The organism is Pseudomonas sp. RIT-PI-a (genome assembly GCF_001187875.1).
Classification (GTDB): domain Bacteria; phylum Pseudomonadota; class Gammaproteobacteria; order Pseudomonadales; family Pseudomonadaceae; genus Aquipseudomonas; species Aquipseudomonas coleopterorum.
In genome coordinates this window covers 1-115343 of the sequence record NZ_LGIR01000031.1, presented here as the reverse complement: position 1 = coordinate 115343, position 115343 = coordinate 1, and the positions used below count along the sequence as shown (strand labels likewise).

Below are 115343 nucleotides of genomic sequence, written 5' to 3'. Positions count from 1 at the left end.
GAAAGTCTTTATAAAACGGTCAGTCCAAGGGCGGCACAGGCAGCCCGCGCTTGGCATAGAAGGCATCGACAAAGGCGGCCAATGTACCCTGTTGAATAGCCTCGCGCAAACCAGCCATCAGCCGCTGGTAATGACGCAAATTGTGGATGGTATTCAACATGCTACCCAGCATTTCCCCGCACTTGTCCAGGTGGTGCAGATAAGCGCGCGAGAAGTTGCGGCAGGTGTAGCAATCACAGGTAGGGTCCAGCGGCGAATCATCGTGGCGATGGAACGCATTGCGGATCTTCAGCACGCCGGTATCGATGAACAGATGCCCGTTGCGCGCGTTGCGCGTCGGCATCACGCAGTCGAACATGTCGACGCCGCGGCGCACACCCTCGACCAAGTCCTCGGGTTTGCCTACCCCCATAAGGTAACGAGGTTTGTCAGCGGGCATCTGGCCCGGCAGGTAGTCGAGCACCTTGATCATTTCGTGCTTGGGCTCGCCCACCGACAGGCCGCCGATGGCCAGGCCATCGAAGCCGATCTTGTCCAGGCCTTCGAGCGAACGCATGCGCAGGTTCTCGTGCATGCCGCCCTGAACGATGCCGAACAGCGCCGCCGTACTGTCAGCGTGGGCATCCTTGGAACGTTGCGCCCAGCGCAGCGACAGCTCCATGGACGTGCGCGCGGTCTGCTCGTCGGCGGGATAAGGCGTGCATTCGTCGAAAATCATCACGACGTCCGAGCCCAGGTCACGCTGCACCTGCATCGATTCCTCGGGGCCCATGAAGACCTTGGAGCCGTCCACCGGGGAGGCGAAGTACACGCCCTCCTCCTTGATCTTGCGCATGGCGCCGAGGCTGAATACCTGGAAGCCACCGGAGTCGGTCAGAATCGGCCCTTTCCACTGCATGAAATCGTGCAGGTCGCCGTGCGCCTTGATCACCTCGGTGCCCGGACGCAGCCACAGGTGAAAGGTGTTGCCCAGGATCATCTGTGCGCCGATCGCCTCGATGTCGCGCGGCAACATGCCCTTGACCGTGCCATAGGTGCCCACCGGCATGAACGCCGGGGTTTCCACCACGCCACGGGGAAAGGTCAGGCGACCACGACGGGCCTTGCCATCGGTGGCCAGCAACTCGAACGACATACGACAGGTGCGACTCATGCTTGATCCCCTGGCGCGGCTTCGCTGGGACCGCGAGGCGCCGGATTGCGGGTGATGAACATGGCATCACCGTAACTGAAGAAGCGGTACTCGTTGGCCACCGCCGCCGCATAGGCCGCCATGGCTTCGGGATAACCCGCGAACGCCGAGACCAGCATCAACAGCGTGGACTCGGGCAAATGAAAGTTGGTCACCAGGGCATCGACCACATGAAACGGCCGCCCTGGAAAGATGAAGATGTCGGTGTCGCCGCTGAACGGTTTCAATACGCCATCGCGGGCAGCGCTTTCCAGCGAACGCACGCTGGTGGTACCTACCGCTACCACGCGGCCACCGCGGGCCTTGCACGCCTGCACCGCATCGACCACGTCCTGGCTGACCTCCAGCCACTCTTTATGCATGTGGTGATCTTCGAGCTTCTCGACCCGCACCGGCTGGAAGGTACCTGCGCCCACATGCAACGTCACGAAGGCAGTTTCAACGCCCATCGCTTCGATCTGCGCCAGCAGCGCCTTGTCGAAGTGCAGACCCGCCGTCGGCGCCGCCACCGCACCGGCCTTCTCGGCGTACACGGTCTGGTAGCGCTCGCGGTCGGCGGTGTCGTCGGGCCGGTCGATGTAGGGCGGCAACGGCATGTGGCCAACCTTGTCGAGCAGCGGCAGCACCTCTTCGTTGAAGCGCAACTCGAACAGCGCATCGTGCCGCGCGACCATCTCGGCCTCGCCGCCGCCGTCGATCAGGATCATCGAACCTGGCTTGGGCGACTTGCTGGAACGCACATGGGCCAGCACGCGATGGCTGTCCAGCACGCGTTCCACCAGAATTTCCAGCTTGCCCCCCGACGCCTTCTGGCCAAACACCCGCGCCGGAATCACCCGGGTGTTGTTGAACACCATCAGGTCACCCGGCCGCAGAAAGCCCGGCAGATCGGTGAATTGACGATGATCCAGCGCACCGGACGGCCCATCGAGGACCAACAGGCGGCTGCCATGGCGCTCGGCCAGCGGGTGGCGAGCGATCAGGGAATCAGGAAGCTCGAAAGAGAAATCGGCGACGCGCATGATAGGGTTCGGCTGTATAGGGCTGAAAATTCTAGCAAAAATCTTCAAAATTGACCATGAAAGCTGATTGACCAGTGGTCGAGTCGTCTCTATACTTCGCCGCCTGTAAGCCCTGATGGCGGAATTGGTAGACGCGGCGGATTCAAAATCCGTTTTCGAAAGGAGTGGGAGTTCGAGTCTCCCTCGGGGCACCAAATCAGAAAAAAGACCTTCGCGAAGGTCTTTTTTTTCGCCTGCGATTCGGCATCCTTCCTGTTCAGGAGCGGCCGCTGGCCGCGAACAAGCCAGCGCTGCCGACGCCGTATCCGTTCACGGCTACCTATTCAGTGGTACCCAGGCATTCGATACATGGCTCAAAGGGCACCGTGTCTTTCGCAGCCTTGGCGACCTCTGCAGCAAAATCGACTGTTGCCCCCACCTTCTCATGAACTGTACCTCCCGCCGCTGACCTGATGCGCCTACCCTTGGAATCAACTCAAAGGAGCCCTCGTCATGCCGGATGCAGCCAACCTCTACCTGTTCGTCATTGCGGCGGCATTGCTGCTGATCGTCCCCGGACCGAACATGGCGTTCGTCACCAGCCACGCCCTTGCCCATGGCTGGCGGGCCGGGGTGGCGGCCGCGTTGGGCATTTCGCTGGCGGACTTGATCATGACGCTGCTGGTCAGCGCAGGTATGGGTGCCGTCGTCATGAGTTGGGCTCCTGCTTTCGACTTGTTGCGGTTGGCAGGTGCGTGCTATCTGTTGTGGATGGCTTGGCAAGCGTTGACGGCGCCAACGGCTCAAAGCGCTGCCCCACGTCCGCTGGGCTCGACCCGCAAGGTATTCATTCGCGCCACGCTCAATAGCTTGTTGAACCCCAAGGCCCTGCTGTTCTTCATGGTGTTCCTGCCGCAATTCGTCACGGTCGGCAACGCAAGCGTAGTCGTCCAGCTCTCGGTGCTGGGTATGCTGCTCGCCTTGATTGCCCTGGTTTTTCACTGCGTGCTCGCCCTTTGTGCCGCAACGCTGCGCAAACGGTTGAATGGCGGTCCGGTGTTGAGAAGGTGGGGCAGCTATGGCTTCGCGGGCATGATGACGGCACTGGCCGCACGACTTTTATTTCTTGAGCGCCCTCTATGATCTTCCTTCAACACCCCGGCAAAACAGGTATCAGCTTCAACCTACTGGCACTATAAAAGCCCCTGCCTGATCCACCCCCGCGAACACGGAGTTCCGCCCTTCACATGAGCAATGCCTACCGTACATTCTTCGCAACCCCAGGCGTCGTGGCGCTGATCGTGGCCGGCTCGATGGCCAGGCTTCCGCAAGCCATGGTCGGGCTGGGCCTGATTGCCATGCTTGCACAGGAAACGGGCCGCTACTGGGTGGCGGGTGCGGTAGCGGGCACTTATACCCTCACCAGCGCCATACTCGGGCCGATGATCTCGAAGCTGGTGGATCAGCGCGGCCAGCGCAAGGTGCTGGCGCCTATCGCGGCGTTCAGCATTGGCATGCTGCTGGCCCTGATCGGTGCCGTGTACTGGCATGCGCCGCTGCCGGTGCTGTTCGTGCTGGCAGCCATGGCAGGTGTGCTTCCCAGTTTCGGGGCGATGATCCGCGCGCGCTGGGCCTATCTGTTTCGCGGACAGCCGCAGCTGCACGCCGCGTATTCCCTGGATACGGTGCTGGTGGAATCCACCTTCATCGTCGGCCCGCCGCTGTCCATCGCCTTGAGCAGCGGTCTGCTTCCTCAAGCCGGACCTTTGGTGGCCGCCGTGCTGCTGGCCGTCGGCGTGGTCGCCTTCCCGCGCCCGCACGAACCCGACCCACCGCCGATACCGGCCGTCAAAGGCCACTCCAGCTCTCCCCTGCGCATTCCTGCCTTGCGGATCATCGTCGTGGCGATGCTGGCGCTGGGCGTGCTCGGCGGGTCGGGCGACGTCGCGGTGGGCGCTTTTGCCAAGGGGGCCGGCTGGGCGGCTGCTGCCAGCTTTGTCCTGGCAGGCTTCGCGGCGGGGTCGATGGTCGCCGGGATCACCTTCGGAGCGGTCAGGAGTGGGCTACCGTTCGAAACCCAATTGCTGATCGGCGCGGTATTTACCGCCGTGGCGACGACACTGCCGATCTTTGCGCCCAATGTGTACTGGCTCACCGGATTGCTGTTCATCACCGGCATGTCGTTCGCGCCGACGCTGATCGTGGTGATGAACATCGGCACGAAAATCCTGCCGCCCGGAAAGATCACCGAAGGGCTGACTTGGTTGAGTACAGGCGTCAGTGTCGGCATTGCAATGGGCGGCGCGACTGCCGGCCTGGTCATCGACCACTTCGGCACCCGTGCCGGATTCGGCGTCGCCATCGGCGCCGGTTTACTGATGCTCACCGCCGTGCTGACAGGCCTGCGCACGCTCCAGGCAAGTTCGGCGAGCGAGGTGATCGTGCCAGGCTGATGGGTACGTCAGAGAATGCAACGGGCTCGAAATAAATCGGAAATATGGCCACGATATTTATCTGCTTATTCTTTTGAGAACCGCGTACCATCGAGCTTTCGGGATACCCCGAAATCGGAAAAAAAATCGGAAAAAGAGAGCTGCAAATGAGTTCGCCATTCGTTTCCGGAAATCACTGGCTTGAGCCCATCATGCCTTCACCGGATTTCCCGCCGTCGCTGATGCACATGGCCGAACAACTACCCTTTCAGGCGGGCAAGCTTTGCGGTGTGCTGCCTACTGAAAGTGCAAGGCGAATCGGTGGACTCATGCGCATCACCAGCAGCTACTACAGCAACCTCATCGAAGGGCAATACACAGAGCCTGCTTCATTATCCGCGAATGCCCCGCGGCGCAATCCAAAGGTGCTGACCAAGCTCGCTGTCAGCCATATCGGTGCGCAGGAGGCTCTTGAGCGACTGCTTCGAACGCCTCGTGGGTCCACAATGGAGTGGGCTGGAATGTTTGCCCCCTCATTGGTCGCACGGGTGCATCGGCGCCTGTTCGCCGGTGCCGGTCAGGCAGAGCTGGCCTTGACCGACGGTCGTGAACTTGTGCCTGGGCAACTACGAAATGTAAGCGAAAAAAACGTTATGGTAGGTGATCACTTCGCGCCAGCCTGGCAATCCATTTTACCGATGATGAGCCGCCTGCAAGCCGTATATGGGCGCATAGGTGATCAGCGTACACGCTTGCTCGGGGCGTTGGCTTATCATCACCGCTTGGCGTTTGTTCATCCATTCGAAGACGGCAATGGTCGCGTCGTGCGGATGCTCACGCACCTTCAACTGGCAAAACTTGGCCTGGTTTCGCCATTGTGGTCGTTGTCTCGCGGTCTGGCGCGCCAGCAAGATGAATACTATCGTCGACTCCGCTCAGCCGATCAGCCGCGCAGGGGTGATCTGGACGGTCGAGGACAACTCACACAGTCGGGGTTACTGGAGTTCGTCGAATTCATGTTGCAGGTCTGTCTCGATCAAATGAAGTACATCGAGCACGCCATGGGGATGGCGACATTGCGCCAGCGACTTGAGCGCGCCATCGCTTTCGAGCCTCGTTTCGAACAGGCTGGAATAAAGCAGGAGGTGGCGCGCGCGCTACACATCTTGCTGACCCACGGCGAGGTGTCGCGGTCTGACTTCAAGATTTACACAGGTCTTCATGATCGAGTCGCCAGTGGCCAATTGAACAAACTGGTGACGCTGGGACTTGTAGATGCACCTTCAGTCAAATCGCGACAGCTATACCCAGGCCTTCCCGTTTGGTTTGCGCAATTGTTGTTCCCTGATCTGCATCGACGGTTCGACCAATAACGCATCGTTGTATCCAGCACCTATCTGCAGACCGTACAAGCCATCAACGAACAGAACGTCGCAGACCTTCACGCCCCTGTCACATCCCCACGCTTACATAGCCCTTTCTCTTTCACAGGGCTATGTCATGAGCATGTTCGACCTCAAGCGCCGTCGTCTTGTCCAGGCCGTGGGTGCGGGTTTTCTGCTGCCGGGGCTGGCGCCGGCGGTGATCGCCTCGGTCAAGGACCGGCCCCAACTCACCGACGGCGTACAGTCCGGGGACCTGTTGGGCGACAAGGCGATGGTCTGGAGCCGGTGCGACCGCCCGGCGCGGATGGTGGTGGAATGGGATACACGCAGCATGTTCACCAACCCGCGCCGGCTGGTCTCGCCATTGGCCGACGCCGGCACCGACTTTACCGCGCGGGTCGAGCTCAATGGCTTGCCGGTGGATCAGGCGATCTTCTATCGGGTGCAGTTCGAGGACGCGCAGACCGGCGTCAGCAGCGAGCCGTGGTTTGGTCATCTGCGCAGCGAGCCTTCGCAGCGTCGTGACATCCGTTTCGTGTGGAGCGGCGACACCGTGGGCCAGGGCTTTGGCATCAATCCGGACATTGGCGGCATGCGTATCTACGAAGCCATGCGCCTGCGCTTGCCGGATTTCTTCATCCACAGCGGCGACACCATTTACGCCGACGGGCCGGTGCCGGCCACGGTGACCACGGAAAATGGCCGCGTGTGGCGCAACATCACCACCGAAGCCAAGAGCAAGGTGGCCGAGACTCTGGATGAGTACCGCGGCAACTACCGCTACAACCTGATGGATGAAAACGTGCGCCGGTTCAACGCCGAGGTGCCGCAGATCTGGCAATGGGACGACCACGAGGTGACCAACAACTGGTCGCCCAGCAAGCAGCTCGACGAGCGTTACCAGAACCGCGACATTCGCCATCTGGTGGGCAACGCCAGTCAGGCGTGGCTCGAGTACGCTCCCATGCGCCTGCAACGGGCCGACAACGGGGGGCGTATTTACCGCAAGCTCAGCTACGGGCCGATGCTGGACATTTTCGTGTTGGACATGCGCAGCTACCGCAGCGGCAATGACGACAACCTGGCGCCCACGCCCGAAGCCCGCACGGCGTTCCTCGGGCAGGCGCAACTGGACTGGCTCAAGTCCGGGCTCAAGGGATCGCAGGCGCAGTGGAAAGTCATCGCCGCCGACATGCCCATCGGTCTGGGTGTTCCAGATGGAGAAGTCAGCCCCGGCGTTGGCCGCTGGGAGGCGATCGCCAACGGCGATGATGGCGCTGCCAAGGGTCGCGAGCTGGAAATCGCCGAGCTGCTGGGTTTTCTGCGCCAGCAAAAAATTGCCAACACCGTCTGGCTCACGGCCGATGTGCACTATTGCGCAGCCCATCACTACCACCCCGACCGCGCTGCGTTTCAGGACTTCGAACCGTTCTGGGAATTCGTCGCCGGACCGTTGAATGCCGGCAGTTTCGGGCCCAATCCGCTCGATGCCACGTTCGGTCCGCAAGTGGTTTTCCAGAAGGCGCCGCCTGCGCAGAACACTTCGCCGTTCGCGGGCTTCCAGTTTTTCGGCGAAGTGCAGATCGAGGGCTTGAGCGGGGAAATGACCGTGCAACTGCGCGACCTGGACGGCGTGGTGGTGTTCGAAAAGAAACTGCAGCCGGCCTGATCGGTTGCACCGCTAGCGCCATGGCAGACGATGCGGTGCGACGGCTCAGCCAACAAGGCCCGGCAGCACCAGGCTCGCGCCCAACCCGATGAGCGCGGTGCCGATCACGCGATCGACGAGGCGTTGCTTCTCCAGCATCCGGCGCCGTAATGGCCCGGACGAAAAGAACAGCGCCACGATGCTGAACCAGACCCAGTGCGAGAACGACATGAACAGGCCGTAGGCAAAGTTCGTCGTCATCGAACTGCCCGCTTGCACGACCTGGCTGTAGGTCGCCACCACGAACAGCATCGTCTTGGGATTGAGTGCATTGGTGAAGAAGCCTGTTCGAAAAGCGCTCCACAAGGACGGCGTCTCGCCTCCAACGTTGGCCAGGGCCAACTTGGAGGTGTTGAGCAACGAGCGCACCCCCAGGTAAATGAGATAAGCGGCGCCCAGCCATTTCATGGCCATGAACAACAGGGGCGATTGGGTGATGATCACGGCGATGCCGAACACGGTATAGAAAACATGCACCTGTACACCGCAGGCAATGCCCAATGCCGCGATCAGTCCACTGCGCCGCCCATAGGCATAACTGTTGCGCGTGACCATGGCGAAGTCGGGGCCTGGGCTGATGACAGCCAATACGGTAATCAGGGCTACTGCCAGTAATTCGTTCATGACCACATTCCGTCAGCGTTTCTTGAAAGTAACGACCAGTACATCGCGGTGGGCAGGTCGATCGGGGTGTATCGGGATGATGGCGCTGACACCGTGCCGGACCTGTGCGTCATTGAGCAGGGCAGCTTCCAGCTCATGGATCATCGAATGCCTGGCCAGCAGCCGCTGGTCGTTATCGTAGATGGACGTTTCCCCCTCCACGACATTGACCCTGTTGACCATCAGCATGAATACAAAGTCGACGCCGTCCCGGTGCACACCTTCGGGCGTGGGAAAGGCGGCACCCGCGGACGCATCGATGCGGAACTGATGGACTTCGATATGCCATGCGCAGTGTGGCGCCAGCACGTTGAAGCAGGCGCAACACAGATCCATCACCGCTGAAAAAACCAGGCCTTCGCAGAGCTCGGTCGGGATCGGGGCAAAGTGCCGGACAATGCCGCCATTGAGTGGGTTGTGCACAGAGGTCTGGTAATGCGGTTGGTGAGGACTGGGTTGCCAGTGGCGACTGCCCTGTTCGGTGAAGAAGGTGGCGTAACGCCGGAAGCGATAGGTACCACCGTCGCCCATGAACGCGTCCTGGTCCAGATGACCCCATGAGAGTCGGAAGTCTTCCCAGCCCTGGACGAAGCCGGGTACGGCACTGTTCAGCAAGGCTGCCACCATGGGCGGTTGCAGAAAAACAAACCCATTGCGGTTTACGGTATCGCAGACTTCGGCGATCAGTGGCGTATAAAGCTGGGGAGCAAGATTGCCAATGGGCACTGCACGCTTATGAATATTGTCCATGGATTTTCTCCATTTCATTGGTCAGGTCGCCAGAATCCTCGGCAACGAGCGCCATCATGGAGTTTTGCCTGGGCTGGAAAAAACGATTTATAGTCATCGAAACCTGTGAGATTTCGTTGCCTGTATGAGCCTCCCGCCCCTCGCCTCCTTCCGTTTTTTCAACGCTGCCGCACAGACGCAGAGCTTCATCAAGGCCGCCGAGCAACTGCACGTCACGCATGGCGCCGTGAGCCGCCAGATACGCTCGTTGGAAGAAGCATTGGGCGTGGAGCTGTTCGATCGACGCAACCGTGCGGTGTTTCTCAACCATGCCGGACGTCTGCTCCATGAGGTGACCCAACCGATGTTCGAGCAGCTGGAACAGGCGGTGCGTCAGGTACAGCAGAAAGCCGGCGAAGACATTCTGGTGTTGTCCTGCGAGCCGACCATCGCAATGAAATGGCTGATTCCACGCCTGCCCGCCTTCAACAAGGCGCATCCGGACATCCAGATTCAATTGCTGGCAGCGGGCGGGCCGATCGATTTCTCTCGGTGTAGCGCTGACCTGGCCATCCGACGCGATGATTTCCACTGGGATGACTCAGTGCACAGCAGCGCACTGTGTCCGGAATGGGTAGGCCCGGTGTGCGCGCCCAGCCTGGCCGGGCCGGCCAGTCGATTGTGCGGCGTGCACCTGCTTCGCAGCCGGACACGACCGGCGGCCTGGGAGCAGTGGTTGCGTCTGGTGCACAAAGCGGCCTGCGACGTCACGACGGTCGATTACGAACACTTCTACTTGTGCGTTCAGGCGGCTACCGCAGGGCTGGGCGTGAGCATGGCGTCGATGATGATGGTCGAAGAAGAACTGGCATCGGGCCAACTGGTCGCACCGTTCGGCTTCGTACGCGATGGGTCCGGGTATTTCCTGCTGTCGGCGCGGTCGAGCGAAGAAAGCCGGAAATGCAGGGTGTTTCGTCAATGGCTGGAGACCCAGGCGCAGGCATCGGTGGCCCAAGGGCTGCACGGCACGCCGGCCGAGACCCTCTGATCGGCTTCGTCTGGTCCTGCACGAATTAACTGCCGCCTCACCCACCTTGCGCTACGCTTTGTCTTATAACGCCCATCGAGGCTGGTTGGGCGTTCCGCTGTTCCATCAGCCTGGCGAATACAGCAGCGCTGGCATGCGTGCGAGGGGCGAACATGAAAAACCTTGGCGACATTCTGCAAATCAAGAACCTGACCGAAAGACTCCAGACCATCCTTCCATCGACGGCTGCAAAGGGCTACCTGCAAGGGGCCGGCTCCTTCGACAAGGGGCGGCCAGACTACCCCAAAGAGCTCGACAACTGGCTGCGCGAGACCATTCAGATCAAGCCGCACAGCAAATGGGACCCACCCCACACGACAGTACTCGACCTGGGTTCAGGCACCGGCAAATTCATTCCACGGCTGATCGAGGCCGGGGCCGAGGTCTTCGCCGTGGAGCCGGTTGCGGCCATGCGCGAACAGCTGGAACACAACTGGGGCGACAAGCCCTATGTGAAGATCCTGGAGGGCGCCGCCGAAGAGATTCCGCTCAAGAGCGGATCCGTGGATGCCGTGGTCTGTGCACACTCCTTCCATTGGTTCGCCAACGCTGCCAGCATGGCGGAAATCTACCGCGTACTGAAACCCAGAGGACGTCTGGGCATGATCTGGAACCTGCGCGATACCAGCCACGACTGGGTGCGCCAGATCGCGGACATCGTGAGCGAAGTGGCTGGAGACAGCCCACGGTTCTATACCCAGAAATGGCGGGAAGTGTTCCCTCACAATGGGTTCACACCCCTGGTGGAGAAGCAGTTCACCCACACCTACAGAGGTACGCCGGAGGACGTCATTCTCAATCGCGTGCGCTCCATCAGCTTCATCTCTGCTCTTCCCCCCGAGCAGCAGGAACCTATCTATCGGAAAGTTCGCGAGATCATCGCTACCCATCCCGATCTCAAGGACAAGCAAGAGATCACCGTGCCCTACAACACGGTGGCCTTTCACACGGTCAGGTTTCTCTAGCGCCTGTAGCGAGCGGGCGGGGCCGGTCAGTGCACCGGCGTCAGCCCGCTTTCCTCGATAGCCAGCCGGGCCGCCGGCGTGCTCAGGTACTGCAGCAACGCTGCGGCCTCTTCGGGGTGTGCGCTGGTACGTGTGACACCACCTGAATACAGGGTCATTTTCTGCACCGCATCGGGAATCAGACCGACGATGTCTATCCCCGGTACCGCCTTGAGTTCGCTGAGCTGCTGAAACCCCAACTGTACATCGCCCCGAGCGACAGCCGCGCCCACTGGTTCGTTGTCGACCAGGCTGCTTTTGTCGCGAAGCTGCTCGGTGAGCTTCATGCGTGGAAACAACAGGTGTGACAGGTACAGGCCGCTGGTGCTGTTGGAGTAGGCCAGCGAACGAGCGTCGAGCAGCGTCTTGCGGAAGGCGTCGACGCTGCCGATGTCCGGCTTGGCCTCGCCCTGGCGGACGGCCATGGCGATGAACGACTTGCCGACATCCACCCGCGGCTCGCGCTGCACTTCACCCAATTGAATGAGTTTGTTCAAGGCCGCGTCTTCGGTGAGCACCAGGTCGGCACGCTCGCCGCGCTCCAGTCGGCTGGAGATCGCCATGGGGTTGTCGCCGATGGCGGGTGAAGGCAACACGGTGACTTTGACCCCAGTGGCCTTTTCATATTCGACGACGATGGTCTGCATGGCGCTGACCACACCACCGGAGCCGAGCAACGACAGCTGAACCGGTGGGGGCGCTTTCTGCGCATGGGCGGCGCTGGAGCCGAGTAATACACAAGCCAGCAGAGCGCTGGTGAGCCGTTTGGTCATGACAATATGATCCTGAAACTGAAGATGAAGCCTGGCCGATGACTGGCCAGAGGCGAAGCGAACGAGTGCAGTGAAGGTCAACCGCCTCGCGAGGAATGATCAGTTTACGCGTAATCGGCCAAAAGCCAGGATCAGGTTGCCATTTAAAAAGGTGTTCTCGGGCAATTGCAACTTGGCGAAACAATTTCTCCGGACAGTCGAGCGCTCATCACGACAATGCGTCGCACGATGCATTGGCAGGATCTGTGGGGTAACTGTCATTTACCCCCAGACAATCCAGACCGATCATGCCTGCTCCAGACTGGAGTGAACCTATGCCCAACGCCCTGCCTCCCGAGTTGCAGATTTTCGACCGTCCTCTGCACGTGGTCATCCTGCTGTATCCCGGTATCGAGATCCTTGACTTCGCCGGACCTTATGAGGTGTTCAGTGTCGCCACTCGCATAGCCTTGCGCGACGGCCTGAGCGCGCATTCACCGTTCCTGGTCAGCACCGTCGCCGCCAATCGCGGATTGCTTGCTGCGCGCTACGATCTGCGGGTGCAACCCGACGCACAGTTCGATGACGAACTGCCCTGCGACGTTCTGATTGTGCCAGGAGGTGTGATCGACCAGCCTGTGAACGACCCGGACACTCTGGACTGGATACGCCGAATGGCGTCGAGGACCGGCTTGCTGACGTCGGTGTGCAGCGGGGCGTTGATTCTGGCGAAGGCGGGCCTGCTCCAGGGACACAGCGTGACCACCCATTGGGCCGACATCCAGGAACTCCGTGAAGGCTACCCGGACCTGGACGTGCAGGAAAATGTGCCCTATGTCGATGCCGGCAGCCTGGTCACCAGTGCCGGGATTTCCGCCGGTATCGACATGAGCCTGCATCTGGTGGCGCGGCTGCTGGGCGATGATGCAGCGCGGATCACCGCCCGCCAGATGCAGTACGACTGGCGCGACCTGCCAGGCTAGGAACGATCCGCCTTGTCGGCCCGGAACATCTGGCGGATGCCACGTACGGCCTGGCGTATGCGATCCTGGTTTTCGATCAGGGCAAAGCGCACGTGATCATCGCCATAGTCACCGAACCCGATGCCAGGCGAGACGCAGACCTTGGCTTCGGCCAACAGCTTCTTGGCGAATTCGAGCGAACCAAGATGGGCGTAGTCCTCGGGAATCTTCGCCCAGACGTACATCGAAGCCTTGGGGGTTTCCACCATCCAACCCAGCTCGTGAAGACCTTTGACCAGCACGTTGCGACGCTGGCGGTACTGTTCGGCGATGTCTTTCACACACTGCTGATCGCCTTCGAGTGCGGCGATGGCCGCCACCTGCAGGGGTGTGAACGTGCCGTAGTCGTGATAGCTCTTGATCCGGGCCAGAGCGTTGACCAGCTCAGGATTGCCGACCATGAAGCCGATTCGCCATCCTGCCATGTTGTAACTTTTGGACAGCGTGAAGAACTCGACGGCGATGTCCTTGGCGCCCGGTACCTGCATGATCGAAGGCGCCTTCCAGCCGTCGTAGACGATGTCGGCGTAGGCCAGGTCGTGCACCACCAAAACGTCGTAGCGCTTGGCGAGTGCTACCACCCGCTCGAAGAAATCCAGTTCCACGCATTGCGCGGTCGGGTTGGAAGGAAAGCCCAGGATCATCATCTTCGGCTTGGGAATGGACTCGCGGATCGCCCGTTCCAGCTCGTTGAAGAAATCCACACCGGGCACCAGCGGCACCGAGCGTACCTGGGCACCGGCGATCACTGCACCGTAGATGTGAATAGGGTAGCTGGGGTTGGGCACCAGAACGGTATCGCCCTGGTCGAGGGTCGCCAGCATCAGGTGGGCCAGGCCCTCCTTCGAACCAATGGTGACGATGGCTTCGTCTTCAGGGTCGATATCGACCTGATAGCGGTCTTTGTACCAGCGCGAGATCGCCCGACGCAGCCGTGGAATGCCGCGGGAAGTGGAGTAGCCGTGGGTGTCTTCGCGCTGGGCAACGGTCACCAGTTTGTCGACGATGTGGGGCGGCGTGGCGCCGTCGGGATTACCCATGCTCAGGTCGATGATGTCTTCGCCGCGCCGGCGCGCAGCCATCTTCAATTCGGCAGTGATGTTGAACACATAAGGGGGGAGACGATCGATGCGCGCAAAGCGGCGCGGGCGAACAGGTTCGGCCATGATTTCCTCGGAGACGTAAGCGCCCGGAACCGTCCGAGCGACGTTGGCCACTGCGGTGGCCAGGTCGAACGATAATCGGGCCGATGCGGGGCTGTAAAGCGGAATATGAGGTGCGCCCTTCGCGGGCAGAGGGCTCGCCGCCCGCCCCGCTCCCACAGATGAGGGCCGGGTCTGGGGTACGGCCCTTGCGGGCAGAGCCCGGTTCCACGAAAGTCCCTGTGGGAGCGGGCTCTGCCCGCGAAGGCCGCACCACGGACCCAACCTCTGCCCAAAAAAAAGCCCCGGATCTATTCGATCCCGGGGCTTTTTTATCGCTGCAGCAAAATCAGTGCGCGTAAGTCAGCAGCAACTCACTGGGCACCTTGAAATCCAGCGACATCATCACGCTCAAGGCAGTGATGGTGAAGATCGAGAACACGAACAGCTTGCGCGCCCAGACTCGATCATCAACCGCCTTGTAGCCCGTCCAAGCCATATACAACCAGTACATGCCCATGGCCGCCGCCACCGCCAGATAGCTCATCCCGGCATAGCCACCCAGAGTCAGCATCAGCGTCGCCAGCAGGAAAGCCAAGATGTAGAGCAGGATGTGCTTCTTGGCCACCACGATTCCGCGCTTCACCGGCAACACTGGAATCGAAGCTGCCAGATAATCATTGAAGCGGAAGATCGCGATGGCATACGAATGAGGCATCTGCCACAGGCTGAACATCACCAGCAACGTCAACGCCGCCAGATCGAAGCTGTTGCTGACTGCCACGTAACCGATCACCGGAGGCATGGCACCGGACAGACTGCCGACCAACGTACCATGCACCGACTTGCGCTTCAGGTAGAGGCTATAGAACCCTACATAGATCACGAAGCCGATCAGACCGCACAACGCCGCCAGAGGGTTGGCCAATGCGTACAGCATGACCATCCCGGCGACCCCGAGCAGTGTGGCGAAGATCAATGCGACCTTCACCGAAATCTGCCCCTGGACCAATGCGCGGTTCTTGGTGCGTTCCATCTTCACGTCGATGTCGCGGTCGATGCAGTTGTTGAATGCACAGCCCGATGCCACCACCAGCGATGTACCGATCACTGTGGCCAGGAACAGCCCAATGTCGACATGCCCTTGAGAGGCCAGGAAGAACCCACCTGCCACGGAAAGCACGTTACCGAAAATGATCCCCGGTTTGGTGATTTGGATAAAGTGCTTAACGGACATGCCGGGTTCCTTACTTCGCCATCATGAAGTGATGGATGCTGAACATGATCCACAGCGACAGACCGACCAGGAACGCGATGATCAACGCCGAGAAGACGAAGGCGATCACGTTCCAGCGCTGTTCGGACGTGCGGTCCAGGTGCAGGAAGTAAACTAGGTGAACCAGCACCTGGACCACCGCGAAGATCAGCACGATCCACAGCGTGGCTTCCTTGGACAGCGTCGGGAACATCACCAGACCGAACGGAATCGCGGTCAGGATGACCGACAGCACGAAACCGATCATGTACGACTTGTAGCTACCGTGGCTGCTACCGGCCGAAGTGGTATGAGGGTTTGCCATTTACAGAGCTCCCATCAGATAGACGACGGTGAACACGCAGATCCAGACCACGTCCAGGAAGTGCCAGAACAGGCTCAGGCAGCTCATGCGCGTGTTGTTGGTTGCGGTCAGGCCTTTGGATTTGATCTGGGCGATCAGCACCGCCATCCAGATCAAGCCGCTGGTCACGTGCAGGCCGTGGGTTCCGACCAGGGTGAAGAACCCGGTCAGGAAGCCGCTGCGCTGCGGGCCGAAGCCCTCTTCGATCAGCTTGTGGAACTCGTAGATCTCCATCGCGATGAAGCCTGCACCCAGCAGGAACGTGACGAACAACCACTTCATCACGCCGCTTTTGTCGTTGCTGTGCAGCGCCAGCATGGCGAAGCCATACGTGATGGAGCTGAACAGCAGCAGTGCAGTCTCGGCTGCCACGAAGGGCAGCTCGAAGATGTCGTGGCCCGACGGGCCACCGGCGACGTTGTTAACCAGTACTGCGTAGGCGGCGAAGATCGACGCGAACAGGATGCAGTCGGTCATCAGGTAGATCCAGAAACCAAAGACAGTCATGCCCCCGGAATCGTGATGATCGTGATCGTCGTGACCGTGCTCGTGTTGGTGAGCCACTTCCGCGTTTAAGGTTGCGTTAGACATTGTTTAAGCCTTCTCCACCGTGGAGTTCAGACGAGAATCAACTCGTGCAGCGTTTGCCAGGCGAGCCATGCGTTCACCTTCGATACGAGCGACTTCTTCAGCCGGTACGTAGTAGTCGATGTCGTCGTCATAGCTGCGCACGATCAGGGTGATGACCATGCCGGCCAGGCCGATCGCAGCCGCCCACCAGATGTGCCAGATGGCGGCGAAGCCCAGGATCAGACCGAAGAACGACATCAGCACACCCATACCAGTGTTGCGCGGCATGTGAATCTGCTTGTAGTCCGCGGCGTTGGCAGTGGCTTCACCACGCTCTTTCATGCCCCAGTAAGCGTCCAGGTCGGAAACCACTGGCTGCTCGGCGAAGTTGTAGAACGGTGGTGGCGACGAAGTCGACCACTCCAGGGTACGGCCATCCCATGGGTCGCCCGAAACGTCCTGATTCTTGTGACGATCGCGGATCGATACATAGAGTTGCAGCAGCTGGAAGAAGATACCGGCGGCGACGAACAGTGCACCGACGAAAGCCACGTACAGCCAAGGCGTCCACTCTGGGTTGTCGGTGTGGTTCAGGCGACGGGTCATGCCCATGAAGCCCAGCACGTACAACGGCATGAACGCCAGGTAGAAACCGACCAGCCAGCACCAGAACGAGTACTTGCCCAGACGCTCGTTGAGCTTGAAGCCAAACGCTTTCGGGAACCAGAAGGCGAAGCCGGCCAGGTAACCGAATACCGCACCACCGATGATCACGTTGTGGAAGTGAGCGATCAGGAACAGGCTGTTGTGCAGCACGAAGTCAGCACCCGGTACCGCCAGCAGTACGCCGGTCATGCCGCCGATGCTGAAGGTCACGATGAAACCGATGGTCCACAACATCGGAGAGGTGAACTCGATGCGGCCACGGTACATGGTGAACAGCCAGGTAAAGATCTTCACACCGGTCGGAATCGCGATGACCATTGTCATGATGCCGAAGAAGGCGTTGACGTTGGCCCCCGAACCCATGGTGAAAAAGTGGTGCAGCCAGACCACGAACGACAGCACGGTAATGGCGATCGTTGCCCATACCAAGGAGACGTAGCCGAACAGACGCTTTTTACAGAACGTCGAGGTTACTTCCGAGAACACACCGAAGGCCGGCAGGATCAGGATGTAAACCTCAGGGTGACCCCAGGCCCAGAACAGGTTGACGTACATCATCGGGTTCCCACCAAGCTCGTTGGTGAAGAAGTGGAAGCCCAAGTAGCGGTCAAGGGTCAGCATGAACAGAACAGCGGTGAGGATCGGGAACGAAGCTGCGATCAGGACCGCGGTGCACAGGCAGTTCCAGGTAAACACCGGCATTTTCATCAGCGTCATGCCAGGCGCGCGCATCTTCAGGATGGTGACGATGAAGTTGACGCCTGTGAGCAAGGTACCCAAGCCGGATATCTGCAGTGCCCAGATGTAGTAGTCGACACCTACCCCCGGACTGTATTGCAGCCCCGCCAACGGTGGATACGCCACCCAGCCGGTCTTGGCGAACTCGCCGACACCCAGAGAGATGTTGACCAACAGCACGCCGACCACGAACAGCCAGAAGCTGACCGAGTTCAGGAACGGGAAAGCCACGTCGCGAGCGCCGATCTGCAGCGGCACGACAATGTTCATCAGGCCGATCATGAATGGCATGGCCATGAAGATGATCATGATCACACCGTGAGCGGTGAAGATCTGGTCATAGTGTTCCGGTGGCAGGAAGCCGGTGGAACCGCCCGTGGCGACCGCAAGCTGCGAGCGCATCATGATGGCGTCGGCAAAGCCGCGCAGCAGCATGACCATGGCAACGGCGATGTACATCACGCCGATTTTCTTGTGGTCGACCGACGTGAACCACTCGGTCCACAGGTACGTCCACTTCTTGTAGTAGGTGATCAGACCGAACACTACCGCCCCGAGCAGCGCAACGACGGCGAGTGTCACCATCACTATCGGCTCGTGGAAGGGCACCGCTTCCAGACTAAGTTTACCGAACATCTTTTACTCCTCTGCCCCAGCAGCTGAATTCTTGCCCATGTCCATCCCTTCGTTCGAGGCTTGCTTCCCCTCGTGGCTGACGCCTTTACCTGGGTTCATGCCTTCATACTTGTCGATGATGGTCTGGAACAGGTTCGGGACGTACGAGGAATACAGCTCGACCGGATTTTTCTCGCTAGGTTTGGCCAGCGCTTCGTAGGTAGCTGCATCGAGCTGCTTAGGCGCGCTCTTCACTTCACTGACCCATGCATCGAAATCAGCCTGGGTCGTAGCGACTGCTTTGAATTTCATGCCGGTGAAGCCTGCACCGCTGTAGTTCGCGGAGATGCCGTCGAACTCGCCGTTTTCATTGGCGATCAGGTGCAACTGCGTCTGCATGCCGGCCATTGCGTAGATCTGGCCGCCCAGCTGCGGAATGAAGAACGAGTTCATGACCGAGTCGGAGGTGATGCGGAAGTTGACCGGTACGTTGGCCGGGAAGACGATCTTGTTGACCGTGGCAATGCCTTGTTCCGGATAGATGAACAACCATTTCCAGTCCATCGCAACGACCTGGATGGTGACCGGCTTGTGCTCGGAATCCAGCGGACGGTACGGATCCAGGTGATGAGTCGACACGTAGGTCACGTAGCCCAGCGCGATGATGATCAGCAGCGGGATGCCCCACACCACCAGTTCGATCTTGGTGGAGTGCGCCCATTCAGGCGTGTAGGTGGCTTCCTTGTTGGAGGCACGGTACTTCCAGGCGAACGCGAGCGCCATGACGATGACCGGGATCACCACCAGCAACATCAGCCCGGTGGCGATGTAGATCAGGTTGCGTTCGTCGATGCCCACCTGCCCTTTCGAGTCGATCAGGGTCCACTTGCACCCGCCGAGAAAAAGCATGCCTAAAAAGGGCAGTATGCCAAACAGTCTGGGGTAACGCTTTTTACTCATCTCACGACCTCTAGAGCAGCTTGCTTCAATGCAATTGTGTTTTGGTAGCCAACACTTCAACCTGCCAAGCGCCAGCATTTATATCGGGATTGAATACGGACATGCCAGGCTCGCAGTTGCTGCGGGGTGACAAGACCGGTCTGGAACGGTGCAGCTGTCATGACTTGTGCAACCCAGAGGATTGCAGACTCTTTCCCTTGAGTGCACGGACCACTCAAGGGTTCAGCCAAGCCGTACCAACGGTATGAAAAGTGCCTGCCAATGGTGCAAAAGCGCCACCGACCTGCCCTTTTTGAGGCACTGACCTGCTGAAATTTCCGCGATTGTAGTGAGCCCTTTACCCATTGACTACGACTAATCCAGCAACAGGTATTTCCAAATTATGCAACAATCCGACGCACTTTCAAAGCCTTGCGACACGATGTCGCACCCCTGAAAACCCTTGCGAAGGCCCGTATTTTAGGGGCTTTCGCGAAATCGCCGACGACAGGTTGTCGCATCTTCGCCGTTACACGCCGAAGGCGGAATCGACTTCCGGCACGAATAATGACGAGGCCTATACCCTTGGCGCCATCAGGCGCGTGTTCGATTGCGATAGATGCCTACGGGTACAAGAATAGCCGTCATCACAAAAGCCACCAGCGCCCACTGCGCCAGCGACAGGCCGAGCACCGGCGGATAAGGTGTGGAGCAGAAACCCTGAACCTGAAATACGCTGGGCATCAGATCGGCCAGGGGCAACCCGTCGACGATCGGTTGCAGCGTGTCGAGGCCGCAACTGACCGAGGGATTGGCCAATACCCATGCATGACGCCCGGCCGCCGCAATGCCGCCCACGGCGCTAAGCACCACCAACCCTTCGCATACCGTCACACCGGTACGGCCGCGCATCGCCGCGCCGATGAAGGCGAACAGGGCAATGAAAAGCAAGGCATAGCGTTGCAGGATGCACAATGGGCAAGGTGCCTCGCCCAACACGATCTGCATGTACAGCGCCCCACCGATCAAGGCCAGGCAGATCACGCCCAGCAATACCAGGAAACGTCGCTCGCGGTTCAGGCGCAGGTTGACTTCATTCATTGCAGCTTTCCCTTTACAGGTCAGAACGGGCAGGTTTTTAGATGGGCGCCAGTCTACACGCTGGGTTGCCAAGAGGACTGTAGGAAAACTCTGGAAATACGGTGTAACCAGAAATTTCTTCCAACCCGCACACAGTATGGCGCGCGTGATTAAACCGACGTTAAGCCAGGCGTGGCAGCCAGCACGACGATCTCGTTAAAGCCTGTGCGTGTCGAGTCGATACATAGGCAACGCACTCCTTGGGCGGGTCGTTCGCCGCCCCGCATCGGCTCCATCAAGAAGGTTCACATGGCAACCCAGAACGCCCGCGCAGACTCCCTTTCCTTGCTGTTGTTCACGTTGCGCAGCGGCAAGTTGATGGCCATCAACCTGCTCAAGGTCAGCGAGATCATCCCCTGCCCTGCCCTGACCCGACTCCCCGAAGCACATCCCCACGTCAAAGGGGTGGCAACCCTGCGGGGCCAGGCGTTGTCCGTCATCGACCTGAGCCGAGCGATCGGTGAGCAACCCTTGCTCGATCCGTCCGGCGGGTGCCTGATCGTCACGGACGTCAGTCGCTCCAAGCAGGGCCTGCACGTTCAGGCCGTCAGTCGCATAGTGCATTGCCTGAGCACCGATATCCGTCCGCCACCCTACGGTTCTGGCACCAAGTCGTTCATTACCGGGGTGACCCAGGTGGACGGTGCGCTGGTGCAGGTACTGGACATCGAGAAAGTCATCCACGGCATTGCCCCGGCGCGCCTGCAGGGCGAACCCCAGCGCTTGAGCGACGCCGATGCCCGCTGCCTGGCCAACGCCAACATCCTGGTCGTGGACGACAGCCACGTGGCGTTGCAGCAGTCGCTCATCACCTTGCGCACCCTGGGCATCGAATGTCGGACGGCGCGCAGCGCCCGCGAGGCGATCGACTGCCTGCTGGAACTGCAGGGCACCGAGGCGCAGATCAATGTGCTGGTATCGGATATCGAGATGTCGGAAATGGACGGCTACGCGCTGACCCGCACTTTGCGAGAAACACCGGACTTCAAGGATCTGTACGTTCTGCTGCACACCTCGCTGGACAGTACGATGAACAGCGAGAAGGCTCGGCTGGCCGGCGCCAATGCCGTGCTGACGAAATTCTCCTCCCCCGAACTGACTGGTTGCCTGATCACCGCAGCGCGTTTCGTCGCCGAACAGGCGCGCTGAGCCCGCTGCGGCACAAAGGTACCTGAGCATCAACGCCGTGAGGTCAGCGGTACCTGGATGAACGGGACATGGATGGAAGGTACCCAGGCATAATGGGTGCCCGTTTACACCGCTGAGGCTCCCTGACCATGAAAACCCACCTGATCCTTTTGCTCGCGCTCGGCGGCGCCACCACTCAAGCGATGGCGTCGACCGACCAAGCCTGGGCGGAACACGACAAACGCGTCGCGAGCAGCTGCTTGAAAGCCACCACATTGAAACAGGCCCGGGTGGCCAGCGCGCCTGCCGAATTCGAAGACCGCGTGGGTTACACCGCAGTGCTCATCCAAGGCCGTTATCCACAGGCGCACATGAAGAATCAGCCTGGCGCCGAGCTGTGTCTGTATCACAAGCAAAGCCGCAAGGCATTCGTCACTCAGTGGGATTCGGTACAGGGCAAATAACGTCAAAGCAGAATGAATGCATAGAGGATGCTGACAAACGGCATGCTGCCGGCTTTCTCGTCGAGTGCTTCCAGCGCTGCGAACTTGAGCATGAACGAAACAACCACCAGCACCCTTATCCATTGCTGGCGTGTCGATAACACCAGCAGCATGCCCACCGCGAGGGCCAGTTGAAAGGCGCAGCACTTGATCGCCGCCGGCAGCGTGCTGACGTACAGCAAGGCCAGCATCACGGGGATCAGACTCGCCAGCAGCAATCCTTTGCCATACTTCACACAGTCCATAACGATCACTGGCCTTCCTTCATTTATCGACTTGTTGTAAGGAAAGAAGTCTCTGGTGATCAACTGGGCAGTTCCATAGGTCTATTCAGCACACCTTGTAGGAAAAACCCGACGGGTCTAACGGTTAAACGCCTCTGGATCTGAGCGATTTTTTCCTAGGCGAACCGCAATAGCTCCATGGGCGTCGGCTGCCTAGGGCCGACCACCCACAGGCCTGGGCTTGGCAAGGCAGCGCGACTAAGGTCAAACTGCCCTATCTTCCCCCCTGCCGGTGTCCGATCCGCATGCGCATAGCCATCCGCCCCCTGCTCGTGGCAGGTCTGCTGCTCGTCGTCGTGGTCGTCGCGGCATGGCTGTTCAAGCGCACCTCACCCACCCAACCGTCATCGGCCCAGGCCGTTCCGGTGCGCGTGGTCAGCGTGGTGCAGGCCGATGTTCCGCGTTACCTCACCGGCATCGGTTCGGTGCTTTCATTGCACAGCGTGACCGTGCGCGCGCAGGTCGACGGTATTCTTGACCAGGTCGCGGTGAAAGAAGGCCAATGGGTGAACAAAGGGGATGCGCTCGCCAGCATCGACGATCGCGCCATTCGCGCCAGCCTGGCTCAAGCTCAAGCGCAAGCCAGTCAGAGCCAGGCGCAGTTGCAAGTGGCAGGCATCAACCTGCGCCGCTACAAGGACCTGAGCCGTGACAACGGTATTTCCCGACAGGTGCTCGACGAACAGCAAGCCCTGTTCGACCAGCTCACCGCAACCCTGCAAGGCAACAAGGCCGCCATCGCTGCGGCGCAAGTGCAGTTGTCCTATACCCAGATTCGTTCGCCGGTGACTGGTCGGGTCGGGATTCGACGCGTGGATCCCGGCAATTTCCTGCGCGTCAGTGATGCCGAAGGCTTGTTCACGGTGACTCAGATCGACCCCATCGCTGTCGAGTTCTCGCTGCCGCAGCAGGAACTGGCCACCCTGCAGTCGCTGCTGGACAAGCCGCAGCCAGCAGTGGTGCGCGCGTACATAAATGGCGACACCGAGACGGGCACGCAGGTCGGTGAAGGCCACCTCACCCTGCTCGACAACCAGATTGCGGCAAACACCGGTACCATTCGCGCCAAGGCTGAATTTCATAACGGCAAACACACTTTGTGGCCAGGTCAGCTGGTGAGTGTCGGATTGCAGGTCGGGGTCGAGCGCAATGCCTTGGTAGTGCCATTGGCAGTGGTCCAGCGCGGGATCGACGGCCATTACGTCTACCGTGTGACTGACGCCAAGGTCGAGCAGGTTCCGGTGCAGGTGCTTTACCAGAACTCCACGCAGAGCCTGATAGAAGGCGTGGCGGCTGGTGACGTGCTGGTCAGTGACGGGCAGTCAAGATTGAGGCCAGGCGCTCCAGTACAGCTTGTCGAGCCGGCGACGGGCAACGCAGCGACCGCGCCATGAGCACCGGGCGCTCGGTCAGCGCCTGGTGCATCGACCACCCGGTGGCCACCGTTCTGCTGACCTTTGCCCTGGTGTTGCTCGGTGGCCTGGCCTTTACCCGGCTGGCAATCGCGCCGCTGCCCGAAGCGGATTTCCCGACCATTCAGGTGAACGCCCAGTTGCCCGGCGCCAGTCCGCAGACCATGGCGTCTTCGGTCGCTACACCTTTGGAAGTGCAATTCAGCGCCATCCCCGGCATGACCCAGATGACCTCCAGCAGCGCACTGGGATCGACCAATCTGATCCTGCAATTCAGCCTGAGCAAAAGCATCGACACCGCCGCGCAAGAGGTCCAGGCGGCAATCAATACTGCAGCTGGACGTCTGCCGCAGGACATGCCCAACCTGCCAACCTGGCGCAAGGTCAACCCGGGTGACAGCCCGGTGCTGATCCTCAGCGTGAGCTCGGCGCAGATGCCCACCCACGTGTTGAGTGACTACACCGAAACGCTGTTGGCCCGGCAACTGAGCCAGATCGAGGGCGTCGGCCAGATCTACATCACCGGCCAGCAACGCCCGGCGATTCGTGTGCAGGCGGCTCCCGAGCGCCTGGCTGCGTTGGAGCTGACCTTGGCCGACCTGCGCGGCGCCATCCAGCAGACCAGCTTGAACCTGGCCAAGGGCGCTCTGTACGGCGACAGCAGCGTGTCGACACTGGCCACCAACGATCAACTGTTCGAGGCCGACGAATACGCGGAACTGGTGGTGGCCTACCGTGACGGTGCGCCGGTGCGGCTCAAGGATGTCGCCACGGTGATCCAGGGCGCGGAGAATGCCTACGTGCAATCCTGGTCCGGTGATCAACCGGGGTTGAACCTAACGATTTTCCGTCAGCCGGGCGCCAATATCGTCGACACCGTCGACCGCATCCTCACCGCCATGCCACGCTTGCAGGAGATGCTGCCGGCGACCGTGGACGTCACCGTGCTCAACGACCGCACCCAGACCATCCGGGCTTCCCTGCACGAAGTCGAGCTGACGCTGCTGATCGCCGTATTGCTGGTCGTGGCGGTCATGGCCCTGTTCCTGCGCCAGCTGTCAGCCACGCTGATCGTGTCGAGCGTGCTGGGTGTGTCTCTGGTCGCGACATTCGCCGCCATGTACCTGATGGGTTTCAGCCTGAACAATCTGACGCTGGTGGCGATCGTGATCAGCGTCGGCTTCGTGGTCGACGACGCGATCGTCGTGGTGGAGAACATCCATCGCCATCTGGAAGCCGGCGATGGCATGCGCGAAGCGGCGATAAAGGGTGCCAGCGAAATCAGCTTCACGGTGGTGTCGATCAGTTTTTCGCTGATCGCCGCGTTCATTCCGCTGCTGTTCATGGGGGGCGTGGTCGGGCGGCTGTTCAAGGAGTTTGCGTTGACGGCGACCTCGACCATTCTGATTTCGGTCGTGGTTTCCCTGACCCTGGCACCGACCTTGTGCGCGCTGTTCATGCGCCGACCCGCGCACGCCACGCGCGCCGATTTCGGTGCGCGTCTGCTGGACTGGTATGACAAGGGGCTGATACGCGCGCTGGCGCACCAGCGCGTCACCCTGGCCGTGTTCGCCGTGACCGTGGGCCTTTCAGTCGCAGGCTACGTGCTCATCCCGAAAGGGTTCTTCCCGGTGCAGGACACCGGTTTCGTGCTGGGCACAACCGAGGCGGCGGCGGACATTTCCTATAAGGACATGCAGGAAAAACACCTCGCTCTGGCCCGCATCGTCGGCGCAGATCCGGCGGTCCGGGCTTATTCCCACGCTGTTGGCGTGACAGGCAGCAACCAGACCATTGCCACCGGACGGTTCTGGATCGGCTTGAAGAACCAGGGCGAGCGAGACGTGTCGGCCAGCGAGTTCATCGACCGCCTGCGGCCGCAACTGGCGCAGGTCCCGGGCGTGGTGCTGTACCTGCGCGCCGGGCAGGACATCAACCTCAGCGCCGGGCCCAGCCGTAGTCAGTACCAATACGTACTCAAGAGTAATGACGGGCCCACCCTGAACCTGTGGACCCAGCGTCTGACCGAGCGGCTGCGGGCCAATCCGGCATTCCGCGACCTGTCCAACGACTTGCAGCTGGGCGGCAGCGTGACGCAGATCAGCATCGATCGCGTGGCCGCAGCGCGTTTCGGCCTGACCGCCAGCGACATCGATCAGGCGCTGTACGATGCGTTCGGTCAGCGCCAGATCAACGAATTCCAGACCGAGACCAATCAGTACAAGGTCATTCTGGAGCTCAAGGCGGATCAGCGCGGCAAGGCCCAGAGCCTGCAGTACTTTTATCTGCGCTCAGCGCTGAGTGGTGAAATGGTACCGCTCTCGGCCGTCGCCCGAGTGGAGCCGCCCACTCAGGGCCCCTTGTCGATCAGTCACGACGGTCTGTTTCCCGCTGCCAACCTGTCTTTCAATCTGGCGCCAGGCGTTGCGTTGGGCGAAGCCGTGGCGTTGCTCGAACGCACAGAGGCGGAACTGGGCATGCCCGCTGCCATCTCCGGCAGTTTCCAGGGTGCAGCCCAGGCCTTTCAAAGCTCGCTGGCCAGCCAACCCTGGCTGATTCTGGCCGCGCTGGTGGCGGTGTATATCATCCTGGGCGTGCTGTACGAAAGCTTCGTCCACCCCCTGACGATCATCTCGACCCTGCCTTCGGCCGGGCTCGGTGCCTTGTTGCTGCTATGGCTGTGGGGACAAGATTTCTCGATCATGGGTTTGATCGGCCTGGTCTTGCTGATCGGCATCGTCAAGAAGAACGGCATTCTGATGATCGACTTCGCCCTGCAGGCGCAACGTATCCAAGGACTGCCCCCGCGTGAAGCGATACACAAAGCCTGCCTGACGCGATTTCGCCCGATCATCATGACCACCCTGGCTGCACTGCTGGGTGCGTTGCCGTTGATGTTCGGCTACGGCGCCGGTGCGGAGTTGCGCCAGCCGCTGGGTATTGCGGTGGTGGGCGGCCTGCTCATCAGCCAGGTGCTGACGCTGTTCACCACGCCGGTGATCTATCTGCAACTGGAGCGGCTGTTTCACCGCACCGACGGTTCGCGGACACCCGCACTGCCTGCCAGCCACTGAACACCACCCATAAAAAAACGCCCGATACGCGGGCGTTCTTCTATTGCTCAAACCTACTCAGCTATGGGCGCGAGCGATATTGCGCAGCGCCTTGATCTCGTCGTGATTGCGTTGCACGCCCTGCTGCTGACGCTCGATGATGGAATGAACGTGGGCAGGCAGTGGCTGGGCCAAGGCGTCCTTATAGGCCGCGAGTGCCACATCTTCGCCACGCTCGGCTTCGTTCAAGACCGCTTCTTCATCCTTGCCGGTAAAAATCGATTTGACGTCGACCCAACGGCGGTGCAGGTCGCCGCTCAGGCTGGTCGAGTCTTCAGGGGTACCGCCCAGAGCGATCACTTCGGCTTGCAACTCGCCAGCCGCCTCAGCGCATTCGTGCGCGTGCTTGGTGAACAGCGCCTTGAGCTCGGGATTCTTGATGTCTTCGGCGCACGTCTTGAAGCCTTCCTGACCGTCTTTGCAGGTTTCGATCAGATTGTTGAGAATCGAAATCACGCTTTTGGTGGGACCATTCATCTTTGTTCAATTCCTGAGAAAAATCGGAAACCGGGTTGGGGATGAATGAGCAAGAGCAGGCTTCGTGCCAAATCGATGTTATTGGTTATTGTCTTATAGATCAGTGGCTTGCGATTAATCAGCCGCCGACCCTACCCTCTTTATGCATGATCGCGAATTATGCGCTCGTGCAGAATGCATGTAACCTTTGTCAGCTTGTCCATGAAATGAAACTCGTTGCGAAGACCTGCCCATGAACCCCGAAAAACTCGAGTCCCTGGTGACATTTGCAATGCCCTTCGGCAAGTACAAGGGCCGGGTGATTGCCGATCTGCCAGGGCATTATCTGAACTGGTTCGCACGCGAGGGTTTTCCCAAGGGAGAGCTGGGTGGCCTGCTGGCCCTCATGCAGGAAATCGATCACAACGGTTTGTCCGACCTGCTCGATCCGCTGCGTGCCAAACATGGCAAGCCGCGCATTGCCGATGGCCGCTAGACACCTTGAGAGCTTTGTTCCAGGCAAAAAAAAGTGCGCCGACCAAGCGCACTGAAGACAGCCATGAAGCGCCTAACGAAGTCTGATCAATCGAGCAGAGCCAGTGCTTGCGCGCTGCACTCCTGAATGCGTGCCCAATCGCGGTTTTCAATCCATTTGCTGTCGAGCATCCACGAGCCACCCACGCACATCACGTTGGACTGCGCCATGTAGCTGTTGATGTTGCCTGGACCCACGCCGCCGGTTGGGCAGAAGCGTACCTCCGGGAAAGGTCCGCCCAGCGCCTTGATGGCAGCAACACCACCGCTCACCTCGGCCGGGAACAGCTTGAAGCGGCGATACCCCAGCGCGTAACCCATCATCAATTCGGACGGGCTGCTGATACCCGGCAGCAAGGGCAGCGAGCTTTCCACACCGGCCTCGAGCATGTCCTGGGTCACGCCGGGGGTGACGGTGAACTGAGAGCCGGCCTGCTCGGTTGCGGCCAGCATTTCCCGAGTCAGTACGGTGCCTGCGCCCACCAGCAGTTCGGGGCGTTGCTCGCGCAGCACCTGAATGGCCTTCAGGCCGAGCGCCGAACGCAGGGTCACTTCCAGCACGGTCAGACCGCCGGCCGCCAGCGCATCGGCGAGCGGCAGAATGTCCTCTTCACGCGCGATAGTGATGACGGGCAGGATTCGCGCACGCGCCGCCAGGGCGTCGATCTGGGCAACCTTGTCGACCATGCGTTGCTGTTGTTCGGTGGTGATCATTGCGGCGGTTCCTTGATTCATTGACACCAGTAGATATCCAACGCGGAGTGCAGGAAGGCGCGGATCGGCATCTGCGCGACATCGTCGCCAGCCAGTGCGGTGCGCAATGTGCTCAACTTGCTTTCGCCCTGTACCGACAACACCTTGAAGCGGGCCGAGGCCAGCAGCGCGCGGCTCATGCTCAGGCGTTGATGGGGTACGCTGGGCGCCAGCATCGGCCAGCAGCGACGCTCGCTGTCCAGTGCCAGAGCCTGTTCGAGGTTGGGGCTGTCGGGAAACAGCGACGCGGTGTGCCCGTCATCGCCCATGCCCAGTACCAGCACATCGATCGGCGGCAATTGGCCAAGCAGATCATCGGCCACTGCAGCGGCCTCCTCCTGGCTGGAAGTGGTCTGGTACAGGCTGACGAAACGAGCCTGCTCCACCGCGCCGACCAACAGGTGGCGCTTGAGCAGACCGGCGTTGCTGTCGGCATGCTCGATGGGCACCCAGCGCTCGTCGGCCAGGGAAATCACCACGCGCGACCAGTCCAGGCTCTGACGCGCCAGGCATTCGAAGAACGCCACCGGACTGCGTCCGCCGGAAACCACCAGGGTCGCCACGTTCTGACGCTCGATGGCCTCGCGCAATTGTTCGGCCACCTTGCCGGCCAAGGCTTCAGCCAACAAGGGAGCGCTCACGCAGTCGTGAACCTTCACCCCTTCGGGGAACTGTAAATCAGATATCGCCATACCAGGATCTCCCATCGCGTGTGATCAGGGCAATCGAGCTCATCGGCCCCCAGGAACCTGCCGCGTACGGCTTGGGGGCATCGCCGGACTTCTTCCAGCCGGCGATCAGCTGATCGCACCATGTCCACGCATATTCGATTTCATCTTTGCGGACAAACAGGTTCTGATTGCCCTGCATGACCTCCAGCAGCAACCGCTCGTACGCATCTGGAATACGCGCACTGCGATAGGTGTCGGAGAAATTCAGTTGCAACGGCCCGCTGCGCAGTTGCATGCCCTTGTCCAAGCCTTGTTCCTTGGTCATCACCCGTAGCGATATGCCTTCGTCCGGTTGCAGGCGGATGATCAGCTTGTTGCTGATCTGCAGGCGCTGCTCGGGAGCGAAGATGTAATGCGGCGGCTCTTTGAAGTGGATGACGATCTGCGACAGTTTCTGCGGCATGCGCTTGCCGGTGCGCAGGTAGAACGGCACGCCGGCCCAGCGCCAGTTGCGAATATCGGCGCGCAGCGCGACGAACGTTTCGGTGTCGCTCTGGGTGTTGGAGTTTTCCTCTTCCAGATACCCCGGCACGGGCCGGCCTTCGCTATAGCCCGCGATGTACTGACCCCGGACCACTTGCTGGGTCAGCCCATCGGCAGTGAACGGCGCGAGCGCCTTGAGAACCTTCACTTTCTCGTCGCGGATACTGTCGGCGGACAGATCGGCCGGTGGATCCATGGCGATCAGGCAGAGCAGCTGCAACAGGTGGTTCTGGATCATGTCGCGCAGCTGACCGGCCTGGTCGAAATACCCCCAACGGCCTTCGATACCGACCTTTTCCGCCACGGTGATTTCCACATGGGAAATATAGTTCTGGTTCCACTGGGTTTCGAACAGGCTGTTGGCGAAGCGCAGGGCAATGAGGTTCTGCACCGTCTCCTTGCCCAGGTAGTGGTCGATTCGGTAGACCCGGTTTTCGGGGAAGTACTGCGCCACGGCGTCGTTGACCCGGCGCGAGGATTCCAGGTCGTGGCCAATCGGTTTTTCCAGCACGGCGCGGGTGCGCTCGGTCAGGCCGACCTTGTGCAGGTTTTCGCAGATGGCGCCGTACACGGCAGCCGGCGTGGCGAAGTAGGCGATCAATTGCTCGGCATCGTCGACTTTCTCGGCCAGCGCGACGTAGGTGTCGGCGTCCAGAAAGTCCACGTGCACGTAGCTCAGACGGGCCAGAAAACGTTGCAGCGGTTCAGGCTCCAGCTGCGCCTCGGAAACGAATTTGCGCAGTCCGGCCTCGATGACACCCAGGTGGTGGGCCTCGTCACCGGGTTCGCGGGCCAACGCGAGAATGCGGGTATCGGCGTGCAGCAACTGCGCGCGATCGAGTTGATACAGCGCTGGAAACAGCTTGCGCAATGCCAGGTCGCCCAGGGCGCCAAAGAGGGCAAAGGTGCATGATCCTGCGGTCATTGAGGGCATGATGTTTGTTCTTCTATCAAGTTGACGTAGAAATACCCTTTTTCAGGGCGCGATTCAAGGCAGAATGTAGTAATAACCACAACATTTGCCCCTCCAAACAGATACGGGTGGTGGCGCACTGCGCCCACCAGTAGGATAAGCCACCCGTGAAGACAGCCTAGCCAGACATGCTCGCTGGCTGCAGTAGACCCAAGGACATACCATGGACCGTGTGCGAAATCTTCTGGAACAGATCCAGAGCCGCCTCGATGAGCTGAACAAGGCCGAACGCAAGGTGGCCGAGATCATTCTGCTCAATCCGCAGCAGGCAACCCGCTTCAGTATTGCCGCCCTGGCGCAAGCCGCCAAGGTCAGCGAGCCGACGGTGAACCGCTTCTGTCGCTCCTTCGGCGTCAGTGGCTACCCCGAGCTCAAGCTGCAACTGGCGCAGAGCCTGGCCAGCGGCGCGGCTTATGTCAGTCGCGCGGTGGAAGCCGACGACGATCCTGCAGCCTACACCCAGAAGATTTTCGGCAGCGCCATTGCCTCGTTGGACAGCGCCTGCCAGCAACTCGATCCGGCCTTGGTCAGCCGCGCCGTGGACATGCTGATCCAGGCGCGGCAGATCCATTTCTTCGGCCTCGGCGCATCGGCGCCGGTGGCGCTCGATGCGCAGCACAAGTTCTTCCGCTTCAACTTGGCGGTGTCGGCACATGCCGATGTCCTCATGCAGCGAATGCTGGCCTCGGTGGCCCACACCGGTGAGCTGTTCGTGATCATTTCCTACACTGGGCGCACCCGCGAACTGGTGGAAGTGGCTCGCCTGGCGCGGGAAAACGGCGCCTCGGTGCTGGGCCTGACCGCCGCGGGCTCGCCCCTGGCCAAGGCCAGCAGTGTCAGTCTGAACATACCCCTGCCAGAAGACACGGATATTTACATGCCGATGACCTCGCGCATCGTGCAACTGACCGTGCTCGATGTGCTGGCCACGGGCATGACGCTACGACGCGGCGTGGATTTCCAACCGCACCTGAGGAAGATCAAGGAAAGCCTGAATGTCAGCCGCTATCCGGCAGGAGATGGGCTGGACTGAATACGGATATGCAGGAGCGGCCAGTGGCCGCGAAAAGTGCGCTGCGGTGAAGCAGATGGACTGTGCCCTGGCTTTCGCGGCCGATGACCGCTCCTACGGTGAGCCCGTCACCGGGTAAAAAAACGGGCGACCGAAGTCACCCGTAAAGAGCACACCACAAATCAGAACTTGGACTGAATCTTCAGGCCGGCCACCAGTGCATCGTCCACCTGATTCACGCCGCCCGGGTGCTTGATGTACTGCACGTTGGGCCGCACGGTCAGCCAGTTGGTGACGTGGAACCCGTAGTAGATCTCGGCGTTGTATTCGGTGTCTTGGATCGGCAGGTAGGTGGGGTTGTCGTAGTCGTCGACATTGTTCAGATCGTTGACCAGGCGACGATTCTTGCGCACGTCGTCGTTGACGTGGATACGGGCGATGCCCACGCCGATGTCGTCCTTGGGCCGCGCGTCGAAGGGCCCCATGTAGGTCAGGCCGATCTGCTGGTAGTTGTCGACGAAGTTGGTGTCCTTGTCGTGCACGGTGGCGTTGGCGAAGATGCTCAGACCACGGGCAGCGCTGCCGTTATGGCTGGTCAACTGCTGCTGTGCCACGATCCAGGCGCCATGCTTGCTGCTGTGGGACTTGTAACTGGCGCCGGACACGGCGGCTGCCTGGCCATTGCCGTCCTCATAGACGTCGTCGGCCTTGGCCGTGCTGTAGTAATAGCCCAGACGGTACTCGCCTGGCAGATCGTTGAGCTTGGGCGTCCACACCAGTTCGACCGGCAGGATCATGCCTTTGGTGCCGCTACCGCTGAGCTTGAAGCCGTTGCCGGTTTCCAGGTACGAAGGGTTCTGCTCGAACACACCCACCTGCGCGTACACTTCCGGCGTGATGTTGTACTTGATGCGCAAGGCCCACTGGCTGACCGGCCAGTTGTACCAGATGTTGCCCACCCAGTTGCCGACCTGCGAACCGCAGAAGGCCAGGTTCTGGAAGTCGCACGGGAAGCTGTTGAATTCCTCGCCCGGACCAAATCGACCGATCTTGACGTTGAGCTTGTTGTCGAAATAGCCCTGCTTGTACCACATCTGCGTCAGCCGCCAGGTCTGCCCCCTGCCCCAGACTTCCTGGGAGGAACTCAAGGTCCCGGCACGCGGATCGCCGATCCGGTCGTTGGAAATGTTGCGACCGCTACGTTCGGTAATGGCCAGCTTGAACTCGGCGTCGTTCCAGCCCAGGATCTTTTCCAGGTCCATCTTCACGCCCAGGGCGAACTGGTCGCTGTAGCGTGCGGTGGTGTCGTCGTTGTAGCCACCGTTCAGGTTGCTACCAACCTCCCCCACATACTCCAGCGAAAAATCGTACCCCTTTTCCAGTAACTCGGTACGCGCTCCACCCCAATCGCCGGTCATCCACGGCGACTCTTCGGTGAAGGCGCCGGCGGCGTGTACGCTACCGGCCAGACTCAAGGCGCCAAGCATCGACAATTGGCCGATCAGTCTGGGTTTGTTGATAAGTCTGCTGTTCATCCCTCTTCCTCTTTTATTGTTATTGACGTGTTGTACAGTCTTGCCAATGACAGGCGACAGGCCGCCTGCCGGTGTCGCTATTCAGCGTCCTTTGAACTGGGTCACGTTGCCCAAGGGTGCAGCATCTTCCACGGAGCGCATTGTGCCGAGACGCTCGCCACTGGCCGCGTCGAAAAGCAGGACCTTGCTCGGGTCCAGCAACAGGTTCAGCGTCGCACCTGGCATCGGTGCATCATCCGGCGCCAGTCGGCAGCAGACCTTGGTCTGGTTCACCGTGACGAAGACCAGGGTGTCCGGCCCGGTCGGCTCGGTGATCTGTACTTCGGCGCGCAACACCGGCAACCCCGTGGTCTGTTCGCTCGCCAGGGCGATCTGCTCGGGACGAATACCGAGGATGATCTCGCGATCTTCCAGCCCTGCGTCGGTGATACCCAGCGGTAGCTCGCAGCGCGCCTGGCCGCTGTCGAGCAACGCCACCAGACGGCCGTCCTGACGCGTCAGGCGCAGAGGGATGAAGTTCATCGGCGGCGAGCCAATGAAGCTGGCCACGAACAGGTTGGCCGGATCGTTGTAGATCTGTTGTGGCGTGCCGAACTGCTGGATGATCCCATCCTTCATGACTGCCACCTTATCGCCCAGGGTCATGGCCTCGATCTGGTCGTGGGTCACGTAGACCGTGGTGGTTTTCAGGCGCTGGTGCATCAGTTTCATTTCAGTGCGCATCTCGACGCGCAGTTTGGCGTCGAGGTTGGACAGCGGTTCGTCGAACAGATAAATCTTCGGCCGACGCGCCAGGGCACGGCCCATCGCCACACGCTGTTGCTGACCACCGGAGAGCTGACCCGGTTTGCGGTTGAGCAGGTGTTCGATCTGCAGCAGCTTGGCCACGCGCGCGACTTCTTCATCGATCGCCGACTGCGGCATCTTGCGGATTTTCAAGCCAAATTCGATGTTCTCGCGCACGCTCATGGTCGGGTACAGCGCGTAGGACTGGAACACCATGGCGATGTCACGATCCTTCGGGCTCATGCCACTGACGTCCTGATCACCAATCATGATCGCGCCGCCGGTGATGCTTTCCAGACCGGCGATGCAGTTCATCAGGGTCGACTTGCCGCACCCCGACGGGCCGACGAGGATCAGGAACTCCCCGTCCTTGATCGACAGTTCGATGTTCTTCAGCGTGTCCGGCAGGCCGGGACCGTAGGTCTTGTTGACGTTGCGAAGTTCGAGCGTAGCCATGATTACCCCTTGACTGCGCCGGCTGTCAGCCCGCGCACGAAATACTTGCCTGCGACCACATAGACCAGCAGGGTCGGCAAACCGGCGATCATCGCCGCCGCCATGTCCACGTTGTATTCCTTGGCGCCGGTGCTGGTGTTGACCAGGTTGTTCAGCGCCACCGTGATCGGTTGCGAATCACCGCTGGAGAACACCACACCGAACAGGAAGTCGTTCCAGATCTGGGTGAATTGCCAGATCAGGCACACCATGATGATCGGCGTCGACATCGGTAGAATGATGCGGCGGAAAATCGTGAAGAAACCCGCGCCGTCCAGACGTGCGGCTTTAACCAGCGCGTCGGGAATGCTCACGTAGTAGTTACGGAAAAACAGCGTGGTGAACGCCAGACCGTAAACCACGTGGATAAGCACCAGGCCGGTGGTAGTGCTCGCCAGCCCGATCTTGCCGAGCGTGAACGAGGCCGGCAGCAGCACCGTCTGGAACGGCAGGAAGCAGCCGAACAACAGCAGACCGAAGAACAACTGCGAACCGCGGAAGCGCCACATCGACAGCACGTAGCCGTTCAGTGCCCCGATGGCGGTAGAGATGATCACGGCCGGTACGGTGATCTTGATCGAGTTCCAGAAGTAACCGTCAACCGTGGCCCAGGCCTTGACCCAGCCGATGCCGCTGACCACGGTCGGCCAGCTCAGCAGGTTGCCGGTGCTGATGTCTTCCGGAGTCTTGAAGCTGGTCAGCAACATGACCACCAGCGGCACCAGATAAAGCAATACGGCGAGGATCAGCACTGCATAGATCGCGATGCGACTCAGGCTGATGGCGGGTTTGGCTGCGAGATCAGTCATTGCGCTTGGTCCTCAGCTCGGAATACAGGTAAGGCACGATGATCGCGAGGATCGCACCGAGCATCAGAATCGCACTGGCCGAGCCCATGCCCATCTGGCCGCGACTGAAGGTGAAGGAATACATGAACATCGCCGGCAGGTCGGAGGAATAACCCGGACCACCAGCGGTCATCGCCGCGACCAGGTCGAAACTCTTGATCGCGATGTGCGCCAGAATCATCACCGCACTGAAGAACACCGGACGCAGACTGGGCAGCACCACTTTCCAGTAGATCGTCGGCATGCTCGCGCCATCGATCTGCGCGGCACGAATGATCGATTGATCGACACCACGCAGGCCAGCGAGGAACATCGCCATGATAAAGCCCGAGGCTTGCCAAACCGCCGCGATCACAAGGCAGTAGACCACGCGATCGGGGTCGATCAGCCAGTCGAGACGGAAGCCTTCCCAACCCCAGTCACGCAGCAATTTGTCCAGGCCCATGCCTGGGTTGAGCAGCCATTTCCACGCGGTACCGGTGACGATCATCGACAGTGCCATCGGGTACAGGTAAATGGTGCGGATAAAGCCTTCGCGACGGATACGCTGGTCAAGGAACACCGCCAGCAACACACCGATCACCAGCGTGATGCCGATGAACATGCCACCGAACACGGCGAGGTTCTTGCTCGCGACCCACCAGCGGTCGTTGTCGAACAAGCGCGCATACTGCGCAAGGCCCGCCCACTTGTAGGTCGGCAGGAACGTCGACGTGGTGAACGACAGCACGAACGTCCACAGGATGTAGCCATAGAAGCCCACCAGTACGATGAACATGCTCGGCGCCAGCACCAGTTTTGGCAGCCAGCGTTGCAATGCATCGAACGGCGAGGCTTTGCTGAACGCAGCAACAGAGCTCATGGGGAAATCCATCGAGAAAGAAAAGGGCAGCTACGAGCTACAAGTTTCAAGCTGCAAGATAAGCAGGGCAGTGCTCTGACTTGCAGCTTGAAACTTGCCGCTACGGCTTATTTGGAAGACTTGACCGCTGCGCCAAGTTTCTTGGCAGTGTCGGCCGGGTCGGCTTTTGGGTCGTTGATGTAGTTGGTCACGACATCGAAGAACGCGCCTTGCACGGCCAGCGTGGTCGCCATGTTGTGCGCCATGCTCGGTTGCAGGCCGCCGGACTTGGCGTCCGCCAGGAAGTCCTTGGCAGCGGTCTGTGCGCAGGAATCGAAACCCAGTTGCTCCATGTTGTTCAACATGTCGTTGCGAACCGGGATCGAGCCTTTGTTGATGCTGAAGACTTTCTGGAAGTTCTCACCCAGCACGACTTTGGCGATGTCCTGCTGACCGGCCGCAGTGCCTGCGTCCTTCTGCTTGAACACGGCCAGCGAGTCGATGTTGTAGGTGAACGCTTTGTCGGTGCCCGGGAAGGCCACGCACTCGTAGTCCTTGCCAGCGACTTTCTTGGCGGCGGTCCATTCGGACTTGGCCCAGTCACCCATGATCTGCATGCCGGCCTTGCCGTTGATGACTTTGGCCGCTTCCAGGTTCCAGTCCTGACCTTTGCCGTCGGCGTCCATGTAGGTCGCGACTTTCTTCAGCTCGGTCAGCGCCTTGACCATTTCCGGGCCAGTCAGCGCGGCGTTGTCCAGGTCGACCATGGCCTTTTTGTAACCATCGACACCCATGACCGAAAGCACTACCGCTTCGAACACGGTGCTGTCCTGCCAAGGCTGACCACCATGGGCCAGAGGGATGAAACCCGCAGCCTTGAGCTTGTCGCCCGCGGCGTAGAATTCTTCGAGGGTGGTCGGGTTCTTGGTGATACCGGCTTTCTTGAACACTTCCGGGTTGATCCACAGCCAGTTCACGCGGTGAATATTCACCGGCACGGCGACGTAATCACCGTCGTACTTCACGGTATCGGAGACTTTCTTGTCGAGCAGACTGTCCCACTTTTCCGACTTGGCGACGTCTTTCAGCACGTCGGTGTCGAGCAGGCCGGTCGACGCCCATTCCTGGATGTCGGGGCCTTTGATCTGGGCTACACCAGGCGGGTTACCGGCCACGGCGCGGCTCTTGAGCACGGTCATGGCAGTCGAACCGCCGCCACCGGCTACAGCCCCGTCTTTCCAGGTGAAGCCATCTTTCTCGACCTGCGCCTTTAGCACGTCGACCGCCGCTTTTTCACCGCCTGACGTCCACCAATGGACCACTTCCACCGAACCTTTGGAATCGGCAGCCATGGCACTGAGCGGGAACAGGGAGGCGACGGAAACGACGAGGGCGAGGCGAGAGAGCTTGTTCATGGGACTTCCTTTTTTGTTGTTATGCAGAGGCAAGTCTGATGCTTGCGTTGCGTGAGAGTGTAAACACCGCCAAGTGGGGTGCAGGTAACGAAGGGATAGGGAAATGTCACAGACTGGTGACATTCATGATCGCCAAGCCAGTTGGTCTGCAGAAACACGCGGACCGCTCACACCGTCTTGCGAGGCAAGACCAATGTCACCCGCAAGCCACCGGCCGGAAGATTCTGCAACGTCACCTCGCCACCGTGGCTATGGGCGATGTTGCGCGCGATGCCCAGTCCCAGCCCATAGCCCTGCTGGGTGCCGGCCAGACGAAAGTGCGGTTCGAAGACCTTCTGCAACCGTTGCTCGGGTACACCGGGACCTTCATCGTCGACGTACAGCACGAAGGCCTGCGCATCGTCGTGGATATACAGGTGCGCGCGGTCACCGTACTTCAGGGCGTTGTCGATCAGGTTGCCGATGCAGCGTTTGATGGCCAGCGGCTTGCCGGCGTAGGGTCGGCGCGCCTGGCCTTCCAGAGTTACACGGCCATTGCCGTGCGGCGCCAGATAAGGTTCCACCAGACAGTCGAGGACCTGATCGAGATCGACCCGCTCGATGTTCTCGTGGATGTCGGTGTCTTTCACGCATTGCAGTGCGCCCTTGACCAGCAATTCCAGCTCGTCCAGGTCGCGGCCGAACTTGGCCTCCAGGGTGGGATCGTCGAGCAGTTCGACGCGCAGCCGCAAGCGGGTGATGGGCGTGCGCAAGTCATGGGAGATGGCGCTGAACAGCTGGCTGCGTTCGGTCAGGTAGCGGCTGATGCGCTCGCGCATGGCATTCAGCGCCCGCGCCACTTCCACCACTTCGCTGCCGCCTCCTTCCATGGGCGGCTGGTTGTTGACCTCGCCCAACGACAACTCCCGTGCGGCGCGAGCCAGACGTTTGAGAGGGCGACTCTGCCAGTGCACCAGCACGCCGATGAACAGCAACAGGAAACCGCTGGTGAGGGCGATGAACCAGATCTGCTGGGCCGGCAGTCCCTCTTCTTCCAGGGTGGTGTAGGGTTCGGGCAACAGTGAAGCGATGTACAGCCATTCGCTCGGCCCTAGGCGAATCTGGGTGACCAGCACCGGTGGATTCACCGGCTCCAGGGTCAGGGCGTAGTGCGCCCAGGAACGCGGCAGTTCGTCCAGCTTCAGGCCGCTGTTGAAGATGCGCAGATCATCGGGGCTGACGAAGGTCACCGAAATATCCACGTCGCTGCCCAGCTGGGCTCTGAGCACCGCAGACACCGCCTCGATCACCGCGGTCTTGCGTGCGGTCGGTTCGAGCAACTGCATGCCCAGGGGCTTGTCATTGAGCGATACGAAAAAGCGCGTACCGCCCATGCTGCGCAGTTGATCCAGCACCAGCGGCCGATAGGCCAGTGGCAGCGAACGGAAATAGCTGACGCTGGCCGCCATCGAATGCGCCAGGCTGCGCGCGCTGGTGACCAGTCCTTCGAGCTGGGTGGCCCGTAGCTGTGACAGCCAGATCACGCTGGACAACCCCTGCGCCAGCAGCACCGCCAGCAGGGTCAGCAAGAGCATGCGGCCCAACAGCGAGCGTGGTTTAAACAGGCGCAACGTGGGCCGCCAGCAAGTAGCCGCTACCGCGCACCGTGCGGATCAACCGGGGCGGTTTGTCGTTGTCGCGCAGGCGCTGGCGCAGACGGCTGACCGCCATGTCGACGATCCGATCCAGAGGCATCGGCTCGCGCCCGCGGGTGGCGTTGCCGATGGTGTCGCGGTCGAGAATCTGCTGGGGATGATCGAGGAACAGCTTGAGCAGGGCGAAGTCGGCACCGGACAGGAACACCTCCTCGCCATCGGTGTGAAACAACCGGTGGCTCACGGTATCGAGCCGCCACTCGTCGAAGCCGAGCACCTCGCCGCTGCGCTCGCTACGCTCGCTGGCGAACTGGCTGCGCCGCAGCAGCGCCTTGATGCGTGCCTGCAGCTCGCGTGGGCTGAACGGTTTGCCCAGATAGTCATCGGCGCCCAATTCGAGACCGATTACCCGGTCCGCTTCATCGGAGCTGGCCGTCAGCATGATGATCGGCACCTGAGCCATGCGTGGATGCTGGCGGATCCAGCGGCACAGGCTGAAGCCGTCTTCGTCAGGCAGCATGACGTCGAGAATCACCAGGTCGGTGCCGACCTCGGCGCTCAGGGCTTCGCGAAAGCCCGCGCCGTTGGCCGTGGTGCGCACGGCAAAGCCGGCGCGGCTCAGGTAGGTGTCCAGCAGTTCGCGGATTTCCTGATCGTCATCGACCAGCAGGATCGATTTGCCGACAGTGCTCACGTGGGCGTCCTTGTTGTCATTGCCGGGTCGATACGCCCGGCTTTTTTCAAGGGCTGATTAAACGCTCAAGCTTGCGCCTGTTGCAAGGCCACGCCAGCGCCCAGCAGCCCGGAGAACTCGGCCGTGACCACCCACACGGGAATGCCCTTGAAGTAATCGCTCATGCAGCCCTTGTCGGCGAAGCTTTCGGCGAAACCGCTCTGCATGAAGATTTCCAGGAAGCGCGGGATCACGCCGCCGACGATGTACACACCACCGCGACCGCCCACGGTCAGTACATTGTTGCCCGCCACCCGGCCGAGGAAGCGACAGAATTGCTCCAGGGTTTCGCGGGCGACGGGATCGCCGGCCAGACCGGCTTCGGTGACTTGCGCCGGCGAAGCGCAGGACGGCTCGTGACCGTCCACTTCGCACACAGTTTGATACAACCTCAACAAGCCGCCACCGCTCAGAATCGTTTCGGCACTGACGTGACCGATCTGCGCTTCGATGTGCGCCCGCAGCTGAGCTTCGCGGGGGCTGCCGACCGGCAGGTCGACGTGGCCGCCCTCCCCCGGCAGCGCCATCCAGCCGTTGCGCAGGCCGATCAAGGTGCCCACCCCCAGGCCGGTACCCGGACCGATGACCACGGCCGGACGTGCAGGGTCGGCCTCCCCTTCGCACACCAGCTGATACTCGTCGGGCTGCAGGCGGGTCATGCCCAAGGCCATGGCCGTGAAATCGTTGATCAGCAGCAGGTGGCCCACCTGCAGGGTTTGGCAGAACGCCTTGCGGCTCAGGCGCCAATGGCTGTTGGTGAAGCGAAATTCGTCACCGTCCACCGGGCCGGCCACCGCCAGGCACGCGGCGCCGATATCGCCTTTCTGCAGTTTGAGGTCGGCCATGTACACGCCGATCGCGTGCTCGGGGCTGGTGTAGTCCGCCGTCGCGAAGACCCGGACCGAATGCAATGCGTCATTCTCCCAGATGGCGAACCGTGCGTTGGTACCGCCAATATCGCCAATGAGGGCGAGTGTCATCGCAAAATCTCCAACCCCGAAGTGAAGGCACTGGCGCCTTGCTCGGCCGAGCTGAAGGCCTGGCGCATGAACCCGAACAGTTCACGCCCGCAACCTACGCCATTGGCCAAGGTGCCGACCGCCGGGGTGCGGCTGGCCAGCGTCTGGGCATCGACGCGCACCTGCAAGGTACCTTCGACACCGTCGACCCGGATGATATCGCCATCGCGCACCAAGGCCAACGGTCCGCCACTGGCTGCTTCGGGGCTGACATGAATGGCGGCGGGAATCTTGCCGGACGCGCCGGACAGCCGCCCGTCGGTGACCAGCGCGACCTTGAAGCCGCGGTCCTGCAGCACGCCAAGAAATGGCGTCATCTTGTGCAGTTCCGGCATGCCGTTGGAGCGCGGCCCCTGGAAGCGCATGACGGCGACGAAATCCTTTTCCAGTTCGCCGGCCTTGAACGCATCGGCCAGTTCCTGCTGGTCCTGGAACACGCGGCAGGGCGCCTCCACCACCTGATTCTCCAGAGCCACGGCAGACACTTTCATGACGCCACGGCCCAGGTTGCCTTCCATCACGCGCAATCCGCCCTCCGCCGAAAACGGGCGTGCCACCGGGCGCAGAATGCTCTCGTCGAGGCTCGCCACGGGCCCTTCGCGCCAGACCAGACGGCCGTCTTCCAGGAATGGCTCGCGGGTATAGCGGCTCAGACCGTGGCCGGCCACAGTGTTGACATCCTCGTGCAACAGGCCTGCACCGAGCAGCTCGCGAATCAGGAACGCCATGCCGCCAGCGGCCTGGAAATGGTTGATGTCGGCCTTGCCGTTCGGGTAGACGTTGGACAGGGTGGGCACGACCTCGGAAAGGTCGGCCATGTCCTGCCAGGTCAGGATGATGCCTGCTGCCATGGCGATCGCCGGCATGTGCAGGGTGTGGTTGGTCGAACCGCCCGTGGCGTGCAGGGCGACGATCGAATTCACCAGTGACTTTTCATCGACGATGCGACCGATGGGGGTGAACTCGCCATTGGCTTTGGTCAGGCGCGTCACCTGATGAGCCGCTTCATGGGTCAGCGCGTCGCGCAGCGGCGTATTGGGGTTGACGAACGAGGCGCCCGGCAGGTGCAGGCCGAGTACCTCCATGAGCAGCTGATTGGTGTTGGCCGTGCCATAGAAGGTGCAGGTGCCCGGACTGTGGTAGGACTTCATCTCCGATTCGAGCAACTCCTCACGGCTGGCCTTGCCTTCGGCATAGCGCTGCCGGACATCGGCCTTTTCCTTGTTGGAAATGCCCGACGGCATTGGTCCGCCGGGGACGAAGATCATGGGCAGATGGCCAAAGCGCAGGGCTCCCATCATCAAGCCCGGCACGATCTTGTCGCAGATGCCGAGCATCAGCGCACCGTCGAACATGTTGTGCGACAGCGCCACGGCTGTGGACAGTGCAATGGTCTCGCGGCTGGCCAGGCTCAGTTCCATGCCGGGCTCGCCCTGGGTCACACCATCACACATGGCCGGCACGCCGCCGGCGAACTGGCCGACCGAGCCGATTTCACGCAGGGCCTGCTTGAGCTGTTCGGGGTAGGTTTCGTAAGGCTGATGCGCCGAGAGCATGTCGTTATATGACGAAACAATTGCGATGTTGGTCGCGTTCATCATGCGCAGTTGGTGCTTGTCTTCGCTGCCGCACCCCGCTACTCCATGGGCAAAGTTCGCACACTGCAGCTTGCCCCGCATGGGGCCGTCGCTGGCAGCGCTGTCGATCAGTTGCAGGTAGTGCTCGCGGGTAGCTTGGCTACGCGCGATCAGCCGTTGGGTGACCTCAAGGACGCGGGGATGCATGTGAAGAACTCCAGGCTTTTGGGGGCGACCTCTGCAACACTCTGTCCGAACTACGACCTGTGCCAGGGCTCAAAGCCCTGCAGGCAGAATCGATGTGAAGGAAGGGTTGTACCGGTCACTCGTTGTAGATAGAACAAAATATTGCCACTAAAAAGGCTTGTTTTCTATTTCTATGCGAATAATCTTGTAATTCCAACAACAAAACAGATTACGTGACCTGCTTGCCCGGACCTGATCCAAGGGGAATCACCCAATCTGATTACAGGAATCACTCATGACCATTCGCATAGCAATCAACGGTTTTGGCCGCATCGGCCGCAACGTCCTGCGGGCACTCTATACCCAAGGCTACCGCCAGGACCTGCAAGTCGTCGCCATCAACGACCTGGGCGACAGCGCGATCAACGCCCACCTGCTCAAGTACGACACGGTGCATGGCACCTTCGACGGCACGGTGGAGCACGACAAGGAAGGCCTGACGGTCAATGGCGATCGCATCTCGGTGAGCGCCATCCGCAACCCGGCCGAGCTGCCGTGGAAGGCCGAGAACATCGACGTGGTGTTCGAATGCACCGGCCTGTTCACCGACCGCGAGAAGGCCGCGGCGCACCTGACCGCCGGCGCGCGCAAGGTGATCATCTCGGCCCCGGCCAAGGGCGCCGACGCCACGGTGGTCTATGGCGTCAACCATGAAGTGCTGCGCCAGTCCCACGAGGTGATCTCCAACGCCTCGTGCACCACCAACTGCCTGGCGCCGGTTGCCCAGGTACTGCACCGCGAGCTGGGCATCGAGCAGGGTCTGATGACCACGATCCATGCCTACACCAACGACCAGAACCTGATCGACGTGTACCACAGCGACCCCTACCGCGCGCGCTCGGCCACCCAGTCGATGATCCCCAGCAAGACCGGTGCTGCCGAGGCAGTAGGCCTGGTGCTGCCCGAACTTGCCGGCAAACTGACCGGCATGGCGGTACGCGTCCCGGTGATCAACGTATCGCTGGTCGACCTGACCCTGAACCTGTCGCGCGAAGTCAGCCGTGACGAAATCAACGCGCTGATGCAGGCGGCCGCCGAGCAGTCCAAGGTGCTGGGTTACAACACCCTGCCGCTGGTTTCGACCGACTTCAACCACAACCCGCTGTCGTCGATCTTCGATGCCAACCACACCAAGGTCAACGGCAAGCTGGTCAAGGTCATGGCCTGGTACGACAACGAGTGGGGCTTCTCGAACCGCATGCTGGACAACTGCCTGGCGCTGATCAACGCCAAGTAAGGCCCCATAGCGGCTGGATGCGGTTGATGCCGTCTCCAGCCGCGATACCTCCTGCAAAGATCGCGACTTGACTAGATGAGCAGATGAGAAGCATTATCATCTGCTGCTTTCCGGTCGGGCACTTCCGTGAGTCAATCACGCTTCAATTCCGTTTTCCTCTCCCAACGCTTGAGTCTGCTGCGCACCCTTCAGCGCATGGTACGCAACCCCAGCACCGCCGAAGACCTGCTTCAGGAAACCTACCTGAGGGTCAACCGTGCCCTGGGCGAGCGCCCCATCGAGCACCTCGAACCTTTCGTGTTCCAGACAGCGCGCAATCTGGCACTGGATTATCTGCGCTCACGGCGGGTGCAGGAGCGGACCATGGTCGAAGATGTGCCCCTCGACGTGCTACAAAGCATTGCAGCAGTGAGCAGTACTCCAGATGAGGCGGCTCATGCCGAGCGCCTGCTGGCCAGGCTGACCCTGAGCCTTGGCCGACTGACGCCGCGCCAGCAGCGCATTTTCATATTGAGCCGAGTGCATGGCAGCAGTTATGTAGAGATTGCCCAGGAGCTGGACGTCTCGGCAAGCACCGTACAGAAGGAATTGAAATTGATCATGGCGATCTGCATCGGCGTCGCACAGCGCCTGGAGCAACACTCGTGAACCGGCAGCATTCACCAGAACAGGCGCCATTGACGCCCGTCATGGAGCAAGCCATCGATTGGCTGATCGTTCAGCCCTGCGCCGACCCCGCCGAGCAGAGGGCATTCGAGACCTGGCTGCTGGCCGACCCCGAACATGCCGCTGCGTTCGAGCAAGCCCGCGCCGTGTGGCACGGGGCGCCGGTGCAGGACGCCGCCATGGCCCTGCAAACGCAGCGCCGAACGCCGGCGTGGCGGCGGCATTGGAAACCTCTCGCCACAGCCGCGATGCTGGTGGTCGGTGTACTCAATTTCACCCAGCTGCCGCTGCGCGTACAGGCCGCTCATCTGACCCAGGTCGGCGAACGCCAGCACCTGGAACTGGAGGACGGCTCCAAGGTGCTGCTCAACACCGATTCGGCCTTTTCCAGCCGAATCGACACCCGCCAACGCAACGCGCGCCTGTACGAAGGCGAAGCGTTTTTCGAGGTGCCGCCCAGCCGCCAACAACCGTTTCAGGTGCGAGCCGGCCCGGTGCGTGCCGATGTGCTCGACAGCGCCTTCGCCGTGAGCTACCACGATGGCCAGGCGCAAGTGCGAGTGCAGCGCGGCAACGTCGACCTCAGCGCCAGCCATGACGAGAAGGTCCGCCTGAACGCCGGCGACAGTATCCGCATCGGCCCCAAGGGGTTCGGCACGCGCGAGCGGCTTGATCCCCAGAAGGATCTGGCCTGGGTCCAGGGCCGGCTGATCTTCGAGAACTGCCCCATGGGCGAGGTGCTCGCCGAACTTCGACGCTATTACCCAGGGTGGATCATCAATACCGACAAGAAACTCGAGCAGGTGGCGGTGACCGGCAATTACCGCCTGGACAATCCACTCGATGTGGTTCGCTCGTTGGCCCAGGTAACGTCGGCGCAGGTGCGGGAGTTTCCGGCACTGGTCATCCTGAACTGACAGACACGTCAGTGCCATGAACCAACACCCTGCATAACCCGCATAATTATTTTTACGCTGTAGCGCTTCCCCATCCGTCTAGTCATAGCCAATGCAACTGATTCGCATTCGAATCAGTGACACTATAACGACACATGACAGGGAGCGCTTTCGATGTCCACAGGTTTCACTCGTCCAACGTTCCACCACTCGGTGCTCGCCGCCGCCCTGCTGCTGGCCGCCCTGCCTGCCGTGGGCAATGCAGCGGAGCCGACACTGAGCAGCGCCCGCAACAGTGTCAGTCACTCCTTCAGCATCGCCCAGCAACCGCTGACGTCGGCCTTGAACGGCTTCAGCTCCACGACGGGATGGCAGGTCGGACTGCCCGCCGAGCTCGCTCGGGACGTTGTCTCACCCGGCGCACGTGGCAACCTGACGCCGGAACAGGCACTGGATCGCCTGCTCGCGGGCACATCGCTGCGCTACCGGAAAATCAGCGCCAACAATGTCGTGCTCGAGCGCAGTCCGACGGGTGCCGTGATCGCCCTGCAACAGGTGACCGTCAGTGCCACCCGCCAGGAACAGAGCGCCGACAGCGTACCGAGCACGGTCAGCGTGCAGGGCCGCACGCAGCTGGACCGCGACAACGTCAACACGATTCAGGATGTGGTGCGCTACGAACCGGGCGTCTCAGCGGGCGGCACCGGCCTGCGCAGTGGCATCACCGGCTACAACATTCGCGGCATCGATGGCGACCGCATCCTCACCCAGGTCGATGGCGTCGAAGTGCCGGACAGCTTCTTCAACGGCCCCTATGCACAGACCGAGCGCAACTACGTCGACCCGGAAATCGTCAAGCGCGTGGAAATCCTGCGCGGGCCGGCGTCGTCGCTGTACGGCAGCAGCGCCATCGGTGGGGTGGTCAGCTATTACACCCTGGACCCGGAAGACATCATCAAGCCGGGCAAGGACATCGGCGCGCGCCTGAAGACCGGCTACAGCTCGGCAGACGAGAGCTGGCTGAACTCGGCCACCGTGGCCGGCCGTACGGGTGACTTCGACGCCTTGCTGCATTTGAGCCAGCGCAACGGGCATGAAACCGAGTCCCACGGTGATCACGACACCACTGGCCTGAGCCGCACCGCGGCCGACCCCAAGGATGTGCGCTCCACCAACGTTCTGGCCAAGCTGGGCTGGAACTATGCCGACGATGCTCGACTCGGGCTCACCTATGAAAAGTACAAGGACGACCGCGACGTCGACCTGAAAAGCGCCTATGGCGGCCCGTACGTCAATGGCAGGCCGATGAATTTCTATCGATCGCGCGGGGGCAATGACACGATCACCCGCGAGCGCTTCGGCTTGAATCACGACTTCGGCCTGGACAGCGTCGTGGCCGATCACATCAAGTGGAGCCTGAACTACCAGATCGCCAAGACCGACCAGCACACCGAGGAACACTATGTCGTTCCGCGCGCACGCGATGTGCTGCGAACGCGTGACACCCTGTACAAAGAGCGCCAGTGGGTGTTCGACCTGCAACTGGACAAGGCCTTTCAGGTGGGACAAACCGATCACCTGCTGACCTACGGCACGAACATCCGCCAGCAGAAGGTCACCGGCTCGCGCAGCGGCTACGGGACCTGCCTGACCGTGATGGGCAGCTGCCGAGCCATCGGCGCCGACAGTTCGACCGATCGCCTGGTCAAGTCCAGCGACTTCCCCGACCCGACCATCAACACCTACAGCCTGTTCGCCCAGGACGAGATTCGCTGGAACCAGTGGACCTTTCTGCCCAGCGCGCGCTATGACTACACCCAGCTCAAGCCCCGCCTGACCGATGAATTCCTGCGCACGGTCAACCCCACAGGTGAATACACCGTGACCGACAGCGAACGGAACTGGCACCGGTTGTCGCCCAAGCTGGGCGTGACCTACGACTTCGATGACCACTACACCTGGTATGGACAGTATGCCGAAGGCTTCCGCACGCCCTCGGCCAAGGCGCTGTACGGCAGCTTCGAAAACCTGGGCGCAGGCTATACCGTTCAGCCGAATCCGGACCTGGATCCAGAGAAAAGCAGAAGCTATGAAACCGGTCTGCGCGGCAAATTCGAAGCAGGCACCTTCGACATTGCGGTGTTCTACAACCAGTATCGCGATTTCATCAATGAGGATGCGGTCACCCCCGGGGCGACGTCCACAGTGTTCCAGAGCAACAACATCAAGCACGCCACCATCAAGGGCGTCGAGCTCAAGGGCCGCTTGAACCTGGACAGCTTCGGTGCACCGCAAGGTCTCTACAGCCAGGGCTCCATCGCCTACGCCCATGGCAAGAACGAAGACAACGGCCAACCGATCAACAGCGTCAATCCGCTCAAGGGTGTCTTCGGACTGGGTTACGAGCAGCAGCAGTACGGCGGCCTGCTCAGTTGGACACTGGTCAAGCGGCAGAACCGAGTGGACAGCAGCGCGTTCAAGTCGCCGGACGGCAGCGGCGTGTTCAAAACGCCTGGATTCGGCATCCTCGACCTGTCCGGTTACTACAAGGTCACCGACGACGTCACCGTCAACGCCGGCCTGTACAACCTCACCGACAAGAAATACTGGCTATGGGACGACGTACGCAGTTATGACGGCGTGGGCGAAGCGGCGGTGACATCACCCGCCAACCTCGACCGTCTCACGGCTCCCGGTCGTAATTTCGCGATCAATCTGGTTTGGGACATCTGATAATGGCACTGTAGGGGCAGATAACCGCTGCCCCTGTGGTGGGATTTTTTTACGGTCCGCTGTGAGTTGATTCGTCTCGTCTACACAGCACCGCATTTTTCAAGGAACTCGCAATGACCGTCACCGAGCACACTCAGGACCACGCCCCGCTGCGCTCCGCCCGCTTGCGCGCGATCAGCCAGGCGTTGCACGACAGCCTGGAAAACACCGTGGCCCGCCACGCGCCCTTCGATACGCCAGAAAGCTATGGGCGCTTTCTGCAGATGCAGTACCTGTTCCAGTCGGAGCTGCAGCACCTGTACAACGATCCCGCCCTGATCGCCTTGTTTCCCGACCTGCCCGGGCGCTGCCGCGCAGAGGCGGCCAAGGCCGACCTGATCGATCTGGGCGTGGCCATTCCGCAACCTGTTCCGGGCGCCCTCAGCGAGCCCAGCCTGGCGACGGCGCTGACCTGGATTCGTGTCTCCGAAGGGTCTAAACTCGGCGCCGCTATCCTGATCAAGCGGGCCAACGCCCTGGGCTACACGGAGAGTTTCGGTGCTCGTCATCTGGCCGAACCCGAAGGCGGACGCGGCAAGGGCTGGAAAGCCTTCAACGCAGTCTTCGATGCCCTGCCCTTCAGCCCGAGCGAAGAAGCGGAAGCCGACCAGGCGGCCAACGACGCGTTCGCGCGCTTGCAGGTGCTGCTGCAACACACCTACGCCGATCATCGGGACACGGCGCCGGCTTGAAACCCGACTGTATGGAACTCATGGACAACCCTCGCCCGCTCCCCTCAAAGATGGCCCGCGTGCTTTACGGCCTGCTGGCCTATACCAGCCTGATCATCGGGCTGATCGCGATCGTGGTGCCGGGGTTGCCCACCACCGAGTTCATCCTGCTGGCCGCATGGGCAGCAACCAAAAGCTCGCCGCGGCTCAGTGCCTGGCTGGAAAACCACAAGTTGTTCGGTCCCATGCTGCACAACTGGCGCAATGGCAAGGTGATCACCCGCCGGACCAAGGTCAGCGCCACCGTCAGCATGGTGATCTGCTCGCTGGTGATGTGGTTCACCCTCAAGCAACACTGGCCTGTCTATGCCGCCATCGCGGGCATGGTGTTGGTCAACCTTTGGATCTGGTCGCGACCCGAACGCGTCACTGCCGAGCGCTGACCCACAGCCTCGGCCCTACAGCTTTGAGCCATGGCAAGGCATACTGCCTGCCTCCGCTGTCCAGAATGCACGAAACCCATGCGTATCCACGTCAGCTTCATCGACCGTGTCGGCATCACCCAGGAAGTGCTGGCATTGCTTGGCGCCCGCAATCTCAACCTCGATGCCGTCGAGATGGTCCCACCCAACGTCTACATCGATGCGCCGACGCTCAGCCCGCTGGTCCTGGAAGAGCTGCACGATGCCCTGTTCCGGGTAAAGGGCGTGGAAGACGTGCGTGTGGTCGACATCCTGCCCGGACAGCGCCGGCATCTGCAGCTCGAAGCCCTGCTGGCCGCCATGGCCGATCCAGTGCTGGCGCTGGACAGTGCCGGCAATGTTCTGCTGGCCAACCCGGCCTTGGTCGAGCTGTATGGACGCGAGCCAGCCGGGCAGTCGGTGGCCGATCTGTTCGCCGATCCGGCCCTGCTCGGTTCCCTGTTGGAACAGGGGTTCCGACTGCCACTGCGCGAGGTCAACCTGAATGGTCAGACGCTGCTGCTCGATGCCACACCCATCACCGACGCAGGTGCCTTGCTGACGCTGTACCCGCCCAACCGCATGGGTGAACGGCTGGCCGCCCTGCACCACGACCATGCCGAGGGATTCGACTCGCTGCTGGGTGACTCTGCACCCATTCGTGCGCTGAAAGCTCGGGCGCAGCGCGTCGCGGCCCTGGATGCGCCTTTATTGATCCAGGGCGAAACCGGCACCGGCAAGGAACTGGTGGCACGTGCCTGCCATGCCGTCAGCGCGCGCCACGGGGCGCCGTTCCTGGCCCTCAATTGCGCCGCGCTGCCGGAGAACCTCGCCGAGAGCGAACTGTTCGGCTACGCCCCCGGCGCCTTCACGGGTGCCCAGCGAGGCGGCAAGCCGGGGCTGATGGAGTTGGCCCACCAGGGCACGGTGTTCCTCGATGAAATCGGTGAAATGTCGCCGTACCTGCAAGCCAAGCTGCTGCGTTTTCTCAACGACGGCAGCTTTCGCCGGGTCGGCGGCGACCGCGAGGTCAAGGTCAATGTGCGCATCCTCAGCGCCACCCACCGCAATCTGGAGCAGATGGTCGCTGAAGGGGCGTTTCGGGAAGACTTGTTCTACCGCCTCAATGTGCTCAACCTGAATGTGCCGCCGCTGCGCGAGCGCGGCGAAGACATTCTGTTGCTGGCACGATATTTCATGCAGCAGGCCTGCACGCAGATTCAGCGGCCAATGTGCCGGCTGACGACCAATACCTATCCTGCCTTGCTGGGCAACCACTGGCCGGGCAATGTCCGGCAGTTGCAGAACGTGATCTTTCGCGCCGCTGCCGTCTGCGAGAGCAATACGGTGGATATCGGTGATCTGGATATTGCCGGTACCCGCGTGACCCACCGCAACGACGGTGAGGTGGTCAGCCTGGAGCAGGCGGTGGGTGCCTACGAAAAAGCGCTGTTGGAAAAGCTGTACCCCAGCTACCCGTCGAGCCGCCAATTGGCCAGCCGTCTGCAGACGTCACATACGGCCATTGCCAACCGGTTACGCAAATACGGTATCGGTAGCGCATCCTGACACGTGACATGACCTACACTGTATAGATTTCAATACACCGTACGCAATCCAATACACCCTTGTCTGATGCGCCCTGTAGCAGCGGCGCAAGCCGCGTCTGGGTCCACCGCAGTGTATTCGACAGACCGCGTTGGCCGCCGACGCGGCTTGCGCCGCTGCTACAGGGGTTGTCGCGGGGAATGACCAGGGCGGTGCGTAGCGTTTTCGTTACAGCCACTCTCCTGCTGGACGTGGGTCATCTGCCTGAAGGCCTTGAAGTGTGTGGCTTTGAGAAATCTGGCAACCATCTTGCTACGTAACCGCCATTGCTGAACCCCAAATCATTGCGGAGTTTCCATGAGCGAGTTGCGTTTCACCGTCGAACACGAATGGCTACGCCTCGAAGCCGACGGCAGCGTCACAGTCGGCATCACCCCTTTTGCCCAGAACGCCTTGGGCGATGTCGTGTTCGTGCAGTTGCCCGAACTGGCCCACCACGCGCGCGATTCCGAGGTTTCGGTGCTGGAATCGGTGAAGGCTGCCAGCAGCATCAACATGCCGCTCGATGGCGAGATCGTCGAGGTCAACGCAGCGCTCGATGCCGCCCCGGAACTGGTCAACCAGGACCCCCTGGCACAGGGCTGGTTCTTCCGTTTCATCCCCGATGACCTCGATCAGGTTCACGCCTTGCTCGACCAGCCCGCCTACGACAATCTGATCGCCGCCCAAGGCTGAGGATCGACCATGACTCGCGCCATTGCACTGCACACCGACAACGAATTCATCGCCCGCCACATCGGCCCCGGCCCTGCCGACGAGCAGGCCATGCTCGACTTTCTCGGCTACGAGAACCTGGATGCGCTGAGCGCCAGCGTCATCCCCGAAAGCATCAAGGGCACCAGCGTGCTCGGTCTGTCTGCCGGGCAGAGCGAAGCCGACGCCCTGGCCGCCATCAAGGCCATTGCCCAGCAGAACCAACTGTTCAAGAACTACATCGGTCAGGGCTATTACAACACCCACACGCCAGCGCCGATTCTGCGCAACCTGCTGGAAAACCCTGCGTGGTACACGGCCTACACGCCGTATCAGCCGGAAATTTCCCAGGGCCGCCTGGAAGCGCTGCTGAACTTCCAGACCCTGATCAGCGACCTGACCGGCTTGCCCATCGCCAATGCCTCGCTGCTCGACGAAGCGACCGCGGCTGCCGAAGCCATGACCTTCTGCAAACGCCTGAGCAAGAACAAGAGCAGCCAGCGCTTCTTCGCCTCCAGCCACTGCCACCCGCAGACCCTGGCCGTACTGATCACCCGCGCTGAGCCCTTGGGTATCGAGGTGGTCATCGGCGACGAGCACCAGCTCGCCGACACCGACGGCTTCTTTGGTGCACTGCTGCAGTACCCCGCCAGCAACGGCGACATTTTCGATTACCGCGAACTGGTCGAGCGCTTCCACGCCGGCAACGCTCTGGTGGCTGTGGCCGCAGATCTGCTGGCCTTGACCCTGCTCAGCCCGCCGGGTGAATTCGGTGCCGACGTGGCCATCGGCAGCGCCCAGCGTTTTGGTGTGCCGTTGGGTTTCGGCGGCCCGCATGCGGCGTACTTCTCCACCCGCGACAGCTTCAAACGCGACATGCCAGGCCGTCTGGTCGGCGTGTCCGTGGACCGCCACGGCAAGAGCGCCCTGCGCCTGGCCATGCAGACCCGCGAGCAGCATATCCGCCGCGAGAAGGCCACCAGCAACATCTGCACGGCGCAGGTCCTGCTGGCCAACATCGCCAGCATGTACGCGGTCTACCACGGCCCGGCCGGCCTGATCCAGATCGCTCGGCGCACCCATCAGCTGACCGCCATCCTGGCGCGCGGCCTGACACAACTGGGCGTGCGCGTCGAGCAGCAGCATTTCTTCGACACCCTGACCCTTGCCACCGGCAACGCGACCGAGCGCCTGCATGAGCAGGCCCGTGCCGCGGGAATCAACTTGCGCGAGGTCGATGCCGAGCGCGTGGGTATCTCGCTGGACGAGACCTCCCGCCAGGCCGATGTGGAAGCACTGTTTGCGCTGTTCCACAACGAAAGCACCCAGGTGACCTTCCAGGCCCTGGCCGACGAAGTCACCGATCAACTGCCTGAAGCCCTGCTGCGTCAGTCGGCGATCCTGCAACATCCGGTCTTCAACCGCTATCACTCGGAAACCGAGCTGATGCGCTATCTGCGCCGCCTGGCCGACAAGGACCTGGCCCTGGATCGCACCATGATCCCGCTGGGCTCCTGCACCATGAAGCTCAACGCCGCCAGCGAGATGATCCCGGTGACGTGGGCCGAATTCGGCCAGTTGCACCCTTTCGCACCGGCTGCGCAGAGCCAGGGCTATCAGCTGCTGACCGATGAGCTGGAGAGCATGCTGTGCGCCGCCACCGGTTACGACTCCGTGTCCCTGCAGCCCAACGCCGGTTCCCAGGGTGAGTACGCCGGGCTGCTGGCGATTCGGGCCTATCACCAGAGCCGTGGCGAAGCGCATCGCGACATCTGCCTGATTCCGTCCTCGGCCCATGGCACCAATCCGGCCACGGCGCACATGGCCGGGATGCACGTGGTGGTCACCGCCTGCGACGCGCGCGGCAACGTCGACATCGAAGACCTGCGCGCCAAGGCCATCGAGCACAGCGACAAGCTGGCAGCCCTGATGATCACCTACCCGTCCACCCATGGCGTGTTCGAGGAAGGTATCCGCGAGATCTGCGCGATCATCCATGACCACGGTGGCCAGGTGTACATCGATGGCGCCAACATGAATGCCATGGTGGGCCTGTGCGCGCCGGGCAAGTTCGGCGGCGACGTGTCCCACCTGAACCTGCACAAGACCTTCTGCATTCCCCATGGCGGTGGCGGTCCGGGTGTCGGCCCGATCGGCGTGAAAGCGCACCTGGCTCCGTTCCTGCCCGGCCACGCGGCCCTGGAACGCAAGGAAGGCGCCGTCTGCGCAGCGCCGTTCGGCAGCGCCAGCATCCTGCCGATCACCTGGATGTACATCCGCATGATGGGCGGCGACGGTCTCAAGCGCGCTTCCCAGGTGGCCATCCTCAACGCCAACTACATCGCCCGGCGCCTGGAGCAGCACTACCCGATCCTCTACGCCGGCAGCAACGGCCTGGTGGCCCACGAGTGCATCCTCGACGTGCGTCCGCTCAAGGACAGCAGCGGCATCAGCGTCGATGACGTCGCCAAGCGCCTGATCGACTTCGGCTTCCATGCCCCGACCATGTCGTTCCCGGTGGCGGGCACCCTGATGATCGAGCCGACCGAAAGCGAATCAATGGAAGAACTCGACCGCTTCTGCAACGCCATGATCCAGATCCGCGAAGAAATTCGTGCGGTCGAGGAAGGCCGTCTGGATCGCGACGACAACCCGCTGAAGAATGCGCCGCACACCGCCGCCGAGCTGGTCGGCGAATGGACCCACGCCTACAGTCGTGAACAGGCGGTCTACCCGCTGCCGACGCTGCTGGAAAACAAGTACTGGCCACCCGTTGGCCGGGTCGACAACGTTTTCGGCGACCGCAACCTGGTGTGTGCCTGCCCTTCCATCGAAGCCTATCAGCAAGCGTGATGACGGCGGCGCGCGGCCTTGATTGCCGCGCGCCCTGTTGCGCAAGGAATGACTATGTCCGATACCCCCCTGCAAACAACCCCGCTGCATGCGCTGCACCTGGAACTGGGCGCGCGCATGGTGCCCTTCGCCGGCTACGACATGCCGGTGCAGTACCCACTGGGCGTCATGAAAGAACATCGACACACCCGGGCCCAGGCCGGCCTGTTCGATGTGTCGCACATGGGCCAGATTCGCCTGACCGGCGCCGACGCCGCCAAGGCCCTCGAAACGTTGGTGCCGGTGGACATCATCGACCTGCCGGTGGGCATGCAGCGCTATGCGCTGTTCACCAACGAACAGGGCGGCATTCTCGACGACCTAATGGTGGCGAACCTGGGCAACGACACCTTGATGCTGGTCGTCAACGCTGCCTGCAAGGACCAGGACCTGGCCCACCTGCAACAGCATTTGAGCGGCCGTTGCACGATCGAAGCCCTGTTCGATTCACGTGCGCTGCTGGCGCTTCAGGGTCCGGCGGCGGTCACGGTGCTGGCACGTCTGGCCCCGGAAGTCGCGCAGATGACGTTCATGCAATTCGCCAGCGTCGAGCTGCTCGGCGTGGACTGCTACGTGAGTCGCTCGGGCTACACCGGCGAGGACGGTTTTGAGATTTCCGTGCCAAACGCCCAGGCCGAAGCCCTGGCGCGCGCGCTGTTGGCCGAGCCTGAAGTGGAACCCATTGGCCTGGGCGCACGGGATTCGCTGCGACTCGAAGCAGGCCTGTGTCTGTACGGCCATGACATGGACAGCGATACCTCGCCCATCGAGGCCAGCTTGCTCTGGGCCATTTCCAAAACGCGCCGCGCCGATGGTGCACGTGCCGGGGGCTTCCCGGGTGCAGAGGTCATCTTCGCGCAGCAACGCGAAGGTGTTGCACGCAAGCGCGTCGGCCTGCTGCCTCAGGAACGCACACCCGTACGCGAGGGTGCTCCCATCCTGAATGCCGAAGGCGTTGAAGTCGGTAGCGTCTGCAGTGGCGGTTTCGGCCCGACCCTGGATGCTCCGGTTGCCATGGGCTACGTGGAGGCCAGCGCAGCGGCGCTGGACACTACGCTCAGTGCCATCGTGCGTGGCAAGCCAGTGCCCATGAAAGTTGCCCGGATGCCGTTCGTGCCGCAACGCTATTATCGGGGCTGAGTGCAACCTGGCGCATCGATGCACTCTGGCTAACAGCCGCTTCTGGTAGATAAAAACTATGACGCGAAGCAAAAGCGTCATAGTTCCAACACATCTTATTGCACTGTTTCCGTTGTTCTAACTCAATGACGCCAAGTGTCTGCACCTCGTGCACGAACTTGGGGCAACGCCCCGAACAGGGCCTGAAATGCGGCACAAAAAGGTCTGAACGTGGCGGTTGCGAGGGCTTGTTTTTCGCGCTGAAGTTAGCGTAAAGTTTCTCCACTGTGTTTGCATGGGTCGCTTGGATCGTGACCTGGGCAGTAGCGCTGATGACTGCTACAACCCGTTCGACGTCTCTTAACTTTCCTGCAAATCAGCCCAGTACTCTTTCATGTGAAAGACGCTGTTAATACTTCTAGGTTTCAAGGAAATTAAGCTATGTCGAATCGTCAAAGCGGTACCGTCAAGTGGTTCAACGACGAAAAAGGTTTCGGTTTCATCACCCCTGAAAGCGGTCCAGACCTGTTCGTTCACTTCCGCGCCATTCAAGGCAACGGCTTCAAGAGCCTGAAGGAAGGCCAAAAGGTCACCTTCGTATCCGTGCAGGGCCAGAAAGGCCTGCAGGCCGACGAGGTTCAAGCCGAGGCTTGATTCGAGCGTCGCCCAAAAGCCCCAGCGCTGATAGCCTGGGGCTTTTTTGTGGCCGCTCGACAAGCGTCGACTGCCTCCCCTTCCAAGGATTCTCGATGGCACCCGATGCCGTGAACGCTATACATCAGCCGATGCCGGCAACCTTGGCTCGCCGGCTGGCTGCGGCGGCCTACGATCTGATCCTGTTGGTAGCCCTGCTGATGTTCGCCACCGCGCTGTACAAGCTGGGACAAGTGCTCTGGTACGGCGAAGCTCACCTGCGCGCCCTGTCCGAGGCAGGCGCCATGGATCATGACCAATGGCTTTCACTGCTGCTGGCAAGCCTGTCTTTCGCCTTCTTCGCCCGTTTCTGGACCCGTGCCGGGCAGACACTGGGCATGCAGGCCTGGGGTATCCGCGTGCAAAGTGCCGACGGTAGCCCGCTCGGCCTGGGCCAGGCGGCGCTGCGCTTTGTCCTGGCGATATTGTCGTGGCTATGCTTGGGGATCGGCTGGTGGTGGATGCTGTTCGATCGACGTCAGCGCACCTGGCACGATCTGGGATCGCGCAGCCAGGTGGTGCGGATGGCCCAACGAAAAACCGGCCACTGAGGGCCGGTTTTCTGTGTGGCTGTGCTTGCGCTAACCGGCGCGTCGCAACAGCCAGATCCCTGCCACGGCGCAGATCGCTGCAGGCAGCACCACTGCCAGCAGCGGTGGGAAGCCGAACACCAGGCTCGATGGCCCGAGCAGGTCCTGGGCGATGCGGAACACGAAGCCCACCAGCACGCCGGTGAACACGCGCTGGCCCAGGGTGACCGAACGCAACGGGCCGAAGATGAACGAGATGGCCATCAACACCAGCGCTGCCGTGACCAGCGGTTGCAGGACCTTCACCCAGAACGCCAACCAGTACTGACCGTTGTTCAGCCCTTGATCGGCGAGGTAGTGGATGTAGCCCCACAGACCGGAAATCGACAGCGCTTCGGGTGCGACAATGACCGTACTCAGCAGCTGTGGAGTCAGAGAAACATCCCAACGCTCTTCGGGAGCCTTGACCACTTCGCTGCGATCGCTGTGGAACAGCGTGGTCGTGACATCACTCAACTGCCAATGATCACCATCGTATTGCGCCTTGCGGGCAAAGCTGGCGCTGAGCATATGGCGCTGGTCGTCGAAGCGGTAACGGGTGACCCCGTACAGCAGGCCTCGCGGCTGGACCGTGTTGATGTGGATGAATTCGTCACCCTGGCGGTGCCACATGCCGTGCTTGCCGCTCTGCGCATCGCCACTGCCCTGAGCCAGGGAGCGCTCGGCCTGAGCCTTGTCTTCTGCAGGCGGGGCAACGTATTCACCTACCAGCACGCCCACGATCATCAACACCAGCATGGGCTTCATCACTGCCCAGACGATGCGCCCCACCGACACGCCGGCCGCGCGCATGATGGTCAGTTCGCTGCTGCTGGCCAGGCTGCCGAGGCCGATCAGGCAACCGATCAGGGCCGCCATCGGCAGCATGTCGTAGACCCGTCGCGGAGCCGTCAGGGCAACGTACTTACCGGCATCGACCAAAGTGTAGGTGTCGCTGATGTCACCCATCTCGTCGATGAAGGCGAACAGCGAGGCCAGCCCGAGGATGATCCCCAGCACGGCCAGAATGGCGACCGCGACGCTCTTGCCGATGTAGCGATCGAGCTTAACCATGGGTCACCCCCTTGGCACGGCGGCTGGCACGGGCCAGCTTCATGGGTTCCCAATACATCAGCAGCAGGCCTATGGCCAGGAACAGCGCGTGCACCCACCACATGCCAAGCGCTGCGGGCAGCCGGCCTTTTTCCATGGCGCTGCGCGCGGCGATGAGCAGGGTCAGATAGGCCATGTATAGAAGGATCGCCGGTAGCAGTTTGAGGAAACGGCCCTGGCGCGGGTTGACCCGCGACAACGGGACTGCCATCAGAGTCACGATGAACACCAGTATGGGCAGCGACAGGCGCCACTGCAGCTCGGCGCGAGGCCGTGGGTCATTGCTGCTCCACAGCTCGCCGGTGGGGATGGCTTCGCGATCGGTGATGTCACTGCTCACGTCCGGCTTGGGTAGAAGCACACCGTAGGTGTCGTACTGGATGGCGCGGTAGTTGGCTTCGCCCGGGTTGCCGTCGTAACGGAAGCCGTTCTCCAGAATCAGGTAGCGGTTGCCATCGGCACGCACTTCCTGGCGGCCCTTCTCGGCCACCAGCACGGAAATTCCACGATCCTTCGCCTTGTCCTGTGACATTCGTTTCTCGGAGATGAACACGCCACTGAGGTCGACGCGGTTTTCCGAGAGGCTCTGGGTGTAGGTGACGCGGGTGCCATCGCGCAACGCCTGGAAGCGACCCGGCACCAGGGTGTCGAACTCGGTCATGGCGTCCTGCTGATTGATGATCGTGGCGACTTGGGCGACGCCCTGCGGCGCCAGGCTCAGGCTCAGCCAGGCGACCAGCAGGGCGACCAGCGCCGCCGGGGCCATGGTGATCGCCAGCAGGCGCTGCTGGCTCATGCCGGTGGCGGAAAGCACGGTCATCTCGCTTTCCAGGTACAGACGCCCATACGCCAGCAGGATACCCAGAAACAGGCCCAGCGGCAGGATCAGCTGCAGGAAGCCCGGCAGGCGGAAGCCCATGATCATGAACAGCACGCCGGGGTCGAGGATCCCTGACGCCGCCTGGGCCAGGTACTTGATGAAGCGCCCGCTCATGATGATCACCAGGAGCACCGCACTCACGGCGCTCATTGTGATCATGACCTCACGGGACAGATAACGGAAAACGATCAAACCAGACACTCCAGGGTCGTCGCGCGCAGGCAGCCCGACAGGGGAACGTAGCAGCCAGGACAGGGGCCGGCCCGCAGGAGCGGGCCAGGTAAAAAAGTCGCCGCATTATCCTGTGAAAGGCTGTGCCTGTCACTTAACAGCGGCATTGGATGGACAATTACCACCATGCAAAGGTTGCGAGGGGGCTGGGGCTGGGGTCAAACTGGACGCTTTCGCGCGAACCGTCTTGCGCAAGCATCGACCTAGAATCAGGGGTTCTGGATATGGAATTGGTTGTAAAGAGCGTTGCTGCCGAATCGATTAAAACCGCGACCCTAGTCGTCGCCATCGGCGAAGAGCGCGCACTGGGCGCCATTGCCAGCAAGATCGACAGCCTGAGCGGCGGTTTGATCAGCGCTGCACTCAAGCGTGGCGACATCGTCGGTCGTGCCGGCCAGACCCTGTTGCTGCCGGGCGTACCTGCACTCAAGGCCGAACGCCTGCTGCTGGTGGGCAGCGGCAAGGACGAAGAACTGGCCGACCGCCCATGGCGCAAGCTGGCCAGCGCTGCCTATGGCGCATTGAAGAACCTGGGCGGCAGCGATGCCGTGTTCGCTTTCGACGAGCTGACCGTCAAGGGCCGTGACGCCTACGGCCGAACCCGCCTGCTGGCAGAGACCCTGATCGATGGCGAATACGTGTTCGATCGCTTCAAGAGCAAGAAGGCCGATCCGCGTGCCTTGCAGAAAATCACCCTGCTGACGCAGAAATCCAGCCAGGCCGACGTCGAACGCGCCGTGACCCATGCCAAGGCCATCGCCAGCGGCATGAGCTTTACCAAGGACCTGGGCAATCTGCCGCCCAACCTGTGCCACCCCAGCTTCCTGGCCGAAGCCGCCAAGAGCCTGAGCAAGGCGCACAAGAACCTCAAGGTCGAGATCCACGACGAGAAGAAGCTCAAGGAACTGGGCATGGGCGCGTTCCTGGCCGTCGCTCAGGGCAGCGCACAGCCGCCACGCCTGATCGTGCTCAACTATCAGGGCGCAAAGAAATCCGAGCAGCCGTACGTGCTGGTGGGTAAAGGCATCACCTTCGACACCGGTGGCATCAGCATCAAGCCAGCGGCCGGCATGGACGAGATGAAGTACGACATGTGCGGTGCGGCCAGCGTGTTCGGCACCCTGCGCGCCGTGCTGGAACTGGAACTGCCGATCAACCTGGTGTGCCTGATGGCCTGCGCCGAGAACATGCCCAGTGACCGTGCGACACGCCCTGGCGACATCGTCGAGACCATGAGCGGCCAGACTGTGGAGATCCTCAACACCGACGCCGAAGGCCGTCTGGTGCTGTGCGATGCGCTGACCTACGCCGAGCGTTTCAACCCGCGCGCGGTGATCGACATCGCCACCCTGACCGGCGCCTGCGTCGTTGCCCTGGGTGGCCATACCACCGGCCTGATGAGCAACAACGAAGCCCTGGTCGGCCAATTGCTGGAAGCGGGCAAGCAGGCGGACGATCGTTGCTGGCAGCTGCCGCTGTTCGAGGAGTACCAGGAGCAACTGGACAGCCCGTTCGCCGACATCGCCAACATCGGTGGGCCGAAGGGCGGTGCGATCACTGCCGGCTGCTTCCTGTCCCGCTTCACCAAAGCCTATGAGTGGGCGCACCTGGACATCGCCGGTACGGCGTGGGTCAGCGGCGGCAAGGACAAGGGCGCTACCGGTCGTCCTGTGCCTCTGCTCACCCAGTACCTGCTGGATCGCGCCGGGGTGTAATGCCTCAAGTCCGCGTCGGTCCTTTTCGCGGGCAGAGCCCCGCTCCCACAGGAAGCATGCTTGTGTGGGAGCGGGGCTCTGCCCGCGAAAAGGACGACTCGGTCTCAAGCACCAGGAACACGCCATGCCCCAAGTCGACTTCTATGTTCTGCCCACGCCCCTGCCCGCCGCACGCCTGGACTTCGCCTGCAAACTGGGCGAAAAAGCCTGGCGCCTGGGCCATCGGGTGTACGTCCATTGCACTGACGCTGCCCAGCGCGAGGCAATGGATGCACGCCTGTGGAGCTTCAAGGGTGAAAGCTTCGTCCCCCACAGCCTGGCGGAGGACGATCCGCACTCGCCCGTCACGTTGGGCATCGCTGCACAGGCGGCGGGCCATGACGACCTGCTGATCAACCTGGCCTTGAGCGTACCGAGCTTTGCCGGGCAGTTCGCCCGTATCGCTGAAATAGTGGTAGAAGACCCTGCTATTCGTCAGGCCGCCCGGGAGAGTTTTCGCTTCTACCGTGAACAAGGCTATCCTCTGCAAGACCACCGCTTATCGCGACTTTGAGCACACGATGGACAACAACACCAAGCCTTTGCCCAAATCCGTACACCTGCTGGACGACCTCGAATCGATCCGCAAGCTGCTCGGCGACGACACCCTGCAGCCACCGCTGCTGACCGACGCTGTGGTTCGCAGCGAGCCGGATGTGCCGTTGCTGTTCGAACTGCACGACGAGCCCGAGGCCGCTGCCGAAGCGCCAGCGGCGGCAACCGTTGCCCCTACCCCCGCGCAGAACCGCCAGGACACCCTGCTGCACCTGGACGCCGAACTGCGCGCCGCCGCTCAGTTGATCATGCAGGATGTGATCGACGATTTCGCGCCGCACATCGAAACCGAAATCAAGCGCCGCCTCGAGGCCCGCATGGAAAGGTTGCTGAACCAGCCCTGATCCCCTTCCCCCGCCCTTCGCAGCCACGGACCGTTCGCCTACCAGCGTAGGAGCGGTCCTCGGCCGCGAAACAGGCGCTACGGTGTGTCAGCCATACCGAGTTGCGCCCATCGCGGCCACGGACCGCTCCTACGCAGCCCGCCTCCCTCCCATAGCCGCCATATCCCCGCTATACTTCCCGGCTTTCTTTGAATAAATGCCTTATAGGGTCCCGCCGCGCATGGATAAGACCTACCAGCCGCACGCAATCGAAACTTCCTGGTACCAGACCTGGGAGGCCGAGAACTACTTCGCCCCGCAAGGTGCCGGCGACTCCTACACCATCATGATCCCGCCGCCGAACGTTACCGGCAGCCTGCATATGGGCCACGGCTTCAACAACGCGATCATGGACGCCCTGATCCGTTTCCGCCGCATGCAGGGTCGCAACACCCTGTGGCAGCCGGGTACCGACCACGCCGGTATCGCCACGCAGATGCTGGTCGAGCGCCAGATCGAAGCCCAGGGCCTGAATCGCCATGATCTGGGCCGGGAAAAATTCCTGGAAAAGATCTGGGAATGGAAAGACCAGTCCGGTGGCAACATCAGCCGCCAGATCCGTCGCCTCGGCTCGTCGGTCGACTGGAGCCGCGAACGTTTCACCATGGATGACGGCCTGTCCGAAGCGGTCAAGGAAGCCTTCGTGCGCCTGCACGAAGACGGCCTGATCTACCGCGGCAAGCGCCTGGTCAACTGGGACACCAAGCTGCACACGGCCATCTCCGACCTGGAAGTGGAAAACCACGATGAAAAAGGTTTCCTCTGGAACCTCAAGTACCCGCTGGCAGACGGCGCGAAAACCGCCGAAGGCAACGACTACCTGATCGTCGCCACCACACGTCCGGAAACCATGCTCGGCGACGCCGCGGTCGCGGTGAACCCGAACGACGAGCGTTACCAGGCATTGATCGGCAAGTTCGTCGAACTGCCCTTGGTAGGCCGTCGCATTCCGATCATCGCCGATGATTATTGCGACCCCGAGTTCGGCACCGGCTGCGTGAAGATCACCCCGGCCCACGATTTCAACGACTACGAAGTCGGCAAGCGGCACAACCTGCCGTTGCTCAACATCTTCGACAAGAATGCCAACGTTCTGCCCAGCGCTCAGGTGTTCAACCTCGACGGCACGCTGAACGACAGCGTCGACGGCACCTTGCCTGGCGAATACGCCGGCCTGGACCGCTTCGAGGCCCGCAAGCAGATCGTCGCCGCGTTCGACGCCGCCGGCCTGCTGGTCAGCGTCGATGACCACGCCTTGAAAGTGCCGAAGGGCGATCGCTCCGGCACCGTCATCGAGCCCTGGCTGACCGACCAGTGGTACGTGTCCACCAAGCCGTTGGCCGAACCTGCCATCGCCGCCGTGGAAGACGGCCGCATCGCCTTCGTGCCCAAGCAGTACGAAAACATGTACTTCTCCTGGATGCGCGATATCCAGGACTGGTGCATCAGCCGTCAGCTCTGGTGGGGCCATCGCATCCCGGCCTGGTACGACGAGTCCGGCAAGGTCTACGTCGGCCGCAGCGAAGCCGAAGTGCGCAGCAAGCACGGCTTGGGCGACGAGGTGACGCTCAATCAGGACAACGACGTGCTGGACACCTGGTTCAGCTCGGGCCTGTGGACCTTCTCCACCCTGGGCTGGCCGGAGCAGACCGAGTTCCTGAAGAAATTCCACAGCACCGACGTGCTGGTCACCGGCTTCGACATCATCTTCTTCTGGGTCGCCCGGATGATCATGTTGACCATGCACCTGGTCAAGGACGAGAACGGTACGCCGCAGGTACCGTTCAAGACGGTCTACGTGCATGGCCTGGTGCGTGATGGCCAGGGCCAGAAGATGTCCAAGTCCAAGGGCAACGTGCTCGACCCGCTGGACATCATCGACGGTATCGAGCTCGAAGCCCTGGTGGAAAAGCGCACCAGCGGCATGATGCAGCCCAAGCTGGCGAAGAAGATCGAGAAGCAGACCCGCGACGAGTTCGAAGGCGGCATCGCCAGCTACGGCACCGACGCCCTGCGTTTCACCTTCTGCTCGCTGGCGTCCACCGGCCGCGACATCAAGTTCGACATGGGCCGTGTCGAGGGCTATCGCAACTTCTGTAACAAGATCTGGAACGCCGCGCGCTATGTGCTCGACAAGGGCGAGGACTGCGGCCAGAACGGTGAGGCCTACGAGCTCTCGCTGGCTGATCGCTGGATCATCTCGCAGCTGCAGCGCACCGAAGCCGAAGTCACGCGTCATCTGGATCAGTTCCGTTTCGACCTGGCTGCCCAGGCACTCTATGAGTTCATCTGGAACCAGTATTGCGACTGGTACCTGGAGCTGTCCAAGCCGGTGCTGTGGGACGACAACGCTCCGGTGGAGCGCCAGCGCGGTACCCGTCGTACCCTGGTGCGCGTGCTGGAAGTGGCGTTGCGCCTGGCGCATCCGTTCATGCCGTTCATCACCGAAGAAATCTGGCAGCGCCTGGCGCCGCTCGCCGGTGTGCAGGGCAAGACGATCATGCTGCAGCCTTGGCCGGTGGCCAATGAAAGCCGTATCGACACCGCCGCCGAAGACGATATCGAGTGGCTCAAGGGCCTGATGCTCGGCGTGCGCAACATTCGCGGCGAGATGAACATCGGTCCGGGCAAGCCACTGGCGTTGTTCCTCAAGAACACCGGCAGCCAGGATCAGCGTCGTCTGCAGGAAAACGATGCCTTGCTCAAGAAGCTCGCCAAGCTGGAGTCCATCACCGTGCTGGACGATGGCCAGGAAGCGCCTCTGAGCGCTACTGCGCTGGTCGGTGAAATGGAAGTGCTGGTGCCGATGGCCGGGCTGATCGACAAGGACGCCGAACTGGCTCGCCTGGACAAGGAAATCCAGCGCCTGAACGGTGAAGTCGCTCGCGTGGGCGGCAAGCTGTCCAATGCAGCCTTCGTCGACAAGGCACCCCCCGCCGTCATCGACAAAGAGCGCGCCAAACTGGCCGAAGCCGAACAGGCACTGACCAAGCTGGCCGAACAGCACGCGCGGATCGCCAGCCTGTAATCCGTCTGCTGGCCTCTTCGCGGGCAGAGCCCGCTCCCACAGGTCGTTATGGGAGCGGGCTCTGCCCGCGAAGAGGCCCCCGCCCCCACCGGTAACCTCCCATGTCCACCCCGCCAAAACCCACCCTGCACCCGCGCAATCGCCACCAGGGTCGCTACGATTTCCCGCAATTGATCAAGAGCCATCCGGACCTTGCCCGGTTCGTCATCCTCAACCCGTATGGCAAGCAAAGCATCGACTTTGCCGATCCTGCGGCGGTCAAGGTGTTCAACCGGGCGCTGCTCAGGACCCTCTATGGCATTCAGCACTGGGAGATTCCGGACGGCTACCTATGTCCGCCCATACCCGGACGGGCCGACTATCTGCACTGCCTGGCCGACCTGCTGGCCGAAAGCAACGGTGGCGAGATTCCGCGGGGCGCCGGCGTCAGGGCGCTGGATGTGGGTGTAGGTGCCAACTGCATCTATCCCCTGCTGGGCCACAGTGACTATCGCTGGCAATTCGTGGGCTCCGACATCGACCCGGTGGCACTGGCCTCGGCCAACACCATCGTGCAGGCCAACAAACTGGGCAAGGCCATTTCTCTGCGCCAGCAGACGCAGCCTCGACAGATTCTCCAGGGACTGCTGGGCCGCGAAGAACGGTTCGCCGTGACCCTGTGCAATCCGCCCTTCCATGCCTCGTTGCAGGAAGCGACCCGCGGCAGCCAGCGCAAATGGCGCGCGCTGGGCAAGGCCGATCCCAAGCGCAAGCTGCCCGTACTCAACTTTGGCGGTCAGAACAACGAGCTGTGGTGTGAAGGCGGCGAGATTCGCTTCGTGACGCAGTTGATCAACGAAAGCGTGGCCGTGGGACAGCGGGTGTTGTGGTTCTCGACGCTGGTGTCCAAGGCGTCCAACCTACCGGCCATCCAGGCAGCCCTTGGCAAGGTCAATGCCGTGCAGGTACGGGTGGTGGAAATGGGCCAAGGCCAGAAGCAAAGCCGCTTCGTCGCCTGGACCTTCCAGGCAGAGCCAGCCGGCAAAAACTGGTTCAGCTGACTGATTCACGGCGCACTGCGGCCCCTGTGGGAGCGGGCTCTGCCCGCGAAGCAGCCACCACGCGTTGCGAGCTTCGCGGGCAGAGCCCGCTCCCACAGATGCTCACAGACCGCGCCTATGGATTTACAGGCACAAAAAAACCGCGCCCGGGTTGACCCGCGGCACGGTTCGTCGAGCCGTTACAATTACTTGTTAACGGAATCGGTCAGCACTTTGGCTGGGACGAACTTGACGACTTTCTTGGCAGCGATTTCGATGGCAGCGCCAGTCGAAGGGTTACGGCCAGTGCGGGCAGGACGCTCGGTGATTTTCAGCTTGCCGATACCAGGCAGAGTGATCTCGCTGCCATTTTCCAATTGATCGGCAACGATCTGGCCCAGCTGCTCGATAGCGTTGCGCGCGGTGGTTTTCGGCGCGTCGATAGCTTCAGCGATATCGGCGATCAGTTGGTCTTTGGTTAATGCCATGGTGGTGTACCTTCCCTATCAAATTCAATTGGATTGCAAAGTGCAGCGTAAGTCGGAGCCGGGCGTGCGACGTCCGCCGGGGCTCGCGTTTCGGTCATGCCAATCGCCATTGTAGATACCCAGAATGACGTTTGGTTCGACTCGAAAGCCGCTCTCTGCGGGGCTTCACGGCCTCGTGGGCCGCAAGACCGGGCAAAACTAGCACAGAGCCAAACAAATATCCGCCACTAGCGGCCCTTTTATTCAGCTTTATCATGGGTTTGGCCAAAAAGTAGACGATTTCGTCGTTTCAGCGCATGCGCAGGTCACCGGCAATCCGTAAAACCCCTATCTACGTTACACTTCGCCCCTTTGTGGCACAGCCTGCTCCAGCCGCCGTGCCCATCAGTCAGACAAGCCGAGAAGCCCATGCCGATCCGTCACTGCATCGTCCATTTGATCGACAAGAAACCCGACGGCACGCCTGCCGTGCTTCATGCACGCGACAGCGAGCTGGCCGAGTCCAGCGCCATCGAACATCTGCTTGCCGACCTCAACGAAAGTTACAACGCCAAGCAGGGCAAGGCCTGGGGCTTCTTCCATGCCGAGTCCGGTGCGCACCCATTCAGCGGCTGGCTCAAGGACTATCTGGACGAGGGCCGCGACTTCACCCAGTTCAGCCGCACGGCCGTCGAGCACCTGCAGAAGCTGATGGAAGAATCCAACCTGTCCACCGGTGGGCACGTGCTGTTCGCGCACTACCAGCAAGGCATGACCGATTACCTGGCCATTGCCCTGCTGCATCACAGTGAAGGCGTGGCCGTGACCTCCGAGCTCGACGTGACCCCGTCGCGGCACCTGGACCTGGGGCAACTGCACCTGGCGGCGCGCATCAACCTGTCGGAGTGGCAGAACAACAAACAGTCCAAGCAGTACATCTCGTTCATCAAGGGCAAGAACGGCAAGAAGGTTTCGGAGTACTTCCGCGACTTCATCGGCTGCCAGGAAGGTGTCGATGGCCCGGGGGAAACGCGGACACTGCTCAAGGCGTTCAGCGACTTCGTCGAGAGCGAGGACCTGCCAGAAGAGTCGGCGCGGGAGAAAACCCAGACCTTGGTGGAGTACGCCACCAGCCAGACCAAGATGGGCGAGCCGGTCACGTTGAAAGAGCTCTCGGGTCTGATCGACGAAGAGCGCCCGCAGGCGTTCTATGACCATATCCGCAACAAGGATTACGGTTTGTCGCCAGAGATCCCGGCCGACAAGCGCACCCTCAACCAGTTTCGTCGCTTCACGGGGCGGGCCGAGGGGCTGTCGATCAGCTTCGAGGCGCATCTGCTCGGCTCGAAGATCGAGTATGACGAAGAAGCCGGTACCTTAATCATCAAGGGCCTGCCGTCGCAACTGACCGACCAGCTCAAACGGCGGAAGGATTGACTGAGTGGTTACCGACCGCTAAGCGGGCGCTGCGGGGTGTCAATCGGACCGCAGCGTGGCCTTCGCGGGCAGAGCCCGCTCCCACAGTTGGCGGGGAGGCAGGCGCTGCGGGGTGTCCGGCTTGACGTCGCCGCTACGGTGTTGTGATCGCAAAACCCACTCGCGGGAAATGCACATGCACCACGCCGGCGCGCGCGTCTTCACGCCGGATGATCAATTCCTCGGCCCCGGCAAACAACAACTCGCCCTGCACGGGGTCGACGCCATAGTCCACGGCCGAGATGCTCACTTGGCCGCCCACCTTGAAACCGTTGGGATCCTCGAACGTTTCGTCGGGCAAGTCTGCCGGAGTGGCCGCTTTGGCAATCGCCAGGGCTTCGTCGGCAGTCAGCTCGCTGTAGGTGCCGTGGCCAAAACCCAGTACGCGCCCCAGCCAGGCGTGGATGGCGGGGTAGGCATCCACCAGCGGTGCGGTGACCGGTGTGCCCTTGAGGAACCACAGCAGATGAGCCATGGAGAAATCGGCCAGGGTCGGCCCGCCGAACAGGTACTCACCTTCAGCGTTCTGTAGTTGCTGTTCCAGGCGCGCCATGAACGTCGGCCATTGATGCTTGGCCTGCTCCACCGGCAGACGCGTGGCCGTGCCGCCCTGGAACAGCGCCATGCGATCGGCAATGAAGGCCTTGGCGGCGTCTTCGGGCAGACGCGACAGACGGGCGCTGATGGACTCGGGCTGGAACACCAGGCTGACGGCATGCTGGAACAGCACCGAATCGGCCCAGGCGGCGAAAGTGGCCACGGTGAGTTCCTGGCCAAGGGGCAGCAGCGCCGGCAAGGCTTTCTCCTGCTCCAGCCGTCGAGCGATCAGGGCTGTGTCGCAATAGACATCGGCGCCGACCTGCAGCACTGGCGTCTTGCGATAGCCACCGGTCAGCGCCGTCAGATCAGGCTTGGGCATGATCGGCGAAATCAGTACCGAGCGCCACGCGAGCCCTTTGAAGCCGAGCATCAGGCGGGCCTTCTCGGCGAACGGCGAGGTCGGATAGTGGTGCAGGATCAACTCGGACATATCGGCTCCAGCAGCGGATGGGAAAGCCCACAGCTTACTCGCACCCGCGCAGACCACATACCCCCGTAGCAGCGACGCATGCGGTATACCTGAACGAACGCACAACCCCGAACACGGCTCGCGATCCCCGTAGCAGCGGCGCAAGCCGCGTCGGCGGTGCATGCGGTGTGCCTGAATGAACGCGATGAAGCCGGACGCGGCTTGCGCCGCTGCTACAGGGGGGTGAATGTGGCTACGAGGTGTTCCTTGGCGGGCTTGCGCAGGCGCTTGATCAGCCGTTCGTGGCGCAAGGCTTCGCTTTTGCTCGGCCACGCTTCCACGTACACCAACGCCACTGCAGGGCTGGACAGAAAAAACCGCGCGCCCTTCCCACTCTGGTGCTTGGCGAAACGGCGCTGCGGATCGTCACTGATGCCGCAGTAAAGCGAGCCATTCGCCGCGCGCACCAGGTAGACGTACCAAGGCTTGGGTGGCGCGATAGCGGTCATCGATTCAGCAGCGCCTGTGTGCAAGCAATATCACTCCACCTTCGTCGCCATAGCCTGCACATGCAGCGTGCGCCCGGCCCCCATGCCCGCAGCCGTGGCGGCAACGCCGATGACGGCGAACACCCAACCCACTGCGCCCCACCCGCCCGTCATGTCGTGCACCAGACCGACCGCGAAAGGCCCCATCGACGCGATGGTGTAGCCCACGCCTTGGGCCATGCTCGACAGATTGGCCGCCACATAGGCATCACGCGAGCGCAGCACGATCAAGGTCAGTGCCAATGCGAACACGCCGCCCTGCCCCAAACCCAGCACGACCGCCCAGCCCCACATCCCGCCCAGCGGTGCGTAAAGCAGGCCGAACAACCCAGCCAGGCTCAGCGCCATCACGGCGAGAATCGGCAGGCGCTGATCACGGCCGCGGGTGGCCAGCCATGGCACGGTCAACGCGCTGGGCAACTGCACGATGATCGAGAATGACATGACCAGACCCGCTTCCGCCGCCGACAACCCGCGCCCGATCAGGATCGACGGCAACCAGCCGAAGACGATATACGCTAGCGACGACTGCAGCCCCATGAACAGCGTGACCTGCCACGCCAACGGATCACGAAACAGCCCACTGACACGATAGCGAGCGCGCTGCACACCATGCTTCTGTCGCGTCTGCGGCCACCAGAACACCGCAGCCAGCAACGCCGGCACCATCCAGAACGCCAGGCCGATGCGCCAGCTGTCATCGAAATACTGGCTCAGCGGAACGCTGGAACCGGCCGCCAATGCCGCTCCCAGGCATAACGCCATGGTGTAGACGCCGGTCATCGTGCCGGCCTGTCGGGCGAAGTCGCGCTTGACGATGCCAGGCAGCAGCACACCGATGATCCCGATACTGCCACCGGCCACCAGGCTGCCGATGAACAAGCCCCAGATGCCCAACTGACTGCGCAAAGCGATACCGGCCGCCAGCACGAGCAACACCCCAAGGACCACGCGCTCGCTGTCGAAGCGGCGAGCCAGCAAAGGTGCCAGCGGCGCGAAAAGGCCCAGGCACAGGACCGGGAGCGTGGTCAGCAGACCGGCCGTCGAGCCGCTCAGGCCGAGGCTGGCAGAGACCTGCGCAAGCAACGGCGCCATGCTCGACAGGGCCGGACGCAGGTTGAGTGCTACCAGCACCAGACCAAGGATCAGCAACCAGGGTTTATGCAGCGGCGTGACGATATCGCGACTCGAAGGGGTACAGTTGGCAGTAGGCATAAAAGTCCAGAAACGAAAGTGCGGACCATTGCCAGGACGGGAATGCCTGGTGGTCTCTTGGATACGGCTTTGAACGAAGAAGCGTAGAGCCTATTGCCAGTAATGGCAAATACCTGGCTGGCAGTGTGCCCTTCACACCGCAGCGCGCCCTTCGCGGGCAGAGCCCGCTCCCACAACTGGGCCTCATAACAGGCGCGGATCCCCTGTGGGAGGGGGTATGTCAGCAAGGGCAAATGCCTGGCTGGCAGTGTGCCCTTCACCCCGCAGCGCGCCCTTCGCGGGCAGAGCCCGCTCCCACAGGAATCCGGGCAACCCGTAGGAGCGGTCATCGGCCGCGAAGCAGGCGCTGTGGTGTGTCAGTCATACCGAATCGCGCCCTTCGCGGCCACGGACCGCTCCTACATGTATCCGGGCAACCCGTAGGAGCGGTCATCGGCCGCGAAGCAGACGCTCCGGTGTGCCAGGTGAACCGCAGTGCGCCCTTCGCGGGCAGAGCCCGCTCCCACAACTGGGCTCCACAACAGGGTCTTACAACAGGCGCGGATCCCCTGTGGGAGCGGGCTCTGCCCGCGAAGCAGGCGCTGCGGTGCAGCAGACCTGAAACGAAAAAACCCGGGCACAGGCCCGGGTTTTCGGTTTGCTGCAAACGGTGATCAGTGCAGGATCTGGCTCAAGAACATCCGCGTCCGATCACTCTGCGGGTTGTCGAAGAAGTCGTTCGGCGCTGCCTGCTCGACGATCTCCCCCTTGTCCATGAAGATCACCCGGTTCGCCACGGTTCGGGCGAAGCCCATTTCGTGGGTCACGCAGAGCATGGTCATGCCATCCTCGGCCAGGCCGATCATGGTGTCGAGCACTTCCTTGACCATTTCCGGGTCGAGCGCCGAAGTCGGTTCGTCGAACAGCATGATCTTGGGCTTCATGCACAGCGCCCGTGCAATGGCCACACGCTGTTGCTGACCACCGGACAACTGACCCGGAAACTTGTGCGCCTGCTCCGGAATGCGTACGCGCTCCAGGTAATGCATGGCGATTTCCTCGGCTTGGCGCTTGGGCATCTTGCGCACCCACATCGGCGCCAGCGTGCAGTTCTGCAGGATGGTCAGGTGCGGAAACAGGTTGAAGTGCTGGAACACCATGCCCACTTCGCGACGTACCGTTTCGATCTGCTTGAGATCGTTGGTCAGCTCCACGCCGTCGACGATGATGGTGCCCTTCTGATGCTCTTCCAGACGATTCAGGCAGCGAATGGTGGTCGACTTGCCCGAACCCGAAGGCCCGCACAACACGATACGCTCGCCCTGGGTCACGTTCAGGTTGATGTCCTTGAGCACGTGGAACTGGCCGTACCACTTGTTCACGCCTTGCATCTGGATGATGCCCGGAGCGCCGGCCGGTTTCTTGATCGCTTCACTCATGATTAAGCTCCTAACGCTTGTGGCCAGTGTCCAGCTTGCGCTCCAGGTGCATGGAGTAGCGGGACATACCGAAACAGAAGATCCAGAACACCAGGGCCGCGAATACGTAGCCCTCGGTCGCCATGCCCAGCCATGCGGGGTCGGCTGCCGCCTGCTTGACGCTGTTGAGCAGGTCGAACAGGCCGATGATGATCACCAGGCTGGTGTCCTTGAACAATGCAATGAAGGTGTTGACGATGCCCGGAATGACCATCTTCAGGGCCTGCGGCAGGATCACCAGGCCCATGCTGCGCCAGTAGCCCAGCGCCATGGCCGAAGCGGCCTCGTACTGCCCCTTGGGAATGGCCTGCATGCCACCGCGCACCACCTCGGCGACATAGGCCGACTGGAACAGGATCACGCCGATCAACGCACGCAGCAGCTTGTCGAAGTTCATGCCTTCAGGCAGGAACAGCGGCAGCATCACCGAGGACATGAACAGCACGGTGATCAACGGCACGCCGCGCCAGAACTCGATGAAGGTCACGCAGACCACCTTCACCGCCGGCATTTTCGAGCGACGGCCCAGAGCCAGCAGAATCCCCAACGGCAAGGCGCCGGCGATGCCGACAGTGGCGATCACCAGGGTCAGCATCAGGCCGCCCCACTGGCTGGTGGCAACGGTCGGCATGCCGAACGCCCCGCCGTGCAGCAGGAAGTAGGCGATGACCGGGTACAGCACCAGGAAACCGATGCCATAGACCGCCTTGCGCTTGAACCGCGACATGAACAGCGGCGCTACACCCAGAACTGCCAGCCAGACGGTCAGGTCGACGCGCCAGCGCAGCTCGGGCGGGTAATAGCCATACATGAACTGGCCGAACCGTTGCTGGATGAACACCCAGCAGGCGCCTTCCTTGGTGCAGTCGGCACGGGTGGTGCCGACCCAGTTCGCGTCGAAGATCGACCAGTTCAACAGGGGCGGCACGATCAGCCAGATCAGGTACAGCGACAACAGCGTCAGCAGGGTGTTGAGCCAGCTGGAGAACAGGTTCTGGCGCATCCACGCGACCGGGCCGAACACTTTGCTCGGTGGTGGCTGGTCGGGTTTGAAAATATGGGTCGTCATGCGCTTATCCTCACCGTTCGATCAGCGCAATGCGCTTGTTGTACCAGTTCATCAGCAGGGAAATGCTGATACTGATCGCCAGGTACACGCTCATGGTGATGGCAATGACTTCGATCGCCTGCCCCGTCTGGTTGAGCACGGTACCGGCGAACAGCGAAACCATTTCCGGGTAACCGATACCGGCAGCCAGCGACGAGTTCTTCGCCAGGTTCAGGTATTGGCTGGTCAGTGGCGGAATGATCACGCGCAGGGCCTGCGGGATGATCACCTTGCGCAGGGTCGGGCCGTTGCGCAGCCCCAGGGAATGCGCCGCTTCGGTCTGGCCGTGGCTCACCGACTTGATGCCCGAACGCACGATCTCGGCGATGAACGCCGCGGTGTACACGGTCAGGGCCAGGGTCAGGGCCAGCAGTTCCGGGATCAATACCCAACCGCCGACGAAGTTGAAGCCCTTGAGCTCGGGTTTTTCCCAATGCACCGGAGCGCCGAAGATCAACGAGCACAGGGCCGGCACGACGATGAGGATCGCCAGTCCCACCCAGAATTTGTGGAACGGCTCGCCGGTGGCTTCGAAGCGCTTGGTGGCCCATTTGGACATCAGTACGATGCCGACGATGGCCAGGATGACGCTGATCACGAACGGCCAGAAGCCCGGTGCAGCAAGCGCAGCCGGCATGTTCAGGCCGCGGCTGCTGACGTAGAAGCTGTCCATGAAGCCATGGGCGGCGCGCGGCCCAGGCAGCGTCAGAAACACCGCGAAGTACCAGAACAGGATCTGCAGCAGTGGCGGGATATTGCGGAACACCTCGATATAGACCGTCGCCAGCTTGTTGATCATGAAGTTGGGCGACAGCCGAGCCACACCGATCACGAAACCCAGCAGGGTTGCCAGGATGATGCCGATGATCGACACCAGCAGGGTGTTGAGCAGGCCGATCAGGAACACGCGCGCGTAGCTGTCCGATTCGGTGTAGTCGATCAGGTGTTGGGCAATGCCGAAGCCGGCACTGCGTTCGAGAAAGTCGAAACCGGAAGTGATGCCCCGGTGTTGCAGGTTGGTCTGTGTGTTGTTGAACAGAAACCAGCCCATACCGACCACCGCCACAATGGTGATGATCTGGAAAAGCCACGCACGCACACGTGGATCAGTCAGGGACAGGCCCTGCTTGGGTGCGCCGATTTGATTTTGCATGGAAAGCCCCAGGAGAGAGGGAGAACAGCGCCTGACGGCAACGTGCCGTCAGGCGCAGGGCCGATCAGCGTACGGGTGGTGCGTACTGGATACCGCCAGCGTTCCACAGAGCGTTCTGGCCACGGTCGATCTTCAGCGGGGTGTTCGCGCCCAGGTTGCGCTCGAACATTTCACCGTAGTTGCCAACCTGCTTGACGATCTGTACCACCCAGTCCTTCGGCAGTTTCAGGTCCTTGCCGTATTCGCCATCGGCGCCCAGCAGACGGGCCACGTCGGGGTTCTTGGTCGACTTGGCTTCGGCTTCGACGTTCTTCGAGGTCACGCCCGCTTCTTCGGCGTTGAGCTGAGCGAACAGGGTCCACTTGACGATTGCCAGCCAGTCTTCGTCGCCACGGCGTACCACTGGGCCCAGAGGCTCCTTGGAAATGGTTTCCGGCAGCACGATGTAGTCGTTCGGTGCGGCCAGCTTGCTGCGCTGGGCGAACAGCTGCGACTTGTCGGAGGTCAGTACGTCGCAACGGCCGCCTTCCAGGGACTTGGCGCTTTCGTCAGAAGTGTCGAATGTGATCGGGGTGTACTTCAGGCCATTGCCGCGGAAGTAGTCGGACACGTTCAGTTCGGTGGTGGTACCGGCCTGGATGCAGATGGTTGCACCGTCCAGTTCCTTGGCGCTCTTCACGCCCAGCTTGTTGTTCACCAGGAAGCCGATGCCGTCGTAGTAGGTCACGCCGGCGAAGACCATGCCCATACCCGCATCGCGGGAGCTGGTCCAGGTGGTGTTGCGCGACAGGATGTCGATTTCACCGGACTGCAGCGCGGTGAAACGCTCCTTGGCGTTGAGCTGGCTGAACTTGACCTTGGTGGCGTCGCCGAACACAGCGGCGGCGACGGCGCGGCAGACGTCGGCGTCGATACCGACGATCTTGCCCGAAGCATCAGGAACGGAGAAACCCGGCAGGCCGTCGGAGACGCCGCACTGTACGAAACCTTTCTTCTGGATGGCGTCCAGAGTGGCACCCGCCTGAGCGAAGCTGCTCACGCCCAGGACGGTCGCAGCGGTCAGTACAGCCAGGGTGGATTTCAACATCTTCATTCAAAACCTCCAGTTGCTCTTGTTGTGTCCGAGCTTGAATTGCGCTGCACCTAAATGAGGCGGTATCGACCCGTGTCGGCTAGTTGTTGGGTCAAGCATCAATCGCAATACAAGTGATGAACCCGACTGGCCAGATGGCGCGACCGGGATATGCAACGCTTGCCCCCGCTCCCCGCAAGGTCCGACGCAGTGGCCTGCGGCGTCTTTCGCGATCATCGACCGATTCTGCTACAACCCTGATGGACTGCTCTGCGTCAGTTCCGAAGGGCTCTATAGTGTTACCGCCGATGAGGATGCTGGTATTACGCCAGTTACATAGCAAGCCTCGTACCAGAGTGAATCCGGAAAGCGTTTAAGTGCGCGTCAATAGAAAAACTTGTAGCCTTGCGACATCTTCTTCAGAGATCGCACCATCGCGCCCCGTTGCGCTGCACTCAAACGGAGCGGGCGCCCCACAACGGAGCAACCATGACTGACCCCTTGATCATCGAACCGAACCACACCGCCAACGCCTGTGTCATCTGGCTGCACGGCCTGGGCGCGGACAGGTACGACTTCCTGCCGGTGGCAGAAGCCTTGCAGCAACGCCTGCACAGCACACGCTTCGTACTGCCCCAGGCGCCAACCCGCGCGGTCACCATCAATGGCGGCTACGCCATGCCCAGCTGGTACAACATCATCGCCATGAATCCGGCACGGGCGATCGACCAAGGTCAGTTGGAGGCGTCTGCGCAGATGCTTTGCGGCCTGATCGAGGAACAGCAGGCCAGCGGGATCGCGCCGGAGCGAATCTTCATCGCCGGGTTTTCCCAAGGTGGCGCGGTGGTCCTGCATACGGCCTACATCACCTGGACAGGACCGTTGGGCGGGGTGCTGGCGCTGTCGACCTATGCGCCGACCTTCGACGAAAAAGTCGAACTGGCCGCGAGCCAGCAGCGCACCCCGGCACTCTGCCTGCATGGGCAGAACGACGAGGTGGTGATCAATGCCATGGGTCGCAGTGCCTATGAATACCTCAAAGGCTGGGGCGTGGACGCAGCGTGGCGGGAATACCCCATGGGTCACCAAGTGTTACCGCAAGAGATCGCCGATATCGGCGACTGGTTGGCGCAGCGGTTGCACTGACCCCAGGCAGGCCATTCACGGCCAATGACCGCTTCTACACATCCCCCGTAGGAGCGGTCATTGGCCGCGAACCAGACGCCTCAGTCTATCTGCCATACCGCGGCACAGCCTTCGCGCGCCGAAGGGTCGCCGCGCGCGCCGTTCCCACATCCAGCACTCTTCTACCGTCGTGCGCGATTCTTGCATTACACTGCCTGACGCACATTCCTTAACCAATCGATGAGAAGCCCGTGCTCAAAGCACTCAAGAAGATGTTTGGCAAGAGCGACGCACAGCCGCTTGCTGCCGACACTGGCGCCACCCGCGCGCTACCCGTCGACACTGAAGAATCGACCCCGCCGACCACTGCGGCGGTTGCACCGGCCGCCAGCCCTGAACCGGCAGCAGCCGCTGCACCCATCATCGTCGAAACGCCCCGCCGCCCTCGCCCGCCCAAGCCTGTGGCACCGGCCTGGAACCGCGCCGACTTTCAGGTCGCCCCGCAGGAAGGCAAGACCCGCTTCCACGACTTCGCGCTCACCGACGAGCTGATGCACGCCATCCACGACCTCGGTTTCCCCTATTGCACGCCGATCCAGGCGCAGGTGTTGGGTTACACCCTCAAGGGCCGCGACGCCATCGGCCGTGCCCAGACGGGCACCGGCAAGACCGCCGCTTTCCTCGTGTCGATCATCTCCCAGTTGCAGCAGACGCCTCCGCCCAAGGAACGCTTCATGGGCGAGCCGCGCGCGCTGATCATCGCGCCCACCCGCGAGCTGGTGGTGCAGATCGCCAAGGATGCCGCAGGCCTGACCAAGTACACCGGCCTGAACGTAATGACCTTCGTCGGCGGCATGGACTTCGACAAGCAGCTCAAGCAGCTCGAAGCCCGTCACTGCGATATCCTGGTCGCCACCCCCGGTCGCCTGCTGGACTTCAACCAGCGCGGCGAAGTACACCTGGACATGGTCGAAGTGATGGTGCTCGATGAAGCCGACCGCATGCTCGACATGGGCTTCATCCCCCAGGTGCGTCAGATCATTCGCCAGACCCCGCCCAAGCAGGAGCGCCAGACCCTGCTGTTCTCGGCCACCTTCACCGAAGACGTGATGAACCTGGCCCAGCAGTGGACCACCGACCCAGCCATCGTCGAGATCGAACCTGAGAACGTCGCCAGCGAAACCGTCGAGCAACACGTATACGCCGTCGCCGGCAGCGACAAGTACACGCTGCTGTACAACCTGGTCACCGGTAACGATTGGGAGCGCGTGATCGTGTTTGCCAACCGCAAGGACGAAGTGCGCCGCATCGAAGAGCGCCTGGTGCGCGACGGCGTGAATGCCGCGCAGCTCTCCGGCGATGTGCCACAGCACAAGCGCATCAAGACGCTGGAGGGGTTTCGCGAGGGCAAGATCCGCGTGCTGGTGGCCACCGATGTGGCAGGCCGTGGCATCCATATCGATGGCATCAGCCATGTGATCAATTTCACCCTGCCCGAAGTGCCGGATGACTACGTTCACCGCATCGGTCGTACGGGGCGGGCCGGCACCAGTGGCGTGTCGATCAGCTTCGCAGGCGAAGACGACTCCTACCAACTGCCTTCGATCGAAGCGCTGCTGGGCCGCAAGATCAACTTCGAAATGCCATCAGCCGAGCTGCTCAAACCAGTAGTGCGCAAGCACAGCTAATCCTTGTAGGAGCGGTCCGTGGCCGCGAAGGCCTCATCGCGCCGTCCTTTTGTGGGAGCGGGCTCTGCCCGCGAAGGCCTCATCGCGGTACACCTGCTCCACAGCGCCGATCTCTTGTGGGAGCGGGCTCTGCCCGCGAAAAGGCCGCCGCCGACCTTCAGATCACTCCCAGCGTTGGGCCGCCTGCTCGTCGCTTTCTCGCCCCTGCACCCAGCGCGGGCCATCCTCGGTGTTCTCCTTTTTCCAGAACGGCGCGCGGGTTTTGAGATAGTCCATGACGAAATCACAGGCCTGAAACGCCGCCTGACGATGGGCGCTGGCCACACCGACGAACACGATCGGCTCACCCGGTTCCAGCGCACCGACACGGTGCAGGATCTCCAGTTTCAGCAACGGCCAGCGCTGCGCCGCCTCGACAACGATCTTCTCCAGAGCCTTTTCCGTCATCCCAGGGTAGTGCTCCAGCAACATCCCGCGCACTTCGAGCCCGTCATTGAAATCGCGCACGTAGCCAACGAAACCAACCACGGCGCCCACCCCGGTATTGGTCTGATGCAAAGCGTTGAGCTCGGCACCGGGGTCGAAAGGTTCGTGCTGCACGCGAACGCCCATGCTCAGCCTCCGGTAACGGTTGGAAAGAATGCCACTTCATCGCCGTCGAGCAGCGGCTCGTTCAACCCACACATCTCCTGGTTGCGGGCGCACATCAGGCCCTTTTCACCGAGCACTTCGCGATCGCCGCGCAGGATGAGGAATTCACGCAGCGTCTCGACATTGGCGAACTCACCCTCTACCACTTCCTCACCCACCCCCAGCAATTCGCGATAGCGGGCGAAATACAGCACCTTGCAGTTCATGATGCATCCGCCTGGAAATGACCGCTCTTGCCGCCCAGCTTCTCCAGCAGGCGCACCGTTTCAATGACCATGCCGCGATCCACCGCCTTGCACATGTCGTAAACCGTCAGCGCAGCCACGCTGGCCGCCGTCAGGGCTTCCATTTCCACGCCGGTCTGGCCGGCCAGCTTGCAGCGGGCGTGGATCAAGACGCTGTCCTCGCCATCGGCTGCCAGCTCGACCTTGACGCCGGTCAGCATCAGCGGGTGACACAGAGGAATCAGATCGCTGGTCTTTTTCGCCGCCTGGATGCCAGCAATGCGCGCTACCGCGAAGACATCGCCTTTGGGGTGCTCACCGTCGACGATCATGCGCAGGGTCTGCGGCAGCATGCGAATGCGCGCCTGGGCCACGGCCTCGCGAAAGGTCACCGCCTTGTCGGTCACGTCGACCATATGGGCGCGGCCTTGAGAATCGAGATGAGTCAGCACGGAAAGACAGCTCCTGGATATAAACCTGAGTATGAAGGGCTCGAGTGTAAACCCGATGCCTGTTTCCTGCACAAGGCCAGGCGCCCCTCCTCGGAAAATTCGCAGATTCTTTGGGATTTGGATGACTTTGCGCAGCCATCGAGCCTTCGATAATCGTCTCGCCTGCCGTGATCCACGCGCCCCCCCCAGTGTGGACCGCCGCAGGCGCCCCATCACCCAAAGGAGAAACCCCCTGATGAAATCTCGCTTGCTCGCATTGCCCCTGGCCCTGCTGATGACCGGCTCGGCCTGGGCCGACCAGCGTATCGATCACACCTTGACCGTCACCGCCACCATCCCAACCGACAAGTTCTTCGTTGAACCGTTGGGCGGCAACTGGATGAACGACCCGCAGAACATGAGCTTCAAGCCAGTGGACGGGACCCTGGAGCCGATCCGCAAGCAGCTCTCGGTCAAAAGCAGCAGTGGCGCCATCAAAGCCAAGCTGCTCAACTCGCCAGCGATGACCAGCGGTGCCAACACGATCGCGCTGAACGTCAAGATCGGCAGCCAGGTGCTCAGCACCAAATCGGAAATCGTGACCACTGCCGCCGACGCCGCTGCCGGTAGCGTGGTCGACTTCCTGGTCACCGCAGGCGCCAAGCCCACGACCGGCTATGTACCGGGTAACTATCAGGGCTTGGTCAACCTCGTGTTCGAAACTCCAGATCCAAAGTGATCGCGCTTCCGCTTCTGAGCTGAACCCTGCCTCCCGGCGGCGCGCCTGTGCGCTCGACCGGGCGGCATTTGCCTGTGTGATACCCATGACGAGAACCGCCACATCGGTCTTCAGAGAACGTTTGGCGGCGGGCATGCTGTGCCTGGCGACGTTGCCGGCCACGGCATCCGCCGACACACCCGCTTCCTTTAACCCCTTGGGCGTGTTGAGCCAGGCCGAGGGCTTGCCGCGCGAATTCAACGACCACTTCTTCGACGTCCCTTTGGCGGTGCGCGTCGACCTGGATGGGCGCCTGCTGGGCGAAGCACTGGTCATGCTCAGCCGTGATGAAAAGGTCCAACTGATCGAATTCACCGGCAGCGAAGACAGCCAGGAACCCGACGCGCAACGGCAACGCTGGAGCGAGTACCTGAGCGACCCACAACCGCTGGGCAACTGCGCCCGAGACTGCACCAATGACTTGCTGGCGCTGCATTACAGCCTGAGCAATTCACAGCTTTCCATTCTGACCCGTACCGTCGAGCGTCTTAGCGAAGAGGAGCGCTACCACGCGCTTCCCGCGCAAGGCAGTCACGGCGTCATTCTGCGCAACCAACTGAACATCTCCGGCAATGAAGCCGACCAGACCGGCCGCTATGCATTGCAAGCCCAAGGCAGCGTCGGCCAATGGACCACCCTGGGGCAGCTTCAGGTGGACCGCTCCAGCGACACCCAACAGCGCACCCGGCACCGCGTCGACCAACTGTACGCCGAGCGCCTGGAGCAGGGTCATTTCTACCGCCTGGGCTACTTCATGCCCGATGCCCAGGGGCTGATGCGCCAGCCGCGCCTGCTCGGCGACAGCCCGGACACGGCGCTGGGCATCATGTATGGCAGCAGCGACAGCCTGGCGGTAAACAGCGCCAATCCCAGCGCCACGCCGATCTACGTCACGCCGAACCGGCCCGGCGTGGTGGAGATCTATCGCAACGGTGCGCTGATCAATAGCCAACCGGTTCAACCGGGCTTGCAGGCAATCGACACCAAGGTGCTGCCCGGCGGCATCTATGACGTGGAAGTACGCTTGATCGAAGATGGTCAGGTCACCGCCAGCACGGAGGAATTCATCTACAAGCCGTCCAACTGGAGCAATCCCGACGAGTCTTGGCGCTACAACCTGTACATGGGCCAACGCACCACCTGGCTGTCCAACTGGGAAGATGATGACGATACCAGCATGACCGCCGGGGCGTTGTTCAACTACCTAGCCCACTCGCGACTGGTACTTGGCGGCTCGCTGCAGCACGTCAGGGGCTTCAACCAGTATGGCGTTTCCGCCGACTGGGACGCGCTGGACACCCTCAAACTGTACGCCAACGTGTTCCAGACCGACGAGCACGGCCATGGCTACGACCTGCAAGCATTGTGGAACTACCCAGCCGGCAACCTGGTGCTCAGCCGCAGCCAGACCTGGCAGCAATACCCGCGCCTGCGCGGCGAGCTTGTGCGCGCACCGGGCCAGGAAGTCACGCAGACATCGCTGTCGTGGCTGCACCGTCTGGACCGCCGCATCAGTACCACCAGCCGCGTTTCGCAAACCAATGGCCTGTATGGCGGCACCTCGGTGGACCTGGGTCTGACCTACCATGGCAGCTTGCTCGGCTCGCTGGCCAACTGGCGCACCTCGGTATTCGATCGACCGGGCAACCCTGGCACCGACAACCAGCGCAACCGTGGCATCAACTTCACATTGAGCATGAGCCTGGGCGACGACGGCCGGCGCTTGTCCGGCACGCTTGGCTCGCGCACCGCGCGCGATGGCACCCGCGACCAGAACCTGTCGCTGACCTATCAGCAAGCGCTGGACCACCACACCTTGCGCAACGTTTCCACCACCCTGAGCGCCGACCGCTACGGCGCCGGGCTGGCAGGCAACGTGCAATTCCAGAACCGCGCGGTGTATGGCGACGTACATATGCAGAACTCGTCCTACGACAACACCCTCAGCGGCGGGCTGAACCTGGAAAGCACCGTGGCCGTGGGTGGCGGCAAAGCGGCCATGAGCGGTGATGTGCAAGCCTACGACGCCAGCATGATCGTCGATGTGATTTCCGACCTGGACGACCTCACCCTGCGCGCCGACAACCTGCAAGGCCCCAGCGCCCAGCTCAAACCGGGCCGCAACGTGATTCCGGTCAATGCCTATCGTCCAGGCCAGGTGCAGTTCGACTTCCAGGGCCTGGACGCGCACGCGGCGGTGATTCAGCCCGCCGGGTTCAGTTACCACCTCAATCGAGGCGGGGTCGATTATCACCAGGTGCGCATCATGCGTACGGTCACCGTGCTGGGGCGCCTGCTGGACGTGCGCGGCGCACCGATCAAGGGAGCGCTGGTGATCAACCATGCCAGTCGCAGCCTGACCGAGCCCGACGGATTCTTTGCCGTGGAAATGAGCGAGTCCACGCCTACTCTGGAGGTCCGCCAGCGTGGCGGCAGGCTGTGCTTCATCAAGCTGGATGAGCGCCATGCACGCCGCGAAAACGAAGTGCTGTTGGTCGGTGACCAGCAGTGCAGCCCCGACACGCTGGCAGGCGCCGGCCTCAACCGTGAAGGAGACGCCGGATGAGGCGCCTGATCCTGTTCGCAAACCCTGTGCTGGCCGCGCTGTGTCTGGCCGTGCTGTTTCTGGCCAGCAACGTCGCCCGTGGTTCGGAGGCGGTGATTACCGCAGAGCTCAGAAATGGGGTTTTTATCAACACGACCCCCAGGGCACATTTCTGCAGTGTTTTCGCTTCAGGCAGCTTTTGCTGGAATACCTGGTCCGTCAACCTGCCGCTCAGCTACTACAAATCCATCAACCTGGAGACCACCAACGAGCGAGAAATGATCTATGTACGGGCGCCGAGGGTGATGACACTCCAATTGACCAACCAGGCCACTCATGAGACCGCCCAGGCCACTCTGCGCCCTCAGTACATCAGCCAACGCGCAAGCCATGCCACTCATCGGGTGATGAGCTATGCCGTCGCCGGTGTCAACGGCTGCCAGAGCCTGGGCGCCCATTACAACGGCAGCGACCATACTCGCCATTTGTGGACCATACCTGCAGGCGCCTGCTACAGCCCACCAACTGCCGTTGCGGCGGTCGAGCAGTCTTATGTCAGGGAACTGGGCATGACCTTCTTTCCCGAGTTTCCCAAACCCGAAACCCTGAGCCCCGGCCTCTGGGAAGGCGTGGTCACCCAGCGCGTCGGGCCGGGGGCCGAGTTCGATTTCGGCGAGACATACGGCAACAGCGCAGACTCCATTGCCGTGCGCGTACAACTGACGGTCAAACACGACATCCGCGTGGACATGCCGGCAGCCGGTACCGAAGTGGCCCTGGTCCCACCCAGAGGCTGGTACGACTACAACAATCACAAAGTAGTGCCCGAGCGCTTGTTCAAGGATCTGCCATTGCGGGTATGGGCGGGCAGTACCTTCTCCGTCTATCTGGAGTGCCAATACCCCAATACACCGCGCTGTCGCATCATCGCGCCGGTGGGTGGAGCAGTTGGCTCCCATGCCGTGGAGGTCGATGTGACGCTCAGCTTGCCGGGGCCATTCACCAGCAGCGGTCAACCCGTTGACCACCTCGTACTGCAATCGCGCGTCGCCAACGCCAAGCTGATTACGCCTTCTGGCACTGCTGCCAACCAGCCCGGCACCCTGCACCTGAACATCGGCAAAGCCGCAGTCAGCCGAATGCTCTACTACCCCGGTGCCCAATACCGCGGAAACATCACCGTCGTTTTCGACGCCAACCCATGAGGGTCCATCATGAAATACCTTATCTACCTACTGTCCTTGATGATCCTTCCAGCCCAGGCTGCGCCCGAGCTGAACATAGGCGCGCTGTATGAATACCTCGACGGCGGTCGCAGCACCGCCCTCAAACGTATCTACAACGGCGGTGACAGCACCGCCTTCGTCAAGGTCATGGTCGCCGAACTGGTGTATGCGGCCGACGGTACCGTCACCGAAGTCGCCATGGACGGTCAGCCCTCGGACCAACGCAGCCTGGTGGCGAGCCCGGCGCGGCTGATCGTTCCGGCCAATGGCATGCAGCAGGTGCGTTTGCTGTTCCGCGGCGAGCGCAACAAGGAACGCTATTACCGCTTGCGTTTCATACCCGTACTGCCGGAGGTCAACGATGGCTTCGGGCTGACATCCGAGGAAGCCGAACAGTACGACGCATCGCTCAAGGCCGGCGTGAACATCCTGGCGGGGTACGGCGCAGTGGTGTTCGTCAGGCCTGCGCAACCCCAGTACGCCACCGAGGTGGTGCACGAGCCCAAACGCTTCGTCATTCCGAACAAGGGTAACTCGACGATCGTGCTCGACCACTTCAACGACTGTGATCTGAACGGCAACGACTGCGCGCCGCCCACCAAACACCATGTGCGGCCGACCAAAAGCCTTGAGTTCGAGCGCAAGCCCGGTCGCAATTATCGCTTCGTACTGGAAGAAGGCACGCAGCAGCGGTCGTTCGATTTCAACGGCTGACCGGCCATCCAGCGGTGTGCGCGAAGCCTGTTCGCGCCCACCGGGCAGTGGTCAGATCAGAGATGGGATTCGGCATACTCGGCCAGAATCGACCGCGGTACGCCTTGCAGCGTGATGTGCACGCCCTGCGGGAAATCCTTGAAACGCTCCGTCAGGTAGGTCAGCCCCGAGCTGGGCGCCGACAGGTAGGGGGTGTCGATCTGCGCCAGGTTGCCCAGACAGATCACTTTGGAACCGGCGCCGGCACGGGTGATGATGGTTTTCATCTGGTGCGGCGTCAGGTTCTGGCACTCGTCGATCAGGATCAGGCTTTGCTGGAAACTGCGGCCTCGGATGTAGTTGAGGGATTTGAACTGCAACGGCACCTTGCTCAGGATGTAGTCGACGCTGCCGTGGGTGTTTTCATCCTCCATGTGCAGGGCTTCGAGGTTGTCGGTGATGGCGCCCAGCCAGGGCTCCATTTTTTCCGCTTCGGTACCGGGCAGGAAGCCGATCTCCTGGTCCAGCCCCTGCACGCTGCGGGTGGCGATGATGCGCCGGTAGCGCTTGGTCACCATGGTCTGCTCGATGGCGGCGGCCAGGGCCAGAATGGTCTTGCCCGAACCCGCCGCACCGGACAGGTTGACCAGATGGATGTCCGGGTCCAGCAGGGCGAACAGGGCCAGCGCCTGATAGATGTCGCGCGGCTTCAGACCCCAGGCTTCCTGGTGCAGCAAGGGCTCCTGATGCAGGTCCAGGATCATCAACTCGTCGTCCTTGATGCCCTTGATCCAGCCAACGAAACCCTGCTCGTCGATGATGAATTCGTTCATGTGCACTGACGGCAGCAGCTCGCTCAACTGCACGCGGTGCCAGGTGCGGCCGTGGTCCTGACGGGTCTCGACCTTGCTTACGCGGTCCCAGAACGATCCGGGCACGTTGTGATAGCCGCGAGAAAGCAGCGACACGTCGTCGACCAGCTGGTCGGTACTGTAGTCCTCGGCGGCAATGCCGCAGGCGCGCGCCTTGAGACGCATGTTGATGTCTTTGGTGACCAGAATCACGCTCAGGTCGGGGTTGCGTGTGTGCAGGTCGATCAGCTGGTTGATGATGATGTTGTCGTTGAGGTTCTGCGGCAGCAGGTTCGAAGGTTCGGGACGCTTGTCCATCAGGATGGACAGGAAGCCTTTGGTGCTGCCATTGACGCGCATGATCGGCACGCCGGACTCGACCACTGAAGGCGAGGCATCGCCCAGGGTCTTGTCGATCAGACGGATGGCCTGCCGACACTCGGCAGCGACGGTCTGCTTGCCATCCTTGAGTTTGTCCAGTTCCTCCAGGACGGTCATGGGAATGGCGACGTGGTGTTCTTCGAAATTCAGCAGGGCGTTTGGATCGTGGATCAGTACGTTGGTATCGAGCACATAAAGGATTGGCTGATCGGAAGAGGTGCTGCGTCCTTGTTCATCCATACTCGGTCACCTTTTTGGGAGCCTGACAACGCAATACCTGGACGGTGCTGCGCCGCGAAAAGGCCGCCGGATTCCCACATCAAGGAGCAGGACCTGCGCACAGGTGGAGTGTCTCTGGAAGACGCCACCTGTGATGCAGGGTTCGGCGGTCTGTCTTCGTAATACCGCAAAACCCATGAAGGAAAAAAGCACTTTACGGTTTTTTGAAGTTTATTTTTCCGTAGTGCGAATAACGCTTGGCGGCTGCAACGCACGCCGTTAGAGTCCGAAGTTGACCCGCCCGTCATCAGACCGGCAAATTTCGCAAAAAACCTGCCAAAGCCCCGTAAAACCTGACATTTAACGCTTTTGTTCACTGAACGTCGGCGCAGGCTTGCCATTGGATGTCGGTCTGGGCGGTTTCGCGCATCAGCCAGGGCACCGCAGTCTGAGCCTTGGCCAGGCTGTCATGAAACACCACGATCCCCCGTCGCCACAGCAGCATCAGGCTGAGCGTGCGCTCGCCGGCCTGCTGAGCGGTCAGGCGGCTGTCGTCGTCCATCGAATCGATGTTCCACAGCGCCACTTTCAGACCCGCGCCAGCGAAGAACCCACCGCTGTCGGCGCGGCGCTGACCGTACGGCGGGCGGAACCAGGCCACGTAGCTGTCGGGCAGATCGCTCTGCAGCAGAGCGATGCTGCGCAGTATCGAGTCCTGCCATTTGTCCCATTGTCCATGGGAAACGTACTGCCAGCCCAGGGTCGCCACGCACTGCCCGGCATACAGCGCCTGCAATTGGGCCACCGAGGTCTTGTCGGCGCGCGCCTGCAGGCTCTGGCCTGGGACGAAGAACGTAGCGCTCAGATCCTGCGCACGCAGGTAGCCGGTCAGCGCATCGGTGGCGCCATCGACCGGGCTGGGGCCGCCGTCGAAGGTCAGCAGGAAGGTGCGGTCGGCAAAGCCATTGCCATCGAATTCCTGTTCCGACACCAGTTGCACTTCACTGGTGGTCTGCGGCGATACGGCGGCCAGGCGCAACAATTCGTTGAGATAGGCCTCGCTGAACACCTGGCCCGGCACGGCAAACCCGGAATAGAAGGACTCGGGCGCGATACCCAGATCGGCCGCCTGGGTGCGCAGATCGCTTTCGCTGTCGATGGCATAGCAGAACGAGGCGTCCTGCTCGCAGCTTTGCTGCGCCAGATCGAAATTGGCCCAAAGCCGCTGCCAGAGTCGCTGGCGCAAGTCGTCGATCGCCAGCAGGTTGATCTGGCGCAGGCCCAGACGTGCGGTCAGCTGTGCTTCGTCCTGGCTTTCACTGGCCAGCAACGAACGGGCGAACAGCAATATCTGCGCGCGCGAGGCGACATCGAACAGCACCGGCGACTCGATGCGCTCGGGCCAGTGACTGCGTTCCAGGGTCGCCACCGGCGGCGCGGCGACGGCGCTTGAAGCGGCGCAGACAAGAGTGGCCAGCATCCATGATACCCAACGCAACGGCGATCTCCTCGGTGACGGGGTGCGCGGGCACTATACCGCTGTCATGGCGCGGCGCGTAGCTTGGTGGCGTACGAGGCCTTCCCCCACCTCGTTTCTGTGATTACAGTAGGCAATCAACGGCGGTTCAGGAATCACCCTATGCTTCGCTTGGCCCTCGCCGTGCTGATGCTGGCCACGCCAATGGCGTTCGCCGCCGGCAAGGTCAGCATCTTCAACTGGCCCGATTACATGGCCCCCGACACCCTGTCCAACTTCAAGCGCCAGACCGGCATCGACACCCAGTATGCCGTTTTCGACAGCAACGAAACCCTGGAAAAACGCCTGCGCGAATCACCCGCAAAGTACGACGTGATCTTTCCGTCCAACCACTTCATGAATCGGCATATCAGCGCCGGCAATCTCAAGCCACTGGACCGCAGCCGTCTACCCAACTGGAAGTACCTGAACCCTGTCCTGCTGCGCGCCCTGGAGATCAACGACCCCGGCAATCGTTACGGCTTCCCCTACCTGTGGGGGTTCAGCGGCATCGGCTACAATGTGCAGCAGGTCAAGGCCGCTCTCGGCGACGATGCGCCGGTGGATTCCTGGGATCTGGTGTTCAAGCCGGAAAACATCGCGCGCTTGAAGAAGTGCGGAGTCGCCTTCCTCGACATCGGCCCCGAATTGTTGCCCATGGCCCTCAACTATCTGGGACTGCCCTCGCACAGCCAGAATCCGGCCGACTACGACAAGGCGCGCGCGCTGCTGCTGAGCATCAAGCCCTACGTACGCTATTTCGATTCGGTGGAGTACAGCCATCAATTGGCCGAAGGCAAGCTGTGCGCCGTGGTCGGCTTTTCCGGCGATATCCTGCAGGCGCAGACCCAGGCCAGGCAGGCCGGCCAAGGCGTCGAGATCGAGTTCACCTTGCCGCGGGAGGGCTCGACCATGTGGTTCGACATGGTCGCCATCCCCACCGACGCTCCGGACGAAGACGCGGCGTACACCTTCCTCAACTACCTGCTGGACCCCAAGGTCATGGCCAACATCACCAACAGCGTGCACTACGCCAATGGCAACGAAGGCGCCGATGAATGGGTCGACCCTGCGATCAAGGGCGATCTGCGGATCTACCCCAGCGCCGAGGTGATGAGCAAGCTGTTCCTGCTACAGCCCATGCCGGCCGACATCGAACAGCTGCGCACCCGAATCTGGAACCAGATCCGTCACTGAGGCCCTGGCTTGGATCAGTGATGCTCGCGAGTGGCGCGGAATTTCACGTCCGGCCAGCGTTCTTCCATCAGCGCCAGATTGACTCGCGTCGGCGCAAGGTAGGTCAGGTGCCCACCGCCGTCCAGGGCCAGGTTCTCAGCGGCCTTGTTGCTGAATTCCTCGAGTTTCTTCTTGTCGGCACACTCGATCCAGCGAGCGGACCAAACGGTGATCGGCTCGTAGGCGCATTCCACCTTGTATTCCTCTTTCAGGCGGCTGGCGACCACGTCGAACTGCAGCACGCCGACCGCGCCGAGAATGATGTCGTTGCTGCGCTCGGGGAAGAACACCTGGGTGGCACCTTCCTCGGCCAACTGCTGCAGCCCCTGGCGCAACTGCTTGGACTTGAGCGGATCCTTGAGCCGCACCCGGCGGAACAGCTCCGGGGCGAAGTGCGGGATACCGGTGAAGCCCAGGCTTTCACCCTCGCTGAAGGTGTCGCCGATCTGGATGGTGCCGTGGTTGTGCAGGCCGATGATGTCGCCGGCGAACGCTTCTTCGAGCTGCTCGCGCTCGGAGGAGAAGAACGTCAGGGCATCGCCGATGCGCAGGTCCTTGCCGGTGCGCACGTGGCGCATCTTCATCCCCTTCTCGTAGCGGCCCGAACAGATGCGCATGAAGGCGATACGGTCGCGGTGCTTGGGGTCCATGTTCGCCTGGATCTTGAACACGAAGCCGGAGAATTTCTCTTCCACCGGTTCCACGGTCCGCTCATTCGCCACCCGCGGCAGGGGACGCGGTGCCCAGTCCACGACGGCATCGAGCACATGGTCGACGCCGAAGTTGCCCAGCGCCGTACCGAAGAACACCGGCGTCAGCTGGCCGGTCAGGAACTCGTCCTGGTTGAATTCGTGGCAAGCGCCCTGCACCAGTTCCAGCTGCTCGACGAAGCGGTCGTACTCGTCACCCAAGTGCGCACGGGCCTCGTCGGAGTCCAGCTTCTCGATGATCTTCACATCGGTACGCTCATGGCCATGGCCCGGCGTGTAAACGATGATGTAGTCACCCGCCAGGTGGTAGACACCCTTGAAGTCGCGGTAGCAGCCTATCGGCCAGGTGATCGGCGCGGCCTTGATCTTGAGCACCGCTTCGATCTCGTCGAGCAGCTCAATCGGATCGCGAATGTCGCGGTCCAGCTTGTTGATGAAGCTGACGATCGGCGTGTCGCGCAGGCGGCAGACATCCATCAGGGCAATGGTGCGCGGCTCGACGCCTTTACCGCCGTCGAGCACCATCAGCGCCGAGTCCACCGCCGTCAGGGTACGGTAGGTGTCTTCCGAGAAGTCTTCGTGACCAGGGGTGTCGAGCAGGTTGACCATGTGCTCGCGATAGGGGAACTGCATCACCGAGGTGGTGATGGAAATCCCGCGCTGCTTCTCCATTTCCATCCAGTCGGAGGTCGCATGACGGTCGGACTTGCGCGACTTGACCGTACCGGCCACGGCGATCGCCTTGCCCATCAGCAAGAGCTTTTCGGTGATGGTCGTCTTACCCGCATCCGGGTGGGAAATGATGGCAAAAGTGCGGCGTTTCGCGACTTCGGCGGCCTGTTGAGTCATGGGGGATCGCCTGGCGAGGGATAGAAAATGGGCGCGGATTATAGCCCAGTTCCAACGGTGGGGGCCACTGCGTGCGCCATGGCATTTACCCAGGCTCTGCCTTGGCCGTGCGATATCTACCACCGCGCAGCTGCGCACCCCAGGCAACGTGGTGCCCCCATCGCAGGGCTTGATTCCTTGAAGCCCGCAGCGGTGCCTCTTGCCCCCCCAGAGCTGCCAATGACGACCCTACCACTGCCCTGGTTTCACAGCCGCGCGCTGGAACAGCGCTTCCTGCGCCATCTGAACGCTGTATCCCACCCACTCCTGACGCCTGAAGCGGCGCAATGGCTGCGCCAGCTTGCCCAGCCCGAGCGCGATCACCAGGCACACGACGAAGTACGCGTGGATGGCTTGAGCGTGATCACCGCGCAAGGGCATGCCGTCGAATTGCCCTTGAGCATGATGATCAGTACGAGCCAGCAGCCATGGGTGGCGCATTACCACCCGATCAGCGGCTTGCAGCTGTTCGACGACCGACGCCACCTGAAGCGCTACCTGCTTGACCGTTTGACGGGCCCCGATGGCGATGTGGCGCTGAGCTACCTGCACACGCTGGAGGAAAATCGACAGCTGCACCTCGACGGGCTCGACGAGGTGCAGGTCACGCTCATGGAGGGTTCGGTGTTCGATACCCTGATGCTGGACATCCAGCATCGACTGAGCGAGCAGTTGCGCGGGTTGCGTCAGTTGTTGCTGGATCAGCCCATTCCCGATGAGCAGGTGACCCGCGGATCCGCCGCCGTCATGGCCAACCGGCTCGCCCACTACTGGCGCGAGGGAGCCGACCAGCCAGCGCTGCCTGCCGAACAGCTGACCCGCCAGTTGCGTACGCAACTGATCACCGAGCTTACCCGTTTGCAATGGGACGGCACGCTGCCTACCGGCGAGCATGATCGGCTCTGGGCCTGGCCTCAGGGCCAGGTACAGCCATCACCTCTTTCCTGCTTCATCCTGCAAGGATCGACTGCCGAGGGTCGCCAGCAGCCTTTGACAAACAGCCTGGTACTGACCGGTGACAGCACCGCGGCTGCGTACTTCTTCAACGCCGCAATGGGGCTGGTGCGTTACGCCGACCGTTCAGCACTCCTGGCAGCGCTCACCGATCTGGAGCAGCGTACTCGGTGGCTCTCCTGTGTGCCGGACGCACAACAACCAGCCTTCAAGGCACTGCCCATCACCGGCATCGAACTGGTACCCGAGCCTGGCTCCTCAGGCGGCTTGCACAGCTACACCCGACGCCTGCTTCAAGTACAGCACTCGGTGTTCTCGGACAGCTCGCCAGCTGCTGCCACGCGAGATATGCATACGCTCTGCGAGCAAGCCCTGGCCCTGCATCAGCGGCTGGCCCCAAGCCTGCAAAGGCTGGCCCCGCCCTTCGCCGCTGACCCACGCGACAGCCTGGTCAGCTTGATGCACCTCACCGGTGCGGCGCAAGATGACCTGCAGCAGCCGCAGCGCAGGGTGAGCGCGCTGACCGAACTGCACGTCCAGTACGCCAGCTACCTCGAACGCGGTCCCGACTTGCGCTGGGCCGCGCTTCAAGCCCTGGAGCTGCAACTGGCGAGCCTTCTGCCAAACGGACCACCCGCCCGCTCGCTGTACCTCATCGACCGCAATCGGTCCGCTGCGGCGACGCCTTGGGTCGATAGCCTCTGGACAAACGAGCCCCTTGCTGCTGGCACTAGCTGGCAGGTCGGTACGGTGGTAGCCGAAGGCTCACGTCAGGTGCTGCAGCAGATACCGAGCTTGCTGATCGAGCACATCACCGGGCAAGCACAGCGCAGCCTGTACCGCGAACTGAAAATCGCCTTGGGCCATCGTGAAGCCACTGGGCAGGCCTATCAACGTTCATTGCGGCGCTCGCTGTTCGGCGTCGAATGGGCACTGTTCAAGCGGAGTCGATCAGTCGCCTCGCCGCTGGTGGAAGCGTTGCTGCGCGGCGACCCGGTACAGGTGTGGCAGCACAAGACCGGTCACCCCGCGCACGCCAATGCCGACGCGCTGATGTTGAGCCAGTCCACTGATGCCAGCGGGGCCGTTGTGATCTGGTCGCGCGAGGTGGGCTTTCAACTGTTCGAGTCTCTCGAGGCCGCGCATCGCAACGCCACGCAATGGTCGCCACGGCCGGCCGAACTGAGCCCTGGGCTGAGCAACTGGACCGCCCTGCCGGGCGATGCACTGAACACCCTGAACAGCCTGGACAGCGAGGACCGGCAACGAACCGCGCTGCAAGCCTATGATCAACTGCGCAACCAGGACTGGCCCGCTGAATCCTTGCCCGACCTGCTACGCGAAGCCATGACCGTGGACAGCCTGCAGCAACAGCTGTATCGCCTCGAAGACATGGCCCGCGGCTTGGTGGCAAAGGCGGCCCTGCCCGTCTGGTTGCAGCAGGCGGCCGTCGACGATCAGCAGCACTACCTGCGCGCACTGGGGTTGAACCTGCTGGCCAGCCCGGCCGAAGACGACTATCTGTTTGGTGTTCCCGATATCGGCACTTACACACACGGCGTGCTGCAACGCCGGCTGAACCAGGACTTCACGCACGATCGTTTCAACCCCAAGGCGATCTTCATCACCACAGCCCGATACGTGCCGGCCCCGGTAGCGTCCGGAGAAATTCCGTCCGGCATTCCTGCAGCTTCGATCGTGCGACGGCAAACCTTGATCGAATACGCCTTGAACCACTACCGGGACTGGGACGCCGCCGTCACCCGCATCGAGCTGGGTGAAGGGCATGTGGCGCCCGCCGTGCTGGACGCCGACTACTGCCGCCGATTGGTACGAGAGGCCGATGTGGGCGCGCACTACCAGGCGCTGCTCAAGCAGACCTTCGACCCTACGGACCTCGATTACCCTCGCCGACTGACGCTGTACGCCCGCCAGCTCCCGGGGCAGTTGCTGGAATGCGCCTGGCGAACCCGGCTCCAGCAAGCCCTGCCCCTGCAGGCGGTCGAGCTGATCACTCGCGTGGCCTGCATGCCCGACCCCACTGTGCGACAGCCACTCAACGGCCAACCCGTGTTGTTGACCGCGCTGCAGTTGATTGCCAAGCCGGGAATGAAACCGGACACGGTGCCCGGTTGCTATCTGTTCAGGGCCGGTGAAGAGGGTCCGCTGGTGCTCTACTTGCCTTATGAAGCCCCGTACACCTTCCAAGCTTTCGACAGTGGCCCCGCCTTGCTCACGGCCCTCGCCGCCGATCCGACCCTGCAGACGCGACTGCTCGCGCGCATGCCGGAAACCCTGCGGTCGCGCTATGCCCATGGCGGCTTCCGCGAGCCGCATCTGGGCCGGACCGGGGACAACGACTTCAATCTGACGCAGAGCACCCGGACAGGCCCGGCATTGGCCTGCAACCCTATTGCCGGTAACGCGCTGCGCTACCTGTTCGTGGAGAACGGTCTGTATCTGCAAGCCCTTGCCGCCACGCAATGGGTCACCGCAGAACAGGTGCGCTGGCAAGCGTTGGTCAATGTGTTGAGCCTGGCTTGGGAGCAGCTGAGCATGTTCCTGCCCGGCAAGGTCGGGCTGGCCGTAGCCGCCTGGCAAACCGAGCTGGCGCTGCTGGACATCGCCCAGAACGTGCAACAAAACAGCTGGGGGCAAACCTTGGCGCAGTTGACCTGCGCCCTGGTGCAGGGGCTGGCGATCAGTCAGGGAATGGCGCAGCCTGCGCTTCAGGGCAGCGCGCGTGAGCACTTCTGGCAAACCGTGCACAGCGCTCCGGAGTACGGCCTTGCGCTCACGCGCTACGAGGCGCCCACCGAGACCCTGCGCTCATTGACGTTTCAGCCGCCAACGCGCACTTACCTGAACGCCGGCGACCAGACCCACTTCCTCAGCCTCAACGGCAAGGTCTATCGCACCCGTCAGGAGCAGGATCGATGGTACCTGGCCGGGCAGCCTGATGATGACCTTGGCCCCAGGGTGCTGCTGGACGCCGAGCAAACGTGGATCATCGATCCCGATCAGGACCTCGCCATCAGCGCAGGTGGAGTGCCCAGCAGCCTGGGCAGTCGCCTGGTCCGCTGGTCGCTGAGCCGTAACGAGATCATCATTCATGCCGTGGGCTGCCAGCAGATCCGCCGATTGCGTCCGCACCGTGCCGACATCCTCTACCGTGCCCATCGCGATGCCTTGGGTTATCTGGGCAATGCGCTGGTCAGCCTGCGAACAGCGCGGACCGTTGGCAGTGCAGACGCCCATACCTTGAAAGTGTTCAAGCACTTCTTCGGTGTCGCCCAGGTCACGGCCCTATTGATCGAACGCGTTCAGGAGGTGCTGGAGAAACTGGCCAGGGTCATGGCGTCGCGCGCCTACTCGCCGACGAGTTCGAAACGCTACGTCATGGCAAGCCGCCTGAGCGAGCAATCCTCGGTGGGTATTGCCTTCGTGTCTGTACAGGACCCACAGGGACAGGTATTTCTGATGGACGATTTCTTCGATTTCGAAACGGCTCGCCTGTTGCCCCTCAAACCGCCCTACACCCCAACGCAAACCGACGCCGTGAGCAAGGCGATGATCCTGCTGCATGAGTTCAGCCATATCGCCTGCGACACCCGGGACATCCGCTACATCGAAGCGGCGACGCCCTATACCGATCGCTTGCGCCCGGGCGTAAGACGAGCATGGCTGATGCGTCAGCACGACGTGTCGTTCTCCCATCTCACGCCTGCGCGCCAGTTGTTCGTCGTCCGCGATGGCGCTACCGGACAGGTGCGCGATATCCGCAACGAGGACCGCAAAGGGCGCGCTCTGATCCTGCGTCTGGCAGGCTCGCCCGATCTAGACGATGCACGTCGGCGGTTCCAGACCGACGCGGACATTCGCGCGCAGATTCTGTTGAAGAATGCCGATTCGGTGACGCTGTTGATCTATCGCCTGGGAAATCGCACAACCCCCTGACGCGGCTCGCGCCGCTGCTACACAGGCACCCCAATCCCCTGTGGAAGCGGGCTCTACCCGCGAAGGCAGCGCAATCCCCTGTAGGAGCGGGCTCTGCCCGCGAAGGCCGCACTGCGGTGACTCAGACAGGTCGCATGCAACGCCGACGCGGCTCGCGCCGTTGCTACAGGCACCGCAACCCCCTGTAGCAGCGGCGCAAGCCGCGTCAAATGCCCTGGACAACTCTCCCTCGAACGCCATCCCACGAAAGCTTTATGGTCATAAACGGTGGCCAAATGCTGCCTCACTGTGGGAACCTCTCGCGGCACGGAGACGTCCATTCCCTGATTCGCGCTGTCGTCAGGGGCTGCAAAATCAGCAAGTTAGCCTGACGAGGCTGCGCTTATGGCTCGCACCACGCGAGCTGCTATTCGCGTCCTACCTGGGCCGATCGCTCGCCCGAGCGCTCGTCGCAGGCCCGGTAGGCGCCGACTGAAAAAGGAGTCCGCCTGTGGCTAATCGCTATGGCAAAGGGCTGTTAGGGGGCGCGGTTATCGTTGCCGTCCTGGCCCTGTTGGTCCATTGGATCGGCATAAGCACTATCGAGCACTACCGTGAAGACCTGCTGTTCTACCTGCAAGCGCACCTGATTCTGGTGCTGGTTTCAATGTTCGCCGCACTGTTGGTGGGCATCCCTGCCGGAGTCGCGCTGAGTCGACCCAGCATGGTCAAGCGCGCCGAACGCTTCATGCAGATCTTCAACATCGGCAACACCATTCCTCCCCTGGCGGTCCTCGCCATCGCCCTGGGTATCCTGGGCATCGGCAGCGGTCCTGCCATCTTCGCGCTGTTTCTCGCCTCCCTGCTGCCCATCGTGCGCAACACCTACGAGGGGCTGAAAAACGTTCAGGGTTCACTCAAGGAAGCCGCCACCGGCATTGGCATGACCCCACGCCAGGTGCTGTTCAAGGTGGAGTTGCCCAATGCCGTGCCGATCATCGTCGGCGGTGTACGCGTGGCGCTGGCGATCAACGTGGGCACCGCGCCCCTGGCGTTCCTCATCGGCGCCAACAGCCTGGGCAGCCTGATCTTCCCCGGCATCGCCCTGAACAATCAGCCGCAGCTGCTGCTGGGCGCCGCCTGCACCGCGCTGCTGGCCTTGATCCTGGACGGCATCGTGACCCTGGTCAGCCGCCTCTGGCTTGAACGCGGATTGACTCGCTGAGCGAAGGAATGAATTCAATGAAGAAGTTAAGCATCGTACTGGGCTTGGCCCTGCTGTGCGCGGGCGTCGCGCAGGCCGCGGACAAACCCGTGATCCGCCTCGGCGCGCGGGTGTTCACCGAGCAAACCGTACTGGCGGCCATTACCGCCCAATACCTGGGCAGCAAGGGCTACGACGTACGGGTCACCGGCGGCCTGGGCAGCAACCTGGCGCGCAGTGCCCAGGAAAGCGGCCAATTGGACATGCTCTGGGAATACACCGGCGTCTCTCTGGTGTCCTACAACCACATCGACGAAAAGCTCGACAGCGCCGCAACCTACGCGCGAGTCAAGGAGCTGGACGGCAAAAAAGGACTGGTCTGGCTGACCCCCTCGCGGTTCAGCAACACCTACGCCCTGGCCTTGCCTGAAGACATTGCCAAGGCATATCCCCAGGTCAACACCATCAGCCAATTGAACCAGGTGCTGATCGACGAGCCGAAGAAAGGCCATATCCTGGCCCTGGACACCGAGTTCGCCAACCGCTCCGACGGCCTGGTGGGCTTGACCCAGACCTACGACCTGAAATTCACCCGGCGTGACATTCGCCAGATGGATGCCGGCCTGGTCTATACCGCGCTGCGCAACGGGCAGGTCTTCACCGGCCTCGTCTATACCACCGATGGCCGCCTCAACGCGTTCAAGCTCAAGCTGCTCGAAGACGACCTCAAGTACTTCCCCGACTACACCGCAGCGCCCGTGGTTCGCCAACAACTGCTCGACGCCCATCCGCAACTGGCTGCGCAGCTCAAGCCGCTGGCGCAGATGCTTGACGATGCCACCATGCGTGAGCTCAATGCCCAGGTCGACGTTGCGCACCGCAGCCCGACTGTCGTCGCGGCCGAGTTTCTCAAGGCCCATCCGATCAACGATCAAGCCCAGGAGAAGCCATGAGTTTCCTCGACACCTTCTCCCACCTCGACTGGCCGTTGGTGCTGCAACTGACCTGGCAGCACATCACGCTGGTCGGCATCGCCGTCAGCCTGGCCATCCTCTTCGGCGTGCCCATCGGCATCCTGATGACCCGCTTTCCGGCACTCGCCGGGCCCCTGCAGGCCTGCGCCACGGTGCTGCTGACGATCCCCTCGATCGCCCTGTTCGGGCTGCTGCTGCCGTTCTATTCCAAGTTCGGCCAGGGCCTTGGCCCACTGCCGGCCATCACCGCCGTGTTTCTCTACTCGCTGCTGCCGATCCTGCGTAATACCTACCTGGCCCTGACCGGCGTGGAGCCCGGCATCCGCGAAGCGGCCAAGGGCATCGGCATGACCTTTGGCCAGCGCCTGCGCATGGTCGAACTGCCCATCGCCGTGCCGGTGATCCTCGCCGGCGTGCGCACCGCCGTGGTGATGAACATCGGCGTCATGACCATTGCCGCCACCATCGGCGCCGGCGGCCTGGGCGTTCTCATCCTCACTTCCATCAGCCGCAGCGACATGTCCATGCTCATCGTCGGCGCCGTGCTGGTCAGTGTCTTGGCGATCATCGCCGACCTGCTCCTGCAATGGCTGCAACGCGCCCTGACTCCCAAAGGATTATTAAAATGATCGAACTTCAGAACCTGACCAAGACCTTCCACAGCAACGGCAAGGAAGTCAAAGCCGTCGACGCGGTAAGCCTGACCGTCAACGAAGGCGAGATCTGCGTATTCCTCGGGCCCTCGGGCTGCGGCAAGAGCACCACGCTGAAAATGATCAACCGGCTGATCATGCCCACCTCCGGCAAGGTCCTGATCAACGGCGAGGACACCACCGGCCTGGACGAAGTGACCCTGCGCCGCAACATCGGCTATGTGATCCAGCAGATCGGCCTGTTTCCCAACATGACCATCGAGGAGAACATCACCGTGGTCCCGCGCCTGCTCGGCTGGGACAAGAAGCGCTGCGCCGAGCGCGCCCGCGAGCTGATGAGCATGATCAAGCTGGAACCCAAGCAGTACCTGCACCGCTACCCGCGCGAACTCTCGGGCGGCCAGCAACAGCGCATCGGCGTGATCCGCGCCTTGGCCGCCGAAGCGCCGTTGCTGTTGATGGACGAGCCCTTCGGCGCGGTCGACCCGATCAACCGCGAGATGATCCAGAACGAGTTCTTCGAGATGCAGCGGGCCTTGAACAAGACCGTGATCATGGTCAGCCATGACATCGACGAAGCGATCAAGCTGGGCGACAAGATCGCCATCTTCCGTGCCGGCAAGCTGCTGCAGATCGACCATCCCGACACCTTGCTGGCCCATCCGGTGGACGACTTCGTCAGCAACTTCGTCGGCCAGGACAGCACGCTCAAGCGCCTGCTGCTGGTCAAGGCCGAGGACGCCGCCGACAACGCACCGTCGGTGAGCCCGGAAACGCCGGTGGCCGATGCACTGGAACTGATGGACGAACACGACCGCCGCTACGTCGTGGTTACCGATGCGCAAAACAAGGCCATGGGCTATGTGCGCCGCCGTGACCTGTATCGCCAGGTCGGCAGCTGCGTCGACTTCCTGCGTGAATTCAACGCCACGGCGGCCTACGACGAGCACCTGCGCATCCTGCTGTCGCGCATGTACGAATTCAACCGCTCATGGCTACCGGTGCTGGACGCGGAGAACGTGTTCCTCGGCGAAGTGACCCAGGAATCGATCGCCGCCTACCTCAGCTCAGGCCGCCCGCGCGGCATGAAAACCAGCATCGTCTCCCCCGCCGAAACCGCCCAGGCCTGATCGGCACCCTCGCGTGAAAGACCGCACCGGATGCTTCGCGGCCGAGGACCGCTCCTACGAACTGCACACAACTCACCCGTAGGAGCGGTCATTGGCCGCGAAAGCCACCCCGCAGTCCATCAGAAAGACCGCACTGAATGCTTCGCGGCCGATGACCGCTCCTACGAGCTGCACACAACTCACCCGTAGGAGCGGTCATTGGCCGCGAAAGCCCCCCGCAATCCCCCGGCCCTACCCCAGATTGAACCGCGCCGTATTCTCGCTCAGCACCCGGCTCCCCTCCCCCAACCGATCCGCCGCCTGGTTCACAGCCCGCGCACCATCGAGCAGGCGCACCGCGGCCTGATCCACCTGCTGGATATTGCTGCTCACCTCATCGGCCGTGGCGGCCTGCTCCTCCACCGCCGTGGCGATCTGCGCCAGGGTATCGGTCACCCCCTGCACCGCTCCGGCAATCTCACCCAGCCGCTCGCCCAGGCCCATCACCGACTGCGCATCGACCTGCGCCTGCCCACACGCGGCCTGCATCAAATCCACGGCCTGCTTGACCGTCGAACGCAGGCTTTCCACCGTCCCGGCAATCTGCCCGGTGGACGCTTGCGTGCGCTGCGACAGGCTGCGCACCTCATCGGCCACCACCGCAAAGCCGCGCCCCTGCTCGCCCGCCCGGGCCGCCTCGATGGCCGCATTGAGCGCCAGCAGATTGGTCTGCTCGGCAATACCGCGGATCGCATCCACCACCGACTGGATCTGCTGCCCCTGTTCACTCACCCGGCCAAGCGCCTGGGCCGTGTCGTTCAGGCGCTGGTTGAGCTGCTGGATACTGGCAGTGGTGCGTTGGCTGTCGCGGCTGCTGTCTTCGGCAATCTGCCGGGTGTGCTGGGCACTGCCCGAAGCCTCCTCGCAACTGCGGGCCACGCCTTGTGAAGTGGCGGCCAGCTGCGTGGCCGCCGCCGCGATCTGGCTGATCTGTTGCTGCTGCGCCTCTACTTCATCGAGCGTGCCGCTGGATTGGCTATTGAGCGTCACCACCGCCTGGCTCAACTGCACGGTCTCGTGGTTGACCCCCAGCAGACTGCCACGCAATTGCACCACGGCGGCATTGAGCGCCGTACTGATCGCCGCCAGCTCGTCACGCCCCTGCACCGCTACCTGAACACTCAGATCGCCATCGCGCAGCGATTGCGCCAACGTGGTGATCCCGCTGGCGCTGCGCCGAATCGACGCCTGCAGGCACACGAACAGGTACAACGCGGCCAACAGCAACAGGGCGAATACCGCAGCGCCTGGAATCAACTGGCGAACGGCCTGATCGTGATAGTGATCCAGCCGCCATTCCAACGACTTCAGCGACTCGTGACGCAGTTCGTTCAGGGCGCCCAGCATGCCGTCGATACTGCTTTCGAACTGCGCGGCAGACAGCTTGATGTCGCCGCCGAACAGATTCTCGTCCAGACGCTTCAACTCGTCGTCCAACGTACCCAGCGCTTTCTGATACTGCTCGTCCCAGCCACGCAGTTGTTCCGGCAAGCGCTGCTGCAAGGCGCCGCCGGCTTTCACCAGCTGCTCGCGCGCATCGTTGATGCGGCTGCGCAGATCACGCATCTGCAGACGACTCTGCAGGCTGAACTGCCCCGCTACCAATGACGAATGACCAATGCTGCCCAACCGTCCGACGCGCTCGATCAGATCAGGCGCCTGCTGGGTCGCGATCTGCATCAGGAGATAGGTTTCCCGCCATGGATCGACGATCAATCCGCTGGCCATGGCGATCTGCTCGCGCAGCACCTGCACCGACGTCAGCGCGGTCGTGAAGCGATCGTAGCCGTCAGGCCACCAACCCACTTGGCGCAGGCTCGCCAGATCCAGCCCCCTGGTCGCGGTTTGTACCGCTTGCAGCCGCCCCAGGGTATCGGCAGGCGCCTTTTCGCGTGCCAGCTCGCTGCCCAGCTTGTCGAGCGACGCCTGGATCCCCGGCGTGGCCGCCTCCAGCGCAGCGATCGCCGCCTGCGCCTCGGGCGTTGGCTGGCGCTGGATATCCACCGCTTTCCAGCGCGCGGCACGGTTGCGCTGCGCCGACAGCTGCGCATCCAGGCTGTCGAGTGCCAGCAACTGATGCACGCCGCTGCGCTCGGCATTGATGACTGCCAGCCGGTCGCGAAAGTCTTCCCCCAACAGCCACAGACTGCCTACCAGCGGCAGCATGAACAGGAGAAACAGCAACTGAAACTTGCGCGCGAAACCATAGCGACCCAGCAACCGGATACCCGGCGACAACAAAGCATGCATGTCCGACAACTCCACGGAGACTGCAGGTACCTACGGAAACGTGGCGCCAGCAAAATGCCATCTCAGCAAGATTCAGACCAATCACCCTGCCCTGCCTTTGCCTGTACCCCGGATCGCCCCACCGCTGGCGCGGCTCCCCTTTGGTGCAGAAGCCCCCGACTCCCTGCTTCCAATCAGTGCAAAGAATGTGTAACCGGAAGTGGCAAGAGAGCCGTAACGCATTACCGATGGCCCGCAAACACCGCCTCCAATGACATGGCCCGGAACCTGCTACACGCAAACCGCAAAAGCTGACCACACAGTTATGTTTCAGCACACGCCAACGCTCGCTCAGGCTGGCTCGCTACACACACCGTCGCCGCACGATCCGGCGTCCATCGTCCCAGGGGAGCAACATGCTGGACTCATTCTTCAAGCTCAAGGCGCACAACACCACCGTGCGCACGGAAATCCTCGCCGGGGTCACCACCTTCCTGGCCATGGCCTACATCCTGTTCGTCAACCCCAGCATCCTGGGCGAAACCGGCATGGACAAGGGTGCCCTGTTCGTCGCGACCTGCCTGGCGGCAGCCATCGGCTCGGCGATCATGGGCCTGATCGCCAACTACCCGATCGCCCTGGCGCCGGGCATGGGCCTCAATGCGTTCTTCACCTACACCGTAGTCCTGCACCTGGGCCACAGCTGGCAGGTTGCACTGGGCGCGGTGTTCATCTCGGCCGTGTGCTTCTTCCTCCTGTCGATCTTCCGCATCCGCGAATGGATCATCAACAGCATTCCCTTGCCACTGCGTTCAGCCATCGCCGCAGGCATCGGCCTGTTCCTGGCGCTGATCGCACTGCAAAACGCCAAGATCGTGGTCGCCAACCCGGCCACTCTGGTCGGCATGGGTGACCTGTCCAAACCCGAGCCGGTCCTGGCGATCCTCGGCTTCTTCATCATCGTCGCCCTGGAAGCGCTCAAGGTCCGCGGCTCGGTGCTGATCGGCATCCTGCTGATCACCGTGCTGTCCATCGTGCTCGGCATCACGCCGTTCGGCGGCGTGGTATCGATGCCGCCATCATTGGCGCCGACCTTCCTGCAACTGGACATCAAGGGTGCGTTCGACGTCGGCCTGATCAGCGTGATCTTCGCCTTCCTCTTCGTCGATTTGTTCGACAACTCCGGCACCCTCATCGGCGTGGCCAAGCGTGCCGGCCTGATGGGCAAGGACGGCCACATGCCGAAAATGGGCCGCGCCCTGATCGCCGACAGCACCGCCGCACTGGCCGGCTCGCTGCTGGGCACCTCGACCACCACCAGCTACATCGAATCGGCAGCGGGCGTCAGCGCCGGTGGGCGAACCGGCCTGACCGCCATCGTGGTCGCCTGCCTGTTCCTCCTGGCGCTGTTCTTCGCGCCCTTGGCCGGCAGCGTTCCAGCGTTCGCCACCGCCCCCGCCCTACTGTTCGTGGCGGTACTGATGGCATCGGGGCTGGCAGAGATCGACTGGGACGACATCACCGTTGCCGCACCCGTCGTCGTCACCGCACTGGCCATGCCACTGACCTACTCGATCGCCAACGGCATCGCGTTCGGCTTCATCACCTGGACAGCGGTCAAACTGCTGAGCGGCAAATGGCGCGAACTCAATTCGGCACTGGTCGTGCTGTCGATCATCTTCGTCATCAAGCTGGGCTGGTTCGGTGGCTGATCGCCGCGCCGCGCGTGCCCTTGTACCCGCGCATGGCCTAAGCGTTTGATCGCACGCATAAATATTTTGCAAAGAGGTGTTGACACAATCCCGTTTCAAGCGAATAATGCGCGCCACTTGGCTACATAGCTCAGTTGGTTAGAGCATAGCATTCATAATGCTGGGGTCCGGGGTTCAAGTCCCTGTGTAGCCACCAAGTACGAAAAAGGGCTTACCGAAAGGTAGGCCCTTTTTTTATGCGCGCATTTGCGCATGACCACAACTTGCTACCATGGCCTTCATTTCCCACCCCGGAGGTCTCCATGCGTGCAACGGTGCTGGTGCTGGTCGAAACCATCAACGACTACGTGTCGATTCTCGAAGATCAAGGCTACAACCTGATCATGGCGCCCTCGCCTGCCGAGCGTGCCAAGGCGATCGCCGACCACGCGGACCGCATCGATGCCGTGCTCACCCGTGGCCCGTTGGGTTTGACGGCGGAAGAGATGGCGGCTCTCCCTAAGCTGCGCATCATCTGCGTACTGGGCGCAGGCTACGAGAACGTCGATCTGTCAGCCGCCAAGGCACACGGCTTGACCGTGACCAACGGGGCTGGGGTGAATGCATCCTCGGTGGCTGACCACACCCTGGCGCTCTTGCTGGCCCTGATGCGCGATATTCCGCGCGCCGATGCGTCGGTCCGGCGTGGCGAGTGGGTCAAGAGCATGCGCCCTTCGGTGGCCGGCAAGCGGCTGGGCATCATCGGGCTGGGAGCCGTCGGCCTGGCAATCGCCAAGCGCGCCGCGTTGGGTTTCGACATGAGCGTGCACTACCACAACCGCACGCAACGCGATGATGTCGACTATGGGTACTGCGCCAGCCCGACAGAGCTGGCCGCAGTCAGCGATATTTTGGTGATTGCCACACCGGGCGGCGCGCAAACCCGCGCCATTGTCGACGCCAGCGTGCTGAAAGCACTGGGTCCGCAGGGGTTTCTGGTAAACATCGCCCGCGGCAGTGTAGTGGCGACGGACGATCTACTGACGGCTCTGCAAACCCATACCATAGCCGGTGCGGCGCTGGACGTGTTCGACGACGAGCCCAACGTACCAGACGCCTTCAAGACGCTGCACAACGTCGTCCTGACGCCTCACGTGGCCGGCCTCTCACCAGAAGCCACGCGAGACACGGTGACGATGGTTGAACGCAACCTGAGCGCATTCTTCAGTGGCGAACCGGTGCTGACACCCGTTCAGCTTTGACCACCACCCTACTTCGGCATGCACGATCTGTGGGAGCGGGCTCTGCCCGCGAAGAACGCACCACGATACATCAGGATAAAACAGCTGTAGGACCGGGACGGACTGCGAGCCCTCTGCCCGCGAAGGCCGCACCACCGCTCCCCAACCTCACACAAAGATCAAATCACCCCACAAGCCATCCGCGCCGCACCACCCCCCAGCGGTGCTGGCGAATCAGCATGATTATCACCACCGGCATGCACCATCAACGCATGCCCTTCCACTTCGCTCAATTTCTTCAAGCGCGGCGCCAGCACCGGATAGGTCGCGGTGCCATCGGCATTCACATAGATCGCCGGCAGATCCCCCAGGTGACCTTTGGCATCATAGGGACCCAGGTGCTTGCCGGTCTTCTGTGGATCGAAGTGCCCGCCTGCCGCTTCCGCAGCCGACATCTTGCCGTCCTTCATCGCCGCCGCGCAGCTGCCATTGGCATGTACGTGGAAACCATGCACGCCTGCCGGCAGCGACTTGAGCTGCGGCGTGAACTCCAGCCCGTACGGCGTTTCCTCGATCATCACCGTGCCGATCGGCTGTGGCGCGCCCTCGGCGCTGACCAGATTCATCTGGACTTCCTTGGATGCCGCATTGGCGCTACCGATCGACATAGCAGCCATCAGTGCAAGCCAGCCATAAGACTTCATCGTGCCTCCTTCGCTTCGCGTTTGATTACCGGTAGGGCCGCGACTCGAGTCGCCGCCCCATCCCGTTCAGAACCCGAATCGGGCCCACTCGTTCCTGCCCATCAATCCAGCGCGCGCAGACGGTATTGCGGCGGCAGTTGATCGAAGCCACTGATGGTCACGTCCAGGCTCTTCCAGCGGCCATCCTTGATGCCGTAGATGCAGCCATGCACCGACAGCTCCTGACCACGGTGCCAGGCGTTCTGGACAATGCTGGTATGCCCGACGTTGGCCACCTGCTGAATGACGTTGAGTTCGCACAGACGGTCGACCTGCTCCTCTTCGGTGGGCAAGGTCGCCAGCACCTTGCGGTGCTCGTAGTACAGGTCGCGAATGGTCCGCAGCCAGCCATCGATCAAGCCCAGCTGGCGATCCTGCATCGCTGCGCGCACGCCGCCGCAGCCGTAATGGCCGGTCACCAGGATGTGTTTGACCTTGAGTACATCGACCGCGTACTGGATCACCGACATGCAGTTCAGATCGGTGTGCAGCACCACGTTGGCCACGTTGCGGTGCACGAACAGATCCCCCGGCAGCATGCCCACGATCTCGTTAGCTGGCACCCGGGCGTCCGAGCAGCCGATCCAGAGAAACTCCGGGGTCTGCTGACGCGCCAGCTTGGCGAAGAACTCCGGATCTTCTTCCTTGATCGCCTCGGCCCAGCGCGCGTTGTTGTCGATCAGTTCCTGTAGATCATGCATGTTCAAGCCTCAAGAATGATTTGGATTATGACTGGCCAGCGCCGCACAAGGTCACGGTCGGTCCCCACAAATCACGCTGAATCTTTCCAGCCGCATGAGGGTCAACCCTATCTAGACACACACCAGAGGATTGCCGTAATGACTGACTCCCATCGCCCCTACGATGCGCCACAACCTAACCCGATCGACGACACCGAAGATCGCATGGGCCAAGTCCGCGAGCTGGATTTCGATGACACGGACGGTCCCACCGGCAGGATCGGCGACACCATTCCCGCCGACGAGCTGGAGCATCTGGTCCCTGAAGAGCGCGTACGCGAAGCAGGCCTGACCGGCGCCTCGATGGATGATCACAATCCGACCGACGACGACCTGAGCCCAGAAACATTGATCCACGAAGATGGCGCACGTTCGCCCAACGAGCCAGGCGAAAGCGGTCCCGCTGATCAGGAACTGAGCTTCGTCGATGAAGATGACATTGGCGGCGGCGATGGCTTGGATGAAGAAGAACTGGCCCTGATCGATCCGCTCGACGGCAAACGCTGAGGCCAGCGTCCACACCGATCACTTTCCCAGGTTCCTGCAGGGCAGTGATCGGTGGCGCTTATTTGAACAAAGCAGTCATTCGAACAACGTGCAGGCCATGACCAGCGCATCCTCGCGCCCACCGGCCATGGGGTAATAGTCCCGTCGCTTGCCGATCTCATTGAAGCCATAGCGTTCGTACAGGCGGTACGCCGACTGATTGCTGGCGCGCAGCTCCAGAAAGCACTCACGCCCGCCCAGCTCGTAGGCTCGCGACATCAGCCGTTCAAGCAACTTCAAACCCAGCCCACGGCCCTGGTTTTCCGGCTTCACGGTGATGTTCAGCAGATGAGCTTCGTCGATGATGACGTTGAGCACGCCATGGCCCACCTGTTGCTGGCCGTCGAACATCAACCAGATCTCGTATGATTTCAAACCATCGAGAAAGATGCCCCGCGTCCACGGATGGGTGTAGGCAGCGAATTCGATCTTGAGTACGGCATCCAGATCCGCTTCGGTCATTCGGCGAAAGCTTACGGCATCACTCATCACGGTTTTTCCAACGCGGTAACAGACGGCGCATCGCCTGCCACACGGCAGCCTTGCGCTCGGGTTCATCCATCAACAGCTCAAGACCCGGCACGGCCCAGGCCAGCCCAAGCCCTTCCACTTCCAGCTCGCGGTTGTAATCTTCGGCATTGGCGCGCCCGGCAAAACGAATGGCCGGCAGCCCGACCAACCACAGGCACGTGCACGGTGCCTGCTCCAGCTGCGCCATGACGAAGCCCTGTACGAAGTCGCAGGCTGCATCCGGCCCCTGGTCCAACTGGCCGCGCTGCAGAAACGGCCAGCGGATCGGCTCGCCCAGAATCTGCGGCGCATCGGGCAGGCCGGCAGCGCGCAGCATATCCTTGAGCAGCAGGTACGAAGGATCGCGGCTCTGGAACGCCTGACCCGTCGCCAGCTCCACCAGCACCAAGCAAGGACCGGCGCGCAGCACCTGCAAGGCAAAACGCGGCGGCGCACTGACCGGTTTGGCGACCGGTGCCTCGACGGCCTCTTCGGCCACAGCAGCCACGGCCGGACGTGCAACGCTGGGCCGCGGCACCTCGATCCTGGGCCGCTGAACCTTGGCCGGATCGGGCATCGCAGGCTCCACCGCGCGCGGAGCATTCGGCAGCGCCGAGGTCACCGCCGCCTGCTCGGCAGGCTCCAGCGGCGACGGCAACACCTCGACATGCGCAAGTACACAGGCACGCGAAGGTGCTGCGAACGGCAGCTCGGTGCGGGGCAGCCAATGCACTACCTGCATGGCGTCCAGATAGGCGCGGCGACGGGACTCGTTGAGCAAAGGGTCAGCCATCTGTGGGTAAGTCGAGGCGGTGGATTCTACCGATGTTCGACACGAAGTGCCGCCACGTTTTACACAAGCGCTCGCGCGCAGCACCAAAACCCGCCCCATCATGCAGTACAATCGCGACCCTTTAACCTGGCACGAGTCGACCAGCCGATGATCGAACCCAAGCGCGTGCTGCGCGCCCTCGCCGACCACTGGGCCCTGCTGGAGCCGCTGTGCGAGCACTTCGACCAAGGCACTCTGAGCCTTGTCGAGCTGCGTCAGCAGCTGACTGCCCAACGTCTGGACAGCACTGCCCAGGAGATCACCAGCCTGCTCGACACCTGGATCCGGCTGGACATCCTGGTACCCGTCGCGAAAAGCCCCAACCGCTTCGAGCTCAACGCGCAGATCCACGACTTCCTCGCCTACCTGCGCCGCGAACACCGCCTGGGCCTGTGCCTGGAGATCGAAGCCTACCTGCGCCACCTCGAACGTTTGGCCGGGCACATCCAGGATGCCTTCGACATTCGCGATGGCAACGACCTGGCTCGCCAGCTGCGTCTGCTCGACATGCGCGTGCGCGATGTCCTGAAGAAACTGGCCAATGACGAACAGGCGCTGGTGGGCGTGGCCGAGCGGGCCAAGACCCGCGATCGCCAGGTTGACCTGCGCCAGCGCTACGCCGAGGTCCTCGCGACATGGGATGAATACGTCGAACCCATGATCCAACTGGTCAACGCCGACGGTGCTTTCGAGCAAGGCGTGCGCAAGGTCGAAAACGTCTTGCTGCGTTTGCTCAGTGAACAGCAGCGCCTTGGTCACCTGGTCGATGACGACATGCTGTTGCGCACCCACGCGCGCATTCTGGAAATGCAGACGTGCGCGCAGCTGACCCTGCGACATGCCCGCGAACTGCTGCTGCCCCTGCGCGAGGAAGCACGCCGTCACAACGCCGTGACCCGCGGCGCAGCCCTCGCACTCTCGGCCATTCGCCGCAAAGGCCTGGACGCCGTCCCCCAGGCCGCCCTGCCATTGTTCAGCCGTCCGCAGAGCACATTCCTGGGCAGCGCCAGCCAGGTCGAAGCCTACGTTTACGCCCTCGCCCGCTTCGAAGCCAAGCCCGCGCCCTTCCCCAAGGCGCACAAGAGCGACATCGCAGGCAGCCAGCGCGCACCCCGCACGGTCAAGGAAATGCTCGAACGTTGCGAAAACGCCCTGCCGATGCCCGACCTGATGCTCTGGCTGCTTGATCAGGAACCCGATGGCGCCACCGATGAGCTGCTGTACTGGTTCTCGCGCCTGTCGCGGGACAAGCGCTTTGCCCGCCAACGCCTCGAACGCCGTGACTACCATACCCGCGAGCACCAGCTGAGCCTGCGCTCCTTCGCCCTGCTTTCCAGCGAAGAGCCCGCCACAGCGGTCACCCCGGCACACTCCGCGAGCACCGAACATGCATCTTGACCTCAACGAACTGACCCACCTGGCGCCGATCTTTCGCGAGCTGCTCAAAGGCTTTCACATCAGCCGCCGCGACCCGGAGCTCTACTCGCAACTCTCGACCCTGCAGGACGTGTACCGCGGCCTGTTCAAGGCCCTGGGCTTCGAACTGGTCTGCGATACCCGCGGCTTCTACTACTTCGTGCCCGAACTCGCTGCCGCTCAGGTCAACAAGACCGCGCAGCGTCTGTCCCTGTTCACCTTCATCCTGGTGGAGCACCTGGCCGATCAAGGCCGCGATCCGATTGCCGTACTCGATGGCGGCAGCCTGGGCCGCGACGAACTGCCGGCCCTGTTGGACAAATACCGCGACTTGTTCCTGCAGGCCGAAGTGCAGACCCAGGAAGAACTGGAAGAGAAGATCCTGCGGCGCATGACCCAACTCGGCTTCACCGCCGAAGACAATGGCATCTATCGCTTCCTGGCGCCGATGCATCGCTTCCTCGATGTGTGCCTATCGGTGCAGCAGGACCGCGACCTGGCCGCCAGCCTGCACAGCGCCCTGCCCCTGCCGGTGCCGATGCTGGCCGGTGACGACACCGATGAGGGCGATGACATCAGCGACGAACAGGCCTTGGCCCTCGCCATAGCCCAAGAGCGACAGGAGCTCGACGCATGACCCAGGAACGCTACGGCATCCGCCGCTTCGCCTTGCTCAACACCGCCGGCTACAGCCTGGGCCTGTTCCCGCTGGAGCAGCCGCTGTCGGTCTACGGCGCCAACAACCTGGGCAAGAGCGCCTCGATCAACGCCCTGCAGTTCCCGATCCTGGCGCGCATGTCCGACATGAGCTTCGGCAAGTACACCCTGGAGCAGTCGCGTCGCTTCTATTTCGCCACCGATACCAGCTACATCCTCTGCGAAGTCGTCCTGGCGCACGGCCCCCATGTCATCGGCGTGGTCGGTCGCGGTCCTGGCGGGGGCTTCGGCCATCAGTTCTTTGCCTATGCAGGCGAACTGGATCTGGCGCATTACCAGCAGGACGGCACCTGCCTGCGCCAGAAAGAGCTGTTCAGCAACCTCGAACGTCACAACCTCAAGGCCTATGAGCTCAAACCCGAGGAGCTGCGTCGCCTGCTGGTCGGCGGCCACACCAGCGTACCGCTCGACCTCACCCTGATCCCCCTGCGCTCGACCAGCGAGCAGAGCCTGAAAACCTTCCGCGCCCTGTTCATCAACCTGCTGCACATGCGGGAAATCACCGCGGCCAAACTCAAGCAGCTGTTCCTCGATGCCTTCGAGCACAGCCTGCGCTCAGGCAGCGTGGACTACATCGCCGCCTGTGAAGAGGCCTTCCGCGACGTGCGCCGCATGGAGCAGGACTACAACGCCCTGGTCGCTGCCGGCCCGCTGGTCGAGGCACTGGCCAATGGCGTCGCCCAGCGCGACGGCCTGCGCGGCAAGCTGCACCGTCTCTCGCCGATCCTGGATGGGCTGCTGGGTACCTGGCAGGACTATGCCGGCGCGCGCAAGGAAGAGCTGGTCATCCAGTCCGAGCACTACCGCAACGAACAGGATGTGCTCCAGACCAACCAGCGCGGCAGCACCCAGGAGCTCATGCGCATGGAGCGCGAAATCTCGACCATCCAGCGCTGGCTCGGCGAACTCTCGGTCCTCAAGAACCGCTTCGCGCTGGTCACCGACGTACGGATGCTGGAGCAGCAGCTGCTGGCTGCCAAGGATGCCCACGACGAACTGGCCGGCGCCCTGGCGCAGTCTCGCCAGTTCAGCGCACAGGACCTGCAGGAGCGGGTCGGCGACGTCGAGCAGCGCCTCAAGTCCATCCGCCAGCAACTGGAGCATGCCGACAACAACAGCTACGCGCGCCTGCGCGAAGAGTTCTCGCAGCAGGATGTCGACCGCCTGATGCGCCTGTTCAATGGCGCGCTGTTCAGCCTGCCCACCGGTCCACGAGGCCTGGACCTGGATGACGGCAATGCCTGGGTCGACACCGTGCAGACCGTGCTCGACCGTTTCAAGGGCGAGCGCTTCGAACTGCCCGGACTCTCCATCGACCTGTCCACCATCGAACCGCCCGTGTTGCAGGCCCTGGCTGATCGCGCCGCCTTGCGCGAGCAACATGCGCGCCTGGAAAAGGAATTGCAGCAACTCAAGACCCAGCAGGCCGTTGCCGCGGACCTCTCGGCCAGCAAGTCGCGCTCCGAGACGCTGTACCAGGAGGTTCTGGATGCCCAGAAGGCCTTGGAAGACTACCGTCGCAGCCAGACTTTGAGCCGCGAAGAGCAGGACAAACTCGAACAGCTTGCCCAACTCGAAGCGGCCCAGGACGAACTGGCACGCTCGAGCGATGCCTTCACCGAGCGGGTCGGACAGCTGTCAGCCAAGCTGCAACTGGTAGGTCGACAGATCGCCGACCTGGAAAGCAAACAGCGCACCCTGGACGATGCCCTGCGCCGCCGCCACCTGCTCCCGGCCGATCTGCCATTCGGCGCGCCTTTCATGGAGCTGATCGACGACTCGATGGACAACCTGCTGCCTTTGCTCAATGACTATCAGGACAGCTGGCAGAGCCTGCAACGTGTCGACGGACAGATCGAAGCCCTGTACGCCCAGGTGCGCCTCAAAGGCGTGGCCAAGTTCGACAGTGAAGACGACGTCGAGCGCCGTCTGCAATTGCTGATCAACGCCTATGCCCATCGCACCGACGAGGCCCTGACTCTGGGCAAAGCTCGACGCGCCGCCGTCACCGACATCGCCCGGACCCTGCGCAACATCCGCAGCGACTACGACAGCCTCGAACATCAGCTGGCGTTGTTCAACCGCGAGATCAACAAGCGCCAGGTGTCCAACCTGCAAAGCTTCCGCATCGTGCTCGCACCCAACAAAGACGCCCTCAAGCACATCGACCAGATCATCCACAGCGCAGGCCAATACGAGGAAGGCGAAACCCTTTCCGTGTTCGACCTCAACCAGAGCGCCGAGCAGGACAGCAAGAACGAGGAGGCCAAGGAATACCTGGCCCGCATGGTCGCGGCCAACCATAACCAGCTCGGCCTCAAGGACCTGTTCGAACTGGCCTTCGAAATCACCAAGATCAACGGTCAACCGGTCATCCACACGGACATCGATGGCGCCGCCTCCAACGGCACCACAATGACCATCAAGGCGCTGACCAACATGTACCTGTTGCTGCACCTGATGGATCGCGATCAGGCCGGCCGCATCCGTCTGCCCTATTACCTCGACGAAGCCGCCGATATCGACGAACGCAACCAGGCCGCCCTGCTGGAAACCAGCCAGCAACTGGGTTTCACGCCGATTCTGGCGAGCGTGAAACCACAGGTATCCGCTCACGTCGCCATCGACCTCGAAGGCGGCAGCAGCGCCGAAGGCATCTACATCGATGAAGCGGACTGGAAATTCATCCGCCGCCACGACGAACTGACGAAAGCGGTCGCTGCACTCGAAAGCGAGGCCACTCGGTAAACGCAACGCAATGAACGAGCCCCGCAACAGCGGGGCTTTTTTTGAAGCCTTCAACCACTCGCCGGCCTGATCAGCTCAACCGCCGCCGGGTCGGTCTCAATCAGGCTCACCTGGTGCAGGCTGATGTAGCGCCCATCCTTGTATTCGACATCGCGCAACGTACCTTCGTGGGCAAATCCAAGCTTCTCCAGCAGATGCAAGCTGGCGGCATTCTCCGGCTCGACGTCTTCGTGAACTCGACTTTTTCAACCCTTCGAGCGTTCAGTCGTCGCACATATGGATGCCCAGATCGTTACGCCCAGGCGCAACATGCGGCTTTAGAGTCAACGCCGGAATTTCATAGTCCCCACCATTCTGGCGACGAAATCGCAGCGGCTCATCACTGAACAGATTATCCAGCCGGACTGCGTAGGCTTCACAAACCTGTTCGAGCCGAGTCGCGTCCATTTTGCCGGTTTTGTAGATCGGAAAAGGCGGCATCACCGTGAACCCAGGATAGAAAAGCACGCCATGTTGAATGGGGAACAGCAGATCATTCAGCGCACCGTTCACACCTCGATCACTGTAATGAGGCTCCCACCCGCCCATGGTCACCACCAACATGGCGCGCTTTCCCATCATGCTGCCTTCGCCGTAGCGATCACCCCAATGACTTTCGCTGTGTTCGCCAACGCCGTAGGCAAACCCGTAGGCATAGACGCGCTCGATCCAGCCCTTGAGGATTGCAGGCATCGAGAACCACCACAGTGGAAACTGAAAGATCACGGCGTCCGCCCAACGCAACTTTTCCTGTTCTCCCTCGATGTCCACCGGCTGCGTGCCCGCAGCGAACACACGCTGCGATTCAAGCGCAGGGTTGAAAGGCGCTCGGTTGTCATAGCCAGGCGCATCGTCGGTATCCAGAGGCGCTTTCCAACCCATGGCGTACAGATCCGAAACGACTACTTCGTGCCCCCCGGCTTTCAGGTGAGCGATGGCGAAATCCTTGAGGGAACCATTGAGGGATCGAGGTTCAGGATGGGCGTAGACAAGCAGCAGCTTCATGTGGAGCTCCAGGTAAATGAATGCCACACGGTAGCGACTGACTCGCTATGATAGAAATGAATTCCCGAAACAGCTGGTATTTACATGCACAATACCTTGCGCCGCCTGGATCTCAATCTACTGGTCACGCTGGATGCACTGCTGTCCGAGCAAAACGTCACGCGCGCCGCCCGACTCCTCAATCTGGCTCAACCGACAGTCAGCCTGCAACTGGGTCGGCTGCGAGAGATTCTGGACGATCCTTTGTTGCTGCCAGGCCCGCGAGGGATGTCACCTACCGAGCGGGCCAAGGCGTTGCGCGGACCGTTGCGTGAGGCGCTGGTGGCTTTGGAAGCGACGCTGAGCCCCAGCGCCCCATTCGAGCCTGCACTGTCCAATCACACCTGGAAGATCGCTGCGAGTGATTACGCCGTGACCGCATTGGTCTGGCCATCGTTGGCAGTGCTCAGGCGCCTGGCACCGGACACCCGCCTGGTGCTGTTGAACAAGAGTCCCCTCAGCCTCGCCGATGACCTTGAAAATGGTCGGATCGATCTGGCCCTGCACACCCGCGATGAAGCACCACCAAAACTGCGTCACAAGTCTTTGGTTCACGAACGCTATGTGCTGGCAGGGCGTCGCGGTCATCCCGCATTGGCAACCCCGCTTTCACTCAAGGCATTCTGTGGTCTTGAACACGCTGTGGTGTCACCCAATGGCGCTGGCTTCGTTGGCGGTACGGACCAGGCACTGGCTGCCCAAGGGCTGGAACGCAAAGTCGTTCTATCCGTGTCCACTTTCAACTCGCTTGTCTCAGCACTGGTTCACAGTGACCTGGTCGCGCTGGTGCCGGAAAGACTTGTGCAGGATCAGCCAGCCCTTCACGTCCAGACACCTCCACTCGCTATTCCGGGTTTTGAGATGCTCATGTTATGGCCGGAAAGACTGCATCGAGACCCTGGCCACGTGTGGCTGCGCGATCTCATCGCCTCTGGAATGCACAGGGGCACAGATCCATAGGCAGGCGTGCTGAAAAAACCACCCGCCAAGGTGGTTATTTTTGCCTCAAGAAAGACAAAACCCCTACCTGCTCACGCAGATAGGGGTTTCGGAATTGAATCTTGACGATGACCTACTCTCACATGGGGAAACCCCACACTACCATCGGCGATGCATCGTTTCACTGCTGAGTTCG

The 115343-nt window shown here is 61.8% G+C and carries 100 protein-coding genes, 2 tRNA genes, 1 rRNA gene and 1 pseudogene; 52 read left to right on the top strand and 52 right to left on the bottom strand.

The features are described 5' to 3' along the window. Positions 1 to 19 precede the first annotated feature (19 nt). Entirely contained in the window at positions 20 to 1135 is a 1116-nt protein-coding gene (gene tgt, locus AC788_RS17740; RefSeq protein WP_161804304.1) for a tRNA guanosine(34) transglycosylase Tgt, read from the bottom strand. Positions 1136 to 1149: 14 nt separating this feature from the next. Then, positions 1150 to 2214 carry a tRNA preQ1(34) S-adenosylmethionine ribosyltransferase-isomerase QueA gene (gene queA, locus AC788_RS17735; RefSeq protein ID WP_049861878.1) on the bottom strand — a complete coding sequence of 355 codons (1065 nt, stop codon included), beginning with the start codon at positions 2212 to 2214 and terminating at the stop codon, positions 1150 to 1152. 109 nt (positions 2215 to 2323) lie between these two features. Between queA and AC788_RS17730 the strand changes: the two genes are divergently transcribed. The 5 genes from AC788_RS17730 to AC788_RS17710 all read left to right on the top strand — a co-directional run bounded on the left by AC788_RS17730 (position 2324) and on the right by AC788_RS17710 (position 7679). Next, a tRNA-Leu gene (locus AC788_RS17730) sits at positions 2324 to 2408 on the top strand. Between the two features lie 298 nt (positions 2409 to 2706). Beyond that, entirely contained in the window at positions 2707 to 3336 is a 630-nt protein-coding gene (locus tag AC788_RS17725) for a LysE family translocator (protein WP_049861877.1), read from the top strand. A 146-nt stretch (positions 3337 to 3482) separates the two neighbouring features. Then, the gene (locus tag AC788_RS17720; RefSeq protein ID WP_442965550.1) at positions 3483 to 4646 is read left to right on the top strand and encodes an MFS transporter; all 1164 of its coding nucleotides are present in this window, start codon (positions 3483 to 3485) and stop codon (positions 4644 to 4646) included. A 146-nt stretch (positions 4647 to 4792) separates the two neighbouring features. Next, a complete protein-coding gene (locus AC788_RS17715; RefSeq protein ID WP_236690539.1) occupies positions 4793 to 5998 on the top strand; it encodes a Fic family protein in 1206 nt (401 codons plus the stop codon). Positions 5999 to 6125: 127 nt separating this feature from the next. After that, positions 6126 to 7679, top strand: a complete 1554-nt coding sequence (locus AC788_RS17710) for an alkaline phosphatase D family protein (RefSeq protein WP_049861875.1) — start codon at positions 6126 to 6128, stop codon at positions 7677 to 7679. Positions 7680 to 7724: 45 nt separating this feature from the next. On the opposite strand, the gene AC788_RS17705 is transcribed toward AC788_RS17710, so the two are convergent. The 3 genes from AC788_RS17705 to AC788_RS21805 are packed head-to-tail and all read right to left on the bottom strand — an operon-like array spanning position 7725 to position 9351. Continuing rightward, on the bottom strand, positions 7725 to 8342 hold the full coding sequence (locus AC788_RS17705; protein WP_049861874.1) for a LysE family translocator: 618 nt from the start codon (positions 8340 to 8342) through the stop codon (positions 7725 to 7727). Positions 8343 to 8354: 12 nt separating this feature from the next. After that, entirely contained in the window at positions 8355 to 9131 is a 777-nt protein-coding gene (locus AC788_RS17700) for a 2OG-Fe dioxygenase family protein (protein ID WP_049861873.1), read from the bottom strand. After that, positions 9115 to 9351: a hypothetical protein gene (locus AC788_RS21805; RefSeq protein WP_162531778.1), complete on the bottom strand. Its 237-nt coding sequence runs from the start codon at positions 9349 to 9351 to the stop codon at positions 9115 to 9117. Before AC788_RS21805 ends, AC788_RS17700 begins: the two co-directional genes overlap by 17 nt. On the opposite strand from AC788_RS21805, the gene AC788_RS17695 reads away from it, so the two are divergent. Together AC788_RS17695 and AC788_RS17690 are read left to right on the top strand one after the other, a co-directional pair. Further along, the gene (locus AC788_RS17695; RefSeq protein ID WP_049861872.1) at positions 9256 to 10158 is read left to right on the top strand and encodes a LysR substrate-binding domain-containing protein; all 903 of its coding nucleotides are present in this window, start codon (positions 9256 to 9258) and stop codon (positions 10156 to 10158) included. The two genes, AC788_RS21805 and AC788_RS17695, sit on opposite strands and share 96 nt — an antisense overlap. 152 nt (positions 10159 to 10310) lie before the next feature. Further along, positions 10311 to 11162: a class I SAM-dependent methyltransferase gene (locus AC788_RS17690; RefSeq protein ID WP_082223703.1), complete on the top strand. Its 852-nt coding sequence runs from the start codon at positions 10311 to 10313 to the stop codon at positions 11160 to 11162. 26 nt (positions 11163 to 11188) lie between these two features. Here AC788_RS17690 and AC788_RS17685 read toward each other — a convergent pair whose 3' ends face one another. After that, positions 11189 to 11974 carry a substrate-binding domain-containing protein gene (locus tag AC788_RS17685; protein ID WP_049861871.1) on the bottom strand — a complete coding sequence of 262 codons (786 nt, stop codon included), beginning with the start codon at positions 11972 to 11974 and terminating at the stop codon, positions 11189 to 11191. A 314-nt stretch (positions 11975 to 12288) separates the two neighbouring features. Between AC788_RS17685 and AC788_RS17680 the strand changes: the two genes are divergently transcribed. Continuing rightward, positions 12289 to 12936, top strand: coding sequence for a DJ-1/PfpI family protein (locus AC788_RS17680; protein WP_049861870.1), 648 nt, complete (start codon positions 12289 to 12291; stop codon positions 12934 to 12936). On the opposite strand, the gene alaC is transcribed toward AC788_RS17680, so the two are convergent. The 7 genes from alaC to AC788_RS17645 all read right to left on the bottom strand — a co-directional run bounded on the left by alaC (position 12933) and on the right by AC788_RS17645 (position 20365). Then, positions 12933 to 14141 carry an alanine transaminase gene (alaC, locus tag AC788_RS17675; protein WP_049861869.1) on the bottom strand — a complete coding sequence of 403 codons (1209 nt, stop codon included), beginning with the start codon at positions 14139 to 14141 and terminating at the stop codon, positions 12933 to 12935. The two genes, AC788_RS17680 and alaC, sit on opposite strands and share 4 nt — an antisense overlap. A gap of 325 nt (positions 14142 to 14466) precedes the next feature. Continuing rightward, positions 14467 to 15354 carry a heme o synthase gene (cyoE, locus tag AC788_RS17670; protein ID WP_049861868.1) on the bottom strand — a complete coding sequence of 296 codons (888 nt, stop codon included), beginning with the start codon at positions 15352 to 15354 and terminating at the stop codon, positions 14467 to 14469. A gap of 10 nt (positions 15355 to 15364) precedes the next feature. Further along, complete coding sequence (gene cyoD, locus AC788_RS17665; RefSeq protein ID WP_049861867.1) at positions 15365 to 15697, bottom strand: cytochrome o ubiquinol oxidase subunit IV; 333 nt, start codon at positions 15695 to 15697, stop codon at positions 15365 to 15367. Next, the gene (locus AC788_RS17660) at positions 15698 to 16327 is read right to left on the bottom strand and encodes a cytochrome o ubiquinol oxidase subunit III (protein WP_049861866.1); all 630 of its coding nucleotides are present in this window, start codon (positions 16325 to 16327) and stop codon (positions 15698 to 15700) included. Between the two features lie 3 nt (positions 16328 to 16330). Then, positions 16331 to 18346: a cytochrome o ubiquinol oxidase subunit I gene (gene cyoB / locus AC788_RS17655; RefSeq protein ID WP_049861865.1), complete on the bottom strand. Its 2016-nt coding sequence runs from the start codon at positions 18344 to 18346 to the stop codon at positions 16331 to 16333. Between the two features lie 3 nt (positions 18347 to 18349). Further along, on the bottom strand, positions 18350 to 19285 hold the full coding sequence (cyoA, locus tag AC788_RS17650) for a ubiquinol oxidase subunit II (RefSeq protein ID WP_049861864.1): 936 nt from the start codon (positions 19283 to 19285) through the stop codon (positions 18350 to 18352). Between the two features lie 573 nt (positions 19286 to 19858). Then, the gene (locus AC788_RS17645; RefSeq protein ID WP_049861863.1) at positions 19859 to 20365 is read right to left on the bottom strand and encodes a disulfide bond formation protein B; all 507 of its coding nucleotides are present in this window, start codon (positions 20363 to 20365) and stop codon (positions 19859 to 19861) included. A gap of 288 nt (positions 20366 to 20653) precedes the next feature. Between AC788_RS17645 and AC788_RS17640 the strand changes: the two genes are divergently transcribed. Both AC788_RS17640 and AC788_RS17635 read left to right on the top strand, forming a co-directional pair. Continuing rightward, complete coding sequence (locus tag AC788_RS17640; RefSeq protein ID WP_049861862.1) at positions 20654 to 21553, top strand: chemotaxis protein; 900 nt, start codon at positions 20654 to 20656, stop codon at positions 21551 to 21553. A 128-nt stretch (positions 21554 to 21681) separates the two neighbouring features. Then, on the top strand, positions 21682 to 21996 hold the full coding sequence (locus tag AC788_RS17635; protein WP_049861861.1) for a hypothetical protein: 315 nt from the start codon (positions 21682 to 21684) through the stop codon (positions 21994 to 21996). A gap of 2 nt (positions 21997 to 21998) precedes the next feature. On the opposite strand, the gene AC788_RS17630 is transcribed toward AC788_RS17635, so the two are convergent. Further along, positions 21999 to 22289, bottom strand: a complete 291-nt coding sequence (locus AC788_RS17630; protein WP_152965763.1) for a hypothetical protein — start codon at positions 22287 to 22289, stop codon at positions 21999 to 22001. 275 nt (positions 22290 to 22564) lie between these two features. Between AC788_RS17630 and AC788_RS17625 the strand changes: the two genes are divergently transcribed. Together AC788_RS17625 and AC788_RS17620 are read left to right on the top strand one after the other, a co-directional pair. Continuing rightward, entirely contained in the window at positions 22565 to 23713 is a 1149-nt protein-coding gene (locus AC788_RS17625) for an efflux RND transporter periplasmic adaptor subunit (protein ID WP_049861859.1), read from the top strand. Further along, complete coding sequence (locus tag AC788_RS17620; protein ID WP_049861858.1) at positions 23710 to 26805, top strand: multidrug efflux RND transporter permease subunit; 3096 nt, start codon at positions 23710 to 23712, stop codon at positions 26803 to 26805. Before AC788_RS17625 ends, AC788_RS17620 begins: the two co-directional genes overlap by 4 nt. Positions 26806 to 26862: 57 nt before the next feature. Here AC788_RS17620 and AC788_RS17615 read toward each other — a convergent pair whose 3' ends face one another. Further along, positions 26863 to 27321 (bottom strand): ferritin-like domain-containing protein, encoded by a 459-nt coding sequence (locus tag AC788_RS17615; protein ID WP_049861857.1) that lies wholly within the window; start codon positions 27319 to 27321, stop codon positions 26863 to 26865. A 232-nt stretch (positions 27322 to 27553) separates the two neighbouring features. Here AC788_RS17615 and AC788_RS17610 point away from each other — a divergent pair, with 232 nt between their 5' ends. Continuing rightward, on the top strand, positions 27554 to 27796 hold the full coding sequence (locus AC788_RS17610) for a DUF3820 family protein (protein ID WP_049861856.1): 243 nt from the start codon (positions 27554 to 27556) through the stop codon (positions 27794 to 27796). A gap of 86 nt (positions 27797 to 27882) precedes the next feature. Here the strand turns inward: AC788_RS17610 and AC788_RS17605 are convergent, their stop codons facing one another. Genes AC788_RS17605 through zwf form a run of 3 tightly spaced genes read right to left on the bottom strand, consistent with a single transcriptional unit; the run spans position 27883 to position 30735 of the window. Beyond that, on the bottom strand, positions 27883 to 28569 hold the full coding sequence (locus tag AC788_RS17605) for a bifunctional 4-hydroxy-2-oxoglutarate aldolase/2-dehydro-3-deoxy-phosphogluconate aldolase (protein ID WP_177327975.1): 687 nt from the start codon (positions 28567 to 28569) through the stop codon (positions 27883 to 27885). Beyond that, on the bottom strand, positions 28566 to 29279 hold the full coding sequence (gene pgl / locus AC788_RS17600) for a 6-phosphogluconolactonase (RefSeq protein WP_049861854.1): 714 nt from the start codon (positions 29277 to 29279) through the stop codon (positions 28566 to 28568). Before pgl ends, AC788_RS17605 begins: the two co-directional genes overlap by 4 nt. Continuing rightward, positions 29266 to 30735, bottom strand: a complete 1470-nt coding sequence (gene zwf / locus AC788_RS17595; protein ID WP_049861853.1) for a glucose-6-phosphate dehydrogenase — start codon at positions 30733 to 30735, stop codon at positions 29266 to 29268. Before zwf ends, pgl begins: the two co-directional genes overlap by 14 nt. A gap of 211 nt (positions 30736 to 30946) precedes the next feature. On the opposite strand from zwf, the gene hexR reads away from it, so the two are divergent. Then, the gene (gene hexR / locus AC788_RS17590) at positions 30947 to 31807 is read left to right on the top strand and encodes a DNA-binding transcriptional regulator HexR (protein WP_177327977.1); all 861 of its coding nucleotides are present in this window, start codon (positions 30947 to 30949) and stop codon (positions 31805 to 31807) included. A gap of 161 nt (positions 31808 to 31968) precedes the next feature. Here the strand turns inward: hexR and AC788_RS17585 are convergent, their stop codons facing one another. The 9 genes from AC788_RS17585 to edd form a co-directional block, all read right to left on the bottom strand. Then, entirely contained in the window at positions 31969 to 33273 is a 1305-nt protein-coding gene (locus AC788_RS17585; RefSeq protein ID WP_376787120.1) for a carbohydrate porin, read from the bottom strand. A gap of 129 nt (positions 33274 to 33402) precedes the next feature. Next, on the bottom strand, positions 33403 to 34563 hold the full coding sequence (locus tag AC788_RS17580; RefSeq protein ID WP_049861851.1) for an ABC transporter ATP-binding protein: 1161 nt from the start codon (positions 34561 to 34563) through the stop codon (positions 33403 to 33405). A gap of 2 nt (positions 34564 to 34565) precedes the next feature. Then, positions 34566 to 35411, bottom strand: coding sequence for a carbohydrate ABC transporter permease (locus AC788_RS17575; protein ID WP_049861850.1), 846 nt, complete (start codon positions 35409 to 35411; stop codon positions 34566 to 34568). Next, positions 35404 to 36312 (bottom strand): carbohydrate ABC transporter permease, encoded by a 909-nt coding sequence (locus AC788_RS17570; protein WP_049861849.1) that lies wholly within the window; start codon positions 36310 to 36312, stop codon positions 35404 to 35406. Before AC788_RS17570 ends, AC788_RS17575 begins: the two co-directional genes overlap by 8 nt. Positions 36313 to 36419: 107 nt before the next feature. Further along, positions 36420 to 37706: an ABC transporter substrate-binding protein gene (locus AC788_RS17565; RefSeq protein ID WP_049861848.1), complete on the bottom strand. Its 1287-nt coding sequence runs from the start codon at positions 37704 to 37706 to the stop codon at positions 36420 to 36422. Between the two features lie 167 nt (positions 37707 to 37873). After that, positions 37874 to 39280 (bottom strand): ATP-binding protein, encoded by a 1407-nt coding sequence (locus AC788_RS17560; RefSeq protein ID WP_082223705.1) that lies wholly within the window; start codon positions 39278 to 39280, stop codon positions 37874 to 37876. 22 nt (positions 39281 to 39302) lie between these two features. Continuing rightward, positions 39303 to 40034, bottom strand: coding sequence for a response regulator (locus tag AC788_RS17555; protein WP_049861846.1), 732 nt, complete (start codon positions 40032 to 40034; stop codon positions 39303 to 39305). A 65-nt stretch (positions 40035 to 40099) separates the two neighbouring features. Next, positions 40100 to 41053 carry a glucokinase gene (locus AC788_RS17550; RefSeq protein ID WP_049861845.1) on the bottom strand — a complete coding sequence of 318 codons (954 nt, stop codon included), beginning with the start codon at positions 41051 to 41053 and terminating at the stop codon, positions 40100 to 40102. Beyond that, on the bottom strand, positions 41050 to 42876 hold the full coding sequence (gene edd, locus AC788_RS17545; RefSeq protein ID WP_049861844.1) for a phosphogluconate dehydratase: 1827 nt from the start codon (positions 42874 to 42876) through the stop codon (positions 41050 to 41052). Before edd ends, AC788_RS17550 begins: the two co-directional genes overlap by 4 nt. 274 nt (positions 42877 to 43150) lie before the next feature. Here edd and gap point away from each other — a divergent pair, with 274 nt between their 5' ends. The 12 genes from gap (at position 43151) to AC788_RS17485 (ending at position 57174) form a co-directional block, all read left to right on the top strand. Then, entirely contained in the window at positions 43151 to 44152 is a 1002-nt protein-coding gene (gene gap / locus AC788_RS17540; RefSeq protein ID WP_049861843.1) for a type I glyceraldehyde-3-phosphate dehydrogenase, read from the top strand. 126 nt (positions 44153 to 44278) lie between these two features. After that, positions 44279 to 44800, top strand: coding sequence for an RNA polymerase sigma factor (locus AC788_RS17535; RefSeq protein ID WP_049861842.1), 522 nt, complete (start codon positions 44279 to 44281; stop codon positions 44798 to 44800). 41 nt (positions 44801 to 44841) lie between these two features. Further along, a complete protein-coding gene (locus AC788_RS17530; RefSeq protein WP_049861841.1) occupies positions 44842 to 45735 on the top strand; it encodes a FecR family protein in 894 nt (297 codons plus the stop codon). A gap of 153 nt (positions 45736 to 45888) precedes the next feature. After that, a complete protein-coding gene (locus tag AC788_RS17525; RefSeq protein WP_049861840.1) occupies positions 45889 to 48447 on the top strand; it encodes a TonB-dependent receptor in 2559 nt (852 codons plus the stop codon). 113 nt (positions 48448 to 48560) lie between these two features. Continuing rightward, a complete protein-coding gene (locus AC788_RS17520; RefSeq protein WP_049861839.1) occupies positions 48561 to 49178 on the top strand; it encodes a biliverdin-producing heme oxygenase in 618 nt (205 codons plus the stop codon). A gap of 20 nt (positions 49179 to 49198) precedes the next feature. Continuing rightward, positions 49199 to 49600 carry a YbaN family protein gene (locus tag AC788_RS17515; protein ID WP_090361984.1) on the top strand — a complete coding sequence of 134 codons (402 nt, stop codon included), beginning with the start codon at positions 49199 to 49201 and terminating at the stop codon, positions 49598 to 49600. Between the two features lie 78 nt (positions 49601 to 49678). Continuing rightward, a complete protein-coding gene (locus AC788_RS17510) occupies positions 49679 to 51187 on the top strand; it encodes a sigma-54-dependent transcriptional regulator (RefSeq protein ID WP_049861837.1) in 1509 nt (502 codons plus the stop codon). A 336-nt stretch (positions 51188 to 51523) separates the two neighbouring features. After that, a complete protein-coding gene (gcvH, locus tag AC788_RS17505) occupies positions 51524 to 51901 on the top strand; it encodes a glycine cleavage system protein GcvH (protein ID WP_049861836.1) in 378 nt (125 codons plus the stop codon). Between the two features lie 9 nt (positions 51902 to 51910). Beyond that, entirely contained in the window at positions 51911 to 54772 is a 2862-nt protein-coding gene (gene gcvP, locus AC788_RS17500; RefSeq protein WP_049861835.1) for an aminomethyl-transferring glycine dehydrogenase, read from the top strand. A 54-nt stretch (positions 54773 to 54826) separates the two neighbouring features. Then, a complete protein-coding gene (gene gcvT, locus AC788_RS17495) occupies positions 54827 to 55951 on the top strand; it encodes a glycine cleavage system aminomethyltransferase GcvT (RefSeq protein WP_049861834.1) in 1125 nt (374 codons plus the stop codon). A 420-nt stretch (positions 55952 to 56371) separates the two neighbouring features. After that, a complete protein-coding gene (locus tag AC788_RS17490) occupies positions 56372 to 56584 on the top strand; it encodes a cold-shock protein (RefSeq protein ID WP_049861833.1) in 213 nt (70 codons plus the stop codon). A 95-nt stretch (positions 56585 to 56679) separates the two neighbouring features. Then, a complete protein-coding gene (locus AC788_RS17485; protein ID WP_049861832.1) occupies positions 56680 to 57174 on the top strand; it encodes an RDD family protein in 495 nt (164 codons plus the stop codon). A gap of 30 nt (positions 57175 to 57204) precedes the next feature. On the opposite strand, the gene lptG is transcribed toward AC788_RS17485, so the two are convergent. Together lptG and lptF are read right to left on the bottom strand one after the other, a co-directional pair. Continuing rightward, positions 57205 to 58266, bottom strand: a complete 1062-nt coding sequence (gene lptG, locus AC788_RS17480) for an LPS export ABC transporter permease LptG (RefSeq protein WP_049861831.1) — start codon at positions 58264 to 58266, stop codon at positions 57205 to 57207. Then, positions 58259 to 59377, bottom strand: a complete 1119-nt coding sequence (lptF, locus tag AC788_RS17475) for an LPS export ABC transporter permease LptF (RefSeq protein WP_049861830.1) — start codon at positions 59375 to 59377, stop codon at positions 58259 to 58261. The genes lptG and lptF overlap by 8 nt, the downstream gene beginning before the upstream one ends. A 263-nt stretch (positions 59378 to 59640) precedes the next feature. On the opposite strand from lptF, the gene AC788_RS17470 reads away from it, so the two are divergent. The 5 genes from AC788_RS17470 to rlmF all read left to right on the top strand — a co-directional run bounded on the left by AC788_RS17470 (position 59641) and on the right by rlmF (position 66176). Next, complete coding sequence (locus AC788_RS17470; RefSeq protein WP_049861829.1) at positions 59641 to 61131, top strand: leucyl aminopeptidase; 1491 nt, start codon at positions 59641 to 59643, stop codon at positions 61129 to 61131. Positions 61132 to 61255: 124 nt separating this feature from the next. Next, complete coding sequence (locus tag AC788_RS17465) at positions 61256 to 61684, top strand: DNA polymerase III subunit chi (RefSeq protein WP_049861828.1); 429 nt, start codon at positions 61256 to 61258, stop codon at positions 61682 to 61684. 7 nt (positions 61685 to 61691) lie between these two features. After that, positions 61692 to 62069, top strand: coding sequence for a hypothetical protein (locus AC788_RS17460; protein ID WP_049861827.1), 378 nt, complete (start codon positions 61692 to 61694; stop codon positions 62067 to 62069). A gap of 220 nt (positions 62070 to 62289) precedes the next feature. After that, complete coding sequence (locus tag AC788_RS17455; RefSeq protein WP_049861826.1) at positions 62290 to 65136, top strand: valine--tRNA ligase; 2847 nt, start codon at positions 62290 to 62292, stop codon at positions 65134 to 65136. A gap of 101 nt (positions 65137 to 65237) precedes the next feature. Then, the gene (gene rlmF, locus AC788_RS17450; protein WP_049861825.1) at positions 65238 to 66176 is read left to right on the top strand and encodes a 23S rRNA (adenine(1618)-N(6))-methyltransferase RlmF; all 939 of its coding nucleotides are present in this window, start codon (positions 65238 to 65240) and stop codon (positions 66174 to 66176) included. A gap of 185 nt (positions 66177 to 66361) precedes the next feature. Here the strand turns inward: rlmF and AC788_RS17445 are convergent, their stop codons facing one another. Beyond that, positions 66362 to 66643: an HU family DNA-binding protein gene (locus AC788_RS17445; protein ID WP_043186365.1), complete on the bottom strand. Its 282-nt coding sequence runs from the start codon at positions 66641 to 66643 to the stop codon at positions 66362 to 66364. A gap of 408 nt (positions 66644 to 67051) precedes the next feature. On the opposite strand from AC788_RS17445, the gene yejK reads away from it, so the two are divergent. Then, positions 67052 to 68059 carry a nucleoid-associated protein YejK gene (yejK, locus tag AC788_RS17440; protein ID WP_049861824.1) on the top strand — a complete coding sequence of 336 codons (1008 nt, stop codon included), beginning with the start codon at positions 67052 to 67054 and terminating at the stop codon, positions 68057 to 68059. Positions 68060 to 68192: 133 nt separating this feature from the next. Here yejK and AC788_RS17435 read toward each other — a convergent pair whose 3' ends face one another. From AC788_RS17435 to AC788_RS17405, 7 genes are all read right to left on the bottom strand, one after another. Beyond that, positions 68193 to 69128, bottom strand: a complete 936-nt coding sequence (locus tag AC788_RS17435) for a glutathione S-transferase family protein (RefSeq protein WP_049861823.1) — start codon at positions 69126 to 69128, stop codon at positions 68193 to 68195. A gap of 212 nt (positions 69129 to 69340) precedes the next feature. Beyond that, entirely contained in the window at positions 69341 to 69616 is a 276-nt protein-coding gene (locus tag AC788_RS17430; protein ID WP_049861822.1) for a GIY-YIG nuclease family protein, read from the bottom strand. Between the two features lie 30 nt (positions 69617 to 69646). Continuing rightward, a complete protein-coding gene (locus tag AC788_RS17425) occupies positions 69647 to 70870 on the bottom strand; it encodes an MFS transporter (protein ID WP_049861821.1) in 1224 nt (407 codons plus the stop codon). Between the two features lie 653 nt (positions 70871 to 71523). Next, positions 71524 to 72288: an amino acid ABC transporter ATP-binding protein gene (locus AC788_RS17420; protein ID WP_049861820.1), complete on the bottom strand. Its 765-nt coding sequence runs from the start codon at positions 72286 to 72288 to the stop codon at positions 71524 to 71526. A gap of 10 nt (positions 72289 to 72298) precedes the next feature. After that, positions 72299 to 73396 carry an amino acid ABC transporter permease gene (locus tag AC788_RS17415; RefSeq protein WP_049861819.1) on the bottom strand — a complete coding sequence of 366 codons (1098 nt, stop codon included), beginning with the start codon at positions 73394 to 73396 and terminating at the stop codon, positions 72299 to 72301. A gap of 10 nt (positions 73397 to 73406) precedes the next feature. Continuing rightward, positions 73407 to 74588 (bottom strand): amino acid ABC transporter permease, encoded by a 1182-nt coding sequence (locus AC788_RS17410; RefSeq protein ID WP_049861818.1) that lies wholly within the window; start codon positions 74586 to 74588, stop codon positions 73407 to 73409. A 64-nt stretch (positions 74589 to 74652) separates the two neighbouring features. Further along, entirely contained in the window at positions 74653 to 75681 is a 1029-nt protein-coding gene (locus AC788_RS17405) for an amino acid ABC transporter substrate-binding protein (RefSeq protein ID WP_049861817.1), read from the bottom strand. A gap of 468 nt (positions 75682 to 76149) precedes the next feature. Here AC788_RS17405 and AC788_RS17400 point away from each other — a divergent pair, with 468 nt between their 5' ends. After that, on the top strand, positions 76150 to 76806 hold the full coding sequence (locus AC788_RS17400; RefSeq protein WP_049861816.1) for an alpha/beta hydrolase: 657 nt from the start codon (positions 76150 to 76152) through the stop codon (positions 76804 to 76806). Between the two features lie 230 nt (positions 76807 to 77036). Further along, a complete protein-coding gene (rhlB, locus tag AC788_RS17395) occupies positions 77037 to 78473 on the top strand; it encodes an ATP-dependent RNA helicase RhlB (RefSeq protein ID WP_049861815.1) in 1437 nt (478 codons plus the stop codon). Positions 78474 to 78635: 162 nt separating this feature from the next. Here the strand turns inward: rhlB and moaE are convergent, their stop codons facing one another. The 3 genes from moaE to moaC are packed head-to-tail and all read right to left on the bottom strand — an operon-like array spanning position 78636 to position 79800. Further along, a complete protein-coding gene (gene moaE, locus AC788_RS17390) occupies positions 78636 to 79085 on the bottom strand; it encodes a molybdopterin synthase catalytic subunit MoaE (protein WP_049861814.1) in 450 nt (149 codons plus the stop codon). 2 nt (positions 79086 to 79087) lie between these two features. Continuing rightward, positions 79088 to 79330: a MoaD/ThiS family protein gene (locus tag AC788_RS17385; RefSeq protein WP_049861813.1), complete on the bottom strand. Its 243-nt coding sequence runs from the start codon at positions 79328 to 79330 to the stop codon at positions 79088 to 79090. Further along, positions 79327 to 79800 (bottom strand): cyclic pyranopterin monophosphate synthase MoaC, encoded by a 474-nt coding sequence (gene moaC, locus AC788_RS17380; protein ID WP_049861812.1) that lies wholly within the window; start codon positions 79798 to 79800, stop codon positions 79327 to 79329. The genes AC788_RS17385 and moaC overlap by 4 nt, the downstream gene beginning before the upstream one ends. Positions 79801 to 80035: 235 nt before the next feature. Between moaC and AC788_RS17375 the strand changes: the two genes are divergently transcribed. The 4 genes from AC788_RS17375 to AC788_RS17360 all read left to right on the top strand — a co-directional run bounded on the left by AC788_RS17375 (position 80036) and on the right by AC788_RS17360 (position 85042). Further along, positions 80036 to 80518 (top strand): CS1 type fimbrial major subunit, encoded by a 483-nt coding sequence (locus tag AC788_RS17375; protein ID WP_049861811.1) that lies wholly within the window; start codon positions 80036 to 80038, stop codon positions 80516 to 80518. 85 nt (positions 80519 to 80603) lie between these two features. Beyond that, positions 80604 to 83123, top strand: coding sequence for a TcfC E-set like domain-containing protein (locus AC788_RS17370; RefSeq protein ID WP_082223701.1), 2520 nt, complete (start codon positions 80604 to 80606; stop codon positions 83121 to 83123). Next, complete coding sequence (locus AC788_RS17365; RefSeq protein WP_049861809.1) at positions 83120 to 84307, top strand: hypothetical protein; 1188 nt, start codon at positions 83120 to 83122, stop codon at positions 84305 to 84307. The genes AC788_RS17370 and AC788_RS17365 overlap by 4 nt, the downstream gene beginning before the upstream one ends. Positions 84308 to 84316: 9 nt before the next feature. Further along, positions 84317 to 85042, top strand: a complete 726-nt coding sequence (locus tag AC788_RS17360; RefSeq protein WP_049861808.1) for a pilus assembly protein — start codon at positions 84317 to 84319, stop codon at positions 85040 to 85042. Positions 85043 to 85098: 56 nt separating this feature from the next. Here AC788_RS17360 and AC788_RS17355 read toward each other — a convergent pair whose 3' ends face one another. Both AC788_RS17355 and AC788_RS17350 read right to left on the bottom strand, forming a co-directional pair. Continuing rightward, complete coding sequence (locus AC788_RS17355) at positions 85099 to 86493, bottom strand: PhoH family protein (protein ID WP_049861807.1); 1395 nt, start codon at positions 86491 to 86493, stop codon at positions 85099 to 85101. Between the two features lie 352 nt (positions 86494 to 86845). Next, positions 86846 to 87952 carry a polysaccharide deacetylase family protein gene (locus tag AC788_RS17350; RefSeq protein ID WP_049861806.1) on the bottom strand — a complete coding sequence of 369 codons (1107 nt, stop codon included), beginning with the start codon at positions 87950 to 87952 and terminating at the stop codon, positions 86846 to 86848. 159 nt (positions 87953 to 88111) lie between these two features. On the opposite strand from AC788_RS17350, the gene AC788_RS17345 reads away from it, so the two are divergent. Then, complete coding sequence (locus AC788_RS17345) at positions 88112 to 89185, top strand: polyamine ABC transporter substrate-binding protein (RefSeq protein ID WP_049861805.1); 1074 nt, start codon at positions 88112 to 88114, stop codon at positions 89183 to 89185. 14 nt (positions 89186 to 89199) lie between these two features. On the opposite strand, the gene AC788_RS17340 is transcribed toward AC788_RS17345, so the two are convergent. Further along, positions 89200 to 90783 (bottom strand): peptide chain release factor 3, encoded by a 1584-nt coding sequence (locus AC788_RS17340; RefSeq protein ID WP_049861804.1) that lies wholly within the window; start codon positions 90781 to 90783, stop codon positions 89200 to 89202. Positions 90784 to 91002: 219 nt separating this feature from the next. On the opposite strand from AC788_RS17340, the gene AC788_RS17335 reads away from it, so the two are divergent. From AC788_RS17335 to AC788_RS17315, 5 genes are all read left to right on the top strand, one after another. After that, a complete protein-coding gene (locus AC788_RS17335) occupies positions 91003 to 95733 on the top strand; it encodes a dermonecrotic toxin domain-containing protein (protein ID WP_049861803.1) in 4731 nt (1576 codons plus the stop codon). Positions 95734 to 96223: 490 nt separating this feature from the next. Further along, on the top strand, positions 96224 to 96937 hold the full coding sequence (locus tag AC788_RS17330) for an ABC transporter permease (RefSeq protein WP_049861802.1): 714 nt from the start codon (positions 96224 to 96226) through the stop codon (positions 96935 to 96937). A 17-nt stretch (positions 96938 to 96954) separates the two neighbouring features. After that, entirely contained in the window at positions 96955 to 97869 is a 915-nt protein-coding gene (locus AC788_RS17325) for a glycine betaine ABC transporter substrate-binding protein (RefSeq protein WP_049861801.1), read from the top strand. After that, positions 97866 to 98519, top strand: coding sequence for an ABC transporter permease (locus AC788_RS17320; protein ID WP_049861800.1), 654 nt, complete (start codon positions 97866 to 97868; stop codon positions 98517 to 98519). Before AC788_RS17325 ends, AC788_RS17320 begins: the two co-directional genes overlap by 4 nt. Beyond that, positions 98516 to 99673 carry an osmoprotectant ABC transporter ATP-binding protein OsmV gene (locus tag AC788_RS17315; RefSeq protein ID WP_049861799.1) on the top strand — a complete coding sequence of 386 codons (1158 nt, stop codon included), beginning with the start codon at positions 98516 to 98518 and terminating at the stop codon, positions 99671 to 99673. The genes AC788_RS17320 and AC788_RS17315 overlap by 4 nt, the downstream gene beginning before the upstream one ends. A 231-nt stretch (positions 99674 to 99904) precedes the next feature. Here the strand turns inward: AC788_RS17315 and AC788_RS22285 are convergent, their stop codons facing one another. Next, positions 99905 to 100702 carry a methyl-accepting chemotaxis protein gene (locus tag AC788_RS22285; protein ID WP_442965551.1) on the bottom strand — a complete coding sequence of 266 codons (798 nt, stop codon included), beginning with the start codon at positions 100700 to 100702 and terminating at the stop codon, positions 99905 to 99907. A 63-nt stretch (positions 100703 to 100765) separates the two neighbouring features. Next, a pseudogene (locus AC788_RS22280) lies at positions 100766 to 101059 on the bottom strand (HAMP domain-containing protein); the annotation flags it as partial. A 1298-nt stretch (positions 101060 to 102357) separates the two neighbouring features. Here AC788_RS22280 and AC788_RS17305 point away from each other — a divergent pair. The 3 genes from AC788_RS17305 to AC788_RS17295 all read left to right on the top strand — a co-directional run bounded on the left by AC788_RS17305 (position 102358) and on the right by AC788_RS17295 (position 104894). Next, complete coding sequence (locus AC788_RS17305) at positions 102358 to 103653, top strand: NCS2 family permease (RefSeq protein WP_049861797.1); 1296 nt, start codon at positions 102358 to 102360, stop codon at positions 103651 to 103653. A 119-nt stretch (positions 103654 to 103772) separates the two neighbouring features. Beyond that, positions 103773 to 103849: transfer RNA gene (locus tag AC788_RS17300), tRNA-Met, on the top strand. A 106-nt stretch (positions 103850 to 103955) separates the two neighbouring features. Then, entirely contained in the window at positions 103956 to 104894 is a 939-nt protein-coding gene (locus AC788_RS17295; RefSeq protein ID WP_049861796.1) for a 2-hydroxyacid dehydrogenase, read from the top strand. Positions 104895 to 105052: 158 nt separating this feature from the next. On the opposite strand, the gene sodC is transcribed toward AC788_RS17295, so the two are convergent. Next, positions 105053 to 105577, bottom strand: a complete 525-nt coding sequence (sodC, locus tag AC788_RS17290; RefSeq protein WP_049861795.1) for a superoxide dismutase family protein — start codon at positions 105575 to 105577, stop codon at positions 105053 to 105055. Positions 105578 to 105678: 101 nt separating this feature from the next. Then, positions 105679 to 106317: a carbonate dehydratase gene (gene can, locus AC788_RS17285; RefSeq protein ID WP_049861794.1), complete on the bottom strand. Its 639-nt coding sequence runs from the start codon at positions 106315 to 106317 to the stop codon at positions 105679 to 105681. A gap of 138 nt (positions 106318 to 106455) precedes the next feature. On the opposite strand from can, the gene AC788_RS17280 reads away from it, so the two are divergent. Then, positions 106456 to 106863, top strand: coding sequence for a hypothetical protein (locus AC788_RS17280; RefSeq protein WP_043186284.1), 408 nt, complete (start codon positions 106456 to 106458; stop codon positions 106861 to 106863). 75 nt (positions 106864 to 106938) lie between these two features. On the opposite strand, the gene rimI is transcribed toward AC788_RS17280, so the two are convergent. Further along, positions 106939 to 107391, bottom strand: coding sequence for a ribosomal protein S18-alanine N-acetyltransferase (gene rimI, locus AC788_RS17275; RefSeq protein ID WP_043186281.1), 453 nt, complete (start codon positions 107389 to 107391; stop codon positions 106939 to 106941). Next, entirely contained in the window at positions 107384 to 108193 is an 810-nt protein-coding gene (locus tag AC788_RS17270; RefSeq protein WP_049861926.1) for a hypothetical protein, read from the bottom strand. The genes rimI and AC788_RS17270 overlap by 8 nt, the downstream gene beginning before the upstream one ends. Before the next feature lie 159 nt (positions 108194 to 108352). Between AC788_RS17270 and mksB the strand changes: the two genes are divergently transcribed. The 3 genes from mksB to mksF are packed head-to-tail and all read left to right on the top strand — an operon-like array spanning position 108353 to position 113125. Then, positions 108353 to 109642, top strand: coding sequence for an Mks condensin complex protein MksB (gene mksB / locus AC788_RS17265; RefSeq protein WP_049861793.1), 1290 nt, complete (start codon positions 108353 to 108355; stop codon positions 109640 to 109642). After that, positions 109632 to 110297 (top strand): Mks condensin complex protein MksE, encoded by a 666-nt coding sequence (gene mksE / locus AC788_RS17260; protein WP_049861792.1) that lies wholly within the window; start codon positions 109632 to 109634, stop codon positions 110295 to 110297. The genes mksB and mksE overlap by 11 nt, the downstream gene beginning before the upstream one ends. Next, positions 110294 to 113125, top strand: a complete 2832-nt coding sequence (mksF, locus tag AC788_RS17255; RefSeq protein ID WP_049861791.1) for an Mks condensin complex protein MksF — start codon at positions 110294 to 110296, stop codon at positions 113123 to 113125. The genes mksE and mksF overlap by 4 nt, the downstream gene beginning before the upstream one ends. Before the next feature lie 50 nt (positions 113126 to 113175). Here mksF and AC788_RS21470 read toward each other — a convergent pair whose 3' ends face one another. Together AC788_RS21470 and AC788_RS17250 are read right to left on the bottom strand one after the other, a co-directional pair. Next, complete coding sequence (locus AC788_RS21470) at positions 113176 to 113325, bottom strand: hypothetical protein (RefSeq protein WP_177327974.1); 150 nt, start codon at positions 113323 to 113325, stop codon at positions 113176 to 113178. A gap of 61 nt (positions 113326 to 113386) precedes the next feature. Further along, complete coding sequence (locus AC788_RS17250) at positions 113387 to 114169, bottom strand: NAD(P)H-dependent oxidoreductase (RefSeq protein ID WP_049861790.1); 783 nt, start codon at positions 114167 to 114169, stop codon at positions 113387 to 113389. Positions 114170 to 114253: 84 nt separating this feature from the next. Between AC788_RS17250 and AC788_RS17245 the strand changes: the two genes are divergently transcribed. Further along, positions 114254 to 115168 carry a LysR family transcriptional regulator gene (locus AC788_RS17245; RefSeq protein WP_049861789.1) on the top strand — a complete coding sequence of 305 codons (915 nt, stop codon included), beginning with the start codon at positions 114254 to 114256 and terminating at the stop codon, positions 115166 to 115168. Positions 115169 to 115267: 99 nt separating this feature from the next. Here the strand turns inward: AC788_RS17245 and rrf are convergent. Further along, a 5S ribosomal RNA gene (rrf, locus tag AC788_RS22275) occupies positions 115268 to 115343 on the bottom strand; the annotation flags it as partial.

Bases quoted from the DNA above. Each gene is read 5' to 3' on its own strand.
- tgt (WP_161804304.1), bottom strand. From the start codon at position 1,135: ATGTCGTTCGAGTTGCTGGCCACCGATGGCAAGGCCCGTCGTGGTCGC.
- queA (WP_049861878.1), bottom strand. From the start codon at position 2,214: ATGCGCGTCGCCGATTTCTCTTTCGAGCTTCCTGATTCCCTGATCGCT.
- AC788_RS17725 (WP_049861877.1), top strand. From the start codon at position 2,707: ATGCCGGATGCAGCCAACCTCTACCTGTTCGTCATTGCGGCGGCATTG.
- AC788_RS17715 (WP_236690539.1), top strand. From the start codon at position 4,793: ATGAGTTCGCCATTCGTTTCCGGAAATCACTGGCTTGAGCCCATCATG.
- AC788_RS17710 (WP_049861875.1), top strand. From the start codon at position 6,126: ATGAGCATGTTCGACCTCAAGCGCCGTCGTCTTGTCCAGGCCGTGGGT.
- AC788_RS17705 (WP_049861874.1), bottom strand. From the start codon at position 8,342: ATGAACGAATTACTGGCAGTAGCCCTGATTACCGTATTGGCTGTCATC.
- AC788_RS17700 (WP_049861873.1), bottom strand. From the start codon at position 9,131: ATGGACAATATTCATAAGCGTGCAGTGCCCATTGGCAATCTTGCTCCC.
- AC788_RS17695 (WP_049861872.1), top strand. From the start codon at position 9,256: ATGAGCCTCCCGCCCCTCGCCTCCTTCCGTTTTTTCAACGCTGCCGCA.
- AC788_RS21805 (WP_162531778.1), bottom strand. From the start codon at position 9,351: ATGCGTGACGTGCAGTTGCTCGGCGGCCTTGATGAAGCTCTGCGTCTG.
- AC788_RS17690 (WP_082223703.1), top strand. From the start codon at position 10,311: ATGAAAAACCTTGGCGACATTCTGCAAATCAAGAACCTGACCGAAAGA.
- AC788_RS17685 (WP_049861871.1), bottom strand. From the start codon at position 11,974: ATGACCAAACGGCTCACCAGCGCTCTGCTGGCTTGTGTATTACTCGGC.
- AC788_RS17680 (WP_049861870.1), top strand. From the start codon at position 12,289: ATGCCCAACGCCCTGCCTCCCGAGTTGCAGATTTTCGACCGTCCTCTG.
- alaC (WP_049861869.1), bottom strand. From the start codon at position 14,141: ATGGCCGAACCTGTTCGCCCGCGCCGCTTTGCGCGCATCGATCGTCTC.
- cyoE (WP_049861868.1), bottom strand. From the start codon at position 15,354: ATGTCCGTTAAGCACTTTATCCAAATCACCAAACCGGGGATCATTTTC.
- cyoD (WP_049861867.1), bottom strand. From the start codon at position 15,697: ATGGCAAACCCTCATACCACTTCGGCCGGTAGCAGCCACGGTAGCTAC.
- AC788_RS17660 (WP_049861866.1), bottom strand. From the start codon at position 16,327: ATGTCTAACGCAACCTTAAACGCGGAAGTGGCTCACCAACACGAGCAC.
- cyoB (WP_049861865.1), bottom strand. From the start codon at position 18,346: ATGTTCGGTAAACTTAGTCTGGAAGCGGTGCCCTTCCACGAGCCGATA.
- cyoA (WP_049861864.1), bottom strand. From the start codon at position 19,285: ATGAGTAAAAAGCGTTACCCCAGACTGTTTGGCATACTGCCCTTTTTA.
- AC788_RS17645 (WP_049861863.1), bottom strand. From the start codon at position 20,365: ATGAATGAAGTCAACCTGCGCCTGAACCGCGAGCGACGTTTCCTGGTA.
- AC788_RS17640 (WP_049861862.1), top strand. From the start codon at position 20,654: ATGGCAACCCAGAACGCCCGCGCAGACTCCCTTTCCTTGCTGTTGTTC.
- AC788_RS17635 (WP_049861861.1), top strand. From the start codon at position 21,682: ATGAAAACCCACCTGATCCTTTTGCTCGCGCTCGGCGGCGCCACCACT.
- AC788_RS17625 (WP_049861859.1), top strand. From the start codon at position 22,565: ATGCGCATAGCCATCCGCCCCCTGCTCGTGGCAGGTCTGCTGCTCGTC.
- AC788_RS17620 (WP_049861858.1), top strand. From the start codon at position 23,710: ATGAGCACCGGGCGCTCGGTCAGCGCCTGGTGCATCGACCACCCGGTG.
- AC788_RS17615 (WP_049861857.1), bottom strand. From the start codon at position 27,321: ATGAATGGTCCCACCAAAAGCGTGATTTCGATTCTCAACAATCTGATC.
- AC788_RS17610 (WP_049861856.1), top strand. From the start codon at position 27,554: ATGAACCCCGAAAAACTCGAGTCCCTGGTGACATTTGCAATGCCCTTC.
- AC788_RS17605 (WP_177327975.1), bottom strand. From the start codon at position 28,569: ATGAATCAAGGAACCGCCGCAATGATCACCACCGAACAACAGCAACGC.
- pgl (WP_049861854.1), bottom strand. From the start codon at position 29,279: ATGGCGATATCTGATTTACAGTTCCCCGAAGGGGTGAAGGTTCACGAC.
- zwf (WP_049861853.1), bottom strand. From the start codon at position 30,735: ATGCCCTCAATGACCGCAGGATCATGCACCTTTGCCCTCTTTGGCGCC.
- AC788_RS17585 (WP_376787120.1), bottom strand. From the start codon at position 33,273: ATGCTTGGCGCCTTGAGTCTGGCCGGTAGCGTACACGCCGCCGGCGCC.
- AC788_RS17580 (WP_049861851.1), bottom strand. From the start codon at position 34,563: ATGGCTACGCTCGAACTTCGCAACGTCAACAAGACCTACGGTCCCGGC.
- AC788_RS17575 (WP_049861850.1), bottom strand. From the start codon at position 35,411: ATGACTGATCTCGCAGCCAAACCCGCCATCAGCCTGAGTCGCATCGCG.
- AC788_RS17570 (WP_049861849.1), bottom strand. From the start codon at position 36,312: ATGAGCTCTGTTGCTGCGTTCAGCAAAGCCTCGCCGTTCGATGCATTG.
- AC788_RS17565 (WP_049861848.1), bottom strand. From the start codon at position 37,706: ATGAACAAGCTCTCTCGCCTCGCCCTCGTCGTTTCCGTCGCCTCCCTG.
- AC788_RS17560 (WP_082223705.1), bottom strand. From the start codon at position 39,280: ATGCTCTTGCTGACCCTGCTGGCGGTGCTGCTGGCGCAGGGGTTGTCC.
- AC788_RS17550 (WP_049861845.1), bottom strand. From the start codon at position 41,053: ATGACACTCGCCCTCATTGGCGATATTGGCGGTACCAACGCACGGTTC.
- edd (WP_049861844.1), bottom strand. From the start codon at position 42,876: ATGCATCCCCGCGTCCTTGAGGTCACCCAACGGCTGATCGCGCGTAGC.
- gap (WP_049861843.1), top strand. From the start codon at position 43,151: ATGACCATTCGCATAGCAATCAACGGTTTTGGCCGCATCGGCCGCAAC.
- AC788_RS17530 (WP_049861841.1), top strand. From the start codon at position 44,842: ATGGAGCAAGCCATCGATTGGCTGATCGTTCAGCCCTGCGCCGACCCC.
- AC788_RS17525 (WP_049861840.1), top strand. From the start codon at position 45,889: ATGTCCACAGGTTTCACTCGTCCAACGTTCCACCACTCGGTGCTCGCC.
- AC788_RS17520 (WP_049861839.1), top strand. From the start codon at position 48,561: ATGACCGTCACCGAGCACACTCAGGACCACGCCCCGCTGCGCTCCGCC.
- AC788_RS17515 (WP_090361984.1), top strand. From the start codon at position 49,199: ATGGACAACCCTCGCCCGCTCCCCTCAAAGATGGCCCGCGTGCTTTAC.
- AC788_RS17510 (WP_049861837.1), top strand. From the start codon at position 49,679: ATGCGTATCCACGTCAGCTTCATCGACCGTGTCGGCATCACCCAGGAA.
- gcvH (WP_049861836.1), top strand. From the start codon at position 51,524: ATGAGCGAGTTGCGTTTCACCGTCGAACACGAATGGCTACGCCTCGAA.
- gcvP (WP_049861835.1), top strand. From the start codon at position 51,911: ATGACTCGCGCCATTGCACTGCACACCGACAACGAATTCATCGCCCGC.
- gcvT (WP_049861834.1), top strand. From the start codon at position 54,827: ATGTCCGATACCCCCCTGCAAACAACCCCGCTGCATGCGCTGCACCTG.
- AC788_RS17490 (WP_049861833.1), top strand. From the start codon at position 56,372: ATGTCGAATCGTCAAAGCGGTACCGTCAAGTGGTTCAACGACGAAAAA.
- AC788_RS17485 (WP_049861832.1), top strand. From the start codon at position 56,680: ATGGCACCCGATGCCGTGAACGCTATACATCAGCCGATGCCGGCAACC.
- lptG (WP_049861831.1), bottom strand. From the start codon at position 58,266: ATGGTTAAGCTCGATCGCTACATCGGCAAGAGCGTCGCGGTCGCCATT.
- AC788_RS17470 (WP_049861829.1), top strand. From the start codon at position 59,641: ATGGAATTGGTTGTAAAGAGCGTTGCTGCCGAATCGATTAAAACCGCG.
- AC788_RS17465 (WP_049861828.1), top strand. From the start codon at position 61,256: ATGCCCCAAGTCGACTTCTATGTTCTGCCCACGCCCCTGCCCGCCGCA.
- AC788_RS17460 (WP_049861827.1), top strand. From the start codon at position 61,692: ATGGACAACAACACCAAGCCTTTGCCCAAATCCGTACACCTGCTGGAC.
- AC788_RS17455 (WP_049861826.1), top strand. From the start codon at position 62,290: ATGGATAAGACCTACCAGCCGCACGCAATCGAAACTTCCTGGTACCAG.
- rlmF (WP_049861825.1), top strand. From the start codon at position 65,238: ATGTCCACCCCGCCAAAACCCACCCTGCACCCGCGCAATCGCCACCAG.
- AC788_RS17445 (WP_043186365.1), bottom strand. From the start codon at position 66,643: ATGGCATTAACCAAAGACCAACTGATCGCCGATATCGCTGAAGCTATC.
- yejK (WP_049861824.1), top strand. From the start codon at position 67,052: ATGCCGATCCGTCACTGCATCGTCCATTTGATCGACAAGAAACCCGAC.
- AC788_RS17435 (WP_049861823.1), bottom strand. From the start codon at position 69,128: ATGTCCGAGTTGATCCTGCACCACTATCCGACCTCGCCGTTCGCCGAG.
- AC788_RS17430 (WP_049861822.1), bottom strand. From the start codon at position 69,616: ATGACCGCTATCGCGCCACCCAAGCCTTGGTACGTCTACCTGGTGCGC.
- AC788_RS17425 (WP_049861821.1), bottom strand. From the start codon at position 70,870: ATGCCTACTGCCAACTGTACCCCTTCGAGTCGCGATATCGTCACGCCG.
- AC788_RS17420 (WP_049861820.1), bottom strand. From the start codon at position 72,288: ATGAGTGAAGCGATCAAGAAACCGGCCGGCGCTCCGGGCATCATCCAG.
- AC788_RS17415 (WP_049861819.1), bottom strand. From the start codon at position 73,396: ATGACGACCCATATTTTCAAACCCGACCAGCCACCACCGAGCAAAGTG.
- AC788_RS17410 (WP_049861818.1), bottom strand. From the start codon at position 74,588: ATGCAAAATCAAATCGGCGCACCCAAGCAGGGCCTGTCCCTGACTGAT.
- AC788_RS17405 (WP_049861817.1), bottom strand. From the start codon at position 75,681: ATGAAGATGTTGAAATCCACCCTGGCTGTACTGACCGCTGCGACCGTC.
- AC788_RS17400 (WP_049861816.1), top strand. From the start codon at position 76,150: ATGACTGACCCCTTGATCATCGAACCGAACCACACCGCCAACGCCTGT.
- moaE (WP_049861814.1), bottom strand. From the start codon at position 79,085: ATGGGCGTTCGCGTGCAGCACGAACCTTTCGACCCCGGTGCCGAGCTC.
- AC788_RS17385 (WP_049861813.1), bottom strand. From the start codon at position 79,330: ATGAACTGCAAGGTGCTGTATTTCGCCCGCTATCGCGAATTGCTGGGG.
- AC788_RS17375 (WP_049861811.1), top strand. From the start codon at position 80,036: ATGAAATCTCGCTTGCTCGCATTGCCCCTGGCCCTGCTGATGACCGGC.
- AC788_RS17370 (WP_082223701.1), top strand. From the start codon at position 80,604: ATGACGAGAACCGCCACATCGGTCTTCAGAGAACGTTTGGCGGCGGGC.
- AC788_RS17365 (WP_049861809.1), top strand. From the start codon at position 83,120: ATGAGGCGCCTGATCCTGTTCGCAAACCCTGTGCTGGCCGCGCTGTGT.
- AC788_RS17360 (WP_049861808.1), top strand. From the start codon at position 84,317: ATGAAATACCTTATCTACCTACTGTCCTTGATGATCCTTCCAGCCCAG.
- AC788_RS17355 (WP_049861807.1), bottom strand. From the start codon at position 86,493: ATGGATGAACAAGGACGCAGCACCTCTTCCGATCAGCCAATCCTTTAT.
- AC788_RS17350 (WP_049861806.1), bottom strand. From the start codon at position 87,952: ATGCTGGCCACTCTTGTCTGCGCCGCTTCAAGCGCCGTCGCCGCGCCG.
- AC788_RS17345 (WP_049861805.1), top strand. From the start codon at position 88,112: ATGCTTCGCTTGGCCCTCGCCGTGCTGATGCTGGCCACGCCAATGGCG.
- AC788_RS17340 (WP_049861804.1), bottom strand. From the start codon at position 90,783: ATGACTCAACAGGCCGCCGAAGTCGCGAAACGCCGCACTTTTGCCATC.
- AC788_RS17335 (WP_049861803.1), top strand. From the start codon at position 91,003: ATGACGACCCTACCACTGCCCTGGTTTCACAGCCGCGCGCTGGAACAG.
- AC788_RS17325 (WP_049861801.1), top strand. From the start codon at position 96,955: ATGAAGAAGTTAAGCATCGTACTGGGCTTGGCCCTGCTGTGCGCGGGC.
- AC788_RS17320 (WP_049861800.1), top strand. From the start codon at position 97,866: ATGAGTTTCCTCGACACCTTCTCCCACCTCGACTGGCCGTTGGTGCTG.
- AC788_RS17315 (WP_049861799.1), top strand. From the start codon at position 98,516: ATGATCGAACTTCAGAACCTGACCAAGACCTTCCACAGCAACGGCAAG.
- AC788_RS17305 (WP_049861797.1), top strand. From the start codon at position 102,358: ATGCTGGACTCATTCTTCAAGCTCAAGGCGCACAACACCACCGTGCGC.
- AC788_RS17295 (WP_049861796.1), top strand. From the start codon at position 103,956: ATGCGTGCAACGGTGCTGGTGCTGGTCGAAACCATCAACGACTACGTG.
- sodC (WP_049861795.1), bottom strand. From the start codon at position 105,577: ATGAAGTCTTATGGCTGGCTTGCACTGATGGCTGCTATGTCGATCGGT.
- can (WP_049861794.1), bottom strand. From the start codon at position 106,317: ATGCATGATCTACAGGAACTGATCGACAACAACGCGCGCTGGGCCGAG.
- AC788_RS17280 (WP_043186284.1), top strand. From the start codon at position 106,456: ATGACTGACTCCCATCGCCCCTACGATGCGCCACAACCTAACCCGATC.
- rimI (WP_043186281.1), bottom strand. From the start codon at position 107,391: ATGAGTGATGCCGTAAGCTTTCGCCGAATGACCGAAGCGGATCTGGAT.
- mksB (WP_049861793.1), top strand. From the start codon at position 108,353: ATGATCGAACCCAAGCGCGTGCTGCGCGCCCTCGCCGACCACTGGGCC.
- mksE (WP_049861792.1), top strand. From the start codon at position 109,632: ATGCATCTTGACCTCAACGAACTGACCCACCTGGCGCCGATCTTTCGC.
- mksF (WP_049861791.1), top strand. From the start codon at position 110,294: ATGACCCAGGAACGCTACGGCATCCGCCGCTTCGCCTTGCTCAACACC.
- AC788_RS17250 (WP_049861790.1), bottom strand. From the start codon at position 114,169: ATGAAGCTGCTGCTTGTCTACGCCCATCCTGAACCTCGATCCCTCAAT.
- AC788_RS17245 (WP_049861789.1), top strand. From the start codon at position 114,254: ATGCACAATACCTTGCGCCGCCTGGATCTCAATCTACTGGTCACGCTG.